The sequence below is a fragment of the Pseudomonas sp. MF7453 genome, from assembly GCF_016405455.1.
Taxonomy (GTDB): Bacteria; Pseudomonadota; Gammaproteobacteria; order Pseudomonadales; family Pseudomonadaceae; genus Aquipseudomonas; species Aquipseudomonas paralactis.
The window spans coordinates 1-115,343 of record NZ_JAEKCN010000015.1; the positions used below are offsets into that span (position 1 = coordinate 1).

Genomic DNA, 115,343 nt, shown 5'->3' on the forward strand with positions numbered 1-115,343 from the left:
CCAGTTTGGCCATGACACTGGCAGGTGCTTTTTTCTCGAAACGCGCTAGAACTTCCGCCCACATCGTTTAGGTACCCCCTGAATGAAATTTCAGGGGATTTTACAGAAGACCTTGAAAGGGCTGGCTGTAAAAGCGGAACCAATAGCGGCCGTGACCCAAATAACGGATATGCACTCGATCAAAGTCCAACATCCTGGTCGGCTATCAGGCCGCCATCGGAGGCAATCCCCCTCCCACAGGTCCTGCGTCGCACCAAAGTTGTGTAGATACCTGTGCCCCGACGAGGCCTAAGCACGGCGCCAATCACCCCGCCAACAACCAAACCCCGGTCGCCGCCGAAGCCGCCCCGGCCACCCGCACCAAGGGTGCAGCAGCAGCCGGCAAAAAGCGCACGACAGCGTAACCGGCGGCATGCAACACCGCAGTCGCACCCACAAACCCAGCGGCATACGCCCAAGGGCTGGTCATGTCCGGCAACTCAAGGCCATGGGCCACGCCGTGAAACAACGCAAACAGCGCCGTGGCGCCCACGGCCACGAACAGCGGCGGCCGCACCGCCAACGCTACCGCCAGGCCCAAGGCCAGCACCGATGCGGCAATCCCGCTTTCCAGCGCCGGCAATTGCAGCCCTTCAAAACCCAGCACACCGCCGATCAGCATGGTGCCGACAAAGGTACCCGGCAGCGCCCAGCGCGCGGCGCCTTTTTGTTGGGCCGCCCACAGACCGACCGCAACCATGGCCAGCAAATGATCGAGACCGCCCAAGGGATGGCTGATACCGGCCACCAGGCCATTGTCGCCGTGGCCCGGATGCGCGAAGGCCAGGGCAGGGACGAGCAGCAGCGCGGCAGCGGCGAAGAGTTTGTTGAGGCTCATGGACAGGTTCCTTATGGGTTGATCAGGCGGCGGTCAGCAAGCCCTGGCGTTCGATGAAGGCGACGATGTCGTCCAGGCCGACCCCGGTTTTCTGGTTGCTGAACACAAAGGGTTTACCGTTGCGCATCCGCTGGGTGTCGCTGTTCATCAACTCCAGCGAGGCACCCACCAGCGGGGCCAGGTCGATCTTGTTGATCACCAGCAAGTCGGATTTGCAAATACCGGGCCCACCCTTGCGTGGCAGCTTGTCCCCGGCGGACACATCGATCACGTAGATGGTCAGGTCCGACAGTTCCGGGCTGAAGGTGGCCGAGAGGTTGTCGCCGCCGGATTCCACCAGAATCAGGTCCAGGCCGGGAAAGCGGCGGTTGAGCTGGTCCACGGCCTCCAGGTTGATCGAGGCATCTTCGCGAATCGCCGTATGCGGGCAGCCGCCAGTCTCCACGCCGATAATGCGCTCCGGTGCCAGCGCCTGGTTGCGTACCAGAAAGTCGGCGTCTTCACGGGTATAGATGTCGTTGGTAACCACCGCCAGGTTATAGCGATCACGCAGGGCCAGGCACAGGGCCAGGGTCAGGGCGGTTTTGCCGGAGCCCACCGGGCCACCGATACCGACGCGCAAGGGTTGTGTGTTCATGTGCTTCTCCACCATTAAAACTTTCAGGAACGGAACAGGCGGCTGTACTGGCGCTCGTGGGCCATGCACGCCAGGGACAGGCCAAAGGCGGCACTGCCCAGATGCGCAGGCTCAATGTGCTCGGCGTCATGCTGGGCCTGCTGTAGCAGCGGCAGCAGTTCGCTGGTCAGACGTTGTGCGGCTTGCTGGCCCAGGGGCAGGGTTTTCATCAGCACGGCCAATTGGTTTTCCAGCCAGCTCCACAGCCATGCGGCGAGGGCATCGCCGGGGCTGATATCCCAGGCGCGGGCGGCCAGGGCCCAGCCGAGGGCCAGGTGCGGTTCGTCGCGTTGTGCAAGAAACTCACGTGCTGCGCTGTCCAGTTCCGGCAAGCCGTTGAGCAGTTGCTGCAGGGAGTAGCCCATCTGCCGGCTCTCCTGATACAGCTCGCGGGTCTCACGGCTGGCACGGTGCTCATCGCACAATTGCGCCAGCCTGGGCCAGTCCTGCGCAGCGCCAGCACGGCAATGGGCGAGCAACAGCGGCGCTTCGAAGCGCGCCAGGTTGAGCAGCAACTGATCGCTGATCCAGCGCCCTGCGCTCGCGGCATCCTGCACGCGGCCATTGTCCACAGCCATTTCCAGGCCCTGGGAATAGCTGTAGCCGCCAATCGGCAATTGCGGACTGGCCAGGCGCAACAGCGCCCAGGCCGGGTTCACAGACGTACGCCGAACTGGTGCAACTTGGGCGGATAGTTGAAGTCTTCGTCGCCATGGCGCGAATGATGATGGCCGCCGCCGTAGGCGCCATGTTCCGGTTGGAACGGCGCCTCGATGGTCTGCGTGTCGGCACCCAGCTGTTCCAGCATCGCCTTGAGCACGTAGTCGTCAAGCAGGCGCAGCCAGCCGTCGCCGACTTGCAGGGCCACATGGCGGTTACCCAGGTGGTAGGCGGCGCGGGTCAGTTCAAAGGCGTTGCGGCAGGTGACGTGCAGCAATTGTTCAGGACGGGCGCAAACGCGTACGACACGTCCGTCTTCAGCTTGCAGAAACTCGCCATCGTGCAAGGGCGGCTGCCCACGCTCCAAAAACAGGCCGACGTCTTCACCGTCGGCACTGAAACAGCGCAGGCGGCTTTTGCTGCGGGCTTCGAAGTTCAGCAGCAACTCAGCGGCCCAGAGGGCTTGGGGGGCGATTCGGCGGTGGATCACCAGCATCAGTAGGCTTCCAGCTATGAGCAATAACAGTGCTAGAGCAAGGGGCTTGCCAACCCGCTATCGGTGTAGGAATTTCCTGTCGGTGCGGGTGGTGGCGCCTGGATGGGGCATCAACGGGTTGTGCGGCGTGTTCAGGTTTGGTGCGCTTGAGCGGTTATAGCACTGGAAAAGGGCGTTTTTCCTGAAAGTAGCCTCGTGCTGTATGAAACTTCTTTCATCCAGTTATCCATTAAGTTTTTAAGGATTTATCCTACAAAGACCCAAGAATCGGCCTTCATGGGCTTACGTGATGGTTCTTTAAGATTCGCGCCGTGTTTAATTCACCGCGATGTTCATCATGTTCAAGTCATTTATCTGTTCAGTCATTGTCGGCCTGTCGTGTGTTATCTCGTCAGCCTCGGCCAATCTTCAACAGCCGCCAAGCTTCGCCTCAACCCATGCCACGTCTTCGGTCGACGATGTGATCGACCGAGCCCATCAACTGCTCGGCACCCCCTACAAGTGGGGCGGTACGTCTGCCGAGCAGGGGTTTGATTGCAGCAGTTTCCTGGTCTATCTGTTCAAGACCCAGGCCAACATTCAGCTGCCGCGCACCACTGCGGCGATGCATCGTTCAACCGCCGCGACCATCAAGCGCACGGCGTTAAAACCGGGCGATGCGGTATTTTTCAAGGGCAACGGGCGAGGGCAGGTGAGCCACGTCGGGCTGTATATCGGCGAAGGCAAGTTCATCCATTCACCGCGTACCGGCAAGCATGTGCGTATCGATTCGTTGAGCAATAAGTACTGGAGCAAGAACTACACCACGGCCAAGCGTTTTCATAAGGCCGGCTGAGGGCTTATTCGGTACTGCCCAGCCCTTGCCAGTGCTTGAGGCCGATAAAGATAAAGCGCAGTTGCTGGGTGATTTTCGCCTGGGGTGTGAGGTGGGCCGGCAGGGCATGGGCCGGTGGGTCGATGATATCGGGCAGGGTAGCGAATACGCTTTTGACGATCAGGTCAGCCATCACATGCAAACCTTCTGCATCCAGGTGCTGCAATTTGGGCATCAGCGTCAGGTCGGCGGCCAGGTCGCGGGTGATGTCCTCGCGCAGGGCGCCGATGGCTTGTCGCACGGCCAGGCAGCCGCCGTATTGTTCGCGGGCCAAAAACAGGAATTGCGAACGGTTGGCCGACACCACATCGAGAAAGATCCGCACAGAGGCATCGATAATGCCGCCCATCACGAATTCGTTGTGGCGCACCAGGCGGATCGTGGCGCGGAAGGTCTGGCCGACTTCGCTGACCAATACCAGCCCAAGCTCATCCATGTCGGCAAAATGGCGATAGAAACCGGTTGGCACGATACCCGCCGTCTTGGCCACTTCGCGCAGGCTCAGGCTGCCAAAACCACGGCCACACTCCATCAGATGGCGGGCTGCGTCCATCAAGGCAAGGCGTGTCTGTTGCTTCTGTTCGGCGCGGGGCAGCATGAGCGGATGGGCTTTGTCGGCAAGTACAGCGACGCACTCTAGCAAAAGCGCTTTGCCGGCGTCGAACTTGGCGGGGGCGAGGCGTGACGCGGTCTATATAAAAGCAAAAGCCCGATCGGCAGATCGGGCTTTTTTCTGGGCCACCACGGGCTTAGCTCTGTGCTTGATGCAGTTCTTGCAGACGGTCGGCACCACCTTCAGCAACGCCTTCGGTGTAAGCGCGTTTGTTGGCCTGTTCAGCACCACCTTCTACCAGACCTTTCTCTTGCAGGCGGTTGTAGCCATTCTCAGCTACAGCACCTTTGGCGTAGTCACGGTTTTCATCTTCTTGCGAACCGCTGCGAGCCACGGTTTGGCTGGTCTGTACGGTTTGTGCTTTGTTCTGCGGGGTGGCCTGTTCGGCGGCTGGCAGGGCAAAGGCGCTCGAAGCCAGGACAGATAACAGGACGGTAGCGAGTAATTGGCGTTTCATGATGGTTGCTCCTTGGGAGGGCGATAAAGTGGGTACAGGGCTAATGCTACTCTTGATAAGTCGATATAAAAGTTCATAAACACAATGGTAATAATCAACAGAATTGATTGTTCCCTGCAAAGGCTCTAGATCGAGCCTCTCAAGCACGCGGTTTTGCACCGAGGTGGGTATTTTCGACACGAACCGGGGTAACAATGGTGCGCTGTCGATGATGAAATCTGTCTGCCTGATCAGGAAAATCGCTTTTTTCGGCTAAATCCGCCGTCGGGTTAAACCCTCCGGCACTTTGCCAGTCGTAGTCCTATAAGCTGTGTCAAAGGCTGTTGCCCAGCCAGTCGTATTCAGGAGCCCTGTGCAATGACGCGCACTCGTAAAATCGTCGCTTGGAGCTGCGCCAGCTTCGTTCTGTTAATGGCCATCGCGGTACTGTTCCTGATGTTCTTCGACTGGAACCGCATCAAACCGCCGCTCAATGCCAAGGTCTCCGAAGAACTGCACCGCCCGTTCGCCATCAACGGCAACCTCGCGGTGGTGTGGCAGCGCGAACCCGATGAGGGCGGCTGGCGTGCCTGGGTGCCGTGGCCCCATGTGATTGCCGAAGACCTGACCCTGGGCAACCCGGACTGGTCCAAGCAACCGCAAATGGTCACGCTCAAAAAGGTCGAGCTGCGCATTTCACCCCTGGCTTTGCTGGTGCAGCGTGTAGTGATCCCGCGCATTGACCTCACCGAACCCAGTGCCCAGTTGCAGCGCCTGGCCGACGGCCGTGCCAACTGGACGTTCAAGTTCGATCCCAAGGACCCCGACGCCGAACCCTCCAACTGGGTGGTGGACATCGGTGCTATTGGCTTCGACAAGGGCCATGTGACCCTCGATGATCAAACCCTCAAGACTCAGCTGGATGTGATCATCGACCCCCTGGGCAAACCGATTCCATTCGGCGAAATCGTCGGTGACGCCGATGCCAAGAAGGCCCTTGAAAAGGGCTCGGCGCCTCAGGACTATGCGTTCGGCCTCAAGGTCAAAGGCCAATATCACGGCCAGAAACTCGCCGGCACCGGCAAGATCGGCGGCCTGTTGGCCTTGCAGGACGCGGCCAAGCCGTTCCCGCTGCAAGCCCAGGTGAAAGTCGCCGACACCAGCATCGCCCTGGCTGGCACCTTGACCGACCCGCTTAACCTCGGTGCCCTTGATCTGCGCCTCAAGCTCTCGGGCAGCAGCCTGGGCAACCTCTACCCGTTGACCGGTGTGACGTTGCCTGATTCGCCGGCCTACTCAACCGACGGCCATTTGATCGCCAAGCTGCATGAAACCAGCGGCGCCTCCTTCCGTTACGAGAACTTCAACGGCAAGATCGGCAACAGCGACATCCATGGCGACCTGGCCTATGTGGCCAGCCAGCCACGGCCCAAGCTCAGCGGCGCGTTGGTATCCAACCAGCTGCTGATGGATGACCTGGCGCCGCTGATTGGCGCAGATTCCAATGCCGAGCAAAAAGCCCGTGGCGGTGAAAGCAAACAACCGGCGACCAAAGTGCTGCCGGTTGAAGAGTTCCGCACTGAACGCTGGCGCGAGATGGATGCCGACGTGGAATTCACCGGCAAGCGTATCGTGCACAGTGCCGACTTGCCCTTCACCGATCTTTACACGCACCTGGTGCTCAACGACGGTCAGCTGAGCCTCGAACCTCTGCGTTTCGGTGTGGCCGGCGGCAAGCTCGATGCGCAGATTCGCTTGAATGGCCGCACTACGCCGATGGAAGGCCGCGCCAAGCTGACGGCGCGCAACTTCAAGCTCAAGCAGCTGTTCCCGACGTTTGAACCGATGAAAACCAGCTTCGGTGAACTCAACGGCGATGCGGATATTTCCGGGCGCGGCAACTCGGTGGCGGCACTGTTAGGCACGTCCAACGGTGACCTGAAGATGCTGATCAACGATGGCGCCATCAGCCGCAGCCTGATGGAAATCGCCGGGCTCAACGTGGGCAACTACGTGGTGGGGCGCCTGTTCGGCGACGAGGAAGTGAAGATCAACTGCGCAGCGGCGGACTTCGGCATCAAGACGGGCCTGGCGACCACACGGCTGTTTGTGTTCGATACCGAGAACGCCATCATCTACATCGACGGCACCGCGAATATGGCCACCGAGCAGTTGGACCTGACCATCACGCCGGAATCCAAGGGCTTTCGCCTGTTCTCGCTGCGTTCGCCGCTGTACGTCAACGGGCCGTTTATCAAGCCCAATGCTGGCGTGAAAGCCATTCCGCTGGCGCTACGTGGAGCAGGCATGGTCGCCCTGGGTGTGATCGCCGGACCGGCCGCCGGCTTGCTCGCCCTGGTCGCTCCGAGCGGCGGAGAGCCCAATGAGTGCGCCCCGTTGCTGCAGCAGATGAAGGAAGGCAAGGCACCCAAGACGGTGAAAGGTTAACTGCCACTGGGGATAAGCGTTTCCCGGGGCGCACAGGGAATACCGATCTGGAGGGACGGATCGCCTTTATAGGGGGTGCCGTCCGGATAGATCGAGTAGAACACTTCATGCAAGTACTGCTTACCGTCCAGGGTAAAACAGCGGAAAGATGCATGGGTCGGGAATGCATTTTTGAGCTGATCGAACTTCACGCTACGACCTATCCAGGTATTAAACATTGGTTCGAGGTACATCACTGCTTTTCGCAGTCTGACAATGTCATTGAAATAGTCCGTCTCAGTTTGATTGGAGCAGGTCCCGTGTTTCTTCCACTCGTATCTGAACATTCCTTGCGGGGAGGCGGTTACTAGCCCGGCAATTGCGCGGGTGCCGGAAATTTGGTTGAGTTTGTCCTCGCTGATATCGCACTCTGTGGATGATTTACAGCTGGGCGCGGTATTGCAATTGGCCGGATGACGATTGGTTTTTTGCCCGAGGCTGTTGTTATAGGGCCAGATGCCGTGAGTCAAAAACTTTTGCGGTGGTTTATCGCAGCCCGGTGTCTGCGGTTTGAGCTTGCAGAAACTTGGTTGCCAGGTTACCGCGTAGACCAAGTATTGGTAGCCCTCGCTGCTGGGGGTTATCTCCTCATTCGCATCCAGGCCCAAGGCGCCATGACTGATCAGCAGCGTGGCCATCGCCGTTGCAAAGAGGTAAGTGTTTTTCATGGGCGGTTACTCCCTTTTCATTCGGCTGACAGTGTTGTCAGCGAACGTTGGAAGTATTAATTAGCGCTGGTGCGCTGGAAAATCTACTGTCAAACCTGACAGGTCGGTGGTGGGCATATAGACAGAATAAAACCCCAGGTGGAAGCGCTCGGCTTGCACCTGGGGTTTGAACGGCGACCTGTCAGAGGTCTTGCAGAATATCCGCCATATCATCGGCGTGTTCTTCTTCCTGGGCCAGGATGTCTTCGAAGATGCGACGGGTAGTCGGGTCTTTGTCGCCGATGTACTGGATGATTTCACGGTAGCTGTCCACCGCGATGCGCTCGGCTACCAGATCTTCGTAGACCATCTCCTTGAGCGAGTTGCCTGCCACATATTGAGCGTGGGAGTTCTTCGACAGCAGGTCGGGGTTGAACTCCGGCTCGCCGCCCAGTTGCACGATGCGCTCGGCCAGTTTGTCGGCGTGCTCGGCTTCCTGGGTGGCGTGTTCAAGAAACTCATCGGCCGCTACGCTGGCTTTCAGGCCGTTGGCCATAAAATAGTGACGCTTGTAGCGCAACACGCAAACCAGCTCAGTGGCCAGCGACTCGTTGAGCAGGCGGATGATTTCTTGACGGTCGGCATCGTAACCTTCGGCCACGGCACCGTTTTCGACGTTCTGGCGGGCGCGGCTGCGCAGGGTTGCAACGTCAGTCAAATGTGCTTCAGTCATTTCAATCTCCTGGGGCTAATCCGGTTTTACGCCACGCTCTGCCGGCGTGATCGCTCCAGGTTGTGAGTCGCGCAAGGGGCGAAAAGTTTTATCGGATTTAACAGGATGTGTCTTGAGGGCGGCGGACCGGTGTGGTCCAGCGCTCCGACAGGATCACCCCGCCCAGGGTCAGCAAGCCGCCTACCAGGTGATACAGGGCCAACTCTTCCTTCAACACCACTGCTGCAATCAGCGCGGTAATCAGCGGCAACAGGTTGAAAAACAGCGTGGTACGGCTGGGCCCCAGGGTCTTGACCGAGTGCATCCACGCCAGCGGTGCCAGCATCGACGCCAGCAGGCAGGCGTACAGCACCAGCGGAATATTTGCCCAGCCCAAACCGGCCTTGGCCGAGAACAGGTACAGCGGCAACAGCACCACTACTGCCACCAGCACTTGCAAATACAGCAGCACCAACGGCGGCAGGCGCAGTTGCCATTTTTTCAACAGGGTGCTGTAGACCGCATAAGCCAGGGTCGCCACCAGCATCATGCCGTCGCCCAGGTTGACACCGTGTTGCAGCAGCGCGCCCAGGCTGCCGGACGACACCACTACCACCACACCGGCGAACGACAGCACTGCGCCGGTCAGCGCGCCGAAGGTCAGGCGTTGGCCCAGGCTGATAATCGCGGCGGTCAACGCCATCAGCGGCATCAGCGAAAGGATGATGCCCATGTTGGTGGCGCTGGTCAGCGTGGCGGCGTAATAGGCCAGGCTTTGATACACCGCCATGCCCAGCACGCCGAGGATGAAGATCTTGCCCAGGTTCGGACGGATAAGCGGCCAGTTGGCTACGACCGGTTTGAGCATGAACGGGGTGAACAGCAGTGCTGCGAACAACCAGCGATAAAAGCCGATTTCAGCCGGGAAGATCGAGCCCACGGCCAATTTGTTGACCACGGTGTTGCCGGCCCAGATAAAGATGGCCAGCAGCGGATACGCGTATTGCATGGAAAGAAACCCAGTGTGTTGACGAGGCGCGATTATCCTCTGTCTGGATCGAAGCCTATACTGCAATCCAGACAACCGACCTCTGAATCCAGACAATATGCCCCGACATACCGTACGCCTTGCGGATTTCCCCAGCCTGCCGAGCCCTGTGTACTTTCGCTACTCCGATTTTGCCCCCGATACCGAATGCACCCCGCACCGGCATGGCTGGGGTTCGCTGGACTATTCGGCCAACGGCGTAATGCGCATGGAGGTGGCCGGCAGCCGTTTTATGTCGCCGCCGCAGTACGCGGTATGGATCCCGCCCAATACCGAACACAGCTCCTACAACGCCCAGGCGATTGTCTATCGCTCGGTAGGCTTGGCGCCGACGCTCTGCGAGCAGTTGCCGCAAGCGCCGTGCACGTTGGCGATCAGCGACATTCTCAAGGCCATCCTCAGCGATTTTGCCCAGCGCGACGTGAATATCCCGCAATCGGACGCCGATATCCGCCTGGCCCAGGTGCTGGTGGACCAACTCAAGCAGGCGCCGATCCACGACGGCTTCCTGCCCTACGCCCGCCACCCCGGCCTGCTGGGGGTCTTGGAAGGTATGCAGGCGCAACCCGCCGACAATCGCCCGCTGGGGCAATGGGCCGAGCAGGTGCATGTGAGCGAACGCACCCTGGCGCGCCAGTTTGTGCGTGAGCTGGGCATGAGCTTTGGCGAATGGCGCCAGCGCCTGCGCTACCTGGCGGCCATCGAAGCCCTGGACAGCGACCGTAGCGTGCAGCATGTGGCGTTTGATTTGGGCTACAGCACCGCCTCGGCATTTATCGCCATGTTCCAACGCCATGCCGGCTGTACCCCGGAGCACTACCGACGGACGAATATTCGTGGCCGGTGAAGTTGTAACAGCTTTTGACTACACTGCGCTGTAGGCCGTGCCCGTCGGCACGGTAACAGGGAGAAAACTCCATGAAGATGTTGCGTATTCCGTTGTTGATGATGGGCCTGCTCATGTGTTCTCAGGGTTTTGCCGCCACTGCCCAGCAGAACAAAATGACCACCTGCAATGCCGAGGCTACCACCAAGACCCTTAAAGGTGATGACCGCAAGGCTTTCATGAAGACCTGCCTGTCGGCGCCAGCCGCCAACGACGCCAAGACCCTGACGCCGCAGCAGCAGAAGATGAAGGACTGCAATGCGTCGGCGAAAACCAAGGCGTTGACCGGTGATGCGCGTAAGACATTCATGAGCACCTGCCTCAAGGGCTGATCGCTAGTTCACGAGTGCTGCAGAACCCCTGTGAGAGCTGGCTTGCCTGCGATTGCGTCGCCTCGGTATGACGGATACACCGAGGTGCCCGCATCGCAGGCAAGCCAGCTCCCACACTTGATCGTATTCACAACACCCGCTCTCGCTTGATTCTTCCAAGGCTGGCAGACTGCCCATCCTTCAATGCCGTTCGTTTTGAGGCTGTATGCCAACGTTTTCTCAGCGTCATATGTTGTTGCTGGCCAGCTACATCATCATTTTCGGCGGGTTGCTGCTGGTGTTGCCGCTGAAGTTGCTGCCCAGCCTGCTGGCCGGTCTGTTGGTCTATGAACTGGTCAACATGCTCACTCCCCAGCTGCAACGGCTGATCGAAGGCCGGCGTGCGCGCTGGTTGGCGGTGGCCTTGCTCGGCACCCTGATCGTCAGCGTGCTCACCCTGATCTTTGCCGGTGCCATCAGTTTCCTGCTCCACGAAGCGGAAAATCCCGGGGCTTCCCTGGATAAATTCATGGGTGTGGTCGACCGCGCACGCGGCCAGTTACCGCCATTCATCGACGCCTACCTGCCTGCCAGCGCCGCCGAATTTCGCGTGGCCATCGGCGACTGGATGAGCAAACACCTGAGCGAGCTGCAACTGGTCGGCAAAGACGCCGCCCATATGTTCGTCACCTTGCTGATCGGCATGGTGCTCGGCGCTATCATCGCCCTGCAACGGGTGCCCGATCTGACCAAACGCAAACCCCTGGCCGCCGCGCTGTTCGACCGTTTGCACCTGCTGGTCCAGGCGTTTCGCAACATCGTTTTCGCCCAAATCAAAATCGCCGCGCTCAACACGGCTTTCACCGCCGTGTTCCTCGCCGTGGTGCTGCCGCTGTGCGGCATCCACCTGCCGCTGACCAAAACCCTGATTGTGCTGACCTTCCTGCTCGGCCTGCTGCCGGTGATCGGTAACCTGATGTCCAACACCCTGATCACCATCGTCGCGTTGTCGCTGTCGATCTGGGTGGCGGTGGCGGCGCTGGGGTATCTGATTGTGATCCACAAGGTCGAGTACTTCCTCAACGCGCGCATTGTCGGCGGGCAGATCAGTGCCAAGTCGTGGGAGTTGCTCTTGGCGATGCTGGTGTTTGAAGCCGCATTCGGGTTGCCGGGGGTGGTGGCGGGGCCGATTTACTATGCGTATCTGAAGAGTGAGCTGAAGTTGGGTGGGATGGTTTAAGCCTTGTGTCGCCTGGGCTGACGCCATCGCGGGCAAGCCCGCTCCCACATTGAAATGCGATCACCTGTGGGAGCTGGCTTGCCTGCGATGACGGCCTGCCAGCCGAAGCCTATCTACCTGAAACAACCCGATCAAATTGTGGGAGCTGGCTTGCCTGCGATGACGGCCTCACAGCCGGCCCCTATCTATCTGACGCCCCGCGATCAAACTGTGGGAGCGGGCTTGCTCGCGAAGGCGGCCTGACAGCCGACCGGGATGTTGGATTTGACCGCGTACATATCCGTTATTTAGGTAACGGCCGCTTAGGGTTACGCCCTGACGGCGTCTCACTTTTGAGAAGCGCAAAAGTAAGCAAAACGCTCTTGCCCCACCACTCGGCACCTCGCTTGCGCTCGGTGTGCCCGTAATCCGCCAGTGATTTGGGGGGCCGCCGCCACGCGCCATCCATGGCGCGGGGCGGCTAAACCGGCATCCCTGCCGGTTTACCCCCCAAATCCCTGTCGAATTCCGGCCAGCGTGGTTTAACGGGGCGCCTAAGATCAAAAGCAGATCAAGATCAAAAGCGGCTCGCTTCGCATCGTGGTTACCGTCAAGTGGGCGCGCCACGGTTTCAGCTGAAATTCAGCTGCCGTAGCGCTTGCTCGCCTCAATCGCCAAACCACTGCCAATACTGCCAAAGATATTGCCTTCCACATGCCGCGCATTCGGCAGCATCGCCGAGATGCTGTGGCGCAGTGCCGGGATGCCGCTGGAGCCGCCGGTGAAGAACACCGTGTCCACCTGGGCCACGCTTACCGAGGCGTCATTGAGCAACTGCGTGACACTGCCGCGCACGCGTTCGAGCAGGTTGTCGATGGATGACTCGAACAGCGCCCGACTCAGGTCCACGCTCAGGCCCGCTTCGATCCGGTCCAGTGGCACATGGCGGCTGTCTGCCTGGGTCAGCTGGATCTTGGTTTCTTCCACCTCCATGGCCAGCCAGTGCCCGGCGCGCTGTTCGATCAGCTTGAACAGGCGGTCGATGCCGCCGGTGTCTTCGATGTCGTAGCGCATGCTGCCCAGGGCCAGCTGGGATTTTTGCGAGTACACCGAGTTGATGGTGTGCCAGGTGGCCAGGTTCATGTGGTGGCTGGTGGGCATGTAGGCGCCGCTTTTCATGCGACTGCCGTAGCCGAACAGCGGCATCATGCCGGCCAGCGAAAGCTGTTTGTCAAAGTCGGTACCGCCGATGTGCACGCCGCCGGTGGCGAGGATGTCGCTCTGGCGGTTGTCGTTGTGGCGGCGATCCGGCGACAGGCGCACCAGGGAAAAGTCGGAGGTACCCCCGCCGATATCGACGATCAGCACCAACTCTTCTTTCTCGATGGTCGACTCATAGTCGAACGCCGCCGCAATCGGTTCGTACTGGAACGAGATGTCCTTGAAGCCGATCTTGCGCGCTACATCCACCAGGGTGTTTTCCGCTTCCTGGTCGGCCATGGGATCGTCATCGACAAAGAACACCGGGCGGCCCAGCACCACTTCTTCGAACTCACGGCCGGCATTGGCCTCGGCACGGCTCTTGAGTTGGCCGATAAACAGTGCCAGCAGGTCGGTAAATGGCATCGCAGTGCCAAGCACGCTGGTGTCGTGCTTGATCAGCTTGGAACCCAGCAGGCTCTTGAGCGAGCGCATCAAGCGGCCTTCGTAGTTCTCCAGGTATTCGTGCAGCGCCAGGCGACCGTACACCGGGCGACGCTCCTCGAAGTTGAAGAACACCACTGACGGCAGGGTGATCTTGTCGTCCTCCAGCGCGATCAGCGTTTCCATGCCGGGGCGGATCCAGCCGACGGTGGAGTTGGACGTGCCGAAGTCAATGCCGCAGGCACGGGCTGGAGATTCGTTTTTCATGTCTTACAGGTTCCGGTCAAAAAACGGCCGCGCAGTGTATGTCACTCGCGAGCGGATGCGTAGACCGGTGATCCGTAAATTGGCGCGTAATCGCGCTATATAGCTACGTCTTGAACCGGCAGGGGCTTGGTTAGGCTCGGGTTTTACTGCCCTCACGGACGAATCGCTATGCCTGATGCAACCTTCAACGCCGACCTGCGCGGCGTGCATTACGACTTTCTCAAACAACGCGTGCCGAACTGGTTCATGGAAGGCACGCCGCAACGCCAGCAAGAGCTAGGCACGCACGAGATGGATATTCCTGCCTGGTACCTGGCCGCCACTCACCAAGACAAAACCACGCTGGCTGCCCGGCACACGCGCTTTCGCGAAACGCTCAATGCGATTGAAGAGCACCTGGGCCAGATTGAAGACGTCCTGACCTTCGCCGAACAGCCGCTCAAAGAGGCGATCAAGAAAGAATTCAACCTGGAACTGGATGTGCGCAATGTGTTTTTCGTGCGCAAATACGGCTCAAAAGGTGCTCGCGATGACTTCTACGGCGCCTTTGTTTTCGAGCAGCAAAACGACCCGTCACTGAGCTACAGGTATCGCGGCATTTCCCTGTTGGAAGCGGCCCTGGCCAATTTCGAGGCCGATGAAGAGCAGCCGTCGTCGTGCACCGATTGCCAACTGATCACCACCTTCAACCTAGACAACCCCCACATCATTGCGACCTTCGCGGCCGTCCATGCACAGGCGGTGGCGATCACGCCCCATGCTTTCGCCAGGCTTTGCCGCACATTGGACCTTGGCGCGCTTTATCAGGCGCATATCAAGGCCATTGTAGAGCCCCAGGACGCGGATGAACGCCAGGCGCTTGAACAGCTGTTGGAGGAGCATCAACGCGAGCAGTTGGCACTGTGCATCGATATTGGCCGGTTGCAAAGCATCGGACCGCTCAGTGCCGACGCCTGCCAGATGCTCCAAAATGTGGTCACGGGCTCCGCCACGCCGAAATTGGCCGGGAAGCCTGTGACATACACCGCGCTCAACGTGTTCGACAGCGTATTGGTGGGGCCGCTGCTGATCGGGCCTGATCGGCAAAACACCAACCGCCCCGAGCCTCTGGTGGTGTACATCCCCGGTGACCCGCAACAGCCCCTCAAGGAGTATGCGTCCAGTGGCGAATTCATGGCCGACTTGCGTACCCGTCTGCACAGCGCATCGTATCGGCGCTTCTTCAGCCGCTTTGTGCCGGTGCGCGAACAAGGCGGGTTCTTCACCCGGTTCAACCGTCTGTACCAGCCTGCCAGTAACGGCAATGGTGGTGCGGACTACCCGTTGCGCACGCCGTTGGCGCGCTTGCCTATGCAAGAGTTCGCCCTTGCCGGTGAGCTGTGGCAGCGCAGTCGCCAGGCGCATATCAGCAAGATCTTGAGCGATGCACGCGCAGTGGCCGTGCCCACCGAGGATGAGGACCGCAAGGCCCGGCTTGAACGCCTGGAAGGTTTTTTCGAGGCGGCCGTCAGCGTATTCAACCTGGCCGCGTTCGTGGTGCCGGGGCTCGGCCCGATCATGTTGGCCGTGGGCGCATCGCAGATGTGCTACGAAGTGTTTGAAGGCATCGAGGCCTACGATCAAGGCGAGCCCCGGCAGATGTGGGCGCATTTTTCATCGGTAGCCCTGAACGTAGCGTTCATTGCCACGGGGTCCAAGGTGGTGCCCGCCGTCAAATGGCAAAGCGCAGTGGATCACCTCAAACCGGTGACGCTGCCCACGGGCAAGCAGGTACTGTGGAACCCCGACCTCAGGCCCTATGCATCTGCCGTCAAGCCGGCACCAGAGGTCAAGCCCAATGCGTTGGGCCTGTACGATCATGCCGGTCAGCAATGGGTGTCGTTCGAGGATACGCATTACCAGGTCAAGCAAGACCCGAGCGGCCAGTACCGTATCCAGCACCCGACTCGTCCCGACGCCTACGCGCCGGAATTGGAACACAACCATAACGGGGTGTGGACCCATGAGCTGGAAGAGCCGCTGACCTGGGACGAACCCACCTTGATCAAGCGCCTGGGGTTGGTCGAGCAGACGGATCCGTTGCGTATCAGCGGCGTCGAACCTGACGCTCTGCGCCAGGTTGCGGTCGATCATGAACCCTTGCCGCTGTTGCTTGACGACACCATCAAGCGCTTCGAGCTGCATCAGCAACTGACCACCTTTGTCGAGCAAATCAAAAGCAGCGACCCGCTGGTCTACCAGAAGGCCGAGCCGGCACTGCAGTTTGACCTGCTTCAACGCCGCGGCCTGCTGCCTGATGGCGTAGCGCTGAAAGTCATCGGCCCAACGGGCGAGGTCGTGTGGGAAAGCGCCGATGCGTCGCCCCTATTGCCCAAGCGCGTGATGGTGTTGACCGAGACCGCCATGGCCCAGGGCCGCTTACTCAGGGAGCTGCTGTACACCTTGCAAGGTGTCGACCCGCAGCTCAAGGAATTCCCCGGCAGCTCCGAAGAATCGCTGGACGTTCGCGCCGCCAAGCTGCGCCAGTACCTTGGCGATGCCGTTGATAGCCTCAAGGGACCGCTGCTGGAGGAACGTTACCGTGCGTTGAACCCAACGCCTGACGCCGATGTGCAGCGCGTGCTGGATGCCTACCCGGCCTTGCCGACGCTGGCCGCCGAACGCTTGCTGCAAGGCGCTGCTGTGGATGAGCTGACCGCTTTTCGCAGCAGCGGCAGCCTGCCTGACCGGTTGGCCACGCAGGCTCAATGGTGCGCGCAGGAAACCCGCGTGGCGCGCGCCTACGAAGGGCTGCACCTGGACACTCAGACCCACCTCGACAGTCATCGCCTGGCCTTGCGTACCCTGGAAACCCTGCCGGGCTGGCACCGTGGCTCGCGGGTGGAGTTGCGTCAGTATTCGGCGCAGGGCACGCTGATGGATGCCATTGGCTCCCCCGACTTCCCGCACAAGCGCAGCCTGATACTGCTGGACAGCGGTGAGTTCCAGGCAACCATGCCCGGGGATTTTTACAGCGCCATCTGGGAGCAACTCGCGCCCGATGAGCGTCAGCGTCTCGGGTTGGCCAGCGCGGTCGAATTGAAGCAGGCGATTCAACGCAACCCTCTTTCGCGCCAGGCGTTGCGCACGGTGCTGGAGGACTACCCGCTGCGCAAGCCCGAGTACGATCCGATGGTCCGCTTGATGGGCGGCGCTCCGGGCTTTCGGCATATGGCAAGGGTGGCGGCTAATGTGCTTCGCTCTCCGGCAGAGCGGGTACGCCGGTTGTATCCATCATTCAATGAGGAGCAAGTCACCGCGTTTATTCAGTCGCTGGGCGAAGATGTCCCAGGCGGGTTGGCCAGTCGTGAGCTGGAATACCACCACCTGAAAAAATCCTTGAAAGCGTGGGCTCGCTCCAGAGGGCCACATGCCCTGGCGTACTACAGCGCCGAATGGCGTGTGAGTGATGCAATCAAACGCTGCTGGCGTCGCGAGACTGGAAGCCAGTTGAATATCCGCCTTTCAAAAGACGAGATTCGCTGGGTGGATTTGCCGCCGCTGAAGGCCGACTTCAGTCATGTCCAGGAAGTGGCGTTATCGGGGCTCACATGGAAGGGGCACTCCAGCTCGTTGTTCCTCGAAAATTTCACGCATATCAAGAGCCTGAGCATGACTGGCGCCGAGTTGGTCGAGTTGCCGGCGGTGATCGGCGATATGAAGCAGCTCACGTCGTTGAAACTGCCCTCCAATGAACTGAAACTGAGCGAGCGTAGCGCGGCAAGCTTGAGCGCTCTGGATGCCTTGCAAGTGCTGGATCTTTCAGAAAATCCGCTGGGTACATTGCCTGATTTCGGCGGTATGCCGCATTTAAGATCGCTGAATCTATCTTTCACCCGAATCGAGCGTTGGCCTTCGGGGTTGAGGACGCAGACTGGGCTGGAGCGCGTCGACTTACGTCACAATCGACTGCTGCAGGTACCGCAGGACAATCTTGTTCCGCCGGCAGATCAACTGGAAACGATCGTGCGGATCAATAACGTCACCTTGCTTAAAGGCAATCGCTTCCCACACGATTACTGGGAAACATTCGATAAGTATTGGCAGGACGTGAACCAGTCACGCCCCGACCTTGTGTCAGGCGCTCTCGATGGTGCCTTTGACAGCCGAAACCCACGCCTGGAAATGGTGCAGCACATGTACCCCGAGTATTCCCTGCAAAAGGCCCGGGAGCTTGTCTGGAGCTGGGGCGAAGGCGTCGATACCGAGCTGGACCGGCGCTGGCAGGAGTTTTCTGTGCTGCTCAGGCAGTTGAACGCGTGGGCATTTTCAGGCGGCGGCGAGCGCCAGCGCTATGTGCGCGTGGGGGAGCGCGCCACCGATGCCGCGTCACTGCGCGATCGCAACCTGGCGCACAACCGCATCATGCGCTGCTGGCGCCGTGAAACCCCGCAACAGCTCACCAGCGACGGCGAGCCCTTCGGCCTGGAGCTGGACCTCAGCGGCCTGACGCTGCCAAGCCTGCCCGACCTGGATGCGGACTTCAGCCACGTAGGCTCACTCAAGCTGAGCGACATGAACCTCAGTATTTCGCCTGAGGGGTTCCTCGCTCGCCATCAAGGCGTACGCTGGCTGGACATGTCGCGCAACCAATTGCGCGAGTTGCCGCCGGCGCTGGGGCAGATGCATGGCCTGACCCGGCTGTCGTTGCAAAATAACCAGATACGCCTGAACCCGGAGTCGGCTGCGATGCTGGCGTCACGCAGCACCCTCAGAGCCTTGATCCTCAATTCAAACCCCCTTGATATCGCGCCGGATTTCAGCCAGATGACGGATTTGCGTTCGCTGGGGATGGGCAACACCCATATTGAAACCTTTCCCACCGGGCTGGGGGCGCAACCCAGCCTGGATGCGGTGTACCTGAGGGGCAGTCGGATTTCAACGCTGCCCGATGCGCTGATTGCCCCCTCGGACGAGGCGTTGGCGCAATCCCTGCGGGTAACCAGCGTCACTGATCTGGGCCTGAACCCCTTGTCCGCCGAAACTCAGGCGCGAATCGCCGATTACAACCGTCGGCTTACCGACCCGGAGCGAGCGGCCAACAGGTTGGTGCGCAGCGCTTTGGAGGTGGCTGTGCCGCAGGCCGTTACTGGCGACTCTGAGCCGTTTCAGCGCTGGGCCAGAGGGTTGTCAACGCAGCAGCTTGCCCAGCGCCGAAGCCAATGGTCTACCCTGCGTGCACTGCCAGGCTCGGACGGTTTTTTCGACATGCTCAGAGATCTGAACGTGGCGCCCGCTGAATATGAGGATGTGCAGCAGCGAGTGTGGGAGGTGATCGACGCGATTGCCAACCACAGCGCCGAGTCGGAGCAGCTGCGCAAGGAGATGTTCGAATGGGCGGGCCAGGCGACGTGTTGCGACCGTGCCGCGTTGACCTTCGGTAATCTGGAAGTCCTGCTGATGACCAGCAATGCCAAGGCCCAGGCGTTGGATTCGACTCAGGGCGCCGCGCTGGTGAAGCTGTCCAGGGGCTTGTTCCGCCTGGAGGAAGTGGAAAAGATCGCCCTTACGGATATCGACCAGCGCCGGACTGCGATCAATAGCCGCGAAGATCTGACGGCGACGCAGAAAGCCGACGCTCTAAGGGCTCTGGAAGAAGTGGAAATCAGGCTGGCCTATCGTTACGGCCTTAAAGAGCGGCTTGACTTGCCGGGCCAGGCGCAGCAGGCCAGGTTCATTCGTTTCGGCAACGTCAGCCAGGCGATGCTGGATGCTGCGTACGATAAGGTAATCGGCCTGGATAATTCGGTGCATGAGTTTCAAGCCATGCTCGCCAGAGAATTCTGGCAAGACTACATCGCGAACAAATACCGCTCGCGGTTCGAGGCGCAGAACCAACCCCATCACGAACAAATGAATGCGTTGTTGCGCGATTTCGAGTCCGGTGCAATCTCCAAAGCGGTGTTCGACCGTGAGGCCGAAGCATTGCAGGGGCAGTTTGCAATCGAAGAAGCACAGCTGATTCAAACCCTGTCCCGCGATGAAGTGGCGCAGGCGTTGATGCCAACTGCGAGCCTTGAAGTGTTGGTGGAGCCTGTGGGTCAGGCGCTGCAACTGTCTGAGGCTAAAGTTATCGATTTCAATGGCAAACAGTATTTTGTCGCGAGCATGCCGGATGCGGGCGATGGTGAGCATTACATCTTGCGGGTGCAGGCACCGCAGAACCCGTTGGCGCTGGTCAGCAGCGGGGTGGTAGCCAAGCCCGATATCCATGGGGTCTGGAAGCGCAGGGGCTTGGCGGGTGGGATGAAGCCGCAGGGCTCCGACGATGAGTTTTTCGACGCGTCGGAGTCCATGCCGGTAACGCCCTACACGGCGGAGGAACTGCGGCATATGCGTCGCGATATCCACTTTACGGCCAGCCCCAATCGCATCGGCAGTTATAACCGTGCCAATAACGGCAAATACCCGCTCAGAGACTATCAAGGCAGGGCGATCCGCATTCAAGAATTGGAGCAAGCGGTCACGATAGATCCCGGTGTGCGCTACACCTCGGAGCAGATCAAGCCCTACATTCAATTTCAGGGCTATGAGCAGGTGGGCGCACGCTATGAAGAGAAACTCCAGCTACGTTCGTTTACGGCCCAGGACATGAAGACACCCGGTGAACGCGCGTTGATAGGCCAGGCCATGGTGGTTGCCAACCGGCGTATTGCCAAGGGCGAGATCGTCGGCGTGTACGGCGGAACGGTATTGCCCAGGGGGATCTTCGGACCCAGTGGGCAGACGTACACGATGAGGGTAGGGCGCAAGATGGTCGCGCGAGGCAATACCCTGGTGGAAGAGCCGGTCCACCTGTCGGGGGATAATATTATTTCCAGAATCAATACCCTCTTTGAGTATGACGCACAGGGCAAACCGTTGCGCCAGGCCCCGAGTGGCTACAACGTTGAAGCGGTGGGCTTCAATGTCGAAGCAGACATGTGGATGGGGGTTGGGCCCGGTGCGCGAACCAAACGCGAAGATTTGATACTGACAGCGGTATTTGCCACTGAAGACATTGCCGCGGGCACCGAGTTGCGCATGGATTATCAGTACACTGAGGGGGCAATAAAAAACCTGTTCGCTTGATCCTACTCAAGTAAGTAAGGGGTCTGTCGTCGTAAATAGCCATATCCCATCTTGAAAGGGCGGGTTTTGCCCCAATCTTGTGGGCATATCCAGGCGGTACACAGTGATTGCACTGACCCTGTGTGCCGCCGATTAACTTATGACGCGCCCTGACATCAATTCCCAGGCTGCCAGCCATGGCGTGCCGTGTGGCGGGCTGCGCGATATCGATAACGGATGGTGATGCCCCCATGGATTTCAAAGATTATTACAAGATTCTCGGTGTCGAGCCCACGGCTGACGACAAAGAGATCAAGTCGGCTTATCGCAAGCTGGCGCGCAAATATCACCCGGACGTCAGCAAGGAAAAGGACGCCGAAGCCAAGTTCAAGGACGCGTCCGAAGCCTATGAGGCGCTGAAAAGCGCCGACAAGCGCGCCGAATACGACGAACTGCGCAAGTACGGCCAGCACGGCCAGCCATTCCAGGGGCCGCCGGGCTGGCAGAGCCGTGGTGGTTTTGGCGGTGGCCAGGACGCGGGCGATTTCTCGGACTTTTTCAGCTCGATCTTCGGCTCGCGTGGCGATGCCTTCGGTGGTGGACAGCGTCGTCCTGCCGGGCGCAAGGGCCAGGATGTGGAGATGCAGCTGTCGGTCTCCCTTGAAGAGACCCTGTCGACCGAGTCCAAGCAGATCAGCTTCCAGGTGCCGCAATACGACGCCTCCGGCCGACACGTCAGCAATAGCGTCAAGAGCCTGAATGTGAAGATCCCGGCCGGTGTGGCCGATGGCGAGCGCATTCGCCTCAAGGCCCAGGGCGCGCCGGGCATTGGCGGCGGGGCCAATGGTGATTTGTACCTGATCATCAAGTTTGCGCCCCACCCCAGGTTCGAGGTGGACGGCGAAAACCTGATCATCAACCTGCCGCTGGCACCCTGGGAGTTGGCGCTGGGCACGGAAGTGGCCGTGCCGACCCTCACCGGCAAGATCAACCTCAAGGTGCCCGCCGGCAGCCAGAACGGCCAACGTATGCGCGCCAAGGGACATGGCTTGCTGAACAAGGCCGGGCAACGTGGCTACCTGTTCATCCAGCTCAAGGCCGTCATGCCCAAGGCGGCGGATGATGAGGTCAAGGCATTGTGGGAGGCCCTGGCGCAAAAGGCTGCGTTCAATCCGCGCGAGCAGTTCTGAACGGGTCATTGATTTAGTTAGCGCCAGCCGCAAAAACGGCGTGCCTAGGATGACAACCTCTTCCAAGAAAAGGTTGTCATCCCATGCCGGACTTTCAGGTCACCGACCCCGTCACCCCGCTTCCTGGTGAGCAGGGCCAGCATTACGAACTGATCAAACAGGCGATCCCCACTTGCCTGGTCCACAGTTCGCCCTCCCGCCGCAAGGCCCTCAAAGACACACCGCCGGCCATTCCCCTCTGGTATGACGCCGCTTCCCAAACCCACAAAGATCAGCTCAAGGTACTGCTGGACGCCCGTTGCGATTCGCTTAACGAACTGGAGAAAACCTTCAGTCACATAAGCTCGGAGCAAGCGTTTGCCCAACCCGTGCTGGAAGCCAAGCTAAAGGCTATCGGCCATGAGCTGGACGTCAACCAAACCTGGTTGCGCCTGTATGTACCGGCCGAAGATGCCTTTGGCGTAAAGACCGGTGGCTTCAAGGTCAAAACGTTCTCCCTGCTGCACGCTGCCCTCGGCAACTTTGAGCAACGGGAGACTCGAGAGGGCTATTTCGACAGTGCCTCAGGTTTCATCACCCAACCGGACGTGCGCGATCATTTCGAGCGCCATACCACCACCCTGAAGATTCATGCGTTCACCCAGCTGTGCCGAGACCTTGACCTGGGCAAGCAGTACCAGGCTCACCTCAAGGCACAGTTGAAACCTGACGACGCCAAATCCCAGGCCGAACTGCGCGAACGTTATGTCCGGCACCAGAAAGCCGCCTTCAAGGCGGCGGCGTATCTGGCGTTGCTCAAGGGCGATATTGGCGACAGCGACCACGCGCTGCTGATGCGGGTGGCGGCCGGGGAAAAACACATTCTCAGCGACGGCAAGCCCATCGGGTATCGCAGCCTGAGCCTGATGAACCTGCACCTGCATGATTGCCTGGTCATCGACGCTTGCGCCAAGCCTGGCTACACCTGCTGGGTCATCGTTTATATACCCGACGATCCCGACCATCCCATCAAGCGCTATGAAACCTTCAGTGACTTCAGCACCGCGTTGAGCGAGCGCCTGAGCGCGAAAACCACCCAGGAAGCTGACCGCTCCCAAGGCTGGAAGGCTACGCCGAACCAGCATTTTTTTGCCCGGTTCGTTGCCGACAAAGACCGCGCCTACTACTACAAACGGCTGACCGAGCTGGTGCTGGACGCACCTCCCCAGCGGTTTGGCGCACAGGCCTTGCGATCGGAATGGGGGCGCTTGCTCACTTCTCCGTCCTTTGCCACGCCTTCGACACTGGGCGAACCACATCCCTACGTGCGCGAGCACGCCACTGCCCCTGAATTCAACATTCGCGCCCACACCCTGACGGACCTATGGCAAGTTGCAGACCTGTGGACCTATCGCCTGGGCAGCCTGCGTACTCGGCTGTTCGAGAACGCCCGGCATCGTGCGGTGAGCACCGCCGATGTCGATGAGGCCTCGCGTTCACTGCGCGCCGCGCATTACATGAGCATTGGCCTGTTCGGTCTCAACCTGGTGGCCATGGCGGTGCCGCCGCTGGGTGTGGTGATGGCCGTGGCGATGGCCGGGCAAATGCTCTACGAAGTCATTGAAGGTGTCATCGAGCTGAGCGAAGGCGACCGTGAAGCGGGCTGGGCGCACATTACCGATGTGGTGGAAAACCTGGCGACGCTGGCCGCACAGGCGGCGGTGGTTCATTTCACCGTCTCGCCGTTTATCGAGCAGCTCAAGGCTGTCACCTTGCCCAGTGGCAAGACCCGGCTGTGGAATCCCGACCTGTCGGTCTACGAGCACTCCTCTTCTTTACCAGCGGTGGCGGCGGATGAGCAAGGCCTGCACCGGCATAACGGCCAAACCGTGCTGCCATTGGAGGGTAAACGCTATGCCGTGCAACAAGACCCGCTGACCGAGCAATACCGCATCCTCCATCCCACGCGCGCCGAGGCCTATCAACCGATATTGAAGAGCAACGGCGCTGGCCTCTGGAACCATGAAGTGGAACGCCCGCACACCTGGGAAGGCGCCACGTTGATGCGGCGATTGGGCCCGGTGACGGAGGGCTTCAGTGATGCCGAGTTGGAGCAGGTGCGCAGCGTGGCGGCTGTGAGTGAGGACGTGCTGCGCCGCGTGCATGTGGAAGGCGAGCCGGTACCGGCGATCCTGCTCGACACCCTGCGCCAGTTCAGGGCGTATCGCGATGCGGTGAGCGTCGCCGAGGGCATTCGCCAGGGTTCGCTCAGCAGCGCACTGTGCAGCTATGCTGCATCCCTGGCGGTGGAGTTGCCGGGATGGCCAGCGAGCAAGGCGATCGAGGCATTTTCCGGCACCGAGTTGAGCGGGCCGTCGATCAAATACGGTAATCAGCAGGCTGCGGCGGCGGACACCGTGCAGGTCCACCGCGCCGAATTGATGAGCGGCCAGTTGCCCATACGCATTATCGAAGCGTTCAGCGAACCTCAGCGCGATGCTCTGGTGGGCAGTTACACCGCCCGCACACCCGAGGCGCGAACCGAGGCCCTGCAATTGAAACTCGAACAAAGGGCCATCGAGGTACGCGAGCGGTTGATGAAGAGTATTTACCTTGAGCAGCAGCCACCCTCCGACTCCGCGATGATGCTGATCCAGCGCGACTTCAGCAGCGTGCCGACGATTCTGGCGCGCGAAGTGCTGGCGGACGCGACGCCGACCGAGCGCGACACGATGAACCGCGCCAAGCGCATTCCCCTGCGCCTCGCTGAAAAGGCGCGCCGGGCGCAGCAGCAAATGCGCCTGACCCTCGCGTATGAAGGCTTGTACCTCGACGCGTTGGCCGGGCCGGACACCGAAACCCTGGCCCTCAACACCCTGCCGATGCTTCCCGGCTGGTCGGACAATCTGCGCCTGGAAGTGCGCGAGGGCCGGTTTGAAGGCCCATTGCGTGCCAGTTTTGGCCCTCAGGAGGCGAGCAACCGCAAGGTCCTGGCGCGCATGGAGGATGGGCGTTATCAAGCCTTTGATGAGCGCGGTCAGGATCTGCATGGCCTCGATGGTTTCTACGGCGCCTTGCAGCACGCGTTGACCGACGCCCATCGCAACGCGATCGGCCTGCCCCATGTCGGCCAGGGTGAGCAATTGAAGGGGTTGATCCAGCAACATGCATTAGGCCGAGCACCGTTGCGCAAAGCCTTGGACATGTCGCCGGAAAAGCTGCCGTTTTTTCGACCGCCGAGCGTGTTGCCGGGTGAGCGTCGCGGCTATCCATTGAGCGGACGGGGTGGTACTGAGTGGGAAAAAATCACGCGCGAGCGGGTCCGCAGCCTGTACCCGGAAATCACCCTGGACGAAATGCTCGCCCTGATCAACGAGCGCGGCGCGCTGGACCTGAGCTGGCTGCGTGCGTTGGAGCAAGAGTACAAAACCCTGCAGGCCACCTTGCACAAATGGTTGAGCACACCGCCCCAGGGCATGGAGGCGTTCGGCGACCAGCAACGCCAGGTGCTGAGGGCCAGGCGCAAGATTTATACGGCGCTGGATGACGCCTGGAGAAAGGTTGGCCCACGGCACTACGATCGAAATGGGCGCCTCTTGGGGCAGAAAATCGAATGGTTGGAAGAGGACCTGGCGCAGCAGCTCCGAACCTTGCCCGCACTGACTGCAAACTTCGACCATGTCAGCTATTTGGGCATTGTGGGAACCGAAGGCTCGCAGCTGACGGATGCGGATGTGCAGCCACTGCTCGCCAACTTTCGCGGTTTGCGTCGATTAGGGATCGAGGCCGCTCAACTGACACGCCTGCCGTCAGCCATCGAACAGATGCCGCATTTGCAGCGGTTGCATTTGGGCGGTAACAGTATTGTCCTTACGCCTGAAGACGTCCTGCGCTTGAAAGATCGGGTGCATCTCAAAGAGTTATTTTTGGACATGAACCCACTCGGCTTGCCACCCGATGTCGGGCGCATGACGCGCTTACAGACCTTGCTGCTCAATCACACAAGCCTGGAGGAGTGGCCTGCCAGTGTATTCCGTGTGCCCAGGCCGGAGAATTTCATTCTGGATATGCGGGAGAACCCGATAGCGCGGATTCCCGAGTTCGCACCGGGCTCGGATAAGGCACTGATTGTGGCGAAAACCTTCCTCACCCGTGAAGAGCTGACGCCTGAGCTGCTTGCTCAATTCAAGCGGTACATCGAGGCCGCCGGCCGCGATCCGGATCGCCAATTACCGAAAAGGGGCGCGCGTGACAGCGAGCAGTGGAAAACCGGTTATTCGGCGCAGGAATGGCCCTCCAGGCAAGTGTTATGGGACACGCTTGAAGGTTCGTTTGGCTCTGAGGGCTTTTTCAATGTTCTTCGTGCCGTCAGAAACTCCGGGGACTCGACACTCAGGGGCGGCGTATGGTTGCCGGAACTGACCGCCAAGGTCTGGCGCATACTTGAGGCGATGGGCGAAGACGCCGAATTGCGCGAGCAGTTGTTCCTGATGGCCCGGGACCCTGCGGCCTGCGTGGACGCCGGGGCGCAGTTGTTCAATTCGATGGGCGTTGCGGTGCTGCATTGGTCGGCGTACTTCAGCGAGGACGTGGCCTCCGTGCGCAAAACTGTCTTCAACCTGGCCAGGGGCAAGTGGCGGCTCGATGAGTTGGGCCGTATCGCCCATGAGCGCGTGTCCCAACTGCAGGCCGACGGCGTCAAGTTTCCGCAGTACGACGCGAAAGGCGCACGCGTCGATCATTACGATGCCCACGGCAATTTGATCGCCGATATCGACGAAGTCGAGATCTACCTGGCGTACACAACGCCACTGGCAACCCGCCTGGACCTGCCCTGGCAATCGCGGAGCATGATGTTCCGCGAGGATTATGTGACGGCGCCCATGGTCGAGGCGGCATTCAATCGCGTAAAGCTACTGGACCAAGGCGAGCTGCTGCGTGGCAACCTGCTGGAGCAACCGATGTGGACCGACTTTCTGCAGCGGGCTCATTCAGCTGACTACGCGTCGATTGCCGCAAAGTTTGATGCACTGATTGACTATCAGGCCGCGCAGGAACAATGGGCCGCCGCAGCCAACCTCCCTGAGAGCGCAAGGCAGGCCCTGCGCCACACCATCAGCCAGGCGGCCCAGCGCCTGGGCCGACCGGCTTCGGAAAGTGAACCGGGGCAACTGATGTCCCAGCAAGACTACGACGACACCTTTGGCCGCATCAATGGCGAACTGATCACCTTGAACCAGACGCTGACCGATCAAGCGATCAGCGCCATCCTCTAGAACAGGAAGTACCGCTGGGCCATCGGCAACACCTCGGCCGGTTCGCACCACAGCAATTGACCGTCGGCCTTGACCTGGTAAGTCTGTGGGTCCACCTCGATATCCGGCAGGTAATCGTTGTGGATCAGGTCGGTTTTCTGCACGTCGCGGCAACCCTTGACCACCGCGATCTGCTTCTTCAGGCCCAGGGCCTCGGGCAGTCCGGCCGCCTGCGCGGCCTGGCTGATAAACGTCAGGCTGGTGGCGTGCAGGGAGCTGCCGAAGCTGGCGAACATGGGGCGGTAATGCACCGGCTGCGGCGTCGGGATCGAGGCGTTGGCGTCGCCCATCAGGCTCGAAGCAATGGCGCCGCCCTTGAGGATCAGCGTGGGCTTGATGCCGAAAAACGCCGGGCGCCACAGCACCAGGTCGGCCCATTTGCCGACTTCGATGGAACCGACGATATGGCTGATACCGTGGGTGATCGCCGGGTTGATGGTGTACTTGGCAATGTAGCGCTTGGCGCGGAAGTTATCGTTGCCCACGCCGTCGCCCGGCAGGGGGCCACGCTGTTTTTTCATCTTGTCGGCGGTCTGCCAGGTGCGCGTGATCACTTCGCCGACACGGCCCATGGCCTGGCTGTCGGAGCTGATCATCGAGAACGCGCCGAGGTCGTGCAGGATGTCTTCGGCGGCGATGGTTTCGCGGCGGATGCGGCTTTCGGCGAAGGCCACGTCTTCGGCAATGCTCGGGTCCAGGTGGTGACACACCATCAACATGTCCAGGTGTTCGTCGATGGTGTTACGCGTGAACGGCCGCGTGGGGTTGGTGGAGCTGGGCAGCACATTGGGGAAACCGCAGGCCTTGATGATGTCCGGTGCATGGCCGCCACCGGCACCTTCGGTGTGGTAGGTGTGAATGGTGCGGCCCTTGAGCGCGGCGAGGGTGGTTTCCACAAAGCCCGACTCATTGAGGGTGTCGCTGTGGATCGCCACCTGCACGTCGTAGGCATCGGCGACGCTCAGGCAGTTGTCGATGCTGGCGGGCGTTGTGCCCCAGTCTTCGTGCAGCTTCAAACCGATGGCTCCGGCCTTGACCTGCTCGATCAATGGCTCGGGCAAACTGGCGTTGCCCTTGCCGGTGAAACCGATATTCATCGGGAACGAATCACTGGCCTGTAGCATACGCGCCAAGTGCCAGGGGCCGGATGTGCACGTGGTGGCGTTGGTGCCGGTGGCAGGGCCGGTACCGCCGCCGATCATGGTGGTGACGCCGCTGGTCAGCGCCTCTTCGATTTGCTGCGGGCAGATGAAATGCACATGGGAGTCGATGCCGCCGGCGGTGAGGATCATGCCTTCACCGGCGATCACTTCGGTACTGGCGCCGATGGCCATGGTCACCCCCGGCTGGATATCCGGGTTGCCGGCTTTGCCAATCGCGTGGATGCGGCCATTCTTCAAGCCGACGTCGGCCTTGACGATGCCCCAGTGGTCGATGATCAATGCGTTGGTGATCAGCGTGTCGACTACTTCATGGGCGAGCAATTGGCTCTGGCCCTGGCCGTCACGGATCACCTTGCCGCCGCCGAATTTGACCTCTTCGCCGTAGACGGTGAAGTCCTGTTCGACTTCGACAAACAGCTCGGTGTCGGCCAGGCGGACCTTGTCACCGACGGTGGGGCCGTACATGTCGGCGTAGGCTTGGCGGGTGATTTTCATGTGTGTGCCCTGAAGAATAGGTGTTGAATGTGAAATCGCTATCGCAGGCAAGCCAGCTCCCACAGGGGATTGCATTTCAACTGTGGGCGCTGGCTTGCCTGCGATGAGGCCCTAAAGGTCGCCCATGACCCGCCCTGCAAACCCAAATACCCGCCGCCCACCACCCAAATCCACCAACTCCACCTCCCGACGCTGCCCCGGCTCAAACCGCACCGCCGTGCCCGCCGGAATATTCAGGCGCATGCCGCGGCTTGCCGCCCGGTCAAACTCCAGTGCGTCATTGGTCTCGAAAAAGTGGTAATGCGAACCTACCTGGATCGGCCGGTCGCCGCAGTTGGCCACGCTGAGGGTGACGGTGCGGCGGCCGACATTCAGTTCAATTTCGCCAGGCTGGATCTGATATTCACCAGGAATCATGCAGGTTGCCCCAGGGTCTTGTAGTAGATGGCGGTCGGGCTGTAGCGCCCGTCCGGGCTTTGGCAGTAGTCGGGCAGCTCACCGATCCTGGTATAGCGCAGCGACTGGTAGAAGGCTTCGGCACCGGAGCCGGCCTCGGTGTCCAGGTACAGCAGGCCACGCTTGTGCTGGCGTGCGGCAAGTTCCAGGGTATTCATCAATTGTTGGCCCAGGCCATGGCGACGGGCGCTGCTGTGCACCAGCAACTTTTGCACTTCGGCGCGGTTCAGGCCGTTGGCCTTTTGGCACAGCGCCAGTTGCACACTGGCGATTACCCGTTCTTCACGCACGACCACCCACAGCAGCAGGCTGGCGTCTTCGATACCGGCTTGCACGCCGGTCAGATACTCGCGGGCCTGGGTCTGATCGAAGTCGGCCATAAAGCCCACCGATGCGCCGCTCTGCACCGCGTCCAGCAATAGCTCGATCAAGCCCTGGCGGTAGTGGGCAAAGCTTTCAGCATTGACTCGACGCAGTTGTGCAGCGCTCATCGATCTCACTCCTTGGGCGGTTCGGCGCCCGGATTCAACGTCAGTTGCATAAAGGTCAGGTCCAGCCAGCGGCCGAACTTGATGCCCACTTGCGGCATCTGCCCGGTAATGCTGAAGCCCAGGCGCTCATGCAGGCGGATCGAGGCCAGGTTGCCGCTTTCAATGGCGGCGACCATGACGTGCTTGCCGCCGCTGCGGGCGCGCTCGATCAGGGCCTGCATCAGGCGTGGGCCGAGGCCTTTGCCGCGCTGGTCATTGCGCACGTATACCGAGTGCTCGACGCTGTAGCGGAAGCCCTCGAAGGGGCGCCAGTCGCCGAATGAGGCGTAGCCGGTGACTTCGTCGTTTTCCACCGCCACCAGGATCGGGTACTGCTGCGCCTGGCGCGCACTGAACCAGGCCTGGCGGTTCGCCAGGTCTACCGGTTGCTCGTTCCAGATCGCCGTGGTGTTCTGCACCGCGTCGTTGTAGATAGCGCGGATGGCGGGCAGGTCGTGTTCGGTTGCATCACGAATCATGGCAACACCTTACGCAATGGGCTGGTGGACGGTGACCAGCTTGGTGCCGTCGGGAAAGGTGGCTTCCACCTGGATATCCGGGATCATTTCCGGGATGCCTTCCATCACCTGTTCGCGGCTGAGCAGGGTGGTGCCGTAGTGCATCAGGTCGGCCACGGTACGGCCATCGCGGGCGCCTTCCATTAGCGCTGCGGAAATATAGGCGATGGTCTCCGGGTAGTTGAGCTTCACCCCGCGCGCCAGGCGCCGCTCGGCGACCAGGCCTGCGGTGAAGATCAGCAGTTTGTCTTTTTCCCGTGGGGTCAGGTCCATGGTTCAGTCCGTAGTAAAACAGTTAAAAAGACGAGCACTAACCCCTGTAGGAGCGAGCTTGCTCGCGAAAAAACCGAGGGCGCCGCGTGCATTCAGGATGCCCGCGTTATCGTTAACGATTTTCGCGAGCAAGCTCGCTCCTACAAAAGGGCGCATCTTCATGTGCTCCAGATTCTTGGTGCGACTGCTTCACGCCCAAACAGTGCCGGGCGTAAAAGCCGCCATAAATCAATCAACCATCCCCGCGCCAGCAGCGCTTCACTGGCCAGGCACCGCGCCACCAGCAAACCGGGCAGTTGGGTCAGGTCACCGCGCACCGCGTGGGGCAGTGAGCGGCATTGTTCAAGCAGTTCAGCGTCGATCTCGCCGGTCACCAGCAACGTGGCAAACACCGGCTGCCCGTCCAATCCGATAGGCGAATCCAGCAGCCCATCGGCGCCCACAATGCGCTGGCGTTCGTGCCAGAGCAACTGGCCGTCGCGGCGAATATCCAGGTGCGATTGAAAGTGGCCGAGGTCGAACCGCTCGCCACTGGCCGGGCGCCCGAGTGCGACCACATCCCAGTACAACAACCGCGCATCGCCTTGCAGCTCAACACGCGTGGTCAGTTCGGCCTGGGCGGCGCTGAATACGATGGTTTCCTGGGGCAGCCATTCCAGCGTCGCACCGGCCTCGACGGTCAACTCGACGTGCTGAAACGCCGGGCCGCCGGCGCGGTACCACTTGGCTGCGCCGGGGCTGGTCAGCTGCGCCCAGGCACCGGTGCCGACGTGGGCGCTGATGTCCAGGCGATCACCACCGGCAATGCCGCCGGGTGGGTGCACGATGATGTGCTGGCACACCTCGGGGCCTTCGGCGTACAGGTGCTTTTGCACGCGCAGCGGGCCCAGGTGGCGGCGCAAGACCGGGCGCGTGGTGTCTTTGACACGCGCATAGCCGAGTTCCAGCGCGGCGTGCCAGCTGGGCGTGAACAGGGCAGGGGTAACGGGCAGGTTCATGGCGTGTGCTTATCGTTAGGAGGCTACAGATTAGATGGTTACCAGCCCACGCACACCCTCGCGTTCCATATTTTCACCACGGCCCTGCTGCACGATTTCCCCACGGGACATCACCAGGTACTGGTCAGCCAGTTCAGCGGCAAAGTCATAGAACTGCTCCACCAGCAGGATCGCCATGTCGCCGCGTTCGGCAAGCTTTTTGATCACCGCACCGATTTCCTTGATCACCGACGGCTGGATGCCTTCGGTGGGCTCATCGAGAATCAACAGGCGCGGGCGGCTCGCCAGGGCACGGCCAATCGCCAACTGTTGCTGCTGCCCGCCGGACAAGTCGCCGCCGCGTCGATGCTTCATTTGCAGCAACACCGGGAAAAGCTCGTAGATGAAGGCCGGCACCTCTTTGGCTTCGGAACCGGGGAAACGCGACAGTCCCATCAGCAGGTTTTCTTCTACGGTCAGCCGCCCGAATATCTCCCGGCCCTGAGGAACATACGCGATCCCGGCATGGACCCGCTGGTGCGGCTTGAAGCCGGTGATGGCCTTGCCTTCCCAGTTGACTGCGCCTTCCTTGGCCGGCAGCAAGCCCATCAGGCACTTGAGCAGGGTGGTCTTGCCCACGCCGTTGCGCCCGAGCAGGCAGGTGACTTCGCCGATCTTCACGTCGAAGGACAGCCCGCGCAGAATGTGGCTACCGCCGTAATACTGGTGCAGCTTGTCGACTTGCAGCATGTTCGATTCTCCTCTATTCCCCTGTGGGAATCGGATCAACTGTGGGAGCTGGCTTGCCTGCGATGCAGGCGACCCGGTGTATCAGGTACACCGCTATCGCAGGCAAGCCAGCTCCCACATAAAGCCGTTCGTGTCAGCGTTAGCGACCGAGGTAAACCTCGATCACTCGCTCATTTTCCTGCACCTGTTCCAGCGACCCTTCGGCCAATACGCTGCCCTGGTGCAACACGGTCACGTGGTCAGCAATCGAGCCGACAAAGCCCATGTCGTGCTCCACCACCATCAACGAATGCTTGCCGGCCAGGCGCTTGAACAGTTCGGCGGTGAACTCGGTTTCGGCATCGGTCATACCCGCTACCGGCTCGTCGAGCAGCAACAGTTGCGGGTCTTGCATCAGCAACATGCCGATTTCCAGGAACTGCTTCTGGCCGTGGGACAGCAAACCGGCGGGCCGATGCACCGAGGCGGTCAGGCGGATGGTGTCGAGCACTTCATCGATGCGGTCTTTTTGCTCGCCACTCAGGCGCGCCCGCAGGCTGGCCCACACCGACTTGTCGGTCTTCTGCGCCAGCTCAAGATTTTCGAACACACTCAGGGCTTCGAACACCGTGGGCTTCTGAAACTTGCGGCCGATACCGGCCTGGGCGATCTGTACTTCGCTCATGCTGGTCAGGTCCAGGGTTTCGCCAAACCAGGCCCTGCCGTGGCTGGGCCGGGTCTTGCCGGTAATTACGTCCATCAGCGTGGTCTTGCCCGCGCCGTTGGGGCCGATGATGCAGCGCAATTCGCCGACGCCGATATACAGGTTCAGGTCATTCAACGCCTTGAAACCGTCGAAGCTGACGCTGATGTCTTCAAGCGTCAGGATGGTGCCGTGGCGAGTGTTGAGCCCCTTGCCGGCGGCCTGGCCGATACCGATCGCATCGCGGCCGCTGCCCGCATCGAAAATAGGTTCAAGCATGACGTTCCTCATTTCTTCAGCAGGCCGATAACGCCCTTGGGCAGGTACAGGGTGACGATGATGAACAGCGCCCCGAGGAAGAACAGCCAGTACTCGGGGAACGCCACGGTGAACCAGCTCTTCATGCCGTTGACCACCCCGGCGCCGAGCAATGGCCCGATCAGCGTGCCTCGCCCGCCCAGGGCGACCCATACGGCGGCCTCGATGGAGTTGGTTGGCGACATCTCGCTGGGGTTGATGATGCCAACCTGCGGCACATACAGCGCCCCCGCCAAGCCACACAGCACCGCGCTCAACACCCACACAAACAACTTGAAGCCGCGCGGGTCGTAACCGCAGAACATCAGGCGGTTCTCGGCATCGCGCAAAGCGGTCAGCACCCGGCCGAACTTGCTCTGCGCCAAGCGCCAGCCGATATACAGGCTGGCCACCAGCAGCAGCACCGTGGCCACAAACAACACCGCTCGTGTGCCAGGTTCTGTGATGCCGAAGCCTAAGATGCTGCGGAAATTGGTAAAGCCGTTATTGCCGCCAAACCCGGTTTCGTTGCGGAAAAACAGCAGCATCCCGGCAAAGGTCAGGGCTTGGGTCATGATCGAGAAATACACGCCCTTGATCCGCGAGCGGAAGGCGAAGAAGCCGAACACCAGGGCCAACAGCCCTGGCGCCAGCACCACCAGGCACAGCGCCCACAGAAAGTTGTCGGTGCCGGCCCAGTACCAGGGCAATTCGGTCCAGGACAGAAAGGTCATGAACGCCGGTAACCCATCACCCGACGCTTGGCGCATCAGGTACATGCCCATGGCATAGCCGCCCAGGGCAAAGAACAGGCCGTGGCCCAGGGACAACATGCCCGCGTAACCCCACACCAGGTCCAGTGCCAACGCGACGATGGCATAGCAGAGGATCTTGCCCACCAGCGTTAACGTATAGGCCGATACATGCAGTGGGTTGTCCGCAGGCAGCAGAGAACACAATGGCAATGCCAGCAGCAGAAACAGGATCACCGCGCCCACGGCAATCGTCACCTTGGGGCCGGCTTTTTGCGTGGCCGTAAGCATCAATGGCTGATTCATCAGTCGATCACCCGTCCTTTCAGTGCGAAGAGTCCTTGCGGGCGTTTCTGGATAAACAGAATGATCAGCGCGAGGATCAGGATCTTGCCGAGTACGGCACCGATTTGCGGTTCAAGAATCTTGTTGGCAATACCCAGGCCGAAGGCCGCCATCACGCTACCGGCCAACTGGCCGACACCACCTAGCACTACCACCAGGAACGAGTCGATGATGTAGCTCTGGCCCAGGTCCGGGCCGACGTTGCCGATCTGGCTCAGCGCTACGCCGCCCAGCCCTGCAATGCCGGAGCCCAGACCAAAGGCGAGCATGTCTACGCGCCCGGTGGGCACGCCGCAGCAGGCGGCCATGTTGCGGTTCTGGGTGACGGCGCGCACGTTCAGACCCAGGCGCGTCTTGTTCAGCAGCAACCAGGTGAGCACCACCACGAACAGCGCAAAGGCGATGATGACGATGCGGTTGTACGGCAGCACCAGGTTGGGCAGTACTTGAATGCCGCCGGACAGCCAGGCGGGGTTGGACACTTCGACGTTCTGCGCGCCGAACACCAGGCGTACCAACTGGATCAGCATCAGGCTGATGCCCCAGGTGGCGAGCAGGGTTTCCAGCGGGCGGCCATAGAGGTGACGAATCACGGTGCGCTCCAGGGCCATGCCGATGGCTGCGGTGACAAAAAATGCCACCGGCAGTGCAATCAACGGGTAGAACTCGATGGCCTGGGGCACATAGCGCTGCATCAACAACTGCACCACGTAGGTCGAGTAAGCGCCGAGCATCAGCATCTCGCCGTGGGCCATGTTGATCACGCCGAGCAGGCCGAAAGTGATCGCCAAACCCAGTGCCGCCAACAGCAGGATCGAGCCCAGCGACATGCCGCTGAACGCCTGCCCGAGTATCTCGCCGACCATCAGTTTGCGTTTGACCTGGGCCAGGCTGGTTTCGGCGGCGGTGTGCACGGCGGCATCGGTTTCCACCCCCGGCGCCAGCAGCGCTTCAAGGCGCGTGCGCGCCAGCGGGTCACCGGTGCTGCCGAGCAAGCGCACGGCGGCCAGGCGTACCGCAGGGTCGGTGTCCACCAATTGCAGGTTGGCCAGGGCCAGGCTGAGGGCGCTGTGTACATCCTCGTCGGTCTCGGCGGCGACTTGTTGGTCGAGGAATTTCAGCTGCGCAGGCACAGCGCTTTTTTGCAGGGTTCGCGCTGCCGCCAGGCGTACCTTGGGGTCGGCGGCGAGCAGTTGCTGGCTGGCTTGAACGTTATCGATCAGGCCGCGCAGGCGGTTGTTCAGGCGCAGGGTTTTGGTTTCGCCATTGAGTGTGAGTTGGCCTTGCTCAAGGGCGTCCACCAGTTCGATACGCGCAGGGTCGGGGTTGGCGGCCCAATCCTGAAGGAGCTTGGCTTGTTGCACCGGGTTGGCGGCGAGGAAGTCTTCGGCATCGCCTGCATATGCCGCCCAAGGCAGCAACAGCAGCACGGCGAGGATGAAGCGGTGGAGGGCAGTGGGCATACGAAAATGTCCTGATCATGCGGGGACAGTGTGGGCGCTGGTTGTCTGTGGGAGCTGGCTTGCCTGCGATGGCATCGCTGCGGTGTGTCAGGCACACCGAGTTGTTTGCATCGCAGGCAAGCCAGCTCCCACAGTGACCATGTCCCACATTTGATCTGTGGGGGGCGTTAGTTGCTCTTCACGGCATAGTCCGGTTTTTTGTCATTGCCCGGAATGTAAGGGCTCCATGGCTGTGCCCGAATCGGCGCTTCGGTCTGCCATACCACCAAAAACTGACCGTCGGCCTGGATCTCGCCGATCATCACCGGCTTGTGCAGGTGGTGGTTGGTCTTGTCCATGGTCAGGGTAAAGCCCGACGGCGCCGCGAAGGTCTGGCCGCCCAGGGCTTCACGTACTTTGTCGACGTCGGTGGACTTGGCTTGCTCTGCCGCCTGGGCCCACATATGGATGCCCACATAGGTGGCTTCCATCGGGTCGTTGGTCACGGCTTTGTCCGCGCCCGGCAGGTTGTGCTTCTTGGCGTAGGCTTTCCAATCGGCGACGAATTTCTGGTTCACCGGGTTTTCCACCGACTGGAAGTAGTTCCACGCCGCGAGGTTGCCCACCAGCGGTTTGGTGTCGATGCCGCGCAGTTCTTCCTCGCCTACCGAAAACGCCACCACCGGTACGTCGGTGGCCTTCAAACCCTGGTTGGCCAGCTCTTTGTAGAACGGCACGTTGGAATCGCCATTGACGGTGGAGACCACCGCGGTCTTGCCGCCGGCGGAGAACTTTTTGATGTTGGCGACGATGGTCTGGTAATCGGCATGGCCGAACGGGGTGTAAACCTCTTCGATGTCTTTATCCGCCACACCTTTGGACTTCAGGAACGAGCGCAGGATCTTGTTGGTGGTGCGTGGGTACACATAGTCGGTGCCGAGCAGGAAGAAGCGCTTGGCGCTGCCGCCTTCTTCGCTCATCAAATATTCCACCGCCGGGATCGCCTGCTGGTTCGGCGCCGCACCGGTATAGAACACGTTCGGCGACATCTCTTCGCCTTCGTACTGCACCGGGTAGAACAGCAAGCCGTTGAGTTCTTCGAATACCGGCAATACCGATTTGCGCGACACCGAGGTCCAGCAGCCGAACACCACGGCGACCTTGTCCTGGGTCAGCAACTGCCGGCCTTTTTCCGCGAACAGCGGCCAATTGGACGCTGGGTCCACCACCACCGGTTCGAGCATCTTGCCGTTTACGCCGCCCTTGGCGTTGATCTCGTCGATGGTCATCAACGCCATGTCTTTAAGCGAGGTTTCGGAAATCGCCATGGTTCCGGACAACGAGTGCAGGATGCCGACCTTGATGGTCTCGGCGGCCTGTACGGTCCAGGTCAAGCCCATGGCTGCAATGGATGCCGACAAAGTGAAAGCCTTGATCAAGCTGCGACGCTGCATGGTGCGATCTCCGTAACCGATAGTTTTTATGGGGCAGATACAGAGGGCATTGCAAAGGCTGTGCCTGCGACGCTGGCCGCGCGGTTGCCGCGATGTTGGCGGTGGGAGGGACGCACGCCACGCACCAGCTTGGCGCCGTAAACGGCGTTGCGTGCGCAGCCGGCCTCAAAACAGTGCGTTGCCCTGCGAAAGCTGATCATTATCTAACGCCACCGCCTCACGTCGACTGCCGACCATGTGGGCTGCGATCGCCAATCCTGGCGCCGTACAACCCAACAGGGAAACGAAGACATGGAGCGAATCAGACGAGGCTGGTTTGGGGCAGACCCCAAGCCCGACGTAGAGTTACCCCCGGTAGGGCCGGGTTTTGTCAGCATGGATGATGCGGCTCGCTATGCCCATGAACAGATCGGCAGCCAGCGTGACGTGGAATACGGCGGAGTGATCTTGCAGAGTTTGGCCGACGAACTCTTTTACGCGACAGATCCGATCGAGGGCGGCGAAAACTATTTCGACATGACCACCGTATTGAACCTCGACAGCAACAAGCAGTATGTCCACCCCGAAGGTTATCGCTGTGTGGCGGAGTACCATTCGCATCCGGATTTATTCGACCAGTACAAGGCCAATCATCCCGATTTTTCAGACCGCCGCATCAATGCCTTAAACAGCTTTTATTCAGAGGAAGACCTGGTTGCCAACATCCTTGAGCCAGCGTTCGTCACGGCCTTTTATTTGTCGGGGCCGCAAGGCTCGTTGTTTAAGCATGTTTGTACCCGCTCGGATGCCGAGCGACGTTTCGGCGTGTGGCTGGAAACCAAGCAGCCGTTCGGCAGACCCGATGGCTATGACGGCGTAGTGGAAAACTTCTTCAAGAAGGTCGCCAGTGTCAGCAAACTTTCGATTGTGGTGTCCAATGCTGTGTGGGGCGGCAGCACCGGCGAGGTCCCCGAGAGCTGGAAACCTTACTCGCCCTTTGTGCCGAAAAAACGCGAACTGCCCCCCTGCGGCCCAGTGCAGGCGAGTCTCACCGCCGCCATCGGCCATGCTCAGGCGCGCCTGGCCGATAAACCGGCGGCTATCCAGCAGGTGTATGTGCTCAAACATGATGATAAGCACCTCTATGCGGTGACCGAACCGTCGGGCTCAGTCGGCGCGCAGCAGTCTGTCCAAGAGTTGTTCCCCACCGATACCGATGGCAAGCACCAACTGCCTGCGAAGTTTCATCTCAACGCGGTTTACCTGGGCAGCGGCGGCAATGCGGCACCGGTCACCACCAGGCAACCGTGGTTGTATCGTAATTTTTTCTGGGCGCCAGAACTGGCCCGACATTTGTACCAGGGGCGCTTGGTCCCTGAATTGCTCAAGCAAGGCGCATATTCGATATTCCTGGGCACCCAAGACGGCGCATTGCTGCGCTATACCTGCTCGTTCTCTGAAGCCGAAGCGCAGCTTTATCGGGTGGCGCCCGAGGGTGCGATCGTGGATAACAACATCGATTCCGCCCTGGTCGCCGGCAGCCTCAAACCCAGTGAGTTCGTGCTGCGCCTGGCAGCCGCGGGCCAGTTGACCGTGCTCAAGACCAGCAAGGCCGGTAAAGGCAGCAAGCTGTGGAGCCGGACCGGATCGGTCGGTGCCGACTGGCGCCCCTTTGCCGATATTGCGCTGCCGACTTACAGCCCGCCTTTTATCAGCGCCGATGATGCGGCTCGCTGGGCGCATATGATGATCGGCCAACGACGGGATATCGAGTACGGAGGGGTGATCCTTAAGCGCCGGAACCGCTACTACGCCACTCACCCCATCCCGGACCGTCGCAACACGTTCGATCACAAGCTGCTTTTGGCCAGGGACAGCGAGGGCCGTTTCATTGCCCCTGATGATCACAGCGCCGAGGCGTTCTATCACTCACATCCTGTTGATACTGCGCAAATCCAGGCCCACTTTCCCGATTTCACGCCGGACCAGGTGACGCTGTTCAATAACTTTTATTCAGAGGCCGATCAACTCTTCAGTTTCGAGAACAGAGCATTTGCCAAGAACCATTATTTTTCCGGCCCTGACGACGTGCTGCTCAAGTACGTCAGCAGCGGGTCGGCTCAAGAGCGCAACCTGGAGCAGCAACTGCGAGGCGGGCCGGGTGAAACCAGCAGTGATTTCGAGTTTCCCGTACGCCGGCTGGCCAATGCGGGCGAGTTGTGGGTGCTGATTGCCAATCGGGTTTGGGGCGGTGTTCGCGGGCGTGTCACCCAGGGGTGGCGGCTTGGCACGCCAGTGACAAACACAGGCGACGTCCAGCAACAGCCCTTCTGCAGCGAAGTGCTGCCGCGCCCTGAATTGGCGGTCAAGCGTGCACTGGAACTTTCCGGTGCTGCGAGCAAGCCCGGCGCGTTCGGGTTTGTGCTCAAACACACCCGCGACGATGCCTACGTGGCCACGTTCGCAACTTCCAGGCGTTATCCGCTGTTCTCACCCGAAGAGGTCTTTCCAAAGCGCGACGGCAGATTGCAGTTGCCGTCGAACTACCGGCTGGAGGCGATTTACTTCACCAGTTGGTACGAGACCCATGAAGTGGCTGCCCGGGAAACGTGGCTGGCCAATACGTTTTTCACGCCGGCACAGGTAGTGGCTGCTACCCGCCAGGCGCAGGCAACTCGCACCATCCAGGATCCGGCCCGTGGCTTGTCTTTGTACATGCTCGCCACCGACTCGGCGTTGCTTGCCTTCCGGATCCCCGAGGCTACACGCACCAGTGAGCTGGTCCGGGAGTCGGCTACGGGCGGGCTGCATGACAATGGCGCGCAGGCTGCGCTGCTGGCCGGTACGCTGACGCCCCGTGATTACGCGCGCAGGATCATTGCAGCGACCGACCTTCGGGTGGTTCAGGGCGGCGGCCTGTGGCGTACAGAGGGGTCGGTGGATGCCGGCGCCGACCTGTTGGCATCGCGTTATCAAGTGACGTTGAGCCGCTCGTTTCTCTCCGCACGGGATGCAGTCACGTATGCCCACGAACAGATCGGCAATCGGCGTGATCGCGCCTACGGCGGTTATGTACTCAAGGGCACCGACGGTCGTTTTGTCGTCACCGAGCCGATGGAGAGCCTGGCCGAGCCTTTTGCTTTCACGCTGTTTTTCCCGGTCGGTAATCTGGGGCCGTTAATCCCGCCGGAGCCCTACGTGTTGCAAGGGCGCTATGGTTCCCATGCAGAGCTGTCGATGGTCGACCCGGCGCCGGTATTGCGCCGTGGCTGGACGCGGAACGAGGCGCTGGTCCACCAGCAGATGTTTTCCTGCGATGAAATGTATTCGGTCATTCACGCCAAGCGTGTGGCCTGGCTCTCTGCGTCGGCGAGCTGTCTGCTGGAGTACACACCCGGCAACTCCTCTCACGAGCAGCTGCTGTTGAACAATATTGCCCCCGACGCCGGGCCCAACAGTTTGCAGCGCCGCCTGGACAGCGGTGAAGTCAAGCCGGTTGAATGGGTGTGGCGAGTGGCAGAGGCGGGCGACCTGAAGATCGTCCAGGGCAACTCATTTTGGGGACCGCGTGGCTCGGTGTTCAACGATTGGTCCTTCAACTTTGACTATGCGCCACGTTCCGGCCCGCCGGATTTCGCCACTTACGGAGCGGTGTTCGACAGTGCCGATGAAGCCGCGCGTAATCTCCATGGGCGGGTGCATGGCCGCAATCTGGCGCAGGCCGCCTGCTTTGCCTTTATCCTCAAGCATCGGGATAAGGAGCACTACATTGCCAGCGAGGTAGTAGGGGTTGGCGCAAACAATGTGTTGTTCAACCTCAACAGCCTGTTCAAGCCCCTTGAGGCGGGCGGCTTTGAGTTTCCCGATGGTTTTATCCTGTATGGGTTGTTTCGTTCGCAGCAGTGGGCGCGACGCGGTCTGGATCGCTTCAACGCCTGGCTCACATTATTTTTCGTGACCCCTCAGGTGCTCTATAGCGCGCTTTTTGAGGCTCAGCGGGGTAGAACAAACAGCCTGCGTCTGTACTTCTCTACGTTCGATGGCGCGCTGTTGAGTTATGCGCCCTTTCCGATTGACGTAAAGGGTGGCGGCGATGCGGACAACTTGTTGGTGCGTGCCAGTGAGCAGTTGCGTTCCGGCCTGATGCGTCCCCAGAAGTTTATCCAGGACTGGGCGCTGCGCGGTGCATTGCGCGTGATAAGGACCAGTCAGTGCTGGGATAAACCCGGCGGGGTCGACCCTATGTGGACCGGCTACGCAACGATGATGCCGCGACGCATGGGGCCGGCCTTTGCCAGTGTCGATGATGCGGCCCGCTATGCCGCGACCCGAATAGGTAACGGGCTGCGTCGCGCTTATGGCGGGGTGATTGTGCGTCTGGTCAATGGCTTGTTCGCCGCCACCGAGCCGTTGGTGCTGCCGCCACAAGGGCTCACAACGGACTGGATCTACCCCGATCCGATCGTCGCGGCGGGTCAGTATCCGGGGGGCAGCGTAATGGTTGCCCGTTACCGCTCGGTGGTCGATCAGGAGGTGCCACTGCTGCTGTCCGCCACCCAGAAAAGTATCTATAAAAGCATGATCCCCAGTGCGGCGCTCGCCACGCTGTTGCACGTTGAGACTCAGATCAAGCGCGAGTATGTGTTCAGCTTGACCGGCTCGATCCTGAGCTATCAAGTATCAGGCTCTGCCGAGGAACAGTTGCTCAAGCAGCGTTTGGCGCCGCTGAATCGGGCCAGGGGCGACTATGCCGACAACACGGTAGAGCAACAACTGCGCGACGGCACACTGTCGCCTCAGGATTTTGTCACCCAGCTGGCGAAGGCCGGCGAGTTCTGTGTGGTAAAGGGTGACGCGTTGTGGGGAGCGGCTCGTCGGATCACGGTGAAGTTTATCTCGAACGTTCCCCTCGTTCCGGATCAGGATATTCGCGCGGTGCTGTTTGACTCACCGTGCGGCCCCGTCTTCACCCGCGCGCTCGATGCGGTGCGGTACGCCCAACGTCTAAGCACGCCGCAAGCGTACGTGGCGTTCGGCTATCTGCTCAAGGCGGTCAACAAGCCTTTGTACATGACGACGCTGGCGCTGGTCAGGGAAAATTTTACTGACTTCGAGCAGGTGTTTATCAATGGTCAGTTGCCTCAGGATTTTGTCATCGACGGCCTGTATCTGGTCGGGTCCAACGTGGCCATCGCCCCGGCTACGGATGAGATGGCGCTGAGTTTTTTTCCGCCTCAATACCTTGCCAGGGCGCTGAATTTTGTCAGCCATGCTCGCAACAGGCATGTTCTACCCTTGTATTTGCTGTGTGCTGACGGGGCGTTGCTGACGTATACGCTATCCCAGGACGCCTCGCTCTATTCATGGACGAGCCATGCGCACCTGGACCTGCCGCACCTGCTCGAAGGTTCGCTCAAGGTGCTCGATTATGTTCGTCGCCTGGCCGCTGATGGCTTGCTGTATGTCAGGGTGACCAGCGAAGTGTGGAGCCGCAACGAGCGTGTCGGAACACAGTGGCAGCCGAAAAATACACCGCATTCCTTTTCCGAAAACCCGCATTTCCATTCGTTCTGCGGGCCGCTGTGTCTGTATCCCGACGATGCGGCCCGCTATGCTCAGGGCCTGGTGCCGTCCTTTCAGGAAAAGCAGTACCTGGGCGCGGTGCTGATGCCGCAGGATACGCAAGGTTATGTGGCGCTTGATCCGGTCGAGGACCGTGCGGGCACGCCAGGCAACAACACCCTGGATCTGTTGTTCTGGAAGGGCAAGGCCGGGTTCGATGTACCTGCCGGCAATGATCTGGGCACTTACAGAATCGCTGCGGTGCAGGCGTTCTATAAAGCTATCGATTCAACATCCAGCCTCGCACCACTTGATAAGAACCTGCTAGGCAATTTCGTCGCCAAGGATGACCTGCGCGGTTATCTGGAGGTGATCAAAGACAATGCGCCCAGCGCCAAAAGCTGTTACCTGGCCTGCCGCGGTGGCGCGTTGCTCAAGTACGTGCCCGCTTTTACGAACGCTGAAGCCAGGCTGCTTGGCCAGAATGGCGCGCCGGATCCGAGCGTGCTGGTCGACCAGCTCAGGTCTCACGGCACGCTCATGGTGTTGTACGCCGACGCGTTCTGGACACGTCGAGGTGTGCTGGGCGAAGGATGGATCGGCGCCAGGGTCGAGACGCAAGAGGCCTGGTATGGCCACGATGAACTCTGACCTCGACGCGTGCGCATCGAATGGCTGATACACCGCCACCCACCCCATCAGCTGTGGGTGGCGGATTCCCGTGGGCCTAGGAACCGCGATAGCACCAGCCGATCCAACACCCACACCACCAGCAGCGAAGCGCCCACCAACGGGAACAGTATCGCCAACCCGAACATGATGACCATAGCCGTTTTCCACTTGGGCAGGTCGTGGCGTAGCGGTGGAACCCCCAGCCCGCCGTGGGGCCGACGCTTCCACCAGATCACCACGCCGCTGACTGCACTGAGCAGGATCATCAGGCAGATCACCAGCACGATCAGTTGGTTGACCCAGCCGAACATCTTGCCTTCGTGCAACATCACGCCGGTCTCGGTGGCGCGGGCCACCAGGTTGTAATGTTGCCAACGCACATCGGCCAAAACCTTGCCGGTGTACTGGTCCACATGCAGGGTGGCGTCATTGCGTGGGTCGTTGGCGAACACGGCAACGGTGAACACACCTGAGGCGCTGGTAGGCAAGGTGATGCTGTAGCCGGGCTCCACGCCGCGTGCGTTAGCCAGGTCCACGACCTGTTGCAGGCTGATACCGGGCGCGGCAGGACCTGTGTGCATGGCACCGTGGTTCATGTGTTCGGCATGGTCGCCGGACATCGGCATCGGCGTGTTTTCCATGGCCCAGGGCACGGTCTGTTGGCTGGCCGTGTTGAGCGTCCGCGCCTGCTGATCGGACTGCGGCACGTTGTTCCACATCGCCGCCGGGAAGGTGTTCCACAGGTCGGCGTATTGCTTGCCCCAAAAACCGGTCCAGGTCATGCCGCTGAGCAGCATCACCAGCAAAAATGCCGCGCCCCAGAAGCCGACGACCGCGTGCAGGTCACGCCAGAATAACCGGCCACGGCTGTTGAACCGTGGCCACAATACGCCAGCCGCGGACTTGCCGCGCGGCCACCACAGGTACAGGCCGGACACCACCAGCATGATGCCCCAGCCGGCGGCGAGTTCTATCAGGCGGTCGCCGGTGGTGCCGATCATCAATTCGCCGTGCAGAGCGCGGACGATGGCTTGCAGGTTGTTCTTTGCGTCCTGCTCTCCGAGAACGGTGCCGCGATACGGGTCGATAAACACCGTCACTTCCTGGGCATCGTTGCGAACCACGAACTGTGCGCTGCGGGTAGCGTCGGCAGGGGGCAAGTATTTGGCGATTGCTGCGTGGGGGTAGGCGGCTTTGGCGCGCTGCAGTTGCTCGTCGGCGCTCAGCGCGTGTTCGGCGGCGGGCACGGTCAGCAGGTGGCCGTACATCAGCGGGTCAAGCTGGGGTTTGAACAGGTAGATGATGCCGGTCAGGGCCAGCAGCACCATGAAAGGGGCGACGAAGAGGCCGGCGTAGAAATGCCAGCGCCAGGCCAGGTTGTAGAAGCTGATTTTTTGAGTGGTCATCAGGGGCTCCGCAAGGCTTTTGATTTTTTGTCAGTCACACCGCCATCGGGGGCAAGCCCCCTCCCACCCTTGATCGGGTTCTCAAATCAATATCTGTGAACCCAATCCAAGGTGGGAGGGGGCGTGCCCCCGATGCTCTTAGAAGCTCATATCCACCTTGGTCCAAAGCGTACGCCCCGGTTCCTTGATGGCCTGCGGGTCGTTCGCCGGGTAGCCGAACCCTGCATTCCCCGCCAGATTCAAATGCTCGGCATAAGCCTTGCCGAACAAATTGTCGACCCCGGTACTGACCTTGAAGTTCTTATTGATGCGGTATGCGGCGTTGAGCGAGAACACGCCAAAACCGCCGCTCTTGTCGTAGTCTTTGCCGACCACGTTGCCCTTGTTCGGGTCGATGCGGTTTTGTGCCGCGACCACGCGCCACAACGCGCCGGCACTCCAGTCGTCTTCGCTGTAGGTCAGGCCCAGGCGCGTGTCCAGCGGTGGCATTTGTGGCAGGGCCTTGCCGTCGCTGCTGTTCTTGCCCCAGGCGTAGGCGAGGCTGGCGTCGGCTTTCCAGTGTTGGCTCAGCTTATACGCTGCGCCCAGTTCGCCGCCCATGATGCGAGCGTCCACATTGCGCGCCTGGGAGGTGGTGCCCATCATGCCGGGCCGGTAGTCGAACAGGATGAAGTCGCGCACCTGGCCGACGTAGGCCGAGGCCCAGGCTTCCAGGTCGGCGCTCTTGTACTGGGCGCCGAAGTCGAGCTGGGTGGTTTTCTCCGGTTTCACGCCATCGAAGGCATTCACCGAACCCGCCGCGCCGGTGTTGGGGGAAAACAGTTCCCAGTAATCCGGAAAACGTTCCGCGTGGCCCAGGCCGGCATACAGCGTGGTGGGGCTGTCCGCCAGGTCGTGTTCATAGCGCATAAAGCCCGAGGGCAACGTATCGGCGCGGGTGTCGCCGGCAGTCGGGTTCGGGCGCGACATCATTCCCGAGCCGGTGCGTTGACGGAAGTCCTTGGCCGAGGCGCGGTCCAGGCGTGCGCCGGTGATCAGGCGATCGTTGTCGGCGGCGTACCAGGTCAGTTCGCCGAACACACCGTAGTTGTGGAAATTGGCGTCCTTGTTACGCGGCGCATCCTTATAGGTATCGATGCCCATGCCGCTGCGCGCACGGTGTTCATTGGTCTGCGCATCCAGGCCGCTGATCAATTGCACATCGGCCCAGCGCCAGGTCGCCTTGATACGTGCGCCAAGGGTGCGGCGGTCGACGTTGGACGCCATGGGCCCCGCCATCATGCCGGTACCCGAAGGGACGCGCAGGCTGTAGTTGTCCATGACGTGGTCGGCGTAGTTGTAGTAGACCTGGGCCTCGACCTTGTCCAGCACCTCGCCGAGGTTGGATTTTTCGAAGCGCAGCCCGAGGCTTTCGCGCAGGAACTGCGAGCCGTCCATACCGCGTCCGGCGTAGCGCGCTTCACCGTCGCCACGGCCGGCGGTGAGTTCCAGCAAGGTGTCGGCGTCGGGGGTGAAACCCACCGCCACATCGCCGTTCCACTTGTCATAGCGCGAGGCGACGGTGTCGTTATTGCCGTCCTTGTAATCGTCGGCATGGGCCTGGTTGCCGATTACCCGCACATAGCCCAACGGCCCACCGGCGGCGGCATCGATGACCTTGTCGAAACGCCCGTTGGAGCCGGCCAACACACTGGCGTTGACCCGCGTACCCAGCTCGCCGAACTGCTCCGGCTCACGGTCGAACAGGATGGTGCCCGCTGACGCACCCGGGCCCCAGAGCACGGTTTGCGGGCCTTTGATCACGGTGAGCTTGTCGTAGGTTTCCGGCGAAATATACGACGTTGGCGCATCCATGCGGCCCGGGCAGGCGCCGAGCATCATGCCGCCGTTGGTGAGGATGTTCAGGCGTGAGCCGAACATACCGCGCAGCACCGGATCGCCGTTGGTGCCGCCGTTGCGCACCAGGGCGAAGCCGGGGATGGTTTTGAGATAGTCGCCGCCGTCGCTGGCGGGCACCGGTTGGCGAGGGTCTTTGGGGTTGGTGACCACGGTCAGCGGCGAGCTGGGGGCGATCGCGGTGATGACCGTGGGGCTCAGCTCATGCTCGTCGGCGTGAGCGTGGGCAGCCAATAGTGCGCCGCATAACGCGGTGAGCAGGGCAGTACTTCCCAAACGGGTGTCAGCAGAAAACCTGGACATGACAAATTCCATCAATCAATCGTAAACAACACGGCCAGCAGCCTACGGCTGTCTGTCTAAAGTCGGCCGGGGTGAAGTAACGCTGTGAAGGGCTTACGAAGCGATGGGCGGCGCACGGCTACGGGCGCCGGGGAAGATGCTCTGCCGGGCATGGCCCAGGCGTGTGGCGGGGGTGAGGGCATTGGCGGGCGGCGGGGTGCCGAGGGCCACAAATGACACGCTGCCGGGCAGGGCCGGGCAACTGAACAGCAGGTCGCAATAGCCGCACTTTGCCCAGAGTGCGTGGTGTTCAGCTGGAGCTTGGGTGTGATGGGATTCGCCGTGGTCGCTCGGCATCTCCATGGGCATTTCCATGGACAGACCGGCGTGATGATCCATCGGCATCGCCTGGGAAATCAGCGGACCGATAAAGATCATCAGCATGGCAAACAGGCTGATCCAACTGCCGCGCTTCACGCGGTAGTGGGGAGACAACCTGGCGCGAGGGGCGCCCATCGAGGTTGGCTTACTGGGCGTGCATATGCTCGTGGCCGGCCATTGGCGGCGCTTTGTGCACCGACACTTGCACCTGGACTTTACCGGCTTTCTCGAAGGTCAGGGTCAGCGGGAATTGCTTGCCATCGGCCAGCAGGCTGCGGTCCTTGAGGCCCAGCAACATCACGTGATAGGCCATTGGTGCGAAGGTCAGATCACCCTTGGCCGGTACGGCGACGCTGGGCACTTGTTGCATCTTCATCAGATCGCCTTGCATCACATGCTCATGCAACTCGGCTTTCTCTGCGACGCTGGTTTCAACGCCGAGCAGGCGATCCGGGGCCGCCCCGGTGTTATGAATTACAAAGTAGGCGGCGACGGTAGGCGCATTCGGTGGCAACTCCTGAGACCAGGGGTCGCTCACCAGCAAATCGCCGGCCTTGTAGTCTTCGGCATTGGCAGCACTGAACACCGGCAGCAGCAACGCAGCCAGAAGCAGGGAAGATTTAAGCATGGCAGTTCTCCAGAACGGTTCTAAACGCAGTTCACTTGCGAAGAAGATCAGACCGTTGGAGAAGCGCGGGGGTTAAGGCTCGGCCATTGCTGGCGCGGGGTTGGATTGCGCAATAAGCGCGGCGGCAAGTTCTGCACCGCCTCGAAGCGCGTCACATACAACTGCGGCACATGCCCCGGCAACGCCACCAACGGCGCAGAACCCGAGCAACACCAGCAATGCTGCATGGCAGAGTGATCGTCCGGCGCTGCCGGGATTTCCAGCTTGCCCAGGGCAATCGCCTTGAGGCTGGCACCATTGGACGAACAGAACCCGCCCCACATCAGACGCTTGACCGGGTCATCCGTCTGCTGCATCGCACTGGCCAACGGCATGGCAAACGCATTGAACAGCACTGCAAGGCAGGCGATCCAGGCAATTGCAAAGCGTTGACGGGCCATGGCGGATAATCCGTAGGGTTAAACGATCAGGCGGGTATTTAGCCTGATCGAGGGGGATAAGTAAAAAGGGCGGGTGTGGTTTGGTGTCGCAGTGGTTCAGACGACCGTGGCGTGGAGCTTGAGGCCCAGAGCCTTCATGACTTTCATGATAGTCGCGAATTCGGGATTGCCCGTGCTGGAGAGGGCTTTGTACAGACTTTCTCGTCCGAGGCCGGCGTCGCGGGCTATTTGGGTCATGCCTTGGGCGCGGGCGATATTGTTGAGCGCTGAGCGAATCAGCAATCCGTCACCGGCGTCCTCCTCGAAAGAGGCTTCCAGATACTCCGCCATGTCCTCTGGGGTCGTCAGATGCTCGGCTATATCGAAATCTTTAAATTGAGTCATGGGTCACTCCTTTTTCTCAAATTCATCTGCAATTTCTTTAGCACGCTCGATGTCACGTTTTTGCGTTGACGAAATGTTGAGGATCATCGCCATGGGCTGCGCGTCTCAGTAGTCAGCGGGTTCCGGTGCGTCTGTAGGTAACTTCTCGTTGAACCGTTGCGCAGTTGATTGAGCTAACGTCTTTGTTGGCTGATCCGCTACCGTCATTTGATAACGCAATTCCAAAGTGTGGGAGCGGGCTTGCTCGCGAAAGCGGTGTGTCAGTCGCTGGATGTTTTGGCTGACGCACTGCCTTCGCGAGCAAGCCCGCTCCACACATTGGATAGGTGGTGTTTAGAAAAGGGTGATTGCCTCTAGCAACGCTGGCACTGCTGTGAACTCTCGATCCATCGCAGCCAACACCGGCCGCTTCAATACCAACACCGGCACCCCCTGCTCACGCGCCACTTCCAGCTTCGGCTCGGTGGCGGTGCTGCCGCTGTTCTTGCTGATCAGCACATCAATCCGCCGTTCTTCGAACAACGCCCGCTCGTCCTCGATGAGGAACGGCCCGCGTGCGCCGATCACCTCGCAACGCTCGTTGCCCGGATACACATCCAGCGCGCGCAAGGTCCAGAACTGCTCGGCGGGGATTTCGTCGAGGTGCTGCAAGGGTTCGCGGCCCAAGGTGAACAGCGGGCGCTTGAAGGGTTTGAGCGCTTCGACCAACTCGGCCCAGTCAGCGACCTCGCGCCAATCGTCCCCCGGCTGCGGCTGCCAGGCCGGGCGGCGTAATGCCCAGCAAGGCACATCGCTCAATCGCGACGCCTGAGCCGCGTTTTGGCTGATCTGCGCTGCATACGGATGGGTGGCGTCAAGGATCAGGCTGATACGTTCGTCACGAATAAACTGCGCTAACCCTTCAGCGCCTCCGTAACCCCCGACGCGAACCTGGCAGGTGAGGTCGGTTGGTACGCGGCCCACGCCGGCCAGGCTATAGATGTGTTCCGGCCCCAGGGTGCGGGCGATGGCCAGCGCTTCGGTGACACCGCCCAGCAGCAGAATCCTTTTCATAACGGTTTGATCACCTCCAGCAACGTGATCGGCAGCGCCTGGCGCCAGGTATCGAACTCGCCCAGTGGCTGCGCCTGGGCCACGTGGATGCGGGTCAGTTCGCCGCCATGCTCGGCACGCCAGGTCATCAAGGTCATTTCGCTTTGCAGGGTCACGGCATTGGCCACCAGCCGCCCGCCGGGCCGCAGGTGTTGCCAGCAGGTGTCGAGCACGCCGTCGCGGGTGACGCCGCCGCCGATAAAAATAGCGTCCGGTGCTTCCAGACCGTTTAACGCTTCCGGCGCCTTGCCACGAACCAGTTGCAGGCCGGGCACGCCGAGGGTGTCGCGGTTGTGTTCGATCAGGCTTTGGCGGCCTGCGTCGGCCTCGATTGCCACGGCGCGGCAGCTTGGATGCGTGCGCATCCATTCAATGCCGATGGAGCCGCTGCCCGCGCCCACGTCCCACAGCAGTTCGCCGGGCAGGGGGGCGAGGCGGGCGAGGGTCATGGCGCGCACGTCGCGTTTGGTCAGTTGGCCGTCGTGCCTGAAGGCCGCGTCGGGCAAACCTGCAAGGCGCGACAGACGCGGTGCGTTGGCATCGGCCAGACAGTCGATGGCGATCAGGTTCAAATCGGCAACCGCCATGTGCTCCCACGCTTGTGCGTGCCCGCCGATACGCCGCTCAGCCGGGCCGCCCAAGTGTTCAAATACAGTTATCCGACTGGGGCCAAAGCCGCGCTCGGCCAACAACGCCGCAATCAACGCGGGGCTGCTGCCGTCATTACTCAACACCAACAAGCGCACGCCACTGGCCAGATGCGCATTAAGTGCCGCCACCGGGCGAGCCACCACGGATAACGTCACCACCTCTTGCAACGGCCAGCCCAGGCGCGCCGCCGCCAGGGATACCGACGATGGCGCGGGCAAAATCAACAGCTCTTCAGCTGGCACTTGCCGCGCCAGGCTGGCGCCGACGCCATAGAACATCGGGTCGCCACTGGCCAAGACGCACACAGGCTCCCCCCGCCGCGACAGTACCGGCTCCAGGGAAAACGGGCTCGGCCACAGCTGGCGCTCGCCACCAATACACAGCGGCAACAGGTCCAACTGGCGTTGGCCGCCTATAATCCGCGTGGCGCGCAACAGGGCGTGCCGGGCATTCCTGCCCAGGCCCTTGAAGCCGTCTTCACCGATGCCTACAACCGTCAGCCAGGGCGACATATCAATTCCTTGAACGACATCCGACGGGCAGGCTTTTCATGCCGCCGGACAAAGCAGGCATAATACCGCGCCTTTACCCGTCAACCGGTAGCCCCGTGAACCCAATGCCCGCTGTGAATACCTTGCGCCCCTCGGCTTGTCCGGGGTTGCTGCGTATTGTCCAGGCGCTGGACGGCGGCATTTGTCGGATCAAACTGGCCGGTGGTTCGATCACCGCGGATCAGGCCAACGCCGTGGCGGACGCGGCTCGCATGTATGCGGGCGGGGTGATCGAGGCGACCAACCGCGCCAACTTGCAGATCCGCGGCATTGGCGCCGAGCAGGACGCCTTGATCGCCCGGTTGCTCGCCGCCGGCCTCGGCCCGAATAACGCTGCCGGTGACGACGTGCGCAACCTGATGCTCAGCCCCAGCGCCGGGATCGACCCGCAGATGTGGTTCGATACTCGCCCATTGGCGACACAGATTCTTGCCACCTTGCAAAACCATGCGCGGTTCCACCAGCTGTCGGCCAAGTTCGCGATACAGCTCGATGGCGGTGAAGCCCTGGCGATGCTGGAGCATCACCATGACCTGTGGCTGTCGGCGTTTGTGCGCGAGGGGCAGACGCTGTTGGCGTTCGGCCTGGCCGGCTGCCCGGGGCTGGATGCGCCGGTGGCGGCGGTGCCGTTGGACCACGGCCATGCGCTGGTGGTGGCGGTGCTGGAGGCCTTTCTCGACATGGCGACGCCCGAGCAAACGCGTATGCGTCATCTGCCTGTGGATAACGTAGTGAGCCGTCTGAGCCTGCCGCTGCTGTCGGCGCAGGGCTTCAAACGCCCGGCCAGCGATGCATTGCTGCACATCGGCAGTTATCCACAGACTCAAAAGAATCAGTTTTACGTTGCGGCAATCGCGCCATTGGGCCGCCTGGATTCGCTGATGCTCCAGGGCGCGGCGCAACTGGCCAGCGAGTATGGCGATGGCACCTTGCGCTTCACCCCCTGGCAGGGCGTGTTGCTGCCTAACATTGAACGTCCTGGCGCCGTGACCGAAGGCTTGGCGCAACTGGGCTTTCTGTGTTCAACCGACCATCCCTTGGCGCGCATGATCGCCTGCACCGGCTCCAGCGGTTGCGGCAAGGGCCTGGCCGACACCAAGGCCGACGCGGTGCAACTGGCCGCGCTGCAACCGGGCGTCGAAGCTCACCTGTCCGGCTGCTCGCGCTCTTGCGCCGCCGCGCACACCGCGCCAGTCACGTTGCTGGCGGTGAGCCCCGGCCACTACGACCTCTATTTTCGCGACGCAGCCCACCCGGGTTTCGGTCGGCTGCACGCGCGCACTCTTTCCATTGAAGCGGCGGGCGCCCTGTTACGCGCTCGCCCACGGAGCAACACCGATGATTGATTACATCCGCGACGGTCAGGAGATCTATCGCAACTCCTTCGCCATTATTCGCGCGGAAGCCAACCTGGAGCGCATCCCGGCCGACCTGGAAAAACTCGCGGTGCGGGTGATCCATGCGTGCGGCATGGTGGAGGCCATCGACGGTCTGCAGTTTTCCGAAGGTGCGGGCAAGGCCGGGCGCGATGCGCTGGCCGCTGGCGCGCCGATCCTGTGTGATGCGCGGATGGTCTCCGAGGGCGTCACCCGTGCGCGCCTGCCGGCCAATAACGAGGTGATCTGCACCTTGCGTGATGACAGCGTGCCGCAGCTGGCGCGCGAGTTGGGCAATACCCGTTCCGCCGCCGCCCTGGAACTGTGGCGTCCGCATTTGGAAGGCAGTGTGGTGGTGATCGGCAACGCGCCGACCGCCTTGTTCTATCTGTTGGAAATGCTCGATGCCGGCGCGCCGAAACCGGCGTTGATCCTGGGTTTCCCGGTCGGTTTCGTCGGCGCCGCCGAATCCAAGGCCATGCTTGCCGCCGACAGCCGTGGCGTGCCGTTCGTGATCATGCAAGGTCGCCTGGGCGGCAGCGCCATGGCCGCCGCCGCCGTCAATGCCCTGGCCACGGAGGTCGAATAATGCAGGTGCGCGGACGTTTGATCGGCCTGGGTGTAGGCCCCGGTGACCCGGAACTGATCACGCTCAAGGCCCTGCGCCTGCTGCGTGAATCGCCGGTGGTGGCGTACTTCGTGGCCAAGGGCAAGAAGGGCAACGCTTTCGGCATCATCGAAGACCACCTGGTGCCGCAGCAGACGCTGATGCCGCTGGTGTACCCGGTTACCACTGAAGCGCTGCCGGCGCCGCTGTCCTATGAGCAGGTGATCAGCGACTTCTACGACCACGCCAGCCTCGACGTGGCCGCACACCTGGATGCAGGCCGCGATGTGGCGGTGATCTGCGAAGGTGATCCGTTCTTCTACGGCTCCTACATGTACTTGCATGACCGCCTTGCCGAGCGCTACGAAGCTCAGGTGATTCCCGGCGTGTGTTCAATGCTCGGTGGCGCTTCGGTGCTCGGCGCACCGTTGGTGTATCGCAACCAGAGCTTGTCGGTGCTCTCGGGCGTATTGCCCCATGAGGACCTCAAGCGCCGCCTGGCGGATGCGGATGCCGCCGTGATCATGAAGCTGGGGCGCAACTTCCCGAAGGTACGCCAGGTGCTGGAAGAGCTGGGCCTGGCCGAGCGAGCGTTGTATGTGGAGCGCGCCACCATGGCCAATCAGAAGATCGTGCCGCTGGATCAGGTGGAGCCGATGTCGTCGCCGTATTTCTCGCTGATCATCGTGCCCGGTGAAAGGTGGCAAGGTTGATGACGCCGGCGATTGTGATTCTGGGCCAAGGCAGCCTGGCGACAGCACGCAAGATCCAGCAGGTTTACCCCGGCGCGTTGATCCACGGCCTGGCCGCTCGGGTTGAAGGCGCAGACCAGCACTACAGCGAGTTCGGCACGACGCTGCGCCAACTCTACCAGCAAGGCACGCCGCTGATTGCCCTGTGCGCTGCCGGCATTGTGATTCGCACCTTGGCGCCGCTGCTGTTGGAAAAGGGCGAGGAACCTGCCGTGCTGGCCGTGGCTGAAGACGGCAGTGCCGTGGTGCCGCTACTTGGTGGCCTGGGCGGGGTGAATGTGATGGCGCGGGATATCGCTGCGGCACTGGGCGTATCCGCGGCAATCACCACCAGTGGCGAGCTGCGCTTTGGTACCTGCCTGCTCAACCCGCCGGCGGGGTATCAACTGGCGGACCTTGAGCTGGGCAAGCGTTTTGTTTCCGACCTCTTGGCCGGTGAGCCCGTGCGCATCGAAGGCGCCGCGCCGTGGCTGGACCAGGCCAACCTGGCACAGGACCAGCAGGCGCGCCTGGCGATTCATGTGGGCAGTGCCGAGCGCCCGGCGGCACCCGACGAGCTGCTGATTTACCCGCAAAATGTCTGCGTTACCTGCAAGCCCGGTGCGCAGTTGGCCGCGCGTGTGCGCACGGCGCTGCATGAGGCGGGGATCGCCGTGCAAGCGCTCGCCTGCCTGTTGGCCAGTGACCTGCAGATGGCCGACGCTTCATTGCATGAAGCTGCGCTGGCGTTGGGTGTACCGCTGCGTTTTGCCGCACTGGCGCCCGTTGCGGATATCAGCATTACCGTGGCCGAACAGCCCCTGGACGTGTCGCAGGTGGGGCGCCCCCGTGGCCGTCTCGCAGTGATCGGCCTGGGCCCTGGCGCCGCTGAGTTGATGGTGCCGGCGGTCAAGGCGGAACTGGCGCGTTGCACCGATGTGCTGGGGTATGAAACCTATGTGCGCATGGCTGGGCCGTTCCGTGACGATCAAGTGCAACACTGCACCGACAACCGCGAAGAAATGCAGCGCGCTCGCCACGCTTTCGAGCTGGCTGCGCAGGGGCGTTCGGTGGTGGTGGTGTCGTCCGGCGACCCGGGTGTGTTCGCCATGGCCGCCGCGGTGATCGAGGCGCTGCACGAATCCAGCGACCCGGCCTGGCATCAGGTCGACCTGGAAATCCTGCCGGGGGTTTCCGCCTCCCTGGCCACCGCCGCCCAGGCGGGCGCGCCCTTGGGTCATGACTTTTGCGTTATGTCGCTGTCGGATAACCTCAAGCCCTGGTCGATCATCGAAAAGCGCCTGGACCTGGCTTCCCAGGCCGACCTGGCGCTGGCGTTCTACAACCCGATCTCCCGTTCGCGGCCCTGGCAACTGGGGCGCGCGCTGGAGATTGTCCGTCTGCACCGCACGCCCGAGACGCCGGTAGTGTTGGGCCGCGACATCGGTCGGCCGGGCCAGACACTGCGTATCATCACCCTCGGCCAATTGACGCCCGAGCAGGTGGACATGCGCACCATGGTGCTGGTCGGCTCGTCCACTACCTGCGTGTTCCCGCGTGCCGGTGGCGGGGAGTGGGTGTACACACCGCGTTGGTACGGCGACAAACCCGCCTCCTGAAAACAGCCCGCCGGCTGCCGGAAAGCTCCGAATGACCCAAGGATTGTCCTGAGGTTGTTCGGGGCTTTTTCTTTATTTTCACGCTGAAAACCGCACGCCTGGCGGCTGCGCCTCGTGATTGCTGGGCACGCGGTTTTGACCGGTTCCGCCAAGGCATGTTTGTCGCATGGAAAGCCCTCCGCCCGCTGGACTAGTGTGGAGGAAAGCCCCATGTCGGGTGCTTGTGGAGAACTGAAAAATGGAGCGACATCACAGAAGGATCAACAGTACCAAACGGCGCAAACTGATCGCCGCCTACAAGTTGCCCGGGGCACCTGGAGCGCACGCGGCGTTACCTCTGGACACCGAAGACGACTGCAACGCGGCGGTGGTCAACAATGGGGTGCTTTCCTTCGCCGAGGGGCTGTCCGGGCTGAACCGCGAATACATTCGCAAGAGTTACCTGCTGGCCAGCAGTTACGTGAGCGATGTGCTGAAGGTGCATCGAGGCACCGAGGCGTGGTACGACGAATTTATCAAGGTCATGGTCAGCCTTGGCTGGCTGCCGGTGCGTAGCAGTTTCGAGCGGGTCTCACGCTCGGGCAAGGGGCTGACCGTGCAATTGGCTGCGCTGAATATCATCGGCGCGCTGCTGGGGTCGATGTCACTGTCGGGGCCGCTGGTGACCGCGCTGCCCAAACTGGCCGCCGATGCGCTGGAGGCATTGAAGCAGCAGCCGGCGTCTTTCGATTTGTTCAAGCGCAACAGTACGGTGCAGGAAGGTGGTGATTTTGGCGTGGCGTCCTGTGCCCAAACCAATGGCGAAGTGATGATGGTGCTGGTGACCTACAGCAGCCACGGTGTGAGCAAACAGGTGGGAGTGCCGTTTCTTGAATGGGATAGCTCATCGTTCGAGGCTTTCAGCGGGCAAACCTGCCTGGTGCTGAACACCTCGGTGGTCAACGAAAAAACCATCCAGCTGATGCGCGAAAGCGCCGGTGACAAGGTGCAATTGGCGATTGCCAAATACCGGATCTAAGGCACCAGGTAGCCGCGAACCCCGGTAAAAATAATTTGCGCGGCCAGGGCGCACACAAACAGGCCCATCAACCGGCTGACAATCTGCAAACCCTGGTCGCCGAGAATCCGTTCGATACGGTTGGACAGGTACAGCACCACACCCACGGTGAGGCTGGCCAAGGCGATGCTGAGGATGGCGGTGAGCTTGTCGTCCCAGTGGGGCTGGCTCACGCCCATCACCAGCAGTGCGCCGATAGTGCCGGGGCCGACGGTGAGCGGGATGGTCAGCGGTACGATGGTCACGTCCTGCTGCACGTTGTCGGTCTGCACCGCCGACTTGCCTTGAGCCATGCCCAATGCGGAGATAAACAACACGCTGCCGGCGCCGATACGGAACGCATCCACGGTAATGCCGAACACGCTGAAAATTACCCGGCCGAACAGGTAGAGCAACACACTCGATACCAGGGTCGCCAGTGCAACCTTCCAGGCCAGGCGCCGCCGCTCCTTGCTGGAATAACCACGGGTCAGGCTGATAAAGCAGGACAGCACAAAGAACGGGCTGTAGAGCACCAGCATCTTCAGGTAAACGCTGAATAACACATGGAGCATGGGGATGGCTCGCGGGCGGAGAAAGTGTGGAGGAGTCTATCCGACACAGATCAAATGTGGGAGCTGGCTTGCCTGCGATAGCAGTGGGTCAGTTAATACATCAGTGACTGATACATCGCTATCGCAGGCAAGCCAGCTCCCACAGGGGATGGTATTTCAAGTCAGGAAAGGGTGCTGTGCTCAGGGCGTTGCTGGCGTTGCACCACCCAGTAATCCACCAGCTCACGCAACTGTGACAGCTCCACCGGCTTGGCCATATGCCCGTCCATGCCGGCCTGGCGTGCGCGTTCCTTATGTTCCGAGAGAATGTGCGCCGTGAGCGCCACTACCGGCGTGCGTACGCGTTGGTGGCTGACTTCCCACGCGCGCAGTTGCTGGGTGGCGGAAAATCCGTCGAGGATTGGCATTTCACAATCCATCAGCACCAGATCATAGCGCTGGGCTTTCATCGCTTGCAGGGCTTCTTCGCCGTTGCTGGCGGTGTCCGGGTTGAGGTTGAGTTTGCCGAGCATCCCGCGAATCACTTTGGTGGAAATGCTGTTGTCTTCGGCCACCAGGATGCGGAAATCGCTCGGTACGGTTACCGCCACCGGTGCACTGGGTACGGGGCGTGGAATAGCGGCGCCTTTGCTGCGCTGGGCCAATTCGTCGGCCAGGGTGGTCTTGAGCGTATAGCCGGCCACCGGTTTGGCGAGGATGCGCTTGATCCCGCAGTTGCGTGCGATGATTTTGCTCGGTGCGTTGCTGATACCGGTGAGCATGATCAGCAGGATGTCGTGATTCAGGCTCGGGTCTTCCTTGATCTTCGCCGCCAGTTGCATGCCGGTCATGCCGGGCATGTTCTGGTCCAGCAGCACCACGTCGAAGTAATCACGCAGGTGCGCCTTGGTACGCAGCAGCGCCAGGGCCTCCTTGCCGGACGGTACGGCACTGACGTTCAGGCCCCAGGCCGAACATTGCTGCACCAGTACTTTGCGGCAGGTGTCGTTGTCGTCCACCACCAGCACGCGGGCGTCCTTGAGCGGGCCGTCAAGGTCCGACGTCGGGTGTTCCAGGCGTTCCGGATCCAGCGGCAGGGTCAGCCACAGGGTACTGCCCTGATGACTGCCGCTCTTGATGCCGAACTCGCCGTTCATCAGCAGGATCAACTGGCGGGCAATGACCAGGCCCAGGTTACCGCTCAAGCGTGTCGCCGAAAGGAAGTTCTTGCTGTGCAGTTCGCTGTGCAGCAGCGCGTCGCGTTCGGCCGCTTCCATCGGCACGCCGCTGTCCTGCACGGCAATGCGCAGGCGTGGCTTGCTGCTGCGCTCGTCCAGGGCCACGACGATCAGCACTTCGCCTTCATCGGTCTTGTGCAAGGCGTTTTCCAGCAGGCTCAACAGCGCCTGGCGCAGGCGCGTCGGGTCGCCGCTGATCACGCGCGGCACCTGGGGCTGGATAAAGCTGATCAGCTCGACATTCTGCTGCTCGGCCTTGGCGCGGAAGATACTCAGGCAGTCGTCGATCAACGCGTTGAGGTCGAACTGCACATCATCCAGTTCGATCTGCCCGGACTCCAGCTTGGAAATGTCGAGAATCTCGTTGATCAGGGTGAGCAGCTCGTTGCCGGCGCTGTGGATGGTCTGCACGTAGTCGCGTTGCTTCACCGAGAGTGGCGTACCCAATAGCAATTCGGTCATGCCCAGCACGCCGTTCATCGGCGTGCGAATTTCATGGCTGATCTTCGCCAGGAACTCGGCCTTGGCGGCGATTTCGGCGTTGCTGGCCGCCAGGTCGCGGCTCAGGCTGAAGCGGGTTTCGACAATCGCACGCTGACGTTCGCCCAGGGCCAGGCTCATCAGCAGGCCGCTGAGGCAGATGAAACTCAGCAGCGTGACGATCAGACCCTGCGGCGCCACCAGGGTGAGGCCGAGCAGGGCGGGAAGAATGATCAGCGTGCCGATGTTGAACACCACCATCGCCGCGACGAACAGGCGTGCCGGGCGATAGCCTTTTTGCCAGTGGTAGGCCGAGACAAACAACATGCTCAGGCCGGCCAGCGCCACCAGGGCATAGGTGATGATGTTCAGCGGCAGGGTATTGACGAACAACAACAGCAGGCCGCAGAGCACGATCAGCAGGATGTCGGCCATCAACACCTTGTTCAGCGGGTGCGGGCCCAGGGGCATGAAGAAGCGGTAGGCAAACATCAACCCGCAGGGTGCGGTCAGCAACAGGGCGAGGTAGGCGCCAGGGGTCTGGATCGCGTGCCAGTTCGGCAGCCATGGCCCCACCAGGTTGAGCAACAGCGCCAGGCTGAGCATCAACAGCAATTCACAGGCGGCCAGCCAGAGGCTGCTGCGCGAGCGGTGGTAGGCGAAGCGCGTGAGGTTGTGCAGGATCAGCATCAGCAGCACGCCGAACAGCAGGCCGTAAATCAGCGTCTGGTTCTGGTTGGCGGCGGCCAGTACCGCAGGTTCCAGGGTGATGTAGGGTCGCAGCTCGTGTTCCGAGACCAGGCGCAGGTACACCTCCAGAGGCCGCGTGCTCTGGGGCATCGGCAGCATGAAATCGCTGCTGGGTAACGGGCGTTCAGCCTGGGGTTGGCGCGTGCCGGTGGTTTGTTGCTCCACCAGGGTATCGCCGTCCAGGACATACAGGCTCAGGTTGGAAAGATCCGGGGCGAACACCCGCAGCACTTGTTCGTGCTTGCCGGGCTGCAGCCTGAAGCGCACCCACAACGCACCGTCCGGCTGCGCGGCAGTGATCCGGTCCAGTTCGATGGGGCTGAATTGATTGGTGTAGCGGGCGGAACGGATGTCGCTCAGTTGCAGGTCGGCCTGTTCATCAAGCAATACCGCCCAACCACTGCCTTGCGCGGCGGCCTGGGCCGGGAGCAGGCAGAGCAGGGTCAGCAAGCTGACTGTGAAACCTATGGCGATCCTGAGCCAGCGCACGGCGAAATCCCTTCGTAGGTTGATGCACGGGTTAACTATGCGCGGGGCGACATGGGTACGGCAAGGGCCAAAGGCCCTTACCTAACCGAACGGATAGCTACTGCAAGGTAGCTCTCAGCTGTTCTCGCCGCGTTCACGGGCAATGGCGCGGTAGCCGATGTCGGTGCGGTAGAAGCAACCGTTCCAGTCGATTTTCGCGGCCAGCTTGTACGCCTGCTGTTGGGCGGCATCGACACTGGCACCCATTGCGGTGGCGCACAACACACGGCCACCTGCGGTTACAACTTTGCCGTCCTTGAGCGCGGTGCCTGCATGGAACACCTTGCCTTCCAGCGCAGCGGCGGCGTCCAGACCTTCAATCACATCGCCCTTGGCGTAATCGGCAGGGTAACCACCGGCCGCCAGCACGATGCCGACGCTCGGGCGTGGGTCCCACTGCGCTTCGACCTTGTCCAGCGCTTGGGCCAGTGCCGCTTCCACCAGCAGCACCAGGCTCGATTGCAGGCGCAGCATTACCGGTTGGGTTTCCGGATCGCCGAAACGGCAGTTGAACTCGATGACTTTCGGGTTACCGGCTTTGTCGATCATCAGGCCGGCGTAGAGGAAACCGGTGTAGACGTTGCCTTCATCGGCCATGCCGCGCACGGTCGGCCAGATCACCAGGTCCATGACACGCTGATGCACATCGCTGGTGACCACTGGCGCCGGGGAGTAAGCCCCCATGCCGCCGGTGTTCGGGCCGCTGTCGCCATTGCCGACACGCTTGTGGTCCTGGCTGGTGGCCATGGGCAGTACGTTCTTGCCGTCGACCATCACGATAAAGCTGGCTTCTTCGCCGTCGAGGAACTCCTCGATAACCACGCGCGAACCGGCGTCACCAAAGGCATTGCCGGCGAGCATGTCGCGCACGGCGTCTTCGGCTTCCTGCAGGGTCATGGCGACGATCACGCCTTTACCGGCCGCCAGGCCGTCGGCCTTGATCACGATCGGTGCGCCTTTCTCACGCAGGTAAGCCAGGGCCGGTTCGATCTCGGTGAAGTTCTGGTAATCGGCCGTCGGGATCTTATGGCGTGCCAGGAAGTCCTTGGTAAAGGCTTTCGAGCCTTCCAACTGTGCGGCGCCAGCGGTCGGGCCGAAGCAATCCAGGCCACGGCTGCGGAACAGATCGACGACGCCGGCAACCAGTGGCACTTCCGGGCCGACGATGGTCAGGGAAACGTTCTTCTCGGCAAAATCTGCCAACTGCTCCAGGGCCAGTACGTCGATGGCGACGTTTTCGCACTTGGCTTCGATGGCGGTACCGGCGTTGCCGGGGGCCACGAAGACTTTCTGCACGCGTGGGTCCTGGGCTACTTTCCAGGCCAGGGCGTGTTCACGGCCACCGCTGCCAATGATCAAAACATTCATTTCAAAAACCTCGGATGGAGCAAATTCGTGGGGGCACTGTTGGCTGTTTTCCTGTGGGAGCTGGCTTGCCTGCGATGCGGGCACCTCGGTGTGTCAGTTGCATCGAGGTGATGCCATCGCAGGCAAGCCAGCTCCCACATGAAGCCAGTGCCCGCTTGAGATCAAATCAATCAGTGGCGGAAGTGGCGCATACCGGTGAAGACCATGGCGATGCCGGCTTCATCAGCAGCGGCAATCACTTCTGCATCACGCATCGAGCCACCCGGTTGGATCACGGCAGTCACACCGGCTTTCGCGGCGTTATCCAGGCCATCACGGAACGGGAAGAACGCATCGGAAGCCATCACCGAACCCACCACCTGCAAACCGGCGTGCTCTGCCTTGATCGCGGCGATACGCGCCGAGTTCACACGGCTCATCTGGCCGGCGCCGACACCGATGGTCTGGCGGTTCTTGGCGTAGACGATGGCGTTGGATTTAACGTACTTGGCCACTTTCCAGGCGAAGATCAAGTCGTTGATCTCTTGCTCGGTCGGTGCGCGCTTGGTCACCACTTTCAAGTCGTCGCTGCCGATCATGCCGATGTCGCGGCTCTGTACCAGCAAGCCGCCGTTGACGCGCTTGTAGTCCCAGGCAGCGGCGCGGTCGGCCGACCACTCGCCGCAGGCCAGCAGGCGCACGTTGGCTTTGGCGGCGACAATGGCGCGGGCCTCTTCGCTGACGCTTGGGGCGATGATGACTTCGACGAACTGACGCTCGACGATGGCCTTGGCGGTCTCGGCGTCCAGCTCGCGGTTGAAGGCAATGATGCCGCCGAACGCGGATTCGGTGTCGGTGGCGTAGGCCAGTTCGTAGGCCTGGCGGATACCGCCTTCAGCGTCCGGGCTCACGGCCACGCCGCACGGGTTGGCGTGCTTGACGATCACGCAGGCCGGTTTGACGAAGCTCTTCACGCATTCCAGCGCGGCGTCGGTATCGGCCACGTTGTTGTAGGAAAGTTCTTTGCCTTGCAGTTGGGTCGCGGTGGCAATGCCCACTTCGGCAGGCTTGGCTTCCACGTAGAACGCCGCGCTCTGGTGCGGGTTCTCGCCGTAGCGCATTTCCTGGGCCTTGATGAACTGGCTGTTGAACGTGCGCGGGAACTGGCTGCGGCCTTCGGTGCTGAGGGTGTCAGCCGCCTGGTTCACGGTGCCCATGTAGTTGGCGATCATGCCGTCGTAGGCGGCGGTGTGTTCGAACGCCTTGAGCATCAGGTCGAAACGCTGGGCGTAGGTCAGGCCACCGGCTTTCAGGTTTTCCAGCACGTTGGCGTAGTCGCTGGCGTTGACCACGATGGCCACGTCTTTGTGGTTCTTGGCCGCCGAGCGCACCATGGTCGGGCCGCCGATATCGATGTTTTCGATGGCGGTCGGCAGGTCGCAGCCTGGCTTGTTGATGGTGGCTTCGAACGGGTAGAGGTTAACGGCCACCAGGTCGATCGGCTTGATGCCGTGCTCGGTCATGATGGCGTCGTCGATACCGCGACGGCCGAGGATACCGCCGTGGATTTTCGGGTGCAGGGTCTTGACGCGACCGTCCATCATTTCTGCGAAGCCGGTGTAGTCCGCGACTTCTACTGCGGCCACGCCGTTGTCCTGCAGCAGTTTGAAGGTCCCGCCCGTGGAGAGGATTTCCACACCCAGGGCTTCCAGCTCCCGGGCAAATTCGAGGATCCCGGTCTTGTCGGAAACACTGATCAAGGCGCGGCGGATCGGCAGGCGGGTAGTCTGGTCGGTCATTTCAATTTCCATCAAAAGCAAAGGAGTCAGCAAAAAAGGCGACCGGTTTTACGCGGGCGCCTTTCTGGTTTGATTGAATGCTTACAGCAAATCGTACTGCTTGAGCTTTTTGCGCAAGGTGCCACGGTTCAGGCCCAGCAGCTCACTGGCTTTGGTCTGATTGCCCTTGACGTAGTTCATCACGCTTTCGAGCAAGGGCGCCTCGACTTCGGAGAGCACCAGGTTGTACACGTCCGTGACGGAAGCACCCTCAAGGTGGGCGAAATAATTGTGCAGCGCTTTCTCGACACTCCCGCGAAGGGTCTGGCCTTCTTCGCTGGGCGTGTTGAGGTGCTGTTTCAAATTGACGTTGTCGCTCACGGGTGTTGTTCCACTCACTAAAGTCTCGGTCATCATCGTCATGCGGCCACCCCTTTTCCATCCCCTGTTCCCAGGCTCTTGTCACGTTCGGCGAAGAACTCACGAACGGTGGCGACCTGTGCCTGCGTTTCATCCAAACGATTGAACTGAGCGCGAAATTCCTTGGCGCCCGGCAAGGTGGCGAGATACCAGCCGACATGCTTGCGAGCAATGCGTACGCCCATCACATCCCCATAGAAGGCGTGCAGGGCGGCCAGATGCTCAAGCAGAATACGTTCCACTTCGACCAGCTCCGGCGCCGGCAAGACTTCACCGGTGCGCAGGAAATGCTCGATCTCGCGAAAAATCCATGGTCGCCCCTGGGCGGCCCGGCCAATCAACAATCCGTCGGCACCGGTTGCGTGCAGCACGCGCCGGGCTTTCTCGGCGCAGTCGATGTCGCCATTGGCAAATACCGGCATCGACACAGCCTGCTTGATCGCGGCAATGGTGTCGTACTCGGCTTCACCGGTATAAAGGTCGGCGCGGGTGCGGCCATGCACCGCCAGCGCTGTAATCCCGGCCTGTTCAGCGATCTTTGCCACTGTGAGGCCATTTTTGTTGTCCCGGTCCCAACCGGTACGAATCTTCAGGGTCACCGGCACATCGACTGCGCCAACCACGGCCTGCAGGATCTCGGCGACCAACTGCTCATCTTTCAACAGGGCGGAACCGGCGGCCTTGTTGCAGACCTTCTTGGCCGGGCAGCCCATGTTGATATCGATGATCTGCGCACCCAGCTCAACATTGGCCCGGGCCGCATCCGCCAGCATCTGCGCATCACCCCCGGCGATCTGTACCGAGCGTGGCTCGGGATCACCTTCGTGGATCATGCGCATCCGCGATTTGCGGGTGTTCCACAAACTCATGTCGCTGGTAACCATTTCAGAGACTACTAGACCCGCGCCCAAACGCTTGCACAGCTGACGAAAGGGCTGATCGGTGACACCCGCCATCGGGGCGAGGATCAAGCCGTTCTGCAATGTATATGGGCCGATGCGTACCGCCGACATAGGACTTCCCTGTTGTGGGGCCGGATCATTAGAGTTCGAAAAAGGGTTGGCATGATACCCGCTCTCGATGACGGGTTAAAGGCTGAATTGGATAAAATCTGAACAGTTATTTTTTTATCGCCAGCGGTTTGGTTGACGTCGGTCAAGTCAATAATCCGCCGTCAAACCTCTTCGGGCGTGCCGTTTCACTCGGGCGAGTGGAAGCTCAGGCTGTAGTTCACGGCTTTGTTGCCGGGATCAAGGATGTCCAGGGAAATGTGGATCGGTGTCTGCGAGGGCATTTCGCTGACCCCGGCCAACTCGCCGCTCAGATATTCGGCGGGTTTGAAGCGACGACTGGCGATCAGGCTGCCGTTCAAATCCGCAAAACGCAGTTCCAGCAGCGGAAACGGCTGGGAAAAGGTCGCACGGTTATAGAGGATCGCATCCACCACCAGCGCACCGGCGAACTCCGGATGGCTGCGTACCACCAGGTTACTGCTTTTGATATGGGCGATGTCGACCCGCGATGGCACGGTGCAGCCCACTTTTGGGCACAGCTGCTGGAACCATGGGCGGTAGGCGTCCTGACGGGACAGTTCGTCGAATTGGTAGGCGATGTACTGGCCTGCCAGGCCGGCGGCGGCGATCAGTACCAGCAGGATCCAGATCAGGCGACGGCCCCAGCCTGACGGACGTTTCTGTGCATAGAGGTGCAGCGGGTCGTCTTCCAGGTCCTGGAGCATGGCGTCGTGAACGCTGGCCTCGGCGCGTGGACGTTTACCCCGTGGATGCGGGCGTTCATCGGCCTCTTCTGCCGCTGGGGTCAGGGGCGTGAAGGGCGGGTCAGGCTCATCGTCATGCAGGGGCGAGAGCAGGGTGGGCTCGTCGTCGATGGCTTCGCTGTGCAGCGACATGGACGGTTCGGTGCGCTGCCGGGTATTGCTCGGTTCAGGCTCGTCGTCAGCTGCGCGCTCTTGTGCAGGTTCGCTGAACAGGCTGGCGGCCCACTTTTCTTCCTCGGCCTTGACCGTGTCGCGGCTGGCGCTGAGGGTGTCTTCCTTGTGTCGACGTTCGCTGCCGGGCTGCCGACGCTCTGCGCCCAGAGGTTGGGTGTGCTGAGTCTCGCGGCGCTCAAGCTTGGCCAGTTCTTCGTCCAGGTCCAGGTTGTCCAGGTCCAGCTCCTGGGCTGTCCACTGTTTCTGGCTGATAGCTCGCGGGGGTTCAGGCGTTGGCTCGACCGCAGCGGGCCGTTCAGCTTCGGCTGCCAACACTTGGGCGCGTTGCTCCAGCAACTGGCGAGCGGCGTTGAACACTTGCAGGCAGGAGCCGCAGCGCACCACGCCACGGGCCACGCTCAATTGAGCGTGGTTGACGCGGAAACGGGCTTGGCAATGCGGGCACTGGGTGACGAAACTGTCGGTCATGCGGCCATCCGATTCAGACAAGCGCTCATTCTAGCGCCGACGACCGCTGATGCGTACCCAGCCATCACGGTTGGCGATCGGGTCCAGCTCGAAGTCCTTGGCGTAGGCCGCCGCCACGTCTTCACCTTGCTCGGCGAGGATGCCCGACAGCGCCAGGCGCCCACCCGGCTTGACCAGGCTCGACAATTGCGCTGCCAGCGACACCAACGGCCCGGCGAGGATATTGGCGACCAATACATCCGCTTGAACCTGGGGCAGGTCTTCAGGCAGATAGAGTGGGAATTTGCCTTCAGCAATGTTATTGCGCCCGGCGTTATCGCGGGAAGCTTCCAGGGCCTGCACGTCGATGTCGGTGCCCACGGCCTCCTTGGCGCCCAGCAGCAGCGCGGCAATCGCCAGGATCCCCGAGCCGCAGCCGAAGTCCAGAACGTTGCTGTCGGTCAGGTCCTGGCCGTCCAGCCATTCCAGGCACAGAGCGGTGGTGGGGTGGGTGCCGGTGCCGAACGCCAGGCCCGGGTCCAGCAGCAGGTTGACGGCGTTTGGCTCAGGAGCAGCGTGCCAGCTTGGCACGATCCACAAGCGCTGGCCGAAGCGCATGGGCTGGAAGTTGTCCATCCAACTGCGCTCCCAGTCCTGGTCTTCGATGACTTCGCTGTGATGCTCGGGCAGCGGGCCGCCGGTGAGCAACTCCATATGGGCCAGTACGGCGGCGGCATCGGTGCCGTCTTCAAACAGGGCCAGCAGGTGGGTGTGGGACCACAGCGGCGTGGTGTTGAGTTCCGGCTCGAAGATCGGCTGGTCTTCGGCGTCCATGAAGGTCACCGAGACAGCGCCCACTTCGAGGAAAGCGTCTTCGTAGGTTTCGGCTTGTTCTGGGCTGATGGCGAGACGGACTTGCAGCCAAGGCATGGCGGGCACCTTTGAAAAAAATGAATGTGCAGCGAGTAGGCCGCGAAAGCGCGCAAGTTTACGCGAGCGGCGGGCAGAAGACGACACCACTGACTGCACCCGGTCCAAATGTGTGGCTTGTGTGGGAGCCGGGCTTGCCCGCGATGCAGGCACCTAGGTTTTTCTGCCGGAACGAGGTGATGCCATCGCAGGCAAGCCAGCTCCCACACAAGCCAGCTCCCACTGGGTTTGGTGGTGTTTTTTGGGGCCCAGAAACAACAAAACCGCCCGAAGGCGGTTTTGTTGGGTGGAGCACTTACTGGTTGGCCAGCTTGTGTTCCAGGTAGTGAATGTTCACACCACCTTCGCAGAAGCCTTCATCGCGAACCAGGTCCCGATGCAGCGGGATGTTGGTCTTGATGCCGTCGACCACGATTTCATCCAGGGCGTTACGCATACGGGCCATGGCCTCGTCACGGGTTGCGCCCCAGGTGATCAGCTTGCCGATCAGCGAGTCGTAGTTGGACGGAACCTTGTAGCCGCTGTACAGGTGCGAATCCACACGTACGCCGTTGCCGCCGGGCGCGTGGAAATGCTTGACCAGGCCAGGGCTTGGGATAAAGGTTTTCGGGTCTTCGGCGTTGATGCGGCACTCCAGGGAGTGGCCATGCATCTTCACGTCGTCCTGGGTGAACGACAGCACGTTACCGGCGGCGATGCTCAGCATCTCCTTGACGATATCGATACCGGTGACCATCTCCGATACCGGATGCTCTACCTGCACACGAGTGTTCATCTCGATGAAGTAGAAACGACCGTTCTCGTAGAGGAACTCAAAGGTACCGGCGCCACGGTAGTTGATGTCGATGCACGCCTTGACGCAGCGCGCCAGAACTTCCTGACGGGCTTTCTCGTCCAGGCCCGGTGCCGGTGCTTCTTCCAGCACCTTCTGGTGGCGACGTTGCAGCGAGCAATCGCGATCACCCAGGTGGATGGCGTGGCCCTGGCCGTCGGACAGCACCTGGACTTCCACGTGACGTGGGTTGGTCAGGTACTTCTCCAGGTAGACCATCGGGTTGCCGAACCAGGCGCCCGCTTCGGAGCGGGTCTGCTTGGCGGCTTCGATCAGGTCTTCTTCGTTGTGCACCACGCGCATGCCGCGACCACCACCGCCACCGGCGGCCTTGATGATCACCGGGTAGCCGACTTCGCGACCAATGCGCAGAGCGGTTTCCTCGTCTTCAGGCAGTGGGCCGTCGGAGCCTGGAACGGTTGGCACGCCGGCTGCGATCATGGCGTCCTTGGCCGACACCTTGTCGCCCATCAGGCGAATGGTTTCGGCTTTGGGGCCGATGAAGGCAAACCCGGATTTTTCCACCTGTTCGGCGAAATCGGCGTTTTCCGCGAGGAAGCCGTAGCCCGGGTGGATGCCATCAGCGCCGGTCACTTCAGCGGCAGCGATGATGTTCGAGACTTTCAGGTACGAGTTCGTGGCCAATGGCGGGCCGATGCAGATGCTTTCGTCCGCCAGTTTCACGTGCATCAATTCGGTATCGGCCGTCGAGTAAACAGCGACGGTCTTGATGCCCTCTTCCTTACAGGCGCGCAGGATACGCAGCGCGATCTCGCCGCGGTTGGCGATCAGGACTTTTTGCAGTTTCTTCGCAGGTTTCAACATCGAAGGCGCTCCGCGGTTCAAACGATGGTGAACAGCGGCTGGTCGTACTCAACCGGCTGACCGTTTTCTACCAGGATGGATTCAATGACGCCGGCTTTTTCAGCGGTGATGTGGTTCATCATCTTCATCGCTTCAACGATGCAGATGGTGTCGCCCACTTTCACGGTTTTGCCCACTTCAACGAAGGCTGGCGAGGTCGGTGCCGGGGTGCGGTAGAAGGTACCGACCATTGGCGACTTGACCACGAAACCGTTCAGCGCTGGTGCGGCCGGGGCAGCAGGGGCTGCGGCAACGGCTGGAGCGGCGGCAGGCGCGGCAGCGGCAGGAGCCGGTGCTTGCATCTGCGGTGCGTAGAACTGTTGAGCCGGGGTCTTGCTGTGACGGCTGATCCGTACGGACTCTTCGCCTTCCTTGATTTCCAGCTCGTCGATACCGGATTCTTCCAGCAGTTCGATCAGTTTCTTAACTTTACGGATATCCATGAATCATCAACTCCCAAGGGTCGGTCAGGGGCGTTTAGCCTGTTCTTCAACGTGTTCCAGGGCGGCCTCCAGGGCCAGTCGGTAACCGCTGGCGCCAAGGCCGCAGATCACTCCTACCGCTACGTCGGAGAAGTAAGAGTGATGGCGGAAAGCTTCGCGTTTGTGCACGTTCGATAAATGCACTTCGATGAATGGGATGCTCACCGCCAGCAGCGCGTCACGTAATGCAACGCTTGTATGCGTAAAAGCGGCGGGATTGATCAGGATAAAGTCCACGCCTTCGTTACGCGCGGCATGGATGCGATCAATCAATTCATACTCGGCATTGCTTTGCAGGTAGAGCAAATGGTGGCCGGCTTCACGGGCCCGTCGTTCCAGGTCGAGGTTGATCTGGTCGAGGGTCACTGCCCCGTAGACGCCCGGTTCGCGGGTGCCAAGCAGGTTCAGATTGGGTCCGTGAAGAACCAGTAAGGTCGCCATCGGCTGTTCCTTGTTATTGGTGGGGTACGGCAGAACCCGGCGACTATGCCGCAAAGCCTTTGTGACTGTCCAGTTCTATGCAGTAGCCAGCACGATTAGCGAGGATTGCGCGAAATTTGTGACTGTGGCCCGGAATCTGGTCATGCCGAACACGGTCTTGAATCCACTGAAGATCAAATGTGGGAGGGGGCTTGCTCCCGATAGCGGTGGATCAGCTACAGGTATTGAGACTGACACACTGTAATCGGGAGCAAGCCCCCTCCCACATTTGATCTCCATAGGGCGGGAGAGCGGGTCAGACGCGGAAGGCTTGTACGGCAGTGTTGAGTTGCCCTCCGAGCACCAACAGGTGCTCACCCTGGCTACGGCCCTGGCCTATGCGCAGCAAGTTATCCTCACCCAGCTGATGAATCCGCTCACTGTTATCGCGAATCTCACTCACGGCCCCGCTCTGCTGCGCGGTCACATCGGCGATGCGCACCGCGGTCTCGGAAATTGTCTTGATCGCACCGACGATTTCATCCAGCGCCCCATCTGCCGCCTGGGCTTGCTGGGCGGTGGCTTCGGCGTGTTCAACCTGGGCGCGCATACCTTGCACCGATTGGTGGGCGGCGGTTTGCAGGCCAGCGATCAGGCCCTGGATTTCGGCAGTGGCGCCAGCGGTGCGCTGGGCCAGGGAACGTACTTCGTCGGCTACCACCGCGAAGCCGCGCCCGGCCTCACCGGCGCGAGCGGCTTCGATCGCAGCATTGAGGGCCAGCAGGTTGGTCTGGTCGGCAATCGAGCGAATCACGGTCAGCACGCCGCCGATGGTGGCGGACTCCTCGGCGAGTTTCTCGATCATCTGCGCATTTTGCTGCACTTCGCCCACCAGCGCGTGCAGCCCGGTCAGGCTCAGGCCGATTACGCGCTGGCCTTGTTCCACGGCCTGGCCTGCACTGCGACTGGCGCCGGCAGCCTGGCTGGCATCCCCGGCCACTTGCTGGATGGTGGCTTCCAGTTCACCCAGCGAATCACGGATCTGTGCGGTGTCGCCAGCCTGGCGCTCGGCGCCGTCGTGCAGGCCGCTGCTCAGTTCGGCGAGGGCGCGGCTGCTGCCGGCCACTTCTTCGGCATTCCCGCGAATGGTGCCCACCAGGTCCACCAGATAGGCGCGCAGGCGATTCAGGGAGGCTTCGATAGCGTGCAGTTCACGGTTGGTCTTGCCCAGGGCTATCGGTTGGCTGAAATTACCTTCGGCCCAGGTCGACAAGGCCGGTGCCAGGTTGGTCAGCACCCGTGCCAGGCGCCGCTGCAGCGTGTCGATCAGTAGCGCGATCAACAGGATCAGGCCGATCATCACGCCTTGCAGCACACGCACTTCGCCCTGGATCCTGGCGTGCTGTGCACGCACTACCGGCTCCAGGCCGGCGATAGCTTGCTGCACGCTGGCAATTTTCATTTGGGTGGCAGCGGCGAGGTCGGCGCGTTGCTGGATCTGTTCGCGGGTGCGCTGGAGTTCGGCGGGGTAGCGGGTCAACAGGCTGTTGAGCTCGCGCTTGAGGTCGACACCGCTGTCCTGGGCTGTGGTTTTTTCGGTATTTTCCAGGCCCATCAGCGCGGAAAAATCATCAGCGCTGGATTCGGCGCTGGCCTTCACCCCAAGCAAGGGTAATTGCGCCAGCAGGTCGGCCTGGGTGCGGATATTGGCCATTTCGCGTTCCACCTCATCGGCCAGCTCGGCGCGGCCACTGCTCACCAGCTTGTCGCGGGCCAGGGACAGTTTGCCCAGATGCTGCGAAGCGGCCAGCAGCGCCGGCAGGTAGCGCGCGGCGTCCGCAGAGTTGACGGCGCTGGCGTACTGGCTCAGTTGCTCCAGGTTCGCCCCCAGTTCACGTTCGGCCTGCAATAACAGTGCTTGCGGGTCGCCGGCCAGCTTGCCGGCAGCCAGCAGGTCGGTCTTGCTGAAGGTTTCCAGGTCCGCGAGGCTGGGGCGCAGGGTTTGCGCCAACGCGTCCGGCAATTGCGCGACTTGCTGCAACAGGCTTTCCAGGCTCTGACTGGCGCGGCTCAGGCGCAGGGCATCGCCGCTGGCCAGGTAGTCATCGATATTGCGTGCAGCCTGGTTTTGAAAGGCCTGGGACAGGCCCAGGTAGCGCTCCATCAGCAAATACGGACGCTCCAGCGCCCGTTGCGACCACCACAGCGTCGCCCCGAGGGCCAGGCATACGGCCACCAGCAGAAGGGTATTGAGATTGGTCAGCAGCTTGAGGCGCATGCGGGGTTTCAACCGACGGCAAAAGATAAGTGCCTGAAGTTATTGCGCTTGCGTTACAGAGTTATGACCGATTCGGTGGATTCCGGTGAAAAGATGGCACTTTGCTTTGATGTGCGCGCGGCTTGTACGCGGTTGCGTCCGGCGTCCTTGGCGCGGTACAGCGCTTCGTCAGCCTGGGCGGCCATCGTCAGGCTGTCGCAGCCGTCGCACAGTTCCACCAGGCCGGCGCTGAAAGTGCACCACAAATCCTGCGGTTGAGCGGGGTAGTGGATTTCGGCAAAGCGCCGCCGAATGTCATCGAGCACCTTGCAGGCCGATTCCACATCGGTATCGGGCATCACAATGGCGAACTCTTCACCGCCATAGCGGCCGATGTAGTCGGTCTTGCGCAGGCGCTGCTTGAGAAACAGCGCCAGGCTTTTGATCACCCGGTCGCCCATGGGGTGGCCGTGGCTGTCATTGACGCGCTTGAAGTGGTCGATATCCAGCATCGCAAAGCTCAAGGGCTTGTTCTCGCGGCGAGCGCGAAAGCTGCAGTCTTCGAGCAGTTGCAGGATATGCGTATGGTTGTACAGCCCGGTCAGGCTGTCGCGCACCATCCGCGCCTTCAAGTTGCGCGCACGCGCTGCGCGGTTGCGCACGGTGGTGATCAGGTGGCGCGGCTTGATCGGTTTGGTCAGGAAGTCATCGCCGCCTTCGCTCATCGCGTCTAGCTGTTTGTCCAGGTCGTCTTCGGCCGACAGGTAAATAATCGGCACGCTGACGTAGCGGTCGTTGTGGCGAATCACCTTGGCCAGTTCGGTGCCGGTACAGGCAGGCATATACATGTCGAGGATGATCAAGTCCGGCTGGAAGTCTGCCAGTTCGGCCATCGCCTGGATGGGTTCGATCAAGGTGCGCGTGATAATCCCCGCGCTGTTGAGCAGGCGCTCGGTGTGCAGCGCCTGGGCTCGCGAGTCGTCAATGATCAGTACTTTGTACGGTTCGTATTGGGCAACACAGGTCAGCACTTCGATCTTTTCCAGCAGGCTGGAGGCTTCCAGGGTGCCGGTCAGAAACTCTTCACCTCCGGCACGCACCGCGGCCAGGCGCGTCGGCGTGTCGGTTTCGTGCAGGCTGAAAAACAACAGCGGCAACTTTTGCTCCAGGCCCTCCTGGGCTTGCGCCGCGATGGTGAGGCCCAGGCCGGGGCCGCAAAAGTCGACGTCCATCACAATCGCTGACGGCAGGCGCTCGGCCATGGCGGTGTTGAAAGCTGCGACGCTGTCCAGGGACTGGGCGCTCAGGCCAAAGAATTCCAGCTGCTTGGCCAGGCGCTCGGCGCGGTCGTGGTCAGCCAGCATCACGTAGATCGGCTTGCGCATCGGCGGCAGCAGGGTTTGCTCAAGCTGGTCACCCTGACGCAGCCCTGTGCGCGACAGGCGCTGCATCAGGCGGTTGAGTTCGGTGATCAGCTGGCTGCTCAGGCGACCACGGTTTTCGTCCACCGCCTGGAGGGTTTGCCCAATATGCTGGGCCAGTTGGCCGTGCTCGGGCTGTTCAAAACGCTCGGCAAAGCGCTGCAGGCGCAGGTTGGCTTCGCTGAGTTCGGAAAAGTCGGCGTTCGACCATTCGCCGCGTTGCAGGCGCTGCCAGATCTCAAGAATTTGACGTGCCTGATGAATTACCCGCTGGGCAAAATGCTGCTTGAGACGCTCGCGGCTGGGGTCTTCTGACTCGGTCATATCCTGACTACTGTGAGGGTGCATGCTGAGGTCGACTGATGGCTCTATGCTAGCACCTCTTTTCTGTCGCATGAGTGTCATACGTCAATTAAGTCTGCGCGCCGGATATTCAGTTATTGACCAGCGGGTCGCGCAGCTTAAAAAGCGTGCATCCTTTATAGTCCAACCGCGCGTATGCGCCACTTTCGCGTAAAAGCCCCGCACCGATGGGCACGATGGGGTAGGGTTGTGGTCGGAGTGTCTGAACGCACCCGGACAATTGACGTGCATGAACTCAAGTGATTGAAAGGATATCGCCATGCTGGACTGGAAAAACCGTGAAGGCAGTGCCAAAGGCCCCGCCCCTGAGCCCAAGTCGGCCAACCGCAGCTATTTTCGCAACTTGCTGATGAGCCGGGCTTTGCTCAGCATTATCGGCCTGTACCTGCTGGTCACCGGTGGCCTGGGTTGGTACTGGAGCCAGGAGCCGGCGCTGTTTCCGGTCCAGCAGAACGCCCAGCTTGCCGCCGAAAAGGAAGGCAAGCAGATGGTTGTGGGTTACACCACCGTCGAAACCCTCAAGACGGTGGTCGGCACCTTGCTGAACAAGCCGGGCGGCTACATCTCCAACGATCGTTTCCCGCCGGGCTTGTGGATGGACAACATGCCGAGCTGGGAATACGGCGTGCTGGTGCAGGTGCGTGACCTGACCCGCGCCTTGCGCAAAGACTTCGCCCGCTCCCAGTCGCAGTCGGCTGAAGATGCGGATTTGGCCAAGGCCGAGCCGCGCTTCAACTTCGATAACAAGAGCTGGGTGCTGCCTTCGAGCGAATCGGAATACCAGGAAGGCATCAACTCCCTGAGCCGCTACGAAGCGCGCCTGTCTGACCCGAACCAGCGCGGCGCACTGTTTTATGCGCGTGCCGACAACCTGAACAACTGGCTGGGCGATGTGGCGACCCGTTTGGGCTCGCTGTCCCAGCGCCTGTCGGCCAGCGTGGGTCGCGTCAAGTTGAACACTGCGCTGAAAACCGAGGCGCTGGCGCCGGGCGAAGTGCCGCAGGTCGATGAAGAAGTGGTGGAAACCCCATGGATGCAGATCGACAACGTGTTCTACGAAGCCCGCGGCCAGGCATGGGCGCTGTCCCATCTACTGCGCGCGATTGAAGTCGACTTTGCCGATGTGCTGGCCAAGAAAAACGCCACCGTCAGCGTGCGCCAGATCATTCGTGAACTGGAGGCCTCGCAGGAACCGGTATGGAGTCCTATGATTCTTAACGGCAGTGGCTTCGGTGTACTGGCGAACCATTCGCTGGTGATGGCCAACTATATTTCCCGGGCAAACGCTGCAGTGATCGACTTGCGTCAGCTCCTCAACCAGGGTTGATGATGGACGCTACTCAAAAGGAGGCCGCACACCGCATGGCCTCCGATGCTGAACTGATCTGCTGGGTCGACGAGCAGGACAACCTGCTCGGTCACCTGGTCAGGTCCGACCTGCGCCAGCGCGGCCTGATTGGCCGTTGCACGTTTATCTTCCTGTTCAATTCCAAAGGCGAGCTGTGTGTGCACCGGCGCACCTTGAGCAAGGCGCTGTATCCGGGGTTTTGGGATACGGCGGCTGGGGGCATGGTGGCGGCGGGTGAGTCCTATGGGGTGTCGGCAGCCCGTGAGCTGGAAGAAGAGCTGGGTGTGAGCGGTGTGTCATTGACCGAGCATGACCACTTCTATTTTGAGGATGGCGACAGTCGGCTTTGGTGCAAATCCTACTCTGCTATATGGGACGGCCCCCTGCGGCTGCAGCCTGAAGAGGTCATGGAGGCACGCTTTCTGCCCATTGAAACGGTGCTTGCCGAGGCAGAGCAAAAGCCCTATTGCCCGGATGCTCAAGAGGGGCTGCGGCGCTATCTCGCCTCACGTCGCTAAAGTTGTATAAATTGGCGCCATTTGGCTCTTAGCAACTTGGCTTTTTGCCGTTACACTGCGCGCCTTTTCACCCGAACCGCTATTGTTTCACCCTGTAGGAGCGAGCTTGCCCGCGAAAAACGCCAAGACACCGCGTGCTGCCTGAATGCCCGCGTTATCGTTGACGACCTTCGCGAGCAAGCTCGCTCCTACGGTGGTAATGACCTTGACGGTTCGGTAGCGCTGCCCCTGCCTGAGTGGGGCTTCGCGGTCGGTCACCGCCCTTTGCGGCGCCGATCAGTCTTCATCCTCCCAAGAGGATTGCCGGTGGCCAAAAAAGCCGCATCCTTCGCCGCCCTTGGTGGCCTGGTATTTTCCACCGATGCAGGTCGACACTGCCCGGACTGTCGTCAGCCCGTGGATTCGTGTACCTGCAAACAGACCCTGATTCCCGAAGGCGATGGCATTGCCCGCGTACGCCGCGAGAGCAAAGGCCGTGGCGGCAAGACGGTGACTACCATCACTGGCGTGCCTCTGGCCGAAGACGCCCTCAAGGAGCTGGCCACCACGCTGAAAAAGCGCTGCGGCACCGGTGGTGCATTGAAAGACGGGGTCATCGAGATTCAGGGCGATCACGTCGAACTGCTGTTGGCCGAGCTGATCAAGCTCGGTTACAAGGCCAAGAAGTCCGGCGGCTGAAGCCTCTTCCCAACCTGTGGCTAAACTCTGTCCTGCGAGTGGGGTCTGACCTTCTTACAGGCAAATCGTCATTTTCATTCTTTAGACTGCGCCAGCCTCCGTTTGAGGTGGCGCCTTCGCCTTCATTTATAGGGGACTTCGATGTCCGTACGACGCACACGCAAAGACGATGGCAGCCAATGGACAGTTGCGGACAGCCGCAGTGTTTACGGGATCCGCCATTGGGGGGCCGGTTATTTCGCGATCAATGAAGCCGGCCGCGTAGAAGTCCGCCCCAACGGTCCGAACAGCACGCCGGTCGATTTGTACGAGCAGGTTGATCAACTGCGTAAAAGCGGCCTGTCGTTGCCGCTGCTGGTACGTTTCCCCGACATTCTGCAAGACCGCGTACGCCAGCTCACCGGCGCCTTCGATGCGAATATCGAGCGCCTGGAATACCAGAGCAAGTACACCGCGTTGTACCCGATCAAGGTGAACCAGCAGGAAGCGGTGATCGAGAACATCATCGCCACCCAGAACGTTTCCATCGGCCTGGAAGCGGGCTCCAAGCCTGAGCTCCTGGCCGTGTTGGCCCTGGCGCCGAAGGGTGGCACCATCGTCTGCAACGGCTACAAGGACCGCGAGTTCATCCGCCTGGCGTTGATGGGCCAGAAACTCGGTCACAACGTTTTCATCGTCATCGAGAAAGAGTCCGAGGTCGGGCTGGTGATCGAAGAGGCCGCCAGCCTCAAGGTCAAGCCTCAGGTCGGCCTGCGTGTGCGCCTGTCGTCCCTGGCTTCGAGCAAGTGGGCTGACACCGGTGGCGAGAAGTCCAAGTTCGGTTTGTCGGCGGCGCAGTTGCTGTCGGTGGTCGAGCGCTTCCGCGCGGCCGGCCTGGACCAGGGTATCCGCCTGCTGCACTTCCACATGGGTTCGCAAATCGCCAACCTGGCCGACTACCAGCACGGGTTCAAGGAAGCCATTCGTTATTACGGCGAACTGCGCAACCTCGGCCTGCCGGTGGACCATATCGACGTCGGCGGCGGCCTGGGCGTGGACTACGACGGTACCCACTCGCGTAACGCCAGCTCGATAAACTACGACATGGACGACTACGCCGGTGTGGTCGTGGGGATGCTCAAGGAATTCTGCGATGCGCAGAGCCTGCCGCACCCGAACATCTTCTCTGAAAGCGGTCGTTCCCTGACCGCTCACCACGCCATGCTGGTGGTGCAGGTGACGGACGTCGAGAAGCACAACGACGAAATCCCGACCATCGAAAACAAGGAAAGCCTGCCGGAAACCGTGCAATGGCTGGTGGACCTGCTCGGTCCGACCGACATCGAAATGGTCACCGAAACCTACTGGCGCGCCACCCACTACATGAGCGACGTGGCCACTCAGTACGCCGACGGCAAACTGACCCTGGCCGAAAAAGCCCTCGCCGAACAGTGCTACTTCGCCGTGTGCCGCCGCCTGCACAACTCGTTGAAAGCCCGCCAGCGCTCGCACCGCCAGGTGCTGGACGAACTCAACGACAAGCTGGCCGACAAGTACATCTGCAACTTCTCGGTGTTTCAGAGCCTGCCGGACACCTGGGCCATCGGCCAGGTCCTGCCGATCCTGCCGCTGCACCGCCTCGACGAAGAGCCGCTGCGCCGCGCCGTGCTGCAAGACCTGACCTGCGACTCCGACGGCAAGATCAAGCAGTACGTTGACGAGCAGAGCATCGAGACCAGCCTGCCGGTTCACGGTTTGAACGAAGGCGAAGACTACCTGTTGGGTATCTTCCTGGTCGGCGCGTATCAGGAAATCCTGGGTGACATGCACAACCTGTTCGGTGATACCGACTCAGTGAACATCTACCAGCGTGAAGACGGTTCGGTGTACAGCGCCGGTATTGAAACCCACGACACCATCGAAGACATGCTGCGTTATGTGCACTTGTCGCCGGAGGAGTTGATGACGCATTACCGCGACAAGTGTGCCAGTGCGAAGATCTCGGCTTCGGAGCGCACTCAGTTTCTGGACGCGTTGCGCCTGGGCCTGACGCGTTCTTCGTACCTGTCCTCGTAATATAGGTGGGAGGGGGCTTGCTCCCTCCCACATTTGGTTCTGTATTCCTTCAGTTTGCTTCCAGCCACAGCCCTTGCCGATTCAAGCGCCAGGCTATCGCCCACAAAGTCAGGCTGCGCACCGCCATAAACAGCAGGAAGGTTATCCACAGCCCGTGGTTACCCAACCCCTGCAACGCCCAGGCAACCGGCAGCACCAGCAGCACCGTCAACAACATCCCATTGCGCATTTCCCGCGCCCGCGTTGCACCGATAAACAGCCCATCAAGCAAATAACTCCACACCGCAATCAACGGCAATACCGCCAGGTAGGGCAGGTAGATATCGGCGGTTTCGCGCACGCTGGGGATATCGGTTTGCATGGCGATAAACAGATGGCCGCCAAAGGTGAACAGCAGGGCGAAACCAATGCTGGCGATTAACGACCAACCACAGGCCACCACCAGCGAGCGGCGCAACGCCTGGCGGTCATGGGCACCAATGGCGTGGCCGCATAGCGCTTCGACCGCATGAGCCAAGCCATCCAAGGCATGAGCCGTCAGTAACAGGCCGTTAAGCAGCAGCGCATTGGCCGCCACGGTGGCATCGCCCAGACGAGCACCTTGCACCGTGATCATGAAAAATACCGACTGCAAGGCGAGGCTGCGAATAAAGATGTCGCGGTTCACCGCCAGCAATGGGCGCCAGCTTTGCCACAGTTTCAAGGCGGCCCAGGCGATATGCCCCGGATAGGCGCGCAGGGCTTTTTGCGTGAGCGCCAGGCCGAGCAGGGCGCCGGTCCATTCCGCGATCACCGAGGCACGGGCGGAGCCGACCACGCCCCAGTCCAGCCCGAGTACAAACCACAGGTTAAGCGCAATGTTGACCAGGTTAGTGGTCAGCAGAATCGCCAACGGCGCCCGCGCATTCTGCGTGCCGAGGAACCAGCCGACCAGCGCATAGCTGGCGAGGGCGGCGGGCAGGCCGAACAGGCGGGTGTGGAAAAACTCGCGGGTCAGTTGGTTCAATTCAGGGGAGGGCTGCATCCATTCCAAAGCCAGGTGGCTCAGTGGAATACCGACCGTGCCCAGCAACATCGCCAATCCCAGCGCCAACAGCAAGCCTTGCAACAGGATTTGCCGCAGCGCCGCACCATCGTTGCGCCCGGCGGCCTGGGCGGCAAACCCGGTGGAGCCCATGCGCAGGAAACCCATGGCCCACGCCAGGAAGGTATACAGGCTGGCGCCGACTGCCACGGCGCCCAGTTGGTGGGCGTGGGGCAGGTGGCCGATGACCATGCTGTCGACCAGGGCCACCAAGGGCACCGAGATATTCGACAGGATCATCGGCGCGGCCAGGGCCCAGACGCGGCGATGGGTGGGGCGGTGGCGCCAGTCGGCGAGCAGGGCGGTCATGAAGGCTCCTTGGTGGAGCGGCATTGTAACCGTCAGCCCGCCACACAGCAGAACCAATGTGGGAGCTGGCAAGCCAGCTCCCACAATTTGATCTCCAGTGGCTGTGGGATTTGGCTTGGCTTCATGCCCACCTAGAACCAACCGCCCCTCCGTCGGTCAATGTGACCGGCGCCGCAGCAGCCAGCGCGGCGCTGATATATAGTTCACCCCCCAGGTTTCCTCTGACGACGAGTGCCCCATGTTTAACAAAGGACTGTTCCTCGCTTGCGCGCTGGCCCTGCTGAGCGCCTGTGATTCTTCCGATAAACCGGCTGCACCTGCGGCCCCTGCAGCGCCAAGCGTTGCGCCCAAACCTGCCAAGGCGGCGGTGGACGTGGCGGCGTTGAAGCAGCGCTATGCCGGGCGTGAGTTAAGCGTGGTGGACGTGTCCGAGGTGCAGTTGGACGGGGCCAGCACCTTGTCGGTGAGCTTTTCCATTCCTCTGGATCCGGACCAGAAGTTCGCCGATAAACTGCACTTGGTGGACAGCAAGTCCGGCAAGGTCGATGGCGCCTGGGAGCTGTCCGATAACCTGATGGAGTTGCGCCTGCGTCACCTGGAGCCGCAGCGCAAGCTGGTGCTGACGGTGGATGCCGGGGTAAAGGCGGTCAACGACAACAAGCTCGCCGCCGAATACACCGCCCGCCTGGAAACCCGTGATCTGCAAGCCACCGTCGGCTTTGCCAGTCGCGGCACGTTGCTGCCGACACGTCTAGCCGAGGGCTTGCCGGTGATCGCGCTGAACGTCGACAAGATCGACGTCGAGTTCTTCCGTATCAAACCCGAATCCCTGCCGTCGTTCCTGGCGCAGTGGGGGCGCAATACCAGCCTGCAAAGCTATGAGTCCCGTGAACTACTGCCGATGGCCGAACTGGTCTATGGCGGGCGTTTCGACCTGAACCCGGCGCGCAACACTCGCGAAACCCTGCTGCTGCCGATTGCCGGTCTCAAGCAATTGCAGCAGCCGGGGGTGTACCTGGCGGTGATGCGTGCTTCGGGCACTTACAACTATTCGCAACCGGCCACGCTGTTCACCTTGAGTGATATCGGCCTGTCGGTGCACCGCTATGCCAATCGCCTGGACGTGTTTACCCAGGCGTTGGAAGGCGGCAAGGCACTGAACGGCGTCGAACTGGAAATCCTTGATGCCGAAGGCCGCGTACTCGGCCAGGGCAAGACTGAAGACGGCGGTCACGCCGAGCTGCCTCTGCCGAAAAAAGCCCAGGTGTTGCTGGCAAAGCTTGGCGAACAAACCAGCCTGCTGCGCCTGGACAGCGCCGCGCTGGATTTGGCTGAGTTCGATATCGGCGGGCAGCCGTCCCACCCGCTGCAGTTCTTTGTATTCGGCCCGCGTGATCTGTACCGCCCCGGCGAAACCGTGTTGCTCAATGCATTATTGCGCGACAAGGATGGCAACGCGGTCAAGCCGCAGCCGGTGAGCGTCGAGGTGCGCCGTCCGGATGAACAGGTGAGCCGCAAATTCGTGTGGGACGCGGATGCCTCCGGCCTGTACCAATATGCCTTGCAACTGGCCGGCGAAGCACCGACCGGGCGCTGGCAATTGGTGTTTGACCTGGGGGACGGCAAGCCGCAGCTGTATGAGTTTCTTGTTGAAGATTTCCTGCCCGAACGCCTGGCGCTGGAACTTAAGGGCAGTGACACCGCGCTGAGCCCGGCGGACAACCCGGTTATTCAGGTCAACGGGCGCTATCTGTACGGCGCACCGGCATCCGGCAATCGGGTCAGTGGCCAGGTCTATGTGCGCCCGCTGCGTGAAGCGGTCAAGTCCTTGCCGGGTTACCAGTTCGGTTCCGTTACCGAAGATGAGCTGAGCCAGGATTTTGAACTGGACGAAAGCGTACTCGACGCCAACGGCGAGCAAGCGTTGACCCTGGAAAGCAAGTGGGCCGAGGCCAAATCCCCACTGCAACTGATTGTGCAAGCCAGCCTGCAAGAGTCCGGCGGGCGGCCCATCACCCGACGCCTGGTGCAGCCGATCTGGCCAGCCGAGCAATTGCCGGGCGTGCGCGGGTTGTTTGATGGCAAGGAAACCAACGGCGATGGCCCGGTGGAATTCGAAGTGCTGGTGGCCAACCAGGACGGGCAGAAGCTTGCCGCGCAGGACCTGAAGGTGCGCCTGGTGCGCGAGCGCCGTGACTACTACTGGAACTACTCGGAGAACGATGGCTGGAGCTATCACTTCAACGAGAAATTCCTCAACCTCGATGAGCAGACCCTGAACATCAAGGGCGGTGACACCGCCAAGGTCAGCTTCCAGGTGGAGTGGGGCCCTTACCGTGTCGAGGTTGAAGACCCGCAGACCGGGCTGATCAGCAGCGTGCGCTTCTGGGCCGGTTACCAGGCCCAGGACAACACCGAAGGCGGCGCCGTGCGGCCCGACCAAGTCAAGCTGGCCCTGGATAAACCGGCCTATGGCGATGGCGACACCGCCAACGTCACCGTCACGCCGCCCGCTGCCGGTAAAGGCTACCTGTTGGTGGAGTCTGCCGAAGGCCCGCTGTGGTGGCAGGAAATCGACGTACCGGCCGAAGGCAAAAGCTTTGCGGTGAAGCTCGACCCGAAATGGTCGCGCCATGATCTGTATGTGAGCGCCCTGGTGATTCGCCCCGGCGAGCGCAAAGCCAATATCACCCCCAAGCGCGCCGTGGGCTTGCTGCACCTGCCGCTGGATCGCACCCAGCGCAAACTCGGCCTGACCCTCACCGCGCCGGAAAAAATGCGCCCCAAGCAACCACTCACGGTAAAGATCGCCGCGAAGAACGCCGATGGCAGCGTGCCCAAGCAGGTGCATGTGCTGTTGGCGGCGGTGGACGTGGGCATCCTCAATATTACCGAATACCCAACGCCCGATCCGTACTCCAGCCTGTTCGGTCGCAAAGCCTATGGCGTCGACCAGTTCGACATCTACGGCCAGTTGATCGAAGCCGGCCAGGGGCGCCTGGCCAGCCTGGCATTTGGTGGTGACGCGGCGTTGGCCAAAGGCGGCAAACGCCCGGACACCAGCGTGACCATCGTGGCTCTGCAAAGCGCGCCGGTGGCCTTGAACGACAAAGGCGAGGGCGAAGTCAGCGTCAATATCCCCGACTTCAATGGCGAACTGCGCCTGATGGCCCAGGCCTGGAGCGATGATCGCTACGGCATGGCCGAGGGCAAGACCGTTATCGCTGCACCGCTGATTGCCGAGCTGTCGGCGCCGCGCTTCCTGGCCGGAGGCGACCAGACCACTCTGGCTTTGGACCTCTCCAACCTGTCGGGCAAGGCGCAGAAACTCGATGTGCAATTAGCGACGCAAGGGCCGTTGGAACTGGTCAACAGCGACGCGCAATCGCTTGAACTCAAGCAAGGCCAGCGCACCACCCTGCGCATTCCGGTAAAAGCCTGGGGCGGTTTCGGTCAGGGCAAGGTCAAGGTTACGGTCAATGGCCTGGACCTGCCGGGGGAAAACCTGCCGCCGTTCAGCCGTGAATGGACCCTGGGCGTGCGCCCCGCGTATCCGGCTTTGCTCAAGCATTACCGTGCCGTGATCAAGGATCAGCCGTGGAGCTTGCCGGCGGGTGCGCTGGATCAGTTCGATGCCTCGGGGCGTGAGGCGCTGTTGAGCCTGTCGAGCCGGCCGCCGTTGAACCTTGGCGCGCAGATCAGTGCGCTCAAGGCTTACCCTTATGGCTGCCTGGAACAAACCGCCAGCGGCTTGTATCCGTCGCTGTATGCCGACGATGCGCTGCTCAAGCGCCTTAGCATTGAGGGCGAGCCGGATGCCGAGCGCAAACGCAAGATCGAGTTGGGCATCGAACGCCTGCTGGGGATGCAGCGCTACAACGGCAGCTTTGGCCTGTGGGGCGCTGACGGCGAGGAAGAGTATTGGCTGACTGCGTATGTCACCGACTTCCTGCTGCGTGCCCGCGACCAGGGTTTTGCCGTACCACCTGAAGCCTTGAAGAAGGCCAGCGAGCGGCTGCTGCGGTATGTGCAGGAACGCAACCTGATTGAAGTCGACTACAGCGACAACGCCGAGCACACGCGTTTCGCCGTACAGGCCTACGCCGGTATGGTGCTGGCGCGCAGTCAACAGGCGCCGTTGGGTGCCTTGCGCAGCCTGTTTGAACGGCGCAGCGATGCGCGCTCCGGGTTGCCGTTGGTGCAGTTGGCCATCGCCCTGCAAAAAATGGGCGACCAGCCGCGTGCCGATCAAGCCTTGCTCGCCGGTTTGGCGGCGCAGCGCAGTGCCAAGGAGTGGCTGGCCGACTACGGCAGCCCGTTGCGCGATCAGGCGATGATTCTGGCGTTGCTGGAGGAAAATGACTTGGCCAAGGGCACGCGTGAAGAGCGCCTGTTTACCTTGTCGGACCAGTTGGCGGCCAGCCCCTATCTGTCGACCCAGGAGCGCAACTCGCTGTTCCTGGCCGGGCGGCTGGGTTTCGCCCAGCCCGCATCGGCGTGGAAGGTGCTGTTGGACGGCAGCGACGGGGAGCATGAGCTGAACAACCAACACTCGACGCTTAACCTGGAAGGCAAGTTGCTCTCCGGCAATTTGAGCCTGACCAATCAAAGCGATGTGCCGGTCTACCAGCAACTGACCATCTCGGGTTACCCACAAGTGCCGCCTGCCCCGGGTGGCGAGAACCTGAGTATTCGCCGCGAATACCTGGGCATGAATGGCCAGCCGTTGAATCTGCGCAGCCTCAACAGCGGCGACCTGGTGCTGGTGCACCTGGCCGTCAGTGCCAAGCAACGGGTGCCGGATGCCCTGGTGGTGGACTTGCTGCCCGCCGGCCTGGAACTGGAAAACCAGAACCTGGCACAAAGCGCGGCGAGCCTGGGGAACGCCAGCAGCCAGGTCAAGGAGTGGCGCGAGTCGATGCAGAACGCATCGCTCAAGCATCAGGAGTTCAGGGATGATCGCTATGTGGCGGCCATGAACCTGGACGGCTACGGCACCACGCACTTGCTGTACCTGGCACGGGCGGTGACGCCGGGCACCTATCGGGTGCCGCCTCCGCAAGTGGAGTCGATGTATCGACCGAACTGGCAAGCGGTGGGCGAGACGCCGGTGGATATGGTGATCAAGGGCCGCTGAAAGGCAATGGTTCGATCCCTGTAGGAGCGAGCTTGCTCGCGAAAAACGTCAACGAGAACGCGTGTTTCCTGAATCAACGCGGCGCCTTTGAGTTCTTCGCGAGCAAGCTCGCTCCTACAGGGGAATTGAGTGGTTGCACCGTCAGTGCACGACCCAACTGAGTAGCCAAAGCCCCAACATCAGCCAGATGATCCCGATAATGATCGACGCCCGCATAAAGGCGCGTACCGCCGAGTACAGGAAGAGCAACCCGACGATCAGGGTGATGATGCTGATGATCGAGGTATCCATGCCCAAGGTGCGCGACAAGCCATCGATAAAGTTGCCGCCGGCGTGGGTCAAGGCCTCGAACAACCCGCTCAGGCCATCGACGATAAAGCGGATGACGGAGCCGAGCGCCTGGCCCAACCATTCGAAAAAGCTTTCTACCTGCATGTGCGTGTCCTGATAAGAAGGTGGGCGTAACTGTGCCTTTGGTCGTTATTGCGACAGGCTAGTTCCCTACAAGCATAGAGGTTTGCCCGGTTGAATTTGCGTTTTGTTGCCCGCTGGACCCTGGCGAGCCTGTTGTTGGTGATTGCCCTGCTATGGCTGGCCGACCGTATCTGGCCCTTGCCCCTGCCTCAGGACGACCTGGCCCGGGTGGTGCTGGCCGAAGATGGCACGCCGCTGTGGCGATTTGCCGATGCCAACGGCGTATGGCGCTATCCGGTGCAGACGCGTGAAGTGTCGCCGTATTATCTCGACGCGCTGCTCACTTACGAAGACCGCTGGTTCTATCAGCACCCCGGTGTAAACCCCCTGGCACTGGTGCGCGCAACCTGGCAAAACCTGACGGGTGCACGGGTGGTGTCCGGCGGCAGCACCTTGTCGATGCAGGTGGCGCGCTTGCTCGACCCGCATTCACGCACCCTGCATGGCAAATTGCGTCAACTGTGGCGCACCGCGCAGCTGGAGTGGCACCTGTCCAAGGACGAAATCCTCAACCTGTACCTCAACCGTGCGCCCTTCGGCGGCACGCTGCAGGGCGTGGCGGCGGCGAGTTGGGCGTATCTGGGCAAGTCGCCGTCACAACTGACCCACGCCGAAGCCGCCTTGCTCGCGGTATTGCCTCAGGCACCCAGTCGCTTGCGCCCGGACCGTCATCCGCAACGCGCCCAGCAGGCCCGCGACAAAGTGTTGCGCCGCCTCGCCGAGTTCCAGGTGTGGCCGCAGCCTGCGGTCGATGAAGCCCTGGAAGAACCACTGCTGCTTGCCCCACGCCTGGAGCCGAGTCTGGCGCCGTTGCTGGCGCGGCGTCTGAACCGCCCCGACAGCCCGCCGCTGATTCGCACCACCCTGGACGCCACCCTGCAACGCCGTCTCGAAGACCTGCTGCTGGGTTGGCGCGCACGCCTGCCGGAACACACCTCGGCGGCGATTCTGGTGGTAGAAGAAGAAAGCATGGCGGTGCGCGCCTACCTGGGCTCGGTGGATATCAACGACACCAAACGCTTTGGCCATGTGGACATGATCAACGCGCTGCGCTCGCCCGGTTCGACCCTGAAGCCTTTCCTGTATGGCATGGCGTTGGACGACGGCCTGATTCACTCCGAATCCCTGTTGCAGGACGTACCTCGGCGTTACGGCGATTATCGGCCGGGCAACTTTTCCATGGGCTTTACCGGGGCGGTGCCGGCGAGCACGGCGTTGTCCAGTTCGTTGAACCTGCCGGCGGTGCAACTGTTGGAAGCCTACGGGCCCAAGCGTTTTGCCGCGCAGATGCGTATTGGTGGCATGCCCTTGGCGCTGCCGGCGCTGGCCGAACCGAACCTGGCGCTGATCCTCGGCGGCGCGGGCAGTCGCCTGGAAGACCTGGTGAGCGGCTATAGCGCCCTGGCACGCGACGGCAAAAGCGCCACCTTGCGACTACAGCCGAAGGATGCACTCAGGGAGCGGCCTTTGCTGTCGCCGGGGGCGGCGTGGATTGTGCGGCGCATCCTCAGCGGCCAGGCACGGCCCGACCGCGACCCGCGTGCCGAGCTGGTGCAACGCCCGGTGCTGGCATGGAAAACCGGCACCAGCTATGGCTTTCGTGATGCCTGGGCGATTGGCGTGGGCCCGCGTTATTTGATCGGCGTCTGGATTGGCCGGCCAGATGGCACCCCGGTGCCGGGCCAATTTGGCCTGGCGTCGGCGGCGCCGTTGATGCTGCAAGTGCATGACGTGTTGACCAACCGGGACAGCCAGCGCGGCATCAGTGCTCCGGTCAAACCGGTGCCGGCAAATATTGGTGTGGCGGCCATCTGTTGGCCGCTGGGCCAGCCCATGAGCCGAAGCGACCCCAATTGCCGTCGCCAGCGTTTTGCCTGGACCCTGGACAACACCACGCCACCGACTTTGCAGGCATTGGATCAACCCTTGAGTGTGGGCTTGATGGAAAGTATCTGGGTCAATGCCAAGGGCTTGCGGGTCGATGCCCGTTGCCCTGGCGCGGTGCCGAACAATATTGCCCTGTGGCCGGCGCCGCTGGAGCCCTGGTTGCCAAGGATTGAACGCCGTGAAGCGCGCATCCCTGCGCCTGATCCGGATTGCCCGCCACCGGCGCTGGCCGCGGCTTCGCCATTGTCTATTGTGGGCGTGCGCGAGGGCGATCAGTTGCGTCTGCCCGCTGCCAGTCAGCAAGCCTTGCGCCTGAAAATCTCCGCCTTGGGCGGCAGTGGCCGGCGTTGGTGGTTCCTCAATGGTGCGCCGTTGGGCGACAGCGCCAATCAGGACAGCATCAATGCCAGTTTTGAACGGCTGGGCCGCTATCAGCTCAGCGTATTGGATGAAGCCGGTCAAACCGCCAGGCTCGAATTCAGCGTTGTCGACTAGCCCCACTGTAGGTGTAGGAGCGAGCTTGCTCGCGAAAAACGTCAACGATAACGCGTGCAGCCAGAAAGCACGCGGTGTCTTGGGGTTCTTCGCGAGCAAGCTCGCTCCTACAGGTGCTTGCGTTCATCCCCCATCCCCCTGAAGCTATGCCCATTCAGGAGCCCCCGCATGAACCTCGAACACCTCACCGAACGCCTGCACCGCATCCGCGATACCAACGATTGGAAGCAGTTCCACAGCCCGAAAAACCTGGCCATGGCTGCCAGTGTCGAAATGGCCGAGCTGGTGGAAATCTTCCAGTGGCTGACTGAGGACCAATCCCGCCAGCTTCCCGCCGATCAACTTGCCCATGCGGGCCAGGAAGTCGGGGATATCGTGTTGTACCTGCTGTTGCTGTGCAGTGAACTGGGCCTGGACATGAACGAAGTGGTACGTGCCAAGCTGGCCGACAGCGAGCGGCGGTTTGCCCATGAGTGATCGTCATTTCGACCAGTTGGCCACGCGCTTTGCCGAGAAAATCTACGGCGGTGCCAAGGGCGCGATTCGTCTGGCTGTACTTCAGGCCGACTTGCTTGAAGCACTGCCCGATCGCCCATTGCGCGTGCTGGATATCGGCGCGGGCCTGGGGCATATGTCGCTGTGGCTGGCCGAGCGCGGGCACCAGGTGACCCTGGCCGAGCCTGCTGAGCCCATGCTCGACGGCGCGCGCCAACGTTTTGCCGATGCCGGCCAAACGGCGACGTTTATCCATGCACCATGGCAAGACTTGCTCGGCCAGCTCACCGAGCCTTACGATCTGGTGCTGTGCCACGCGGTGTTGGAGTGGCTGGCCGAACCCCATGCCATCCTGCCGGTGCTGCATCAGTTGACGGCGCCCGGCGGCTGGTTGTCCCTGGCGTTCTACAACCGCGATGCGTTGATTTACCGCAACCTGCTCAAAGGCCACTTTCGCAAAATGCGCAAGAACGACATGGCCGGTGAAAAGCAGAGCCTCACGCCGCAGCAACCGCTCGACCCTCGGGAATTGGCGGCGCAACTCGAAGGGTTATGGCAGGTCGAAAGCCAAAGTGGGGTGCGGGTGTTCCACGACTACATGCCGGTGGAGTTCCAGGCCCGCGCCGATTTGCAGGACTTGTTGGAGATGGAGCTCGCTCACCGTCGTCACCCAAGCTTTGCCGGGCTTGGGCGTTATTTGCACTGGATCTGCCGTCCGGTTTAAGCGGCCCAGTTTGCGGAGGTCGAAATGCGTCGTCTCGGTTTAATCCTGTTATCTCTGGCGCTGGGGGCATGCTCCAGCCCCAACCCTTACGTCGCCGCTTCAGCGCCGATGCCGCCGGCTCCGGCGCAGGCGGCCACGACCTTTGATGCCAGCGCCTATCCGGCACCGGTACGCGACTATGGCGCCTATCGCAGTTGGGGCTGGCTCAATGGCCAGTTGCCGACGGGTACGGCCTGGGCCGATTCGGCGCAGATTGCCGAGGCGGTCAGCGGCGCCCTTGACCAGCGCGGCCTGCGCCCCTTGCATGACAAGCGCGTGCCCGACTTGCTGGTAAGCGCCGATGTGCGCCTGGAAAAGCGCTTGCGTCAGGTCCAGGATGATTACGGGTATGGCTACGGTGGCTACAACCGGTATGGCAACGGTTATGGGATGTACAACACCGTGCCGGTGGTGCGCACCTATGAAGTGACGGTGGCGGTGGCGCGCATCAGCCTGTTCGACGCCCGCACTCGCCAGCCGGTGTGGAGCACCAGCGCAGAAACCACCAGCCAGGGCAGTCTGAGTGAGCGGGCCGACAGCTTGCGCAAGGCGATGCAAAAGGCAATGGCTGCCTATCCGCCCAGTTAGCAGCTATTCTCATTTCAGGCTCAAGTCGTTTTTTGGAGAACATCATGTTCGGTCGCATCGCTGCACTTGCTGTTGTTGTGTTGCTGGGCGGTTGCCAGAGCAACCAGGTCAACCACGATTTCGACGCCAGCCGCGACTTTGGCGCCTACCGCAATTGGGCCTGGAAAGACCCGGCGTTGCAGTACCGCCCCGATGACCCGCGGATCAAGAGCGACCTCACCGAGCAGCGTATCCGCCAGGCCGTGGGTGAGCAGCTCGACCAACGCGGCCTGCGTCCGGCAGCGGCGGGTACCAGGGCCGACCTGAATGTACAGGCGTACCTGATCGTCGAAGACCGTCAGCAACAGGTCACCACCAACTATGGCGGCGCCTGGGGCGGCCCGTGGAATGGTTATTGGGGCGCGCCGATGTACAACGAAACGCGCAACATCACCTACAAAGTCGCGACCATCCAGATCGACCTGCTCGACGGCAAGGACGGCAAACTGGTGTGGCGCGGCAGCGACGAGCAAATGATGGCCAGCACGCCTAACCCCGAGGACCGCAACAAGGCCATCCGCAGCACCGTGACCAAGATTCTCTCCAACTACCCGCCGCGCTGATTATCTTCTGTAGGAGCGAGCTTGCTCGCGAAAAACGTCAACGATAACGCGTGCTTCCTGAATCAACGCGGCGCCTGTGAGTTTTTTGCGAGCAAGCTCGCTCCTACAGGATTAGGGCACCTCCGCCAGTCGCCAATGTGGCGAGTTGCCAGCAACCTGTCGAAGCCTTGTCTACACTCCAGTGCAACCCCGGTGAGTTAGCGCAGGAGTGCTTCGATGTCTCCCCGATTCGGTTCCAGGCAGCGTGGGGCAATTGGCTTGATGGCGGCAGGCACTTTGGCCTTGGCCTTGGTGTTTACGTTGCTGGCGGTCGACAGCGGGCGCTTGTATTTGGAGAAGCGCAAGCTGCAGTCCGTCGCCGACACCTCGGCGCTGGAAGCGGCCGGCCTCGGTGGGCAGTGCGGCACTAATACCACGGCCAACGCCTATGCCACGCAAAACGCGGCGCGCAATGGTTTTGTGGTCGGCAATGGCCGCACCCTGGCCGTGACCTGCGGCACCCTGGCCACCAACGCCCTGAACACCCGCGTATTTACCGCCGATGCTACCAAGAGCGATGCGATCCGCGTGGTGGCTTCGCGCACGGTGATGACCAGCATCGCCAATGGTCTGTGGAACCTCTTCAGCGGCGCGCCGATCGCCCCGCAAATCAACCTGAGCGCCACTGCTGTCGCCGCGACGCCGCCTCCGGTAGCGCAGCTGTCGATCCGCAGCAGCCTGGCCAGTGTGGATTCGAGCAAGTCCCCACTGCTTAATCTGGTCATCGGCAACCTGCTCGGTGGCAACCTGGCGCTCACCGCTGCGGGATGGAACGGCTTGCTGCAAACCAACGTCAACCTGCTCAGTTACCTGGACCAGTTGGCGATCAACTTGGACGTGAAGGCGGGGGACTACGATGCCTTGCTCAATACAGCTGTCTCCGCGACCCAGTTGATCGATGCCGCGGTCAAGGTCTTGCAGAAAAACGGCGCAGCGGTCACGTCGGTGATCAATGATGTGATTGCGATTCAAGCGATTGCGCCCAATGCCAAGCTGTTGACGGTAGGGGACTTGATCGACATCGCCACCGGCACGCCGACAGCAGCGCTGAACAGCAATGTGCAGTTGTTTCAGTTGCTGGAAGCGGTGGCGCAGTTGTCCAGTAGCAAGAGTGCGGTGAGCGCGGCGGCGCAGATTGCTCTTCCTCTGGTGGGTAATGTGTCGATCCAGACCAAAGTCATTGAGCCGCCGCAGTTGTCGGCGATTGGCAATCCGGCATTGGCGAAGAAGGGCTTGTTGAATACCCCGCCGACCGATCAGATATTTGTGCGCACTGCGCAAGTGCGCACGTTGGTGTCTATTCAACTGCCCGTGTTAAATGGCATCAGTGGGCTGACGTCTGCGGTTTCCGCCATCACGACTCCGGTGACAGGTGTCGTAAATAACTTGCTGCATTTGAATTTGGTGAGCCTTCTGGACCCATTGTTATGCCTGATTTTAAAGCCTTGTGATCATACCGATGTTCAGTTGTTGAGCGGTCTGGATATAAATATCGAGGTCGCCAGCGCAACAAGTTACGTCAAGGATTTCAATTGTGCGAGTAACGCGACTAAGTCCTTGACTGTGCAGGTTGAGACAGCGGTTGCAGATGTTTCGGTAGGGAAAGTGGACCCGGCACAGGCTTTTTCTTCTGCCGCGAAAGCTCAAGTGAATCCAGTAGCGCTTGTTGATATCGGCGTACAGACATGCAAAGGGATATTCGGCTGTGGCCCACGTAAGCCAGGCGTGGGGGGGAGCTTATTGTTGTCAGTCGAACATGCGAAGGTTGGAGGAGGAGCGCACACCTTAGTATTTTCTCCTGTCAACGACATGAATCAGGCACCTACCTATATTTCCGCTCCACCTTCTACAGATGTGGTCAAAAGCCTAGTCAACACATTGGGGGCGGTCCAGGTGAGTTACGTTCCCCCACCCGGGAGTACTCCGAGCGGAATACTGCCGGTAGTTTCGGGGTTGCTTACCACTATTACCAACACGCTGGTAGCGGCGATCAAGAATGTATTGTCGCCGGTACTCGACCCGATTGTAGATACCCTGTTGAGCGCTCTGGGTATCAACCTGGGCAACGCCGAAGTTGGGGCCAACCTGACCTGCCATATGGGCCGGGCTTATCTTGTGATTTAGCTTGAGCCCCATAATTTAACTGACGGCCTGCGATCCAACTGTGGGAGGGGCGGTGCGACGATTCGACTTGCTCCCGATGGCGGCCTGAGAGCCGACCAGGATGTTGGACTTTGATCGAGTACATATCCGTTGTTTGGGTTACGGCTGCTATTGGTTCCGCTTTTACAGCGGGTCACTTTCGAAAAGCGCGAAAGTAACCAAAGCGCTCTTGCCCCACCACTCGGCACCTCGCTTAGGCTCGGTGTGCCCGTAATCCGCCATGGATTTGGGGGGCCGCCGCCACGCGCCATCCATGGCGCGGGGCGGCTAAACCGGCATCCCTGCCGGTTTACCCCCCAAATCCATGGCGAATTCCGGCCAGCGTGGTTTGACGGGGCGCCTGAGATCAAGATCAAAAGCAGAGCAACAGCAGAGCAAGAGCAAAAGCAAGAGCGGCTCGCTTCGCATCGTGGTTACGGGGGGTTAGGCCTGCACGATGGGCAATTCAACGCAAAACTTCGCCCCGGCCTCGCCATTGGTGACGCTCAGGCGTCCGCCCATGTTTTCTACGATGCCATAGCTCACCGACAATCCCAGTCCGGTGCCTACGCCGATTGGTTTGGTGGTAAAGAATGGCTCGAAAATCCGTTCCAGTAAGCGCGGGTCGATGCCGCCTGCGTTGTCTTCGACCCAGATGCGTACATGTTGGCGGTCATGCTCGCTGTGCAGGGCAATCCAGGGGCGCAGGGCAGGGTCTTTTTCTCGTTGGTTGAGCAATGCGTCGCGGGCGTTGACCATCAGGTTGATCAGTACCTGTTCCAACTGATCGGCATAGCCTTTGACCTGCACGGCGAAGTCCGCCGGTGCGATGCGCACGTCTACACCTTTGCCACGCAAGCCTTCGCTGAGCAATGCCAGGGTGCCTTCCAGGGCTTGCGCCGGGTCGAAGGGTTGCTGCTCGATTTCCGAGCGGCGGCCGAACACCCGCATGTGGTCAACCACCCGGGCTGCGCGTTGCACCTGGGCGTCGATGCGCTGGAGTTTTTCGGTGAGGTAGTCGATTTGCACATCGCCATTACTCAGGCGCTTGAGCACGTTGACGACGGCCATATGCATCACGTTCAGCGGCTGGTTGATCTCGTGCGCCAGGCCGGTGGCCATTTCGCCGAGGGTGGCCATTTTGGCGCTTTGGGTCAGTTGTTGCTGGGAGCGGCGCACTTCGGTGTTGTCGCGGCCCACGGCCTGTACTTCTATCAAAGTGCCCTGCTGATCAAACACGCCACGGTCCGACCACACCCACCAGGCATGTTCGCGGCCGGGCAGTTGCAGGCTGATTTCGGCGGTGCTGACCGGGAATTCTGGGGTCAGTCGTGCAATGCGTTGCACAAATGAGGCGCGTTGTTCATCCGACAGCCATTGGCCAAGGTCGACGCCCGGCAATTGGGCGGGCAGGCATTCCAGGTAGTTGGCCAGCGGCGTGTTGCCGAAGGTCAGAATCAGGTCGGGGCGGTAGCGGCAGATCATTGCCGGCGAGTCTTCCACCAGGATGCGGTAGCGCTCTTCACTCTGGCGCACTTGCTCGGCCGCCAGGGTCGCTTCGGTCACGTCCAGCCACAGGCCCACGGCTTCCACCGGCAGGCCGAGGTCGTCGCGCAACAGCTTGGCTTCATCGAGCAGCCAGTGGTAATGGCCTTGTTTGTCGCGCAGCCGGTAGCGGCTGCGCACGGTGCCTTCGCGCAGCAATTGGCGGGTACGCTCAAAGTAGAGTTCGCGGTCGTCGGGGTGAATCAGCGTCGCCAGGGTGTCGTGGTTGCACTCGGCCAAGGTCCAGCCCAGCAGCGGTAACAGGCTGGCACTGAAGAACGCCGGATGCAGCGCGCCGTTGACGTAACGCTGTACATAGATCACCGCCGGTGAGCTGGCAATCAGGTTGTCCAGGCGGGCATGGGCGGCGGCGGCTTGCAGTTGCTGGTTCTTGATGTCGCTGATGTCGAGCATGAAGCCGATCCAGCGCCGTTCACTGCCAACGCCCAGCACTTGGCCCTGTATGCGATACCAGAGCGGCGCCTGCTCGGCCTGCGTGCGTTGCAGGCGTACGCTGGCCAGCAAGGGCTTGCCCAGGGCTTGCAGGTCTTGCAGGCGGCTGCTGAGGGCTTGGCGGTCGGCGGGGTGGATCAATTCAAGCCAGGTGTCGAGGGCCTGGCGGGTGGGGCCGTCCTCCTGGCTCAGGTTGCGCAGCAATTGTGGCGCCAACTGGATCTCCTGGGTGGCGGGCAACAGTTCCCACCATCCGGTGCCGAGCAGGCCCTGCAAGGCTTCCAGCCGTTCCAGTTGTTGGTGGTGGCGCTGTTCACGCAGGCGGCTCAACAGTGGCGCGGCGAGTGCCGCGCACAGGGTGAGCCAGTCACGTTCGCGGGTGTGTTCCACCTGGCCGTCGTAGCCGCCACACAACAGCCAGGCCGCCACGCCGTGGCTGTCGCGGTACGGCACCAGCAAACCGCCGACGTTGCCGAAGATGCCGTGCAGGCGCGGGTTTTCGCTGCGGCCCAGGGCAATGTCCAGGTTCAGCGGCATGTTGCCGTTCAGACTGTCGAGGCTGGTGCCCAGGTGCTGCCCGGTTTGCCACAGGGCCGGTGCATCGTGGGCGGCGTATTGGCTGTAGATGCGCCAGCCCTGATCGTCCTCGTCGAGCAGCGCCATGGCCACGCAAGGTATGCGCCAGCGCTGGGCCACGCTGCGCAGGTGCTCGTTGAATACCTGAGGCAGGCGGCTGAGGCTGCACACGCGCAGTTGTTCGCTCATCAGGCTGGCGAGTTGATGGTTCTGCTCGCGCTGTTGCATCCGTGCCCGGTCGGCCAGCAGGTCGGTGATATCCAGCAGGCGCAGGGACCAGCCGTCACCTTCGGGCTCAAGCCAGCCGCGGGTGTGCAGGATTTGGTCGGCGGCGCCCTGGAAGTCCAGGTCCAGCCCCTGTCGCTGCCATTGGTGCGGCGCCCCTTCCACACTCAGCACGCTGCTCGGGCACAGCAACGTGTGCAACGGTGTGTTGGGCGTATTGGCCACACGTTGGTCGAGCAGAGGCCGCAAACTACCGGCAATGCTTAGCACCTGGCCCAGGTTGTCCAGTTGCAATTGCAGGCCCGGCGCAGGCATTGCCGGCGCGTCGAGGGCCAGGGCGCTGCTGCGCCCGCGCAGGCGTGCGAACAATTTATCCCCGGTCGTCAAAACTGAAGGCTCGAGGTGGCGGTCAGGTTGGTGGGCAGGTTCGGAACGGTGCCGACCCCAGGCAATACCAGGGCCGGCAATACCGCTTTGATGTTGGCGGATGGATAAGTGATTTTCACCGTCAGCAAGTTATTGGTGTAGGTGGCGGTGATGTAGCCGGGCAAAAACTTTAAAGAACCGGGGATCCAGTTCAACTGCGCCTGGGCTGCATCTTTGGCGCGCTGCACAACCAGGGCCGAATAGCCTGCGGTACCTGGGTCCAGTGACACACTGCGGCGCACGCCCTCTGCCGCTGCCTGGTGGAACGACTGCATCAACAGCAGCGGCAAGCTGTAGCTGAGCAGGCCGTAGAACACCGCAAAGAAGATCACGAAGACCAAGGCAAACTCGATCGCCGCCGCACCTTTTTGCTTTCTCGGGAGGCCTGATTTCATGACTGCGTCTACCCTGAGGCGAATACCTGATATCAGCATAGAATCATTCGGCAAAAAGGGATGTTTTTTACGTGATCCAGAATGTAGTGATGTTGCTGTGGTTGGGGCTGTGCGCCGTACAGGATATGCGTCAGCGGCAAATTGCCAATACGCTGACCCTGGGCGTCGGATTACTGGCGTTGATCTACCTGCTTTGGGCCGGCTCGACGTGGCTCGGTGCTACGCGCAGTGACGGCGGCATGGCTCTGTTGCTGGCGCTGGCCTTGACCCTGCCGGGCTATGCACTGGGCCGCTTCGGCGCCGGGGATGTGAAGTTGTTGGCAGCCCTTGGCCTGGCCTCCAGTACCGAGTATTTGCTGGGGTCGCTGATCGGCGCTGGCATCGCCATGGTGGCCTGGACACTTATGCATCAATGGCTTAGCTCAAGCCATGTTGAAGGGGAGGCGCAAGTGTCAACAAAACAGCCTTTTGCACCCTTTGTTTTGACAGGTTTTGCTGCCAGCTGGTTTTGGATCCATTAGTCGTTCGAGTGGATTAATGCTATGTACATAGTCAGAAAGTACGTCTACGTTTAATGAGTGGTTGTGGGATTTTTCGTCAGAAAGGATAGGTCAACCTTTGGCTTGCCAGGCATGGAGTAGCGCGTGAACAAGCTTACATCAGCAATAAAAGTGCTCGTGGTCGACGATCAACCGTTAATCGTAGAGGAGCTCTGTGAATTTCTTGAAAGCAGCGGGTACCGTTGTGTCCCGTGCGAATCCAGCAAGCAGGCGATCCAGCGTTTCAGCGACGACCCTCTGATCGGCCTGGTGCTGTGTGATCTGCATATGCCGGACATGGACGGCATCGAACTGGTTCAGGCGTTGCAACGCGTCGCCGGCAAGCATCGTGCATTCGAAGCCATCATGCTCACCGGTCGCGCCGACAAGCAGGACGTGATCAAGGCCCTGCGTGCGGGGATCGCCGATTACTACCAGAAGCCAATCAATCTGGATGAATTGCTCGAAGGCCTCAAGCGCCAGGAAGCGGCATTGGAGGAGCGGCAAAAGGACCTGCAACTGGGCACGCTTAACCAGAAATTGCAGTACCTGTCCGAATCCATCAACGACTTGTATATGGACCTGGACAAGGTGCGGCGTAACCCGGCGCCCAAGGACAACGACGGCGAGGCGATGGCCGACGAAGCCGGGCCGGTGGAGATCCCGGCGATCTTCAATCAGTTGTCTCCGCGCCAGTTGGACGTGGCGCGCCTGGTCGGCAAGGGGCAGACCAACTACCAGATTGCCTGTGAACTGGGGATCACCGAAAACACGGTCAAGCTGTACGTGTCCCAGGTGCTGCGCCTGACCCATATGCACAACCGTACCCAGTTGGCGTTGGCGTTATCACCGAGTAACTCGGCGATGCGTCAGCGGGTGACCGCGCACTAGCACCGCCCCACTGTAGGAGCGAGCTTGCTCGCTCCTACAGTGGTTATTTGCCGCCCTGCGCAGTGCCGCCTATCTTCTGATCAAAGAACTCCGGAATCGGGTGCTTGTTGCTGTCCAGCCAGCGCTTCAGCGCCTGCTCGCGTTCTGCCGGTGTGGTCTTTTGCGGGTTGGCCGAGGCTGCACGCCCGCTCAGTTGCAGGGCCATCCAGTTTTCTGTTTCCGCCTGCTGCGGCGAAGAAGGCCCGGCTTCGATGGCCGATGCCGCATAAGGCAGGGCCAGCAGTGCAAGGCCGGCGAGGTAATGGAATTTCATCATCGACTCCCTATTTCACAGACGCCGGCAGCGTGTCGCTGACGGCCGCTACCTGGTCTTTGGATGGACGTGCCGCACTCGCCCCCTTGATGCGTTGCGCGCGGGCTTGGGCTTGGGTCACTTGTTCGGGGCTCAGCCCGAGTTGGCCGACCACTTTGGCGGCCTGTTCCCAGTTGTCCTGGTAAATCAGCAAGGTCACCAGGTTCACCGCCGCCAGTTGATCGCTCTGCTTGAGCTCGATGGCGGTCATGAATTCAAAGCGTGCGTCTTCCAGGCGCAGTTGATCGAGGTACACCACACCCAGGTCATTGCGGATTTTTTCGTCGGTGGGCGCCAGGCGTGCTGCACGTTGCAGGTGGGCCATGGCCTGGCCGTTGTCGCCTTTGGCCGACGCCAGTTGCCCCAGGCCGTGCTCGCCATCGGCGGCCAGGCAGGTGCCGAGCAAACTGCGGTACAACGGCTCGGCCTCGGTGCGGCCGAGCAAACGATAGGCGCGGGCCTGGCGCTGGCGCACCTGGGGCAGGGTACTGGGCAGGTTTTGCAGGTTGGCCAGGCTGGCGTGCAGCTTGCCCTCGTTGGCCATGTCATCGGCCAGGTTCAGGGACAGCTCCTGGTCCGAGCTGGGTTTGGGGCAACTGCCGGGCGCCAGCAACCCGGCCCACGGAGCCTGACCATTACTGGCGCAGCCGCCCAGCATCAGCACGCTTAGGGCGACAATCAATGGCTTCATAACAGACTCCTCAGAAGTTATTCAGGGCGCGGGAGATGGCGATCATGGCCGGGCCCCCGAGCACAATCAGCAAGGCTGGAAACAGGAACACCATCATCACCACGGACATCTTCGCCGACATTTTCGAGATGTATTCCTGCAGGCGGGTCAGGCGTCGGTCATCGAGCAATTGCTTGAGCGCCAGCAGCGACTTCATCGCGCCACCGCCCTGGTGGATCAATTGCTGGAGAATGATGCAGGTGTCGGTGAACTCGTCCACCGCCAACAGGCGTGCGGTCTTGCCCAGTTCTTCGGACAGTTCAAGGCCCGAGTCGACCCGCGCCAGGATCAGGCGCAGTTCGTGGGTCAGGTCTGGGAGCAGACGCTGTGCTTCGGTGCTCAGCACCCGCAGCGATTGCTCAACCGCCATGCCTGATTCGAACAGGATGCGCAGCAGCGGAATGAACGTGGAAATTTCCCGAGCAATGCGCTCCTGGCGATATTTGGCGCTGAGGGCCAGGACGCGCTTGGGCACCAGGTAACCGACCCCCAGGGCAACCGCCGGCGCGATCCATGGCGAGCCGGCATGGGGAAACAGCAGTTGCTGGCCCAGTAGGGTCACGCCCAGCAGCACGATCGGCACGCCAACCTGGCAGGCGGCAAACATGGAGCGCTGGTTGGCCTTGCGCCAGCCGACACGGTTGAGCAGGGTCTGTGTTTCGTTGTCCAGGCTGACCGAGCGCTGGGCCACCTGGCTTGCGCCCAGTTGGCGCATCAGGCTGCCGAGTTTGTCTTCGCGGCTCAGTTGGCCTTGCAGGCGCTGGCTGACCATACGCTGGCGGCGCCGTTGCTCCAGCAGGTTGCCGGCGATCAAGGCGACGGCGGCGAGCAACAGCAGAATGCTGATCAAAATCGCCATTTCAAATACTCCGCAACATGCGCCACATGACAAAGGTGCCCGTGATGTCGAGTGCCACCGCGGCCAACAATAAATAGCGCCCGGTGCCGTCATTCCACATGCTCATCAGATAGCCCGGGTTGACCATCAGGAAGTAACCCACCATGACGATCGGCAAGCCGGCCAACACGTAGGCGGTCATGCGGGTTTCACCGGTCATGGCCTTGAGTTGACGGGCGCCCTGTTCACGCTCGCGAATCATCTTGATCAGGTTTTCCAGCAGCTCGCTGGCGTTGCCGCCGTAGCGGTGGTTGACCTTCAAACCCAGGGCAAACAGGCGGAACTCATCGCGTTCATAGAACTCGGCAAAGTCACTGACGGATTCGGGCAGGCTTACGCCCATCTGCACGTTGCGCTGGATGCGGCTCATGGCCTGCTTGAGCGGTGCCTCGGTGCTGTCGATAGCGCCCAGCACGGCATCGGCCAGGGTGCGGCCGGACTTGAGGCTGCGCACGCTGTGGTCCAGCAGTTGCGGCAATTGTTCGATCATGCGCTGCACCCGCCGTTGGTAGCGCCAAGCGATATACGCACGCAGCAGCAGCGACGGCATGATCAGCATGACGAGCAGGCCCAGCCCGTCGGCCAGCAGGTAGCCGAGCAACATGGCTACCACCCAGCCGCTGAGCCACAAGCCCAGGCGATCGGTGGGTTTGCCCAGGCCGGCGCGCTGAAACATGCGCTCCAGTGCGATCCAGCTGCCGTTGGGTTCCTGAAGCAACGGCTGGCCATCGGCGAGACGCTCCAGCACGCGGTCGGTGCCGGCCTGACGTAACCCACGCTGGAACAGCCAGATAGACAGGCTGACCAGCAGGACGCAGACGAGCAGCAAGATAAGTCCGGTCATGGTGCCCTCTACAACGGCAATGCCGATTCACGCCGCAGCTTGTCGCCGGCCGGGTTGAGCGCCTCGCGCAGGAAGCCAAAACCGGTACGGCGGTCCAGGCGAAACAGGGTGTTGGTGACGTATACGTCGTCGCGCACACCCACCACTTCCACCACCTCGCTGACGCACCGGCGGCCATCGGGCAGGCGCGTGAGCTGGATTACCACATCCAGCGCCGCACAGATCATTTGCCGCAGGGTTTTTTCCGCCACCACGCGACCGGTCAGGCCCACCAGGGTTTCCAGGCGCAGTAGCGCGTCCTGGGCATTGTTGGCGTGCACGGTACTCATGGAACCGTCGTGACCGGTGTTCATGGCAGTCATCACGTCGAGCACTTCGACGCCGCGAATCTCGCCAAGGATGATGCGGTCGGGGCGCATCCGCAGGGCGTTGCGGATCAGGTCGCTGGCCTTGACCTCGCCATGCCCTTCGGCATTGGGCGGCCGCGTTTCCAGGCGCACCACATGGGGGTGGCCCAGTTGCAGTTCGGCCACATCTTCGATGGTGACCAGGCGCTCATGGGGGTTGATCAGTTGGCTGAGGATATTGAGCAGCGTGGTCTTGCCGGTACCGGTGCCGCCACTGATAAGGATATTGCAGCGCTTGCCCACCGCCTCCTGGAAAAATTCGAAGATGCTGTGGTCAATGGTCTGCATCGCCACCAGGTCGCTGCTTTTGAGCATGTCCTTGCGAAACTTTCGGATCGACAGGCAGGGGCCATCCAGGGCAATTGGCGGGATGATCGCGTTGACCCGGCTGCCGTCGGGCAGACGCGCATCGACCATCGGCGAGGATTCATCCAGGCGCCGCCCGAGTGGCGCGAGGATACGCTGCATGACGCGTTCCACATGGTGCGCATCGATAAAGCGCAGGTCGCTCTGGTGCAGCACGCCGTCGCGCTCGATAAACACCCGGTGTGGGCCGTTGACCAGGATCTCGGTCACCGACACGTCGCGCAGCAGCACCTCCAGTGGGCCGAAGCCGGTCAGCTCATCGACGATTTCTTCGGCCAGGCGCTCCATCTCATAACGCGAGATCGCCAGGTGCATGCGGGTGATGTATTCGGCCACTTTGTCGATGACAAATTGCGCCAGGGATTGGCGCGAGCCTTCGAGCAGATTCTGTCCGGACTCTTCGATCGCGTCGATGATATAGCGGTGCAGCACCAGTTTCAGGCCGTCGTGATCGTTGTGTGTGGTCGCACTGCGAGTCGGTGCGCCGAAGAGTTTTTCGCCGTTCATCGACCGGGCCCCAGCAGGCGCTCGAACCAACGCGTCGAGGGTTTGGCAATGCCCTCGGAGCGTTTTGCCAGGCGCTCGCCCAACTGGCGCAAGGCTTGGGTCAAGGCTTCGCGTGGCGCCAGGGTGAACAGGCTTTGCCCCTGGTTCTTGGCATTCAGGCGCACTTCGGGGCTCAGGGGCAACACGGCGATGCACTCAAGGCCAAAGCTTTTTTCCAGGGCTTCGGTGCCGGGGGCGCAGCCTTTGATATAGCGGTCGATAAGCAGCTTGGCGTGGTCAAGTTTCATGCCTTTTTCGCGCCACAGGTTCAGCACCGCGAGGTTACGGCGGCAGTCGAGCACGCCCTGGTCGGTGCACCACAACAGCTTGTCGCAGTGGCTGACAAAGGTGCGCAACGCTTCGCTGTCGGCCTGGCCGGTGAGGTTCACCACAATGTGTTGGAAGTGCTGGCGCAGGGCGCTGAGCAGCATGTACAGCTCGGCGGCGCTGGTCACTTCCAGGGGTTCGTCGCTATTGGCATAGGCCAGGATCCGCAAGCCATCGTCGGTGCTGGTGAACGCGCTGTTGATCAGCGTAGTGTCGAGGCGGCGCAGGTGGCGCAGGGCGTCGCCGAAATTGAACGTACTCTCCAGCCCCAGCAGCGCCAGGCTGTCACCCTTGGGCAGGCCGAGGTCGAGCAGCAGGGTTTGTTGACCGCTCTTTTGCACCACCATCGCCAGGTGGCTGGCGAGCAGGGCGCCATCGGTGTTGCCTTGGGCACCATAGAGCACGGTCAGGCCACCAAGGTGGGCATTGGGCGCGGTGGGCGGCAGGCGTTTGCTCAGGCGCCGCACCAGCCCGGCCACTTCGCTGGAGCGTGAACCGTAGGCGACAAAATCCCTGGCGCCGGCGCGCATGGCGTTGAGTACCAACTGGTTGTCCATGCCATCGCCGAGGGCGACCACGGCCAGCATTGGCTTGGCTTCCAGTGCGCCTTCGATCAAGGCGCTCTGGGCCACCAGGTGCTCGCGGTCCAGGCCCACGAACACCAGGTTGGAGAAGGTCACATCCACCAACGCCAGCAGTTCGTCAAGGCTGCCGCCGCCCACGCTGATCACTTGACCCAGGGGCGCCAGCGCACCCTGGAGCCATTCCAGATCGGTGCTGTTGCGGGTGATTGCCAGGAAGGTCTGGCTCAGGCTATCGCTCATTGGGAAAGTCCACTGCGACGGTCGAAATTGCCGTTTTCCAGGAAGAACAGGCGGAACCAGTTCGGGTCATAGTTGCGCAGTTTTTCGCCGGGCAAGGAGGGCAGTTGCGCATTGGCCGCCAAGGGGCGAACGAGGTGCGGGGTGACGATCATCAGCAGCTCTTTTTCTTCGCTCTGGATATTGGAGTCGCGGAAAAACGCGCCAAGAATCGGGATATCGCCCAGGCCCGGAAGCTTGGCGATGGTGGAGCGGTTGGTACTGCTGATCAGGCCGCTGATCACGAAGCTTTCGCCGTCGGCCAACGACACGCTGGTGTCGGTACGTCGCACGGTCAGGGCCGGCACCTGAATGCCTTCGATGCGGATCGCATTGTTGTAATCCAGCTCGCTCACTTCAGGCGCGACTTTCAGGGCGATGCGGTTGTGGTCGATGACCGTGGGTGTGAGGGTCAGGCGAATGCCGAACTCCTTGTACTCGATGGTGATGGTATCGCTGCCGGCGCTGGGCACCGGGATCGGCACTTCGCCACCGGCCAGGAAGGTCGCGCTCTGGCCGCTCATGGCCACCAGGCTCGGGCGCGCCAGGGTGTAGGCAAAGCCGCTGCTTTCCAGCGCGTTGATCAATGCCTTGACTCGCCCACCGCCAAAACCGATGTTGAAGCTGTCAGCGCTCACCGGCAATTTGAACACGCTCTCGGCTGGAGACAGCAGGTCAGGGCTGCCGAGAAAGAAGTTTTTGCCCATGCCGAGGATCTTGGTGCTGGCTTCCTTGAGCTTGGTGCGGCTGACTTCGACGAAGCGAATGTCGGTCTGCACCTGGCTGGGCAGTGTCGGGTCTTCGGAGGGCGACAGGGATTGGCTGGTCAGCGCCGAAGTGGCCTTGCCCTTGACGAACACCATGCTCTGGCGCGGTGTGGTCGAACAGCTCGTCCACACCATCAGGCTGGTGGCGCCCGTGCCGACGCCGGTCAGCAGAAAATTGCGCTCGCCATTGACGCGCACGTCGGCAATTTTCGGGTCACCAATGGCCAGGCGCGTGATCGCCACCGGAGAGTGCAGTTCGGTTTGCAAACCCTCGCCCACCTCAACCACAGCGGGCAGTTGGCCCAGGGCGTTGCAGTTACCCGGTGCTGCCATCGCCATGCCCACGGGCAAGCACGGCAGCATCAAGGCCAAGGCCAAGGCCAATTGAGCGTAGCGTTGGCTCATTCAAGGCATCCTTGTTCAATCAGGGGGTTTGGGGTGCTGATGCTGCGCCGCGAATCACTTCGATGCCGCGACGCTGGCCGGTGTCGGCAACCGTGGGGGCGATTTTCTTCGGCGGTCCGCTGAGGGCTAATTGAGTGAATTGGTAGAGGTCGCGGTTGGCGCTTTGTACCTTGTCCGGGGTGTCGCTTTCGCCGGCCCAGTAACGGCTGAGCAGTTGCTCGTCGGCGCTGCGCACGGCCAGGCGCAAGGTGCCTGCCTGGGAGGCGAGCATCAGCCGGCTCAGCAGCGCTTCGGGCACTGCCAACACAACACTGCGCGCGGCGGTACGGCGCTGCGCCGCCTGGGCGCGCTCTTCGGCCGTGGCCGGTGGCGGCACTGCGGGTTGACCGTCGTTGGCCAGGCCCAGTTGATCGCCGACGCTGAGCAAGCGAATTGCCGGGATGACCACCTGTGCCGACTGCTCGGCATTGGCGTTGTCCTGGCGCAGGAACAGCAATACGTCCACGTAATCGCCGGGGCTTAACTGGCCGCCGGCACCGATGACTTCATCCACAGCCACGGCCAGAGCGCGTTCATGGGCGCGGATCATACGGGCCAGGGGGCCACCGGCGGTGAAACTCTCTTCGTTCAGCCAGGTGCCGGCACTCAGGGCGCGCAAAGGCGTGCGGCCGATGGCCTGGTCGAGGCTGGTCAGACTGCCGGCCGGTACGGTACGCAGTTTTTCCACGGCAACATCGGCGGCTGTGAGCGCAACGAAAGGCGGCACCGCATTTACCAGCACCACCACCGGCTGGCGGGTCTGGTCTTCGACGGCAGCGACGGTTTTTTCAACAGAAATGACAGGGTTCTGCGATGGAGCCGCTACCGGTACGGGAGGGCGGCTAAGCACCAGGCCCCAATACCCTGCAATCAAGGCTCCAACAAGCAGCAAACCCGCCAGGACCATGCTGATGCGACTGTTCATGACGGCTCTCCCTATCCTGTTGCACGGCTTTTATCCCGTCACTTCAAACGAGTTAAATTCGCAACTTGGCTGTGATGAACAACTAACGATTTGGCTATTTGAAGGTAGCTCAGCTAGGACGAAATGCCATTACCGAACGCAAAATTTATCTGAAGTTCAAGCGCACCCCTGTAAATACAGGTTTTACGGCGTGTCTAAGGCGACTAATACTTTGTGATTAATGCGTTCTTACAGTTGTGAGTGTTAAAAATGTTGACAATGCTCTAGTGGCACACGGCAATCATTGTGCGGGCCAGCTGTAGCGGCGCTTTTTGGCGCATGAAGGAGAAGGCGTATGATCCTTGACCTGTTCTTGAAGTTTTACATTCATGCCCAGTTATTTCTGCGTCGCAGAGACGGGGCGTCGGCCATTGAGTATGTGATTATCGTGGCGCTAGTTGCGTTGGCTATCATCACGTTCGGCACTGAGATTGGAGATAAGATAAAAGGCGTGTTCCAAAAAGTGTCTGATGGGCTGCCGGCTGCGGCATAACGATAATTGCTGAAGGTTGTTGTTCTGGTGATTCTTTAATCAGGTACTGCCCATGAGCCACCCCTCGTCATCCCGCCAGAAAATCCTGTTGGTGGACGACGAGGAGGATGCGCTGATCGAGTTGGCCGAATCCCTCGAGAACGAGGGATTCGTCTGCTATACCGCCACATCCGTCACTTTCGCGCTGCAAGAATTGACACTTAATCCCGATATCGCCCTGGTGATCACCGACCTGCGTATGCCCGAGGAAAGCGGCATTTCCTTGATTAAGCGCCTGCGCGAACACACCTCACGCTCGCATTTGCCTGTGATCGTGATGTCCGGTCATGCCGAGATGGATGATGTCAGCGATATGTTGCGCTTGCAGGTGCTGGATCTGTTTCGCAAGCCGATCTATCTGGTGCGTTTGATTGATACGCTGGATAGTTTGTTTCCCCGCTCGAAGCCCTCTTGATCGATGGATCCAATGCGAGTGTTGCCTGACAGCTGACAGGTATTGAGCTGATTAGGTTTTGTAGGAGCGAGCTTGCTCGCGAAAAACTCATAGGCGCCGCGTTCATTCAGGAAGCCCGCGTTATCGTTGAGGTTTTTCGCGAGCAAGCTCGCTCCTACAGAGGGCGATGTACGCTTAACTGACTGACATTAGGGCTTGCCCCCGATGAGCTCTACACAACTGGTAGCAGCCAGCAGTAACCACGATGCGAAGCGAGCCGCTCTTGTTGTTGATCTGCTTTTGATCTTGATCTTAAGCGCCCCGTCAAACCACGCTGGCCGGAATTCGCCATGGATTTGGGGGGTAAACCGGCAGGGATGCCGGTTTAGCCGCCCCGCGCCATGGATGGCGCGTGGCGGCGGCCCCCCAAATCCATGGCGGATTACGGGCACACCGAGCCTAAGCGAGGTGCCGAGTGGTGGGGCAAGAGCGTTTTGCTTACTTTTTTGCTTTTCAAAAGTGAGCCGCCGTAAGGGCGGAACCCATAGCAGCCGTTACCGCAGCAATGGATATGTACCCGGTCTGATTCAACAAATGGTCAACGCATCAACCTCTTCAGAGCTGATAACTGAAACTCAGCGTATACCGCGGCCGTCGATTAAAGCTGTCCAGCGCCACATCCGACATCGGCTTGGCCGCTTCCAGAGCGATGTTGTAGTACTTGTTATCGCCAAAGCGTAACCCCACCGCCGCCGAGGACATGTCGTTGGATTTAACCGGCAGGTCGTTGAACCAGGTCTTGGCGCGGTCGAGCACTACGTAGGGTTGCAAGACCTTCACCCAGTTGCCTGCGCGGTTGAAGCTGTAGTTGACCTCGTACGCCACGCCCCAGCCCTTGTCGCCCGACCCCTGGTCGTCAGGGTAGCCACGCCCGAAATTTTGCCCGCCGAAGGTGGCACGTTCGCTGTCGGGCAGTGTGTTGTTACTCCAGTACAACGCACCTGAAAGCACGCCTTGCCAGTTATCGAAGAACTTGTCGCTTTGCACGCCGGAGAGGCGCAGGCGGAAAAAATCGAGGTCCGGTTTTGCCACGTCCAGGTCACTGCGCGCCTTGGCGCCTAAACCGTCGATGCCTCGGTACAGGCCGCCGCTGATGATGCGTAACCGGCGTGCGTCGGCCTTGCGCCAATCACCTTCAAAAGCGAGGGCGCGCAGGTTGGATTCGATGTCGAAACTCAGCGGGTAGCCCACCAGCTTGTAACGGGTGGTCTGGTCCACCCCGTACAGGCGTGTGCCCAGGGTCAATGATTCGCTGGGGGAGGCAATAAACGGGTGGCTCAGACCGATGGAGTAGCGATCGATCGACTGGTGCGGCTTGAGCTCGAAACCGCCGTCCAGTTGCACGCGGCTGTTGGGATCGGCGCGGTAACGCTCGGCGGCGAGTGCCAGTTGGGTACCCTCGGCATTGATGAACTGGTTGTAATCCACCCGGTAGTAATGCTCCTTGTCCTCGCCGGGCGGGAACAGGCCGCTGACGGTCAACTGTTCGCCCATGAACGTTTGCGAGTTGCTGGTGGCGCTGAGCAAGGCTTGCGTACCGCCACGGCTTTTTTGCACCAGGCTCATGCTGGTGGTGAAAGGTTTGCGGCTGGCCTGGATCTGCATGTGCGTGGCGCCGTCGGTGGTGCCGGGCGGCGGTACCTGGGCTTGTACGGTCAGGCCGGGAATACGGCTCATCAGCGTGGTGTAGCGCTCGAAGGTCTTGCGCGTCAGCGGGCGTTCGGCCAACAGCTTTTGCGCCAGCTTGTCGACGTAGGCCGACACCGAGCCGATGTCGCCGGTTTGCTGGTAGTCCTTGATGTAGCCCTCCACCAGGACGACGCGGACCAGGCCGTTTTCGAAATTCTGCTGCGGCAGGAACGCGTAGGACAGCAGGTAACCGTCTTCCTGGTAGCGGCGAGTGATGCCACGGGTTGCTTCGATCAATTGCGCGAGGTTGGTCTCCCGGCCAATCAGCGGTGCATAAACCTGGGCTGTCTCGGTGAGCGGGTAGACGGTGCCGCCTTCGATTTGCAGCTTGCGGATAGTGACCTTGGTGTCCATCAACAGGGGTTGCCCGGCAGTCGGTGGCGCTTCAGGCACTTGGGTTTGCGGCGTGGTCGGGCGATAGGCATCGGCGGGCAGGTTGGGGGTCGGCAAGGTGCGGACGGTGTCGTTGCTGTTCAAAAAGCTGGGAAGGGGCTCGGCCTGGGCGTAAGCGCTGAGGGTTAGCATTAACAACGGCGTTAATACGCGCATAGGACACTCCATGGTCAACTGCAGCAGCGCTTCGGGCCCGCCGGGTTCTGGGACTCGGTTCGGGAGGGCGGCGGTTCATTACAAGGCGTCGCCCATAAAAAAGACGAGAGACTTATTTAGGGTCTCTCGTCTCAACCAAGCGTAGGCGCTGTAGGGGAGGCCGTCTAATCGGCCAGGTGCAATTCTATTTTTTAGCTCCCAGGCCGCCGAGTAGACCCCCCAGGCCAGTTGCTGGCGCTGTACTTGCACCGCCGGTAGTCGCGCCGCCTGTTACACCACCGAGCAAGCCGCCCAGACCGGTGCCGGTAGTCGCGCCAGTACCGCCGGTGACCAGGGTGCCGCCAGAATGGACGGTGCCACCCACGGTCGCGAGAACATTAGCGACTGCGCCGACGACTGGGTTAGGGCTGGCTGCGTTAACAGTGCTGCCTACGGACGCGACGACTTCACCGACTTTCAGCAGTGCACCATTGACGGGGTCGCCCAGACCGGTAGTGGCACCAATGGATTGAGTCAAGCCTGCGACGGGTGTCGTCACCGGATTAAGGGCTGCGCCGACATTGGTGGTCAAACCTGCGATAGGCGAAGTTGTCGCGGTGTTGGCGAGGCCTGTGCCGCCAGTCAAAGAGCCCACGGATGCGACAGTAGCGCCGACCGAAGCGACGGTCATGCCGACAGTGCCCACAACGTTGGTGGTATTGCCAGCGAGCAGGCCGTTACCCACGTTGGCGATGGCACCACCGACGGTTTCCGGCAAACCTGCCACGGGGCTTCCCGAAAGCGCACCACCGATCCCGCTACCGCCACTGGTTGCACCGGCTGGCGCGACGTAGCCACCCGCAGTATTCGCCACATTGCCTACGCCGGCCAGTACGCCGCCGACCGCCGCTGTGACAGGGTTGCCACCACCGGCGCCGGCTACTTGGCCGCCCAGGCTGGTGACAGTGCTACCGACTTTATCGAGCACACCATTCAATGGGGTGCCCAGGCCGGTAGTGGTACCGATTTTTCCGGTTACACCTTCAACCATCGAGATGACGGGTACCAGGACTTTGCTTCCGACAGTACCCGTAAGGCCACTCAACTGGCCGCTGGTGCTTTCAGTGGTCAAGGTGTTGCCAATCATGGTGACGGTATTGCCGACAGTGCCCACCAAGTTACCCGCCAGTGGCGCTACTGTGGTGCCTACCACTGGGACAGCACCCAACAGCGTCGTCACGTTCTGGCCGGTAGTGGAAACACCGGTACCCAGGTTGGCAACGCCAGTCCCGACCCCGGCGACAGTGGTGCCGAGGGAGTTGGTATTGGTGCCCAGTGAGCCCAAACCGTTGGTCACGCCGGTACCGATGCTGGTCACAGCAGTACCCGCCGAGGTCACCAGGCCGCCTGCGGTGCCGCCGACGATAGGTACACCGTTGAGGGTGGAGCCGAGGTTACCAACCGCTGTGCCGACATTGCCCACGGTAGTGCCGAGGGTACCGGCGATCTGGCCGGTGACCAGCGGGGTGGTTGTCGAGCCAGTACCACCGCCGGTACCGCCAGTGCCGCCGCCAGTCCCGCCGGTGCCGCCACCAGTCCCGCCGGTGCCGCCACCAGTCCCGCCGGTGCCGCCGCCAGTCCCGCCGGTACCGCCACCAGTCCCGCCGGTGCCGCCGCCAGTCCCGCCGGTGCCGCCGCCAGTCCCGCCGGTGCCGCCGCCAGTTCCGCCAGTGCCGCCATCAGTGCCGCCGGTGCCGCCACCTGTGCCGCCAGTGCCACCATCAGTCCCGCCGGTGCCACCGCCAGTTCCACCGCCCGTGCCGCCGTCACCGCCACCTGTACCCGCACCTGCGCCAGCATCCGGCGAGGACTCTGCCACGCTGGATTTATGCCCGCCACCACCGCTGCTGCAACCGCCGAGGCTCATCGCCAGAATCAGGGCCAACGCAGTACTTGCCTTCCAAAACACGACTTGAGTTTTCATGATTGAGTTCCTTGCACCTGGTACAACCTGGGTTGTTTCAAACCTTCGCTACTTCTTGGGGCAGCAATAAGTTTGTCCGTGGGGCTATCTCAGGTCATGGCGCTCTTTCGCACAACGCTCAACTTGGTATTAACAATTTATATACCCCGGGCGTTCGTTGACTTAGCGACTAATACAAAGGGTGTAGGGCAAGGATGTTAAAGAATATTTAAATGATGAAAATCAGAGCGTTGAATAAAATAGCGGACCTCGTAAGGTCCGCTATAACTTTGGATGTATATATACAATTAATCAGTGTTTTTCATGCAATCGGTTGCCACTTTCCGACCATGTGCTGAAGGTCGCCCACCCCTTTAAGTTCCCATTCACCACTGGAACCGGCTGCGCTACTCCGCAAGATCACTTCACTGGGCAGGCGCACGGGTTTTCTGAATTCAACGTCGATTTCAATATTGGCGGCCGGCAGATGTTCCCCCAGCGCTGCAAGGGTACGGGCCTTGTTCCACAGCCCATGGGCGATGGCTTGGGGAAACCCGAACAGCTTGGCCGTCGGCGCACTGAGATGGATGGGGTTGTAATCACCGGACACCCGGGCATAGCGGCGACCGATATCGGTGGGCGCTTTCCAGCGTGTCAGTTCATTAAGAGGTCCTGGGGCCAGCACGCTGTTATTCGGCGCTTGGCCTTCAAGCTTCACGCCCCGGCAGAGCATCTGGCTTTGGGCTTCCCATAGCAGCCCAAGGGCATCTTCGACCACGGTCGCAATGTCAAAGGTCGCGCCCTTGGCGTGGGGCTGAAGGTTGTGTGCGTACACGCCGATGCTCACATCGCCCACGCCGCCCAGAGGTCGATGAATCCGGATGCGATTGTTCAAGTGGACCAGCCCCAACAGCGGAAACGGAAACGCCTTGTCGGTCAACAGTTGCAATTGCAGGCCGAACGCCAGAATGTGCGGATAAGTCGCCGGCAGCATCGGGCTGTCAGTAAATCCGCAGACCTTGCGGTACGCCGCAACGGCCTTGGGATCGACGTGGACCCGACAGCGCCAGCCGCGTTCGGGCAAGGTGCTGCCGGTGATCTTGCGCTTGAGCGCTGCACGCCAGTACAGCGGGAGTAGCGACGGTGTGCTGTCCAAGGTTTGCCATTGCATGCTTACGCTCCCAGAAGACTTTGCCCACACACCCGTAGTGCCTGGCCGCTGACCGCGCCAGAACCCGGCTGACCGAGCCAGGCAACCGCTTCGGCCACGTCCTGTGGCACGCCGCCTTGGCCAAGGGAGCTCATGCGTCGCCCGGCCTCGCGCAGGGCAAACGGGATGTGCGCAGTCATCTGGGTTTCGATAAAGCCCGGTGCCACGGCATTGATGCTGATCCCGCGCTCCTTCAACAGGGGCGCCCATGCCTGGGCCAGGCCGATCAAACCGGCCTTGCTCGCGGCATAGTTGGTTTGCCCGCGATTGCCGGCGATGCCACTGATGGAGGCCAGCAGCACGACCCGCGCATTGTCGTGCAGGGTGCCGCTGTCGAGCAGGGCCTTGGTCAGCACTTGCGGGGCATTGAGGTTCACTGCCAGCACCGCGTCCCAGTACTCCGGGGTCATGTTGGCCAGGGTTTTGTCGCGGGTGATGCCGGCGTTGTGCACCAGAATATCGAGCCCGTCGGGCAGGTGTTCAACCAACTGGCTGGCGGCGTTTTCGGCGCAGATGTCCAGCACCAGCGTACGCGCATTCAGGCGTGCGGCCAGTGCTTCGAGGTCAGCCTTGGCCTGGGGCACATCGAGCAGGATCACCTCGGCGCCATCCCGGGCCAGGGTTTCAGCGATGGATGCACCGATGCCCCGGGCGGCGCCCGTGACCAGCGCCTTGCGTCCCGCCAGTGGACGCGTCCAGTCTTCGACCGGGGTGTCACAGGCTGACAGGCGAATGACCTGGCCCGAGATGTAAGCGCTTTTGGGCGAAAGGAAAAACCGCAGCGCGCCCTCCAACTGGTCCTCGGCCCCGTCACCTACATACAGCAACTGCAACACACCCCCGCTGCGCAGTTCCTTGGCCAGCGAGCGGCTGAAGCCTTCCAGGGCGCGCTGGGCGCTGGCGGCAAACGGGTCGCTGAGGCTTTCCGGCGCACGGCCGAGGATCACCAGGTGCGCACTGTGGTCGAGGTTTTTCAGCAACGGCTGGAAGAACTCACGCAGTTGCTTGAGCTGGTAGGTGTGCTTCAAGTCGCTGGCGTCGAACACCACTGCCTTGAGCCTGGGGCCATGCCCCGGAATCCACGCGGATGCCGTTGAGGCTTCTGCGCCGTAGCTGTAAACCGCATCGGTGAGCCTATTGGCAAACGCCAGCACCTTGTGGGTCAACGCGCCGCCGCCCAGCAACAGTGCGCCTTCGACCGGGCGCAGGCGTCCGGCTTGCCAGCGTTCCAGGCGTACCGGTGACGGCAGGCCAATGGCGGCGACCAGGCGATGGCCGAGGCTTGAGTTGGCGAAGTCGATATAACGGTCAGACATGGAACGCTCTCCGAAGGCTGGGGTTCAAAGGGTTGACCATCCCAGGGTAGCAGTCGTTCGACTAGGCTCAGTGATCAAGCCCATAACCGACAGAGGGAGCTTTTCATGACTCAATTGCGCCGAGTGGCGATCATTGGCGGTAACCGCATTCCTTTCGCCCGTTCCAATGGCCCTTACGCCACGGCGAGTAACCAGGCGATGCTGACCGCCGCCCTGGAGGGCCTGATCGAGCGCTACAACCTGCACGGTCTGCGCATGGGCGAGGTGGCCGCCGGCGCGGTGCTCAAGCATTCCCGCGATTTCAACCTGACCCGCGAATGCGTGCTCGGTTCGCGGTTGTCGCCGCAGACCCCGGCGTACGACATCCAGCAAGCCTGCGGCACGGGCCTGGAAGCAGCGTTGCTGGTGGCCAACAAAATTGCCCTGGGCCAGATCGAATGCGGCATTGCCGGTGGGGTGGATACCACGTCCGATGCACCGATTGGGGTGAATGAGGGGCTACGCAAGCTGCTGCTCAAAGCCAACCGCAGCAAGTCCATGGCGGACAAATTAAAAGTTCTGTTACAACTTCGCCCCCAGCACCTCAAGCCCGAGTTGCCGCGCAACGGTGAACCGCGCACCGGACTGTCCATGGGCCAGCACTGCGAGCTGATGGCTCAGACCTGGCAGATCCCGCGTGCCGAGCAAGACCAGTTGGCGCTGGAGAGCCATCAGAAGATGGCCGCGTCCTACGCCGAAGGCTGGCACAACGATTTGCTCACGCCGTTTCTCGGCCTCACCCGTGACAACAACCTGCGCCCGGACCTGACCCTGGAAAAACTCGCCAGCCTCAAGCCCGCCTTCGAGCGCAGCGAAAAGGGCACGCTGACCGCCGGCAACTCCACGCCGCTGACCGATGGGGCCTCCCTGGTGCTGCTGGGCAGCGAGGCGTGGGCCAAGGAACGTGGCCTGCCGATTCTGGCGTACCTGCGTGATGGCGAAGCGGCGGCGGTGGATTTTGTCAACGGTGCCGAGGGCCTGTTGATGGCGCCGGTATATGCGGTGCCGCGCTTGCTGGCTCGCAACGGCCTGAGCTTGCAGGACTTTGATTACTACGAGATCCACGAAGCCTTTGCTGCCCAGGTGTTGTGCACGCTCAAGGCGTGGGAAGACGCCGATTATTGCAAGACACGCCTGGGCCTGGATGCTCCGCTGGGCGCTATCGATCGCAGCCGGCTCAATGTCAAGGGCAGTTCGTTGGCGGCGGGCCATCCGTTTGCCGCCACCGGCGGGCGCATCGTTGCCAACCTCGCCAAATTGTTGGACGCGGCGGGTAAAGGGCGGGGCTTGATTTCGATTTGCGCTGCGGGCGGCCAGGGTGTGACAGCTATCATTGAACGATGAAAGAGGCTTGACGAGTAACCCCTGTAGGAGCGAGCTTGCTCGCGAAAGACGTCAACGATAACGCGTGCATTCTGGATAAATGCGTTGCCTTTGAGTTCTTCGCAAGCAAGCTCGCTCCTGCAGGAAATTGCGGTAGCCTCTCCCTCCAACGAGCCGATTGCCGTATAACGAGTGCCACACGCGTGTTTGGTAATACAGGACCCACAATAAAAGCTGATGAAGACTCCTAAACGCATTGAACCCCTGATCGAAGACGGTCTGGTCGACGAAGTGCTGCGCCCTCTGATGAGTGGTAAAGAAGCAGCTGTTTATGTGGTGCGCTGCGGCAATGAATTGCGTTGCGCCAAGGTTTACAAGGAGGCGAATAAACGAAGTTTTCGTCAGGCGTCCGAATACCAGGAAGGCCGTAAGGTCCGTAACAGTCGCCAGGCGCGAGCCATGGCCAAGGGCTCCAAGTTCGGCAAGAAAGAAACCGAAGATGCCTGGCAGAACGCCGAAGTGGCGGCGCTGTTCCGCCTGGCCGGTGCGGGCGTTCGCGTGCCCAAGCCGTACGACTTTCTTGAAGGCGTGCTGTTGATGGAGTTGGTGGCCGACGAGTACGGCGATGCGGCGCCGCGTCTGAATGACGTAGTGCTGGACCCGGACCAGGCGCGCGAATACCACGCCTTCCTGATTTCGCAGATTGTGCTGATGTTGTGCACTGGCCTGGTGCATGGTGACCTGTCGGAGTTCAACGTACTGCTCACGCCAACGGGCCCGGTGATCATCGACCTGCCTCAGGCCGTGGATGCGGCGGGCAACAACCACGCATTCAATATGCTGGAGCGGGACGTGGGGAACATGGCTTCCTACTTCGGGCGCTTTGCCCCGGAGCTGAAGAAGACCAAGTACGCCAAGGAAATGTGGGCGCTGTACGAAGCCGGCACCTTGCACCCGGCCAGTGTATTGACCGGTGAGTTCGACGAACCGGAAGAGCTGGCGGACGTGGGCGGTGTCATCCGCGAAATCGAAGCGGCGCGGCTGGACGAAGAGCGTCGCCAGGCGATTCGCGCGGCAGACGATGCGCCTCCGAGCAAAGTGCCGGACGAGCCACCGCCGCCGCCCTGGATGCAGTAACTCACAACGGCGCGTTCCAATGTGGGAGCTGGCTTGCCTGCGATGCAGACACCTTGGTGTATCAGTGA

General features: G+C 61.2%; 89 protein-coding genes. 31 read left to right on the forward strand and 58 right to left on the reverse strand.

What is annotated here, in order from left to right:
• Nucleotides 1-304: 304 nt before the first annotated feature.
• The 4 genes from JFT63_RS22185 to ureE are packed head-to-tail and all read right to left on the reverse strand — an operon-like array spanning nt 305 to nt 2,709.
• Nucleotides 305-877 (reverse strand): HupE/UreJ family protein, encoded by a 573-nt coding sequence (locus JFT63_RS22185; protein ID WP_057702613.1) that lies wholly within the window; start codon nt 875-877, stop codon nt 305-307.
• Nucleotides 878-899: 22 nt separating this feature from the next.
• Nucleotides 900-1,514 (reverse strand): urease accessory protein UreG, encoded by a 615-nt coding sequence (gene ureG / locus JFT63_RS22190; protein ID WP_003188109.1) that lies wholly within the window; start codon nt 1,512-1,514, stop codon nt 900-902.
• Nucleotides 1,515-1,537: 23 nt separating this feature from the next.
• On the reverse strand, nt 1,538-2,212 hold the full coding sequence (locus JFT63_RS22195) for an urease accessory protein UreF (RefSeq protein WP_198844777.1): 675 nt from the start codon (nt 2,210-2,212) through the stop codon (nt 1,538-1,540).
• Nucleotides 2,209-2,709, reverse strand: a complete 501-nt coding sequence (ureE, locus tag JFT63_RS22200) for an urease accessory protein UreE (protein WP_005784297.1) — start codon at nt 2,707-2,709, stop codon at nt 2,209-2,211. Before ureE ends, JFT63_RS22195 begins: the two co-directional genes overlap by 4 nt.
• Nucleotides 2,710-3,046: 337 nt before the next feature.
• On the opposite strand from ureE, the gene JFT63_RS22205 reads away from it, so the two are divergent.
• Nucleotides 3,047-3,544 carry a C40 family peptidase gene (locus JFT63_RS22205; protein ID WP_198706860.1) on the forward strand — a complete coding sequence of 166 codons (498 nt, stop codon included), beginning with the start codon at nt 3,047-3,049 and terminating at the stop codon, nt 3,542-3,544.
• Between the two features lie 4 nt (nt 3,545-3,548).
• Here JFT63_RS22205 and JFT63_RS22210 read toward each other — a convergent pair whose 3' ends face one another.
• Together JFT63_RS22210 and JFT63_RS22215 are read right to left on the reverse strand one after the other, a co-directional pair.
• Nucleotides 3,549-4,181 (reverse strand): TetR family transcriptional regulator, encoded by a 633-nt coding sequence (locus JFT63_RS22210; protein WP_057702615.1) that lies wholly within the window; start codon nt 4,179-4,181, stop codon nt 3,549-3,551.
• 151 nt (nt 4,182-4,332) lie between these two features.
• Nucleotides 4,333-4,653, reverse strand: a complete 321-nt coding sequence (locus JFT63_RS22215; protein WP_057702616.1) for a hypothetical protein — start codon at nt 4,651-4,653, stop codon at nt 4,333-4,335.
• Between the two features lie 357 nt (nt 4,654-5,010).
• Between JFT63_RS22215 and JFT63_RS22220 the strand changes: the two genes are divergently transcribed.
• Nucleotides 5,011-7,080, forward strand: coding sequence for an AsmA family protein (locus JFT63_RS22220; RefSeq protein WP_198844778.1), 2,070 nt, complete (start codon nt 5,011-5,013; stop codon nt 7,078-7,080).
• Here JFT63_RS22220 and JFT63_RS22225 read toward each other — a convergent pair.
• The 3 genes from JFT63_RS22225 to JFT63_RS22235 form a co-directional block, all read right to left on the reverse strand.
• A complete protein-coding gene (locus tag JFT63_RS22225) occupies nt 7,077-7,787 on the reverse strand; it encodes a ribonuclease T2 family protein (protein WP_198844779.1) in 711 nt (236 codons plus the stop codon). The two genes, JFT63_RS22220 and JFT63_RS22225, sit on opposite strands and share 4 nt — an antisense overlap.
• Before the next feature lie 181 nt (nt 7,788-7,968).
• Complete coding sequence (locus JFT63_RS22230) at nt 7,969-8,499, reverse strand: ferritin-like domain-containing protein (protein ID WP_198844780.1); 531 nt, start codon at nt 8,497-8,499, stop codon at nt 7,969-7,971.
• Between the two features lie 97 nt (nt 8,500-8,596).
• The gene (locus tag JFT63_RS22235; protein ID WP_057702620.1) at nt 8,597-9,487 is read right to left on the reverse strand and encodes a DMT family transporter; all 891 of its coding nucleotides are present in this window, start codon (nt 9,485-9,487) and stop codon (nt 8,597-8,599) included.
• Between the two features lie 97 nt (nt 9,488-9,584).
• Here JFT63_RS22235 and JFT63_RS22240 point away from each other — a divergent pair, with 97 nt between their 5' ends.
• The 3 genes from JFT63_RS22240 to JFT63_RS22250 all read left to right on the forward strand — a co-directional run bounded on the left by JFT63_RS22240 (nt 9,585) and on the right by JFT63_RS22250 (nt 11,963).
• The gene (locus tag JFT63_RS22240) at nt 9,585-10,373 is read left to right on the forward strand and encodes an AraC family transcriptional regulator (protein ID WP_186561790.1); all 789 of its coding nucleotides are present in this window, start codon (nt 9,585-9,587) and stop codon (nt 10,371-10,373) included.
• Nucleotides 10,374-10,444: 71 nt separating this feature from the next.
• Nucleotides 10,445-10,744: a PsiF family protein gene (locus tag JFT63_RS22245; protein ID WP_057702622.1), complete on the forward strand. Its 300-nt coding sequence runs from the start codon at nt 10,445-10,447 to the stop codon at nt 10,742-10,744.
• Nucleotides 10,745-10,949: 205 nt separating this feature from the next.
• Nucleotides 10,950-11,963, forward strand: coding sequence for an AI-2E family transporter (locus JFT63_RS22250; RefSeq protein WP_057702623.1), 1,014 nt, complete (start codon nt 10,950-10,952; stop codon nt 11,961-11,963).
• A gap of 621 nt (nt 11,964-12,584) precedes the next feature.
• Here the strand turns inward: JFT63_RS22250 and JFT63_RS22255 are convergent.
• Nucleotides 12,585-13,853 carry an Hsp70 family protein gene (locus JFT63_RS22255; protein ID WP_057702625.1) on the reverse strand — a complete coding sequence of 423 codons (1,269 nt, stop codon included), beginning with the start codon at nt 13,851-13,853 and terminating at the stop codon, nt 12,585-12,587.
• A 168-nt stretch (nt 13,854-14,021) separates the two neighbouring features.
• On the opposite strand from JFT63_RS22255, the gene JFT63_RS22260 reads away from it, so the two are divergent.
• From JFT63_RS22260 to JFT63_RS22270, 3 genes are all read left to right on the forward strand, one after another.
• Nucleotides 14,022-20,963 (forward strand): NEL-type E3 ubiquitin ligase domain-containing protein, encoded by a 6,942-nt coding sequence (locus JFT63_RS22260; protein ID WP_198844781.1) that lies wholly within the window; start codon nt 14,022-14,024, stop codon nt 20,961-20,963.
• Between the two features lie 230 nt (nt 20,964-21,193).
• On the forward strand, nt 21,194-22,132 hold the full coding sequence (locus tag JFT63_RS22265; RefSeq protein WP_186561802.1) for a DnaJ C-terminal domain-containing protein: 939 nt from the start codon (nt 21,194-21,196) through the stop codon (nt 22,130-22,132).
• An 83-nt stretch (nt 22,133-22,215) separates the two neighbouring features.
• A complete protein-coding gene (locus JFT63_RS22270; RefSeq protein WP_198844782.1) occupies nt 22,216-27,387 on the forward strand; it encodes a dermonecrotic toxin domain-containing protein in 5,172 nt (1,723 codons plus the stop codon).
• On the opposite strand, the gene ureC is transcribed toward JFT63_RS22270, so the two are convergent.
• The 11 genes from ureC to urtA all read right to left on the reverse strand — a co-directional run bounded on the left by ureC (nt 27,384) and on the right by urtA (nt 37,560).
• Nucleotides 27,384-29,084, reverse strand: coding sequence for an urease subunit alpha (ureC, locus tag JFT63_RS22275; protein WP_057702629.1), 1,701 nt, complete (start codon nt 29,082-29,084; stop codon nt 27,384-27,386). The genes JFT63_RS22270 and ureC overlap by 4 nt on opposite strands.
• Nucleotides 29,085-29,195: 111 nt before the next feature.
• The gene (locus tag JFT63_RS22280; RefSeq protein ID WP_057702630.1) at nt 29,196-29,501 is read right to left on the reverse strand and encodes an urease subunit beta; all 306 of its coding nucleotides are present in this window, start codon (nt 29,499-29,501) and stop codon (nt 29,196-29,198) included.
• Nucleotides 29,498-30,031, reverse strand: a complete 534-nt coding sequence (locus JFT63_RS22285; protein ID WP_198844783.1) for a GNAT family N-acetyltransferase — start codon at nt 30,029-30,031, stop codon at nt 29,498-29,500. The genes JFT63_RS22280 and JFT63_RS22285 overlap by 4 nt, the downstream gene beginning before the upstream one ends.
• A 5-nt stretch (nt 30,032-30,036) precedes the next feature.
• Nucleotides 30,037-30,549: a GNAT family N-acetyltransferase gene (locus JFT63_RS22290; protein WP_186561808.1), complete on the reverse strand. Its 513-nt coding sequence runs from the start codon at nt 30,547-30,549 to the stop codon at nt 30,037-30,039.
• A gap of 9 nt (nt 30,550-30,558) precedes the next feature.
• Entirely contained in the window at nt 30,559-30,861 is a 303-nt protein-coding gene (gene ureA / locus JFT63_RS22295; protein ID WP_003171437.1) for an urease subunit gamma, read from the reverse strand.
• Between the two features lie 158 nt (nt 30,862-31,019).
• Complete coding sequence (locus JFT63_RS22300) at nt 31,020-31,859, reverse strand: urease accessory protein UreD (protein ID WP_198844784.1); 840 nt, start codon at nt 31,857-31,859, stop codon at nt 31,020-31,022.
• Nucleotides 31,860-31,889: 30 nt separating this feature from the next.
• Complete coding sequence (urtE, locus tag JFT63_RS22305) at nt 31,890-32,588, reverse strand: urea ABC transporter ATP-binding subunit UrtE (protein ID WP_127880441.1); 699 nt, start codon at nt 32,586-32,588, stop codon at nt 31,890-31,892.
• Between the two features lie 139 nt (nt 32,589-32,727).
• Nucleotides 32,728-33,561 (reverse strand): urea ABC transporter ATP-binding protein UrtD, encoded by an 834-nt coding sequence (gene urtD, locus JFT63_RS22310; protein WP_087149500.1) that lies wholly within the window; start codon nt 33,559-33,561, stop codon nt 32,728-32,730.
• A complete protein-coding gene (urtC, locus tag JFT63_RS22315; protein WP_057702636.1) occupies nt 33,558-34,625 on the reverse strand; it encodes an urea ABC transporter permease subunit UrtC in 1,068 nt (355 codons plus the stop codon). The genes urtD and urtC overlap by 4 nt, the downstream gene beginning before the upstream one ends.
• Nucleotides 34,625-36,127, reverse strand: a complete 1,503-nt coding sequence (gene urtB, locus JFT63_RS22320; RefSeq protein WP_198844785.1) for an urea ABC transporter permease subunit UrtB — start codon at nt 36,125-36,127, stop codon at nt 34,625-34,627. Before urtB ends, urtC begins: the two co-directional genes overlap by 1 nt.
• Before the next feature lie 167 nt (nt 36,128-36,294).
• A complete protein-coding gene (gene urtA / locus JFT63_RS22325; protein WP_198844786.1) occupies nt 36,295-37,560 on the reverse strand; it encodes an urea ABC transporter substrate-binding protein in 1,266 nt (421 codons plus the stop codon).
• Between the two features lie 291 nt (nt 37,561-37,851).
• On the opposite strand from urtA, the gene JFT63_RS22330 reads away from it, so the two are divergent.
• Complete coding sequence (locus JFT63_RS22330) at nt 37,852-43,752, forward strand: DUF4329 domain-containing protein (protein WP_198844787.1); 5,901 nt, start codon at nt 37,852-37,854, stop codon at nt 43,750-43,752.
• 47 nt (nt 43,753-43,799) lie between these two features.
• Here the strand turns inward: JFT63_RS22330 and JFT63_RS22335 are convergent, their stop codons facing one another.
• The 8 genes from JFT63_RS22335 to cbiE form a co-directional block, all read right to left on the reverse strand.
• Nucleotides 43,800-45,179 (reverse strand): PepSY-associated TM helix domain-containing protein, encoded by a 1,380-nt coding sequence (locus JFT63_RS22335; RefSeq protein ID WP_198844788.1) that lies wholly within the window; start codon nt 45,177-45,179, stop codon nt 43,800-43,802.
• A 138-nt stretch (nt 45,180-45,317) separates the two neighbouring features.
• Nucleotides 45,318-47,378: a TonB-dependent copper receptor gene (locus JFT63_RS22340; RefSeq protein ID WP_198844789.1), complete on the reverse strand. Its 2,061-nt coding sequence runs from the start codon at nt 47,376-47,378 to the stop codon at nt 45,318-45,320.
• A 93-nt stretch (nt 47,379-47,471) separates the two neighbouring features.
• A complete protein-coding gene (locus JFT63_RS22345) occupies nt 47,472-47,873 on the reverse strand; it encodes a DUF2946 domain-containing protein (protein ID WP_057702641.1) in 402 nt (133 codons plus the stop codon).
• A gap of 10 nt (nt 47,874-47,883) precedes the next feature.
• A complete protein-coding gene (locus JFT63_RS22350) occupies nt 47,884-48,366 on the reverse strand; it encodes a copper chaperone PCu(A)C (RefSeq protein WP_198844790.1) in 483 nt (160 codons plus the stop codon).
• A gap of 47 nt (nt 48,367-48,413) precedes the next feature.
• Complete coding sequence (locus JFT63_RS22355; protein WP_198844791.1) at nt 48,414-48,806, reverse strand: DUF2946 domain-containing protein; 393 nt, start codon at nt 48,804-48,806, stop codon at nt 48,414-48,416.
• Between the two features lie 96 nt (nt 48,807-48,902).
• Entirely contained in the window at nt 48,903-49,190 is a 288-nt protein-coding gene (locus tag JFT63_RS22360; RefSeq protein WP_057702643.1) for an addiction module antidote protein, read from the reverse strand.
• 333 nt (nt 49,191-49,523) lie between these two features.
• The gene (locus tag JFT63_RS22365; protein WP_198844792.1) at nt 49,524-50,243 is read right to left on the reverse strand and encodes a cobalt-precorrin-6A reductase; all 720 of its coding nucleotides are present in this window, start codon (nt 50,241-50,243) and stop codon (nt 49,524-49,526) included.
• Complete coding sequence (gene cbiE / locus JFT63_RS22370; RefSeq protein ID WP_198844793.1) at nt 50,240-51,445, reverse strand: precorrin-6y C5,15-methyltransferase (decarboxylating) subunit CbiE; 1,206 nt, start codon at nt 51,443-51,445, stop codon at nt 50,240-50,242. Before cbiE ends, JFT63_RS22365 begins: the two co-directional genes overlap by 4 nt.
• A 38-nt stretch (nt 51,446-51,483) precedes the next feature.
• Here cbiE and cobG point away from each other — a divergent pair, with 38 nt between their 5' ends.
• The 5 genes from cobG to JFT63_RS22395 all read left to right on the forward strand — a co-directional run bounded on the left by cobG (nt 51,484) and on the right by JFT63_RS22395 (nt 56,835).
• Nucleotides 51,484-52,830 (forward strand): precorrin-3B synthase, encoded by a 1,347-nt coding sequence (gene cobG, locus JFT63_RS22375; protein ID WP_198844794.1) that lies wholly within the window; start codon nt 51,484-51,486, stop codon nt 52,828-52,830.
• Nucleotides 52,823-53,449: a precorrin-8X methylmutase gene (locus JFT63_RS22380; protein WP_057702647.1), complete on the forward strand. Its 627-nt coding sequence runs from the start codon at nt 52,823-52,825 to the stop codon at nt 53,447-53,449. Before cobG ends, JFT63_RS22380 begins: the two co-directional genes overlap by 8 nt.
• Nucleotides 53,449-54,180: a precorrin-2 C(20)-methyltransferase gene (locus JFT63_RS22385; protein ID WP_057702648.1), complete on the forward strand. Its 732-nt coding sequence runs from the start codon at nt 53,449-53,451 to the stop codon at nt 54,178-54,180. The genes JFT63_RS22380 and JFT63_RS22385 overlap by 1 nt, the downstream gene beginning before the upstream one ends.
• Nucleotides 54,180-55,817, forward strand: coding sequence for a precorrin-3B C(17)-methyltransferase (cobJ, locus tag JFT63_RS22390; RefSeq protein WP_198844795.1), 1,638 nt, complete (start codon nt 54,180-54,182; stop codon nt 55,815-55,817). Before JFT63_RS22385 ends, cobJ begins: the two co-directional genes overlap by 1 nt.
• A 238-nt stretch (nt 55,818-56,055) precedes the next feature.
• Nucleotides 56,056-56,835 (forward strand): hypothetical protein, encoded by a 780-nt coding sequence (locus JFT63_RS22395; protein ID WP_198844796.1) that lies wholly within the window; start codon nt 56,056-56,058, stop codon nt 56,833-56,835.
• Here the strand turns inward: JFT63_RS22395 and JFT63_RS22400 are convergent.
• The 13 genes from JFT63_RS22400 to JFT63_RS22460 form a co-directional block, all read right to left on the reverse strand.
• Complete coding sequence (locus JFT63_RS22400; RefSeq protein WP_003171467.1) at nt 56,832-57,428, reverse strand: MarC family protein; 597 nt, start codon at nt 57,426-57,428, stop codon at nt 56,832-56,834. The two genes, JFT63_RS22395 and JFT63_RS22400, sit on opposite strands and share 4 nt — an antisense overlap.
• 161 nt (nt 57,429-57,589) lie before the next feature.
• Nucleotides 57,590-60,364: a hybrid sensor histidine kinase/response regulator gene (locus tag JFT63_RS22405; RefSeq protein ID WP_198844797.1), complete on the reverse strand. Its 2,775-nt coding sequence runs from the start codon at nt 60,362-60,364 to the stop codon at nt 57,590-57,592.
• Nucleotides 60,365-60,478: 114 nt separating this feature from the next.
• On the reverse strand, nt 60,479-61,771 hold the full coding sequence (purD, locus tag JFT63_RS22410) for a phosphoribosylamine--glycine ligase (protein ID WP_198844798.1): 1,293 nt from the start codon (nt 61,769-61,771) through the stop codon (nt 60,479-60,481).
• 170 nt (nt 61,772-61,941) lie between these two features.
• Nucleotides 61,942-63,549 (reverse strand): bifunctional phosphoribosylaminoimidazolecarboxamide formyltransferase/IMP cyclohydrolase, encoded by a 1,608-nt coding sequence (gene purH, locus JFT63_RS22415; protein WP_034126415.1) that lies wholly within the window; start codon nt 63,547-63,549, stop codon nt 61,942-61,944.
• A gap of 81 nt (nt 63,550-63,630) precedes the next feature.
• Nucleotides 63,631-63,951, reverse strand: a complete 321-nt coding sequence (gene fis, locus JFT63_RS22420) for a DNA-binding transcriptional regulator Fis (protein WP_002555375.1) — start codon at nt 63,949-63,951, stop codon at nt 63,631-63,633.
• A complete protein-coding gene (gene dusB, locus JFT63_RS22425; RefSeq protein WP_032878112.1) occupies nt 63,948-64,961 on the reverse strand; it encodes a tRNA dihydrouridine synthase DusB in 1,014 nt (337 codons plus the stop codon). Before dusB ends, fis begins: the two co-directional genes overlap by 4 nt.
• Before the next feature lie 185 nt (nt 64,962-65,146).
• Nucleotides 65,147-66,367: a DUF3426 domain-containing protein gene (locus JFT63_RS22430; protein WP_198844799.1), complete on the reverse strand. Its 1,221-nt coding sequence runs from the start codon at nt 66,365-66,367 to the stop codon at nt 65,147-65,149.
• A gap of 30 nt (nt 66,368-66,397) precedes the next feature.
• Nucleotides 66,398-67,276 carry a 50S ribosomal protein L11 methyltransferase gene (gene prmA / locus JFT63_RS22435; RefSeq protein ID WP_198844800.1) on the reverse strand — a complete coding sequence of 293 codons (879 nt, stop codon included), beginning with the start codon at nt 67,274-67,276 and terminating at the stop codon, nt 66,398-66,400.
• A gap of 295 nt (nt 67,277-67,571) precedes the next feature.
• A complete protein-coding gene (gene accC / locus JFT63_RS22440; protein WP_057702654.1) occupies nt 67,572-68,933 on the reverse strand; it encodes an acetyl-CoA carboxylase biotin carboxylase subunit in 1,362 nt (453 codons plus the stop codon).
• 17 nt (nt 68,934-68,950) lie between these two features.
• Nucleotides 68,951-69,415 (reverse strand): acetyl-CoA carboxylase biotin carboxyl carrier protein, encoded by a 465-nt coding sequence (gene accB / locus JFT63_RS22445; protein ID WP_043049479.1) that lies wholly within the window; start codon nt 69,413-69,415, stop codon nt 68,951-68,953.
• Between the two features lie 24 nt (nt 69,416-69,439).
• Entirely contained in the window at nt 69,440-69,895 is a 456-nt protein-coding gene (gene aroQ, locus JFT63_RS22450) for a type II 3-dehydroquinate dehydratase (protein WP_032878109.1), read from the reverse strand.
• Nucleotides 69,896-70,190: 295 nt separating this feature from the next.
• Complete coding sequence (locus tag JFT63_RS22455; RefSeq protein WP_198844801.1) at nt 70,191-72,152, reverse strand: methyl-accepting chemotaxis protein; 1,962 nt, start codon at nt 72,150-72,152, stop codon at nt 70,191-70,193.
• Nucleotides 72,153-72,205: 53 nt separating this feature from the next.
• On the reverse strand, nt 72,206-73,876 hold the full coding sequence (locus JFT63_RS22460; RefSeq protein ID WP_198844802.1) for a diguanylate cyclase: 1,671 nt from the start codon (nt 73,874-73,876) through the stop codon (nt 72,206-72,208).
• Between the two features lie 298 nt (nt 73,877-74,174).
• Here JFT63_RS22460 and JFT63_RS22465 point away from each other — a divergent pair, with 298 nt between their 5' ends.
• The 4 genes from JFT63_RS22465 to speA all read left to right on the forward strand — a co-directional run bounded on the left by JFT63_RS22465 (nt 74,175) and on the right by speA (nt 78,514).
• A complete protein-coding gene (locus JFT63_RS22465; protein WP_003188197.1) occupies nt 74,175-75,242 on the forward strand; it encodes a DUF2333 family protein in 1,068 nt (355 codons plus the stop codon).
• A 2-nt stretch (nt 75,243-75,244) separates the two neighbouring features.
• On the forward strand, nt 75,245-75,781 hold the full coding sequence (locus JFT63_RS22470) for an NUDIX hydrolase (RefSeq protein ID WP_198844803.1): 537 nt from the start codon (nt 75,245-75,247) through the stop codon (nt 75,779-75,781).
• Nucleotides 75,782-76,087: 306 nt separating this feature from the next.
• A complete protein-coding gene (locus JFT63_RS22475; RefSeq protein ID WP_005784408.1) occupies nt 76,088-76,459 on the forward strand; it encodes a translation initiation factor Sui1 in 372 nt (123 codons plus the stop codon).
• Nucleotides 76,460-76,600: 141 nt separating this feature from the next.
• Complete coding sequence (gene speA / locus JFT63_RS22480; RefSeq protein ID WP_057702658.1) at nt 76,601-78,514, forward strand: arginine decarboxylase; 1,914 nt, start codon at nt 76,601-76,603, stop codon at nt 78,512-78,514.
• A gap of 49 nt (nt 78,515-78,563) precedes the next feature.
• On the opposite strand, the gene JFT63_RS22485 is transcribed toward speA, so the two are convergent.
• On the reverse strand, nt 78,564-79,907 hold the full coding sequence (locus JFT63_RS22485; protein ID WP_057702659.1) for an MATE family efflux transporter: 1,344 nt from the start codon (nt 79,905-79,907) through the stop codon (nt 78,564-78,566).
• 238 nt (nt 79,908-80,145) lie between these two features.
• On the opposite strand from JFT63_RS22485, the gene JFT63_RS22490 reads away from it, so the two are divergent.
• A complete protein-coding gene (locus JFT63_RS22490) occupies nt 80,146-85,044 on the forward strand; it encodes an alpha-2-macroglobulin family protein (protein ID WP_198844804.1) in 4,899 nt (1,632 codons plus the stop codon).
• Between the two features lie 141 nt (nt 85,045-85,185).
• On the opposite strand, the gene JFT63_RS22495 is transcribed toward JFT63_RS22490, so the two are convergent.
• Complete coding sequence (locus tag JFT63_RS22495; protein ID WP_198844805.1) at nt 85,186-85,479, reverse strand: hypothetical protein; 294 nt, start codon at nt 85,477-85,479, stop codon at nt 85,186-85,188.
• A 90-nt stretch (nt 85,480-85,569) separates the two neighbouring features.
• On the opposite strand from JFT63_RS22495, the gene pbpC reads away from it, so the two are divergent.
• The 6 genes from pbpC to JFT63_RS22525 all read left to right on the forward strand — a co-directional run bounded on the left by pbpC (nt 85,570) and on the right by JFT63_RS22525 (nt 92,511).
• The gene (gene pbpC / locus JFT63_RS22500; protein ID WP_198844806.1) at nt 85,570-87,900 is read left to right on the forward strand and encodes a peptidoglycan glycosyltransferase PbpC; all 2,331 of its coding nucleotides are present in this window, start codon (nt 85,570-85,572) and stop codon (nt 87,898-87,900) included.
• A gap of 168 nt (nt 87,901-88,068) precedes the next feature.
• Nucleotides 88,069-88,377, forward strand: a complete 309-nt coding sequence (locus JFT63_RS22505) for a MazG-like family protein (RefSeq protein ID WP_057702663.1) — start codon at nt 88,069-88,071, stop codon at nt 88,375-88,377.
• Nucleotides 88,370-89,119 (forward strand): methyltransferase domain-containing protein, encoded by a 750-nt coding sequence (locus JFT63_RS22510; RefSeq protein WP_186561854.1) that lies wholly within the window; start codon nt 88,370-88,372, stop codon nt 89,117-89,119. Before JFT63_RS22505 ends, JFT63_RS22510 begins: the two co-directional genes overlap by 8 nt.
• 24 nt (nt 89,120-89,143) lie before the next feature.
• A complete protein-coding gene (locus JFT63_RS22515) occupies nt 89,144-89,746 on the forward strand; it encodes a DUF4136 domain-containing protein (protein ID WP_198844807.1) in 603 nt (200 codons plus the stop codon).
• A gap of 44 nt (nt 89,747-89,790) precedes the next feature.
• Nucleotides 89,791-90,348, forward strand: coding sequence for a DUF4136 domain-containing protein (locus JFT63_RS22520; protein WP_198844808.1), 558 nt, complete (start codon nt 89,791-89,793; stop codon nt 90,346-90,348).
• 216 nt (nt 90,349-90,564) lie between these two features.
• Complete coding sequence (locus JFT63_RS22525; RefSeq protein ID WP_198844809.1) at nt 90,565-92,511, forward strand: pilus assembly protein TadG-related protein; 1,947 nt, start codon at nt 90,565-90,567, stop codon at nt 92,509-92,511.
• Nucleotides 92,512-92,973: 462 nt separating this feature from the next.
• On the opposite strand, the gene JFT63_RS22530 is transcribed toward JFT63_RS22525, so the two are convergent.
• Entirely contained in the window at nt 92,974-95,715 is a 2,742-nt protein-coding gene (locus JFT63_RS22530; protein WP_198844810.1) for a PAS domain-containing sensor histidine kinase, read from the reverse strand.
• Entirely contained in the window at nt 95,712-96,149 is a 438-nt protein-coding gene (locus tag JFT63_RS22535; RefSeq protein WP_057702669.1) for a TadE family protein, read from the reverse strand. The genes JFT63_RS22530 and JFT63_RS22535 overlap by 4 nt, the downstream gene beginning before the upstream one ends.
• A gap of 71 nt (nt 96,150-96,220) precedes the next feature.
• Between JFT63_RS22535 and JFT63_RS22540 the strand changes: the two genes are divergently transcribed.
• Nucleotides 96,221-96,670 carry a prepilin peptidase gene (locus JFT63_RS22540; RefSeq protein WP_057702670.1) on the forward strand — a complete coding sequence of 150 codons (450 nt, stop codon included), beginning with the start codon at nt 96,221-96,223 and terminating at the stop codon, nt 96,668-96,670.
• Between the two features lie 123 nt (nt 96,671-96,793).
• Nucleotides 96,794-97,579: a response regulator transcription factor gene (locus JFT63_RS22545; protein ID WP_057702671.1), complete on the forward strand. Its 786-nt coding sequence runs from the start codon at nt 96,794-96,796 to the stop codon at nt 97,577-97,579.
• Between the two features lie 43 nt (nt 97,580-97,622).
• Here JFT63_RS22545 and JFT63_RS22550 read toward each other — a convergent pair whose 3' ends face one another.
• Genes JFT63_RS22550 through cpaB form a run of 8 tightly spaced genes read right to left on the reverse strand, consistent with a single transcriptional unit; the run spans nt 97,623 to nt 105,045 of the window.
• Nucleotides 97,623-97,892: a DUF3613 domain-containing protein gene (locus JFT63_RS22550; protein ID WP_198844811.1), complete on the reverse strand. Its 270-nt coding sequence runs from the start codon at nt 97,890-97,892 to the stop codon at nt 97,623-97,625.
• Nucleotides 97,893-97,902: 10 nt separating this feature from the next.
• A complete protein-coding gene (locus JFT63_RS22555) occupies nt 97,903-98,622 on the reverse strand; it encodes a tetratricopeptide repeat protein (RefSeq protein ID WP_198844812.1) in 720 nt (239 codons plus the stop codon).
• A gap of 10 nt (nt 98,623-98,632) precedes the next feature.
• A complete protein-coding gene (locus tag JFT63_RS22560) occupies nt 98,633-99,520 on the reverse strand; it encodes a type II secretion system F family protein (RefSeq protein ID WP_057702674.1) in 888 nt (295 codons plus the stop codon).
• Between the two features lies 1 nt (nt 99,521).
• Entirely contained in the window at nt 99,522-100,403 is an 882-nt protein-coding gene (locus JFT63_RS22565) for a type II secretion system F family protein (protein WP_198844813.1), read from the reverse strand.
• A gap of 8 nt (nt 100,404-100,411) precedes the next feature.
• On the reverse strand, nt 100,412-101,683 hold the full coding sequence (locus JFT63_RS22570) for a CpaF family protein (protein WP_057702676.1): 1,272 nt from the start codon (nt 101,681-101,683) through the stop codon (nt 100,412-100,414).
• Nucleotides 101,680-102,873 (reverse strand): AAA family ATPase, encoded by a 1,194-nt coding sequence (locus JFT63_RS22575; protein WP_198844814.1) that lies wholly within the window; start codon nt 102,871-102,873, stop codon nt 101,680-101,682. The genes JFT63_RS22570 and JFT63_RS22575 overlap by 4 nt, the downstream gene beginning before the upstream one ends.
• Entirely contained in the window at nt 102,870-104,081 is a 1,212-nt protein-coding gene (locus JFT63_RS22580) for a type II and III secretion system protein family protein (protein WP_198707459.1), read from the reverse strand. The genes JFT63_RS22575 and JFT63_RS22580 overlap by 4 nt, the downstream gene beginning before the upstream one ends.
• Nucleotides 104,082-104,100: 19 nt before the next feature.
• A complete protein-coding gene (gene cpaB, locus JFT63_RS22585; RefSeq protein ID WP_057702679.1) occupies nt 104,101-105,045 on the reverse strand; it encodes a Flp pilus assembly protein CpaB in 945 nt (314 codons plus the stop codon).
• A 334-nt stretch (nt 105,046-105,379) separates the two neighbouring features.
• Here cpaB and JFT63_RS22590 point away from each other — a divergent pair, with 334 nt between their 5' ends.
• Both JFT63_RS22590 and JFT63_RS22595 read left to right on the forward strand, forming a co-directional pair.
• Nucleotides 105,380-105,577 (forward strand): Flp family type IVb pilin, encoded by a 198-nt coding sequence (locus JFT63_RS22590; protein ID WP_198707460.1) that lies wholly within the window; start codon nt 105,380-105,382, stop codon nt 105,575-105,577.
• 52 nt (nt 105,578-105,629) lie between these two features.
• Nucleotides 105,630-106,031: a response regulator gene (locus JFT63_RS22595; RefSeq protein ID WP_057702681.1), complete on the forward strand. Its 402-nt coding sequence runs from the start codon at nt 105,630-105,632 to the stop codon at nt 106,029-106,031.
• Nucleotides 106,032-106,625: 594 nt separating this feature from the next.
• On the opposite strand, the gene JFT63_RS22600 is transcribed toward JFT63_RS22595, so the two are convergent.
• From JFT63_RS22600 to JFT63_RS22615, 4 genes are all read right to left on the reverse strand, one after another.
• Nucleotides 106,626-108,308 carry a ShlB/FhaC/HecB family hemolysin secretion/activation protein gene (locus JFT63_RS22600; RefSeq protein ID WP_198844815.1) on the reverse strand — a complete coding sequence of 561 codons (1,683 nt, stop codon included), beginning with the start codon at nt 108,306-108,308 and terminating at the stop codon, nt 106,626-106,628.
• A 184-nt stretch (nt 108,309-108,492) separates the two neighbouring features.
• A complete protein-coding gene (locus tag JFT63_RS22605; protein WP_198844816.1) occupies nt 108,493-110,271 on the reverse strand; it encodes a collagen-like triple helix repeat-containing protein in 1,779 nt (592 codons plus the stop codon).
• A gap of 301 nt (nt 110,272-110,572) precedes the next feature.
• Nucleotides 110,573-111,421 (reverse strand): MaoC family dehydratase, encoded by an 849-nt coding sequence (locus tag JFT63_RS22610; protein ID WP_057702683.1) that lies wholly within the window; start codon nt 111,419-111,421, stop codon nt 110,573-110,575.
• A gap of 2 nt (nt 111,422-111,423) precedes the next feature.
• Nucleotides 111,424-112,776 (reverse strand): 3-oxoacyl-ACP reductase, encoded by a 1,353-nt coding sequence (locus JFT63_RS22615; RefSeq protein WP_198844817.1) that lies wholly within the window; start codon nt 112,774-112,776, stop codon nt 111,424-111,426.
• 105 nt (nt 112,777-112,881) lie between these two features.
• Between JFT63_RS22615 and JFT63_RS22620 the strand changes: the two genes are divergently transcribed.
• Nucleotides 112,882-114,159 (forward strand): acetyl-CoA C-acetyltransferase, encoded by a 1,278-nt coding sequence (locus JFT63_RS22620; protein ID WP_057702685.1) that lies wholly within the window; start codon nt 112,882-112,884, stop codon nt 114,157-114,159.
• 216 nt (nt 114,160-114,375) lie between these two features.
• Nucleotides 114,376-115,275 carry a PA4780 family RIO1-like protein kinase gene (locus tag JFT63_RS22625; protein WP_003188241.1) on the forward strand — a complete coding sequence of 300 codons (900 nt, stop codon included), beginning with the start codon at nt 114,376-114,378 and terminating at the stop codon, nt 115,273-115,275.
• Nucleotides 115,276-115,343: the final 68 nt, after the last annotated feature.

Excerpts from the sequence above, each read along its gene's own strand:
- JFT63_RS22185 (WP_057702613.1), bottom strand. The coding sequence starts at position 877 with ATGAGCCTCAACAAACTCTTCGCCGCTGCCGCGCTGCTGCTCGTCCCT.
- ureG (WP_003188109.1), bottom strand. The coding sequence starts at position 1,514 with ATGAACACACAACCCTTGCGCGTCGGTATCGGTGGCCCGGTGGGCTCC.
- ureE (WP_005784297.1), bottom strand. The coding sequence starts at position 2,709 with ATGCTGGTGATCCACCGCCGAATCGCCCCCCAAGCCCTCTGGGCCGCT.
- JFT63_RS22205 (WP_198706860.1), top strand. The coding sequence starts at position 3,047 with ATGTTCAAGTCATTTATCTGTTCAGTCATTGTCGGCCTGTCGTGTGTT.
- JFT63_RS22210 (WP_057702615.1), bottom strand. The coding sequence starts at position 4,181 with ATGCTGCCCCGCGCCGAACAGAAGCAACAGACACGCCTTGCCTTGATG.
- JFT63_RS22215 (WP_057702616.1), bottom strand. The coding sequence starts at position 4,653 with ATGAAACGCCAATTACTCGCTACCGTCCTGTTATCTGTCCTGGCTTCG.
- JFT63_RS22220 (WP_198844778.1), top strand. The coding sequence starts at position 5,011 with ATGACGCGCACTCGTAAAATCGTCGCTTGGAGCTGCGCCAGCTTCGTT.
- JFT63_RS22225 (WP_198844779.1), bottom strand. The coding sequence starts at position 7,787 with ATGAAAAACACTTACCTCTTTGCAACGGCGATGGCCACGCTGCTGATC.
- JFT63_RS22230 (WP_198844780.1), bottom strand. The coding sequence starts at position 8,499 with ATGACTGAAGCACATTTGACTGACGTTGCAACCCTGCGCAGCCGCGCC.
- JFT63_RS22235 (WP_057702620.1), bottom strand. The coding sequence starts at position 9,487 with ATGCAATACGCGTATCCGCTGCTGGCCATCTTTATCTGGGCCGGCAAC.
- JFT63_RS22240 (WP_186561790.1), top strand. The coding sequence starts at position 9,585 with ATGCCCCGACATACCGTACGCCTTGCGGATTTCCCCAGCCTGCCGAGC.
- JFT63_RS22245 (WP_057702622.1), top strand. The coding sequence starts at position 10,445 with ATGAAGATGTTGCGTATTCCGTTGTTGATGATGGGCCTGCTCATGTGT.
- JFT63_RS22250 (WP_057702623.1), top strand. The coding sequence starts at position 10,950 with ATGCCAACGTTTTCTCAGCGTCATATGTTGTTGCTGGCCAGCTACATC.
- JFT63_RS22255 (WP_057702625.1), bottom strand. The coding sequence starts at position 13,853 with ATGAAAAACGAATCTCCAGCCCGTGCCTGCGGCATTGACTTCGGCACG.
- JFT63_RS22260 (WP_198844781.1), top strand. The coding sequence starts at position 14,022 with ATGCCTGATGCAACCTTCAACGCCGACCTGCGCGGCGTGCATTACGAC.
- JFT63_RS22265 (WP_186561802.1), top strand. The coding sequence starts at position 21,194 with ATGGATTTCAAAGATTATTACAAGATTCTCGGTGTCGAGCCCACGGCT.
- JFT63_RS22270 (WP_198844782.1), top strand. The coding sequence starts at position 22,216 with ATGCCGGACTTTCAGGTCACCGACCCCGTCACCCCGCTTCCTGGTGAG.
- ureC (WP_057702629.1), bottom strand. The coding sequence starts at position 29,084 with ATGAAAATCACCCGCCAAGCCTACGCCGACATGTACGGCCCCACCGTC.
- JFT63_RS22280 (WP_057702630.1), bottom strand. The coding sequence starts at position 29,501 with ATGATTCCTGGTGAATATCAGATCCAGCCTGGCGAAATTGAACTGAAT.
- JFT63_RS22285 (WP_198844783.1), bottom strand. The coding sequence starts at position 30,031 with ATGAGCGCTGCACAACTGCGTCGAGTCAATGCTGAAAGCTTTGCCCAC.
- JFT63_RS22290 (WP_186561808.1), bottom strand. The coding sequence starts at position 30,549 with ATGATTCGTGATGCAACCGAACACGACCTGCCCGCCATCCGCGCTATC.
- ureA (WP_003171437.1), bottom strand. The coding sequence starts at position 30,861 with ATGGACCTGACCCCACGGGAAAAAGACAAACTGCTGATCTTCACCGCA.
- JFT63_RS22300 (WP_198844784.1), bottom strand. The coding sequence starts at position 31,859 with ATGAACCTGCCCGTTACCCCTGCCCTGTTCACGCCCAGCTGGCACGCC.
- urtE (WP_127880441.1), bottom strand. The coding sequence starts at position 32,588 with ATGCTGCAAGTCGACAAGCTGCACCAGTATTACGGCGGTAGCCACATT.
- urtD (WP_087149500.1), bottom strand. The coding sequence starts at position 33,561 with ATGAGGAACGTCATGCTTGAACCTATTTTCGATGCGGGCAGCGGCCGC.
- urtC (WP_057702636.1), bottom strand. The coding sequence starts at position 34,625 with ATGAATCAGCCATTGATGCTTACGGCCACGCAAAAAGCCGGCCCCAAG.
- urtB (WP_198844785.1), bottom strand. The coding sequence starts at position 36,127 with ATGCCCACTGCCCTCCACCGCTTCATCCTCGCCGTGCTGCTGTTGCTG.
- urtA (WP_198844786.1), bottom strand. The coding sequence starts at position 37,560 with ATGCAGCGTCGCAGCTTGATCAAGGCTTTCACTTTGTCGGCATCCATT.
- JFT63_RS22330 (WP_198844787.1), top strand. The coding sequence starts at position 37,852 with ATGGAGCGAATCAGACGAGGCTGGTTTGGGGCAGACCCCAAGCCCGAC.
- JFT63_RS22335 (WP_198844788.1), bottom strand. The coding sequence starts at position 45,179 with ATGACCACTCAAAAAATCAGCTTCTACAACCTGGCCTGGCGCTGGCAT.
- JFT63_RS22340 (WP_198844789.1), bottom strand. The coding sequence starts at position 47,378 with ATGTCCAGGTTTTCTGCTGACACCCGTTTGGGAAGTACTGCCCTGCTC.
- JFT63_RS22345 (WP_057702641.1), bottom strand. The coding sequence starts at position 47,873 with ATGGGCGCCCCTCGCGCCAGGTTGTCTCCCCACTACCGCGTGAAGCGC.
- JFT63_RS22350 (WP_198844790.1), bottom strand. The coding sequence starts at position 48,366 with ATGCTTAAATCTTCCCTGCTTCTGGCTGCGTTGCTGCTGCCGGTGTTC.
- JFT63_RS22355 (WP_198844791.1), bottom strand. The coding sequence starts at position 48,806 with ATGGCCCGTCAACGCTTTGCAATTGCCTGGATCGCCTGCCTTGCAGTG.
- JFT63_RS22360 (WP_057702643.1), bottom strand. The coding sequence starts at position 49,190 with ATGACTCAATTTAAAGATTTCGATATAGCCGAGCATCTGACGACCCCA.
- JFT63_RS22365 (WP_198844792.1), bottom strand. The coding sequence starts at position 50,243 with ATGAAAAGGATTCTGCTGCTGGGCGGTGTCACCGAAGCGCTGGCCATC.
- cbiE (WP_198844793.1), bottom strand. The coding sequence starts at position 51,445 with ATGTCGCCCTGGCTGACGGTTGTAGGCATCGGTGAAGACGGCTTCAAG.
- cobG (WP_198844794.1), top strand. The coding sequence starts at position 51,484 with ATGCCGCCGGACAAAGCAGGCATAATACCGCGCCTTTACCCGTCAACC.
- JFT63_RS22380 (WP_057702647.1), top strand. The coding sequence starts at position 52,823 with ATGATTGATTACATCCGCGACGGTCAGGAGATCTATCGCAACTCCTTC.
- JFT63_RS22385 (WP_057702648.1), top strand. The coding sequence starts at position 53,449 with ATGCAGGTGCGCGGACGTTTGATCGGCCTGGGTGTAGGCCCCGGTGAC.
- cobJ (WP_198844795.1), top strand. The coding sequence starts at position 54,180 with ATGACGCCGGCGATTGTGATTCTGGGCCAAGGCAGCCTGGCGACAGCA.
- JFT63_RS22395 (WP_198844796.1), top strand. The coding sequence starts at position 56,056 with ATGGAGCGACATCACAGAAGGATCAACAGTACCAAACGGCGCAAACTG.
- JFT63_RS22400 (WP_003171467.1), bottom strand. The coding sequence starts at position 57,428 with ATGCTCCATGTGTTATTCAGCGTTTACCTGAAGATGCTGGTGCTCTAC.
- purD (WP_198844798.1), bottom strand. The coding sequence starts at position 61,771 with ATGAATGTTTTGATCATTGGCAGCGGTGGCCGTGAACACGCCCTGGCC.
- purH (WP_034126415.1), bottom strand. The coding sequence starts at position 63,549 with ATGACCGACCAGACTACCCGCCTGCCGATCCGCCGCGCCTTGATCAGT.
- fis (WP_002555375.1), bottom strand. The coding sequence starts at position 63,951 with ATGACGATGATGACCGAGACTTTAGTGAGTGGAACAACACCCGTGAGC.
- dusB (WP_032878112.1), bottom strand. The coding sequence starts at position 64,961 with ATGTCGGCGGTACGCATCGGCCCATATACATTGCAGAACGGCTTGATC.
- JFT63_RS22430 (WP_198844799.1), bottom strand. The coding sequence starts at position 66,367 with ATGACCGACAGTTTCGTCACCCAGTGCCCGCATTGCCAAGCCCGTTTC.
- prmA (WP_198844800.1), bottom strand. The coding sequence starts at position 67,276 with ATGCCTTGGCTGCAAGTCCGTCTCGCCATCAGCCCAGAACAAGCCGAA.
- accC (WP_057702654.1), bottom strand. The coding sequence starts at position 68,933 with ATGTTGAAACCTGCGAAGAAACTGCAAAAAGTCCTGATCGCCAACCGC.
- accB (WP_043049479.1), bottom strand. The coding sequence starts at position 69,415 with ATGGATATCCGTAAAGTTAAGAAACTGATCGAACTGCTGGAAGAATCC.
- aroQ (WP_032878109.1), bottom strand. The coding sequence starts at position 69,895 with ATGGCGACCTTACTGGTTCTTCACGGACCCAATCTGAACCTGCTTGGC.
- JFT63_RS22455 (WP_198844801.1), bottom strand. The coding sequence starts at position 72,152 with ATGCGCCTCAAGCTGCTGACCAATCTCAATACCCTTCTGCTGGTGGCC.
- JFT63_RS22460 (WP_198844802.1), bottom strand. The coding sequence starts at position 73,876 with ATGACCGAGTCAGAAGACCCCAGCCGCGAGCGTCTCAAGCAGCATTTT.
- JFT63_RS22465 (WP_003188197.1), top strand. The coding sequence starts at position 74,175 with ATGCTGGACTGGAAAAACCGTGAAGGCAGTGCCAAAGGCCCCGCCCCT.
- JFT63_RS22470 (WP_198844803.1), top strand. The coding sequence starts at position 75,245 with ATGGACGCTACTCAAAAGGAGGCCGCACACCGCATGGCCTCCGATGCT.
- speA (WP_057702658.1), top strand. The coding sequence starts at position 76,601 with ATGTCCGTACGACGCACACGCAAAGACGATGGCAGCCAATGGACAGTT.
- JFT63_RS22485 (WP_057702659.1), bottom strand. The coding sequence starts at position 79,907 with ATGACCGCCCTGCTCGCCGACTGGCGCCACCGCCCCACCCATCGCCGC.
- JFT63_RS22490 (WP_198844804.1), top strand. The coding sequence starts at position 80,146 with ATGTTTAACAAAGGACTGTTCCTCGCTTGCGCGCTGGCCCTGCTGAGC.
- JFT63_RS22495 (WP_198844805.1), bottom strand. The coding sequence starts at position 85,479 with ATGCAGGTAGAAAGCTTTTTCGAATGGTTGGGCCAGGCGCTCGGCTCC.
- JFT63_RS22505 (WP_057702663.1), top strand. The coding sequence starts at position 88,069 with ATGAACCTCGAACACCTCACCGAACGCCTGCACCGCATCCGCGATACC.
- JFT63_RS22510 (WP_186561854.1), top strand. The coding sequence starts at position 88,370 with ATGAGTGATCGTCATTTCGACCAGTTGGCCACGCGCTTTGCCGAGAAA.
- JFT63_RS22515 (WP_198844807.1), top strand. The coding sequence starts at position 89,144 with ATGCGTCGTCTCGGTTTAATCCTGTTATCTCTGGCGCTGGGGGCATGC.
- JFT63_RS22520 (WP_198844808.1), top strand. The coding sequence starts at position 89,791 with ATGTTCGGTCGCATCGCTGCACTTGCTGTTGTTGTGTTGCTGGGCGGT.
- JFT63_RS22525 (WP_198844809.1), top strand. The coding sequence starts at position 90,565 with ATGTCTCCCCGATTCGGTTCCAGGCAGCGTGGGGCAATTGGCTTGATG.
- JFT63_RS22535 (WP_057702669.1), bottom strand. The coding sequence starts at position 96,149 with ATGAAATCAGGCCTCCCGAGAAAGCAAAAAGGTGCGGCGGCGATCGAG.
- JFT63_RS22550 (WP_198844811.1), bottom strand. The coding sequence starts at position 97,892 with ATGAAATTCCATTACCTCGCCGGCCTTGCACTGCTGGCCCTGCCTTAT.
- JFT63_RS22555 (WP_198844812.1), bottom strand. The coding sequence starts at position 98,622 with ATGAAGCCATTGATTGTCGCCCTAAGCGTGCTGATGCTGGGCGGCTGC.
- JFT63_RS22560 (WP_057702674.1), bottom strand. The coding sequence starts at position 99,520 with ATGGCGATTTTGATCAGCATTCTGCTGTTGCTCGCCGCCGTCGCCTTG.
- JFT63_RS22565 (WP_198844813.1), bottom strand. The coding sequence starts at position 100,403 with ATGACCGGACTTATCTTGCTGCTCGTCTGCGTCCTGCTGGTCAGCCTG.
- JFT63_RS22570 (WP_057702676.1), bottom strand. The coding sequence starts at position 101,683 with ATGAACGGCGAAAAACTCTTCGGCGCACCGACTCGCAGTGCGACCACA.
- JFT63_RS22575 (WP_198844814.1), bottom strand. The coding sequence starts at position 102,873 with ATGAGCGATAGCCTGAGCCAGACCTTCCTGGCAATCACCCGCAACAGC.
- JFT63_RS22580 (WP_198707459.1), bottom strand. The coding sequence starts at position 104,081 with ATGAGCCAACGCTACGCTCAATTGGCCTTGGCCTTGGCCTTGATGCTG.
- cpaB (WP_057702679.1), bottom strand. The coding sequence starts at position 105,045 with ATGAACAGTCGCATCAGCATGGTCCTGGCGGGTTTGCTGCTTGTTGGA.
- JFT63_RS22590 (WP_198707460.1), top strand. The coding sequence starts at position 105,380 with ATGATCCTTGACCTGTTCTTGAAGTTTTACATTCATGCCCAGTTATTT.
- JFT63_RS22595 (WP_057702681.1), top strand. The coding sequence starts at position 105,630 with ATGAGCCACCCCTCGTCATCCCGCCAGAAAATCCTGTTGGTGGACGAC.
- JFT63_RS22600 (WP_198844815.1), bottom strand. The coding sequence starts at position 108,308 with ATGCGCGTATTAACGCCGTTGTTAATGCTAACCCTCAGCGCTTACGCC.
- JFT63_RS22605 (WP_198844816.1), bottom strand. The coding sequence starts at position 110,271 with ATGAAAACTCAAGTCGTGTTTTGGAAGGCAAGTACTGCGTTGGCCCTG.
- JFT63_RS22610 (WP_057702683.1), bottom strand. The coding sequence starts at position 111,421 with ATGCAATGGCAAACCTTGGACAGCACACCGTCGCTACTCCCGCTGTAC.
- JFT63_RS22615 (WP_198844817.1), bottom strand. The coding sequence starts at position 112,776 with ATGTCTGACCGTTATATCGACTTCGCCAACTCAAGCCTCGGCCATCGC.
- JFT63_RS22620 (WP_057702685.1), top strand. The coding sequence starts at position 112,882 with ATGACTCAATTGCGCCGAGTGGCGATCATTGGCGGTAACCGCATTCCT.
- JFT63_RS22625 (WP_003188241.1), top strand. The coding sequence starts at position 114,376 with ATGAAGACTCCTAAACGCATTGAACCCCTGATCGAAGACGGTCTGGTC.